Annotated in this window: 102 protein-coding genes and 1 riboswitch (2 of these 103 running past the window's edge); of the genes, 70 read left to right on the plus strand and 32 right to left on the minus strand. The window is 72.5% G+C overall.

The features are described 5' to 3' along the window. The 8 genes from ACFWFZ_RS07300 to glmM form a co-directional block, all read left to right on the plus strand. Window positions 1–436: the 3' portion of a DNA-directed RNA polymerase subunit alpha gene (locus ACFWFZ_RS07300; protein WP_007265920.1), read on the plus strand. The gene continues 587 nt to the left of window position 1, outside the view; 436 of the gene's 1023 nt are visible here — the last part of the coding sequence; its start codon lies off the left edge, out of view; its stop codon occupies window positions 434–436. A 104-nt stretch (window positions 437–540) separates the two neighbouring features. Then, the gene (rplQ, locus tag ACFWFZ_RS07305; protein WP_362740537.1) at window positions 541–1017 is read left to right on the plus strand and encodes a 50S ribosomal protein L17; all 477 of its coding nucleotides are present in this window, start codon (window positions 541–543) and stop codon (window positions 1015–1017) included. A gap of 102 nt (window positions 1018–1119) precedes the next feature. Then, window positions 1120–1971 carry a tRNA pseudouridine(38-40) synthase TruA gene (gene truA / locus ACFWFZ_RS07310; protein ID WP_387117860.1) on the plus strand — a complete coding sequence of 284 codons (852 nt, stop codon included), beginning with the start codon at window positions 1120–1122 and terminating at the stop codon, window positions 1969–1971. Between the two features lie 44 nt (window positions 1972–2015). After that, window positions 2016–3644 carry an ABC-F family ATP-binding cassette domain-containing protein gene (locus ACFWFZ_RS07315; RefSeq protein WP_387117863.1) on the plus strand — a complete coding sequence of 543 codons (1629 nt, stop codon included), beginning with the start codon at window positions 2016–2018 and terminating at the stop codon, window positions 3642–3644. Window positions 3645–3662: 18 nt separating this feature from the next. After that, window positions 3663–4946, plus strand: a complete 1284-nt coding sequence (locus ACFWFZ_RS07320; RefSeq protein ID WP_387117866.1) for a glycosyltransferase family 87 protein — start codon at window positions 3663–3665, stop codon at window positions 4944–4946. Between the two features lie 243 nt (window positions 4947–5189). Then, a complete protein-coding gene (rplM, locus tag ACFWFZ_RS07325; protein WP_363060160.1) occupies window positions 5190–5633 on the plus strand; it encodes a 50S ribosomal protein L13 in 444 nt (147 codons plus the stop codon). A gap of 42 nt (window positions 5634–5675) precedes the next feature. Further along, window positions 5676–6197, plus strand: coding sequence for a 30S ribosomal protein S9 (rpsI, locus tag ACFWFZ_RS07330; protein WP_150258789.1), 522 nt, complete (start codon window positions 5676–5678; stop codon window positions 6195–6197). A 135-nt stretch (window positions 6198–6332) separates the two neighbouring features. After that, window positions 6333–7691: a phosphoglucosamine mutase gene (gene glmM, locus ACFWFZ_RS07335; RefSeq protein ID WP_387117870.1), complete on the plus strand. Its 1359-nt coding sequence runs from the start codon at window positions 6333–6335 to the stop codon at window positions 7689–7691. An 11-nt stretch (window positions 7692–7702) separates the two neighbouring features. Here the strand turns inward: glmM and ACFWFZ_RS07340 are convergent, their stop codons facing one another. Together ACFWFZ_RS07340 and coaA are read right to left on the minus strand one after the other, a co-directional pair. Then, a complete protein-coding gene (locus ACFWFZ_RS07340) occupies window positions 7703–8677 on the minus strand; it encodes a DUF389 domain-containing protein (protein WP_387117873.1) in 975 nt (324 codons plus the stop codon). 16 nt (window positions 8678–8693) lie between these two features. Next, window positions 8694–9743 carry a type I pantothenate kinase gene (gene coaA / locus ACFWFZ_RS07345; protein ID WP_387117876.1) on the minus strand — a complete coding sequence of 350 codons (1050 nt, stop codon included), beginning with the start codon at window positions 9741–9743 and terminating at the stop codon, window positions 8694–8696. A gap of 260 nt (window positions 9744–10003) precedes the next feature. On the opposite strand from coaA, the gene ACFWFZ_RS07350 reads away from it, so the two are divergent. The 8 genes from ACFWFZ_RS07350 to ACFWFZ_RS07385 all read left to right on the plus strand — a co-directional run bounded on the left by ACFWFZ_RS07350 (window position 10004) and on the right by ACFWFZ_RS07385 (window position 17243). Beyond that, complete coding sequence (locus ACFWFZ_RS07350; protein WP_387117879.1) at window positions 10004–10252, plus strand: hypothetical protein; 249 nt, start codon at window positions 10004–10006, stop codon at window positions 10250–10252. A 109-nt stretch (window positions 10253–10361) separates the two neighbouring features. Continuing rightward, a complete protein-coding gene (gene glmS / locus ACFWFZ_RS07355; protein ID WP_387117882.1) occupies window positions 10362–12209 on the plus strand; it encodes a glutamine--fructose-6-phosphate transaminase (isomerizing) in 1848 nt (615 codons plus the stop codon). Between the two features lie 21 nt (window positions 12210–12230). Beyond that, window positions 12231–12599 carry a holo-ACP synthase gene (locus ACFWFZ_RS07360; protein ID WP_387117885.1) on the plus strand — a complete coding sequence of 123 codons (369 nt, stop codon included), beginning with the start codon at window positions 12231–12233 and terminating at the stop codon, window positions 12597–12599. A 3-nt stretch (window positions 12600–12602) separates the two neighbouring features. Further along, on the plus strand, window positions 12603–14006 hold the full coding sequence (locus ACFWFZ_RS07365) for an NAD(P)H-hydrate dehydratase (RefSeq protein WP_387117888.1): 1404 nt from the start codon (window positions 12603–12605) through the stop codon (window positions 14004–14006). Window positions 14007–14080: 74 nt separating this feature from the next. Continuing rightward, window positions 14081–15217, plus strand: a complete 1137-nt coding sequence (alr, locus tag ACFWFZ_RS07370) for an alanine racemase (RefSeq protein WP_387117891.1) — start codon at window positions 14081–14083, stop codon at window positions 15215–15217. Next, window positions 15162–16421, plus strand: coding sequence for an alpha/beta fold hydrolase (locus tag ACFWFZ_RS07375; protein ID WP_387117894.1), 1260 nt, complete (start codon window positions 15162–15164; stop codon window positions 16419–16421). Before alr ends, ACFWFZ_RS07375 begins: the two co-directional genes overlap by 56 nt. After that, a complete protein-coding gene (gene tsaE / locus ACFWFZ_RS07380) occupies window positions 16372–16938 on the plus strand; it encodes a tRNA (adenosine(37)-N6)-threonylcarbamoyltransferase complex ATPase subunit type 1 TsaE (protein ID WP_387117897.1) in 567 nt (188 codons plus the stop codon). Before ACFWFZ_RS07375 ends, tsaE begins: the two co-directional genes overlap by 50 nt. A 116-nt stretch (window positions 16939–17054) precedes the next feature. Next, window positions 17055–17243 carry a hypothetical protein gene (locus ACFWFZ_RS07385; protein WP_387117900.1) on the plus strand — a complete coding sequence of 63 codons (189 nt, stop codon included), beginning with the start codon at window positions 17055–17057 and terminating at the stop codon, window positions 17241–17243. Between the two features lie 94 nt (window positions 17244–17337). Here the strand turns inward: ACFWFZ_RS07385 and ACFWFZ_RS07390 are convergent, their stop codons facing one another. Beyond that, window positions 17338–17898: a hypothetical protein gene (locus tag ACFWFZ_RS07390; RefSeq protein ID WP_387117903.1), complete on the minus strand. Its 561-nt coding sequence runs from the start codon at window positions 17896–17898 to the stop codon at window positions 17338–17340. A gap of 128 nt (window positions 17899–18026) precedes the next feature. Between ACFWFZ_RS07390 and tsaB the strand changes: the two genes are divergently transcribed. From tsaB to ACFWFZ_RS07410, 4 genes are read left to right on the plus strand one after another with little or no spacing between them, the layout of a single operon-like run. Next, window positions 18027–18689: a tRNA (adenosine(37)-N6)-threonylcarbamoyltransferase complex dimerization subunit type 1 TsaB gene (gene tsaB / locus ACFWFZ_RS07395; protein WP_387117906.1), complete on the plus strand. Its 663-nt coding sequence runs from the start codon at window positions 18027–18029 to the stop codon at window positions 18687–18689. A 26-nt stretch (window positions 18690–18715) separates the two neighbouring features. Continuing rightward, window positions 18716–19195, plus strand: a complete 480-nt coding sequence (rimI, locus tag ACFWFZ_RS07400) for a ribosomal protein S18-alanine N-acetyltransferase (protein ID WP_387118384.1) — start codon at window positions 18716–18718, stop codon at window positions 19193–19195. Then, entirely contained in the window at window positions 19188–20327 is a 1140-nt protein-coding gene (gene tsaD / locus ACFWFZ_RS07405; RefSeq protein WP_387117909.1) for a tRNA (adenosine(37)-N6)-threonylcarbamoyltransferase complex transferase subunit TsaD, read from the plus strand. The genes rimI and tsaD overlap by 8 nt, the downstream gene beginning before the upstream one ends. After that, a complete protein-coding gene (locus ACFWFZ_RS07410; protein ID WP_387117912.1) occupies window positions 20324–20596 on the plus strand; it encodes a hypothetical protein in 273 nt (90 codons plus the stop codon). Before tsaD ends, ACFWFZ_RS07410 begins: the two co-directional genes overlap by 4 nt. Window positions 20597–20663: 67 nt before the next feature. Here the strand turns inward: ACFWFZ_RS07410 and ACFWFZ_RS07415 are convergent, their stop codons facing one another. Further along, on the minus strand, window positions 20664–21860 hold the full coding sequence (locus ACFWFZ_RS07415; protein ID WP_387117915.1) for a methyltransferase domain-containing protein: 1197 nt from the start codon (window positions 21858–21860) through the stop codon (window positions 20664–20666). A gap of 107 nt (window positions 21861–21967) precedes the next feature. Here ACFWFZ_RS07415 and ACFWFZ_RS07420 point away from each other — a divergent pair, with 107 nt between their 5' ends. Next, the gene (locus ACFWFZ_RS07420; RefSeq protein ID WP_387117918.1) at window positions 21968–22924 is read left to right on the plus strand and encodes a polysaccharide deacetylase family protein; all 957 of its coding nucleotides are present in this window, start codon (window positions 21968–21970) and stop codon (window positions 22922–22924) included. Window positions 22925–22938: 14 nt separating this feature from the next. Beyond that, window positions 22939–23808: a polysaccharide deacetylase family protein gene (locus tag ACFWFZ_RS07425; protein WP_387117921.1), complete on the plus strand. Its 870-nt coding sequence runs from the start codon at window positions 22939–22941 to the stop codon at window positions 23806–23808. Window positions 23809–24028: 220 nt separating this feature from the next. Here ACFWFZ_RS07425 and ACFWFZ_RS07430 read toward each other — a convergent pair whose 3' ends face one another. Then, window positions 24029–25423, minus strand: coding sequence for an FtsW/RodA/SpoVE family cell cycle protein (locus ACFWFZ_RS07430; protein WP_387117924.1), 1395 nt, complete (start codon window positions 25421–25423; stop codon window positions 24029–24031). Window positions 25424–25984: 561 nt separating this feature from the next. Between ACFWFZ_RS07430 and groES the strand changes: the two genes are divergently transcribed. After that, on the plus strand, window positions 25985–26293 hold the full coding sequence (gene groES / locus ACFWFZ_RS07435; protein ID WP_030230757.1) for a co-chaperone GroES: 309 nt from the start codon (window positions 25985–25987) through the stop codon (window positions 26291–26293). 111 nt (window positions 26294–26404) lie between these two features. Beyond that, window positions 26405–28033: a chaperonin GroEL gene (groL, locus tag ACFWFZ_RS07440; RefSeq protein ID WP_387117928.1), complete on the plus strand. Its 1629-nt coding sequence runs from the start codon at window positions 26405–26407 to the stop codon at window positions 28031–28033. Window positions 28034–28102: 69 nt separating this feature from the next. Here groL and ACFWFZ_RS07445 read toward each other — a convergent pair whose 3' ends face one another. From ACFWFZ_RS07445 to ACFWFZ_RS07455, 3 genes are all read right to left on the minus strand, one after another. Further along, window positions 28103–28813 (minus strand): ester cyclase, encoded by a 711-nt coding sequence (locus ACFWFZ_RS07445; RefSeq protein WP_387117931.1) that lies wholly within the window; start codon window positions 28811–28813, stop codon window positions 28103–28105. Between the two features lie 106 nt (window positions 28814–28919). Further along, window positions 28920–29693: an SDR family NAD(P)-dependent oxidoreductase gene (locus ACFWFZ_RS07450; RefSeq protein ID WP_387117934.1), complete on the minus strand. Its 774-nt coding sequence runs from the start codon at window positions 29691–29693 to the stop codon at window positions 28920–28922. A gap of 31 nt (window positions 29694–29724) precedes the next feature. Next, window positions 29725–30411 (minus strand): MOSC domain-containing protein, encoded by a 687-nt coding sequence (locus ACFWFZ_RS07455; RefSeq protein WP_387118387.1) that lies wholly within the window; start codon window positions 30409–30411, stop codon window positions 29725–29727. Between the two features lie 88 nt (window positions 30412–30499). Here ACFWFZ_RS07455 and ACFWFZ_RS07460 point away from each other — a divergent pair, with 88 nt between their 5' ends. Continuing rightward, window positions 30500–31399, plus strand: coding sequence for a LysR family transcriptional regulator (locus ACFWFZ_RS07460; RefSeq protein ID WP_031147857.1), 900 nt, complete (start codon window positions 30500–30502; stop codon window positions 31397–31399). Between the two features lie 220 nt (window positions 31400–31619). Here ACFWFZ_RS07460 and ACFWFZ_RS07465 read toward each other — a convergent pair whose 3' ends face one another. Further along, complete coding sequence (locus ACFWFZ_RS07465) at window positions 31620–31946, minus strand: WhiB family transcriptional regulator (protein ID WP_030027725.1); 327 nt, start codon at window positions 31944–31946, stop codon at window positions 31620–31622. A gap of 388 nt (window positions 31947–32334) precedes the next feature. Between ACFWFZ_RS07465 and ACFWFZ_RS07470 the strand changes: the two genes are divergently transcribed. The 4 genes from ACFWFZ_RS07470 (at window position 32335) to ACFWFZ_RS07485 (ending at window position 36859) form a co-directional block, all read left to right on the plus strand. After that, on the plus strand, window positions 32335–32946 hold the full coding sequence (locus ACFWFZ_RS07470; protein ID WP_003948568.1) for a response regulator transcription factor: 612 nt from the start codon (window positions 32335–32337) through the stop codon (window positions 32944–32946). 375 nt (window positions 32947–33321) lie between these two features. Continuing rightward, window positions 33322–33951: a sigma-70 family RNA polymerase sigma factor gene (locus ACFWFZ_RS07475; RefSeq protein WP_030659530.1), complete on the plus strand. Its 630-nt coding sequence runs from the start codon at window positions 33322–33324 to the stop codon at window positions 33949–33951. A 114-nt stretch (window positions 33952–34065) separates the two neighbouring features. Further along, window positions 34066–35574, plus strand: coding sequence for an IMP dehydrogenase (gene guaB, locus ACFWFZ_RS07480; protein ID WP_387117938.1), 1509 nt, complete (start codon window positions 34066–34068; stop codon window positions 35572–35574). 160 nt (window positions 35575–35734) lie between these two features. After that, window positions 35735–36859, plus strand: a complete 1125-nt coding sequence (locus ACFWFZ_RS07485) for a GuaB3 family IMP dehydrogenase-related protein (RefSeq protein ID WP_362056643.1) — start codon at window positions 35735–35737, stop codon at window positions 36857–36859. A 65-nt stretch (window positions 36860–36924) separates the two neighbouring features. Here the strand turns inward: ACFWFZ_RS07485 and ACFWFZ_RS07490 are convergent, their stop codons facing one another. Both ACFWFZ_RS07490 and ACFWFZ_RS07495 read right to left on the minus strand, forming a co-directional pair. Then, window positions 36925–37092, minus strand: a complete 168-nt coding sequence (locus ACFWFZ_RS07490) for a hypothetical protein (RefSeq protein ID WP_387117941.1) — start codon at window positions 37090–37092, stop codon at window positions 36925–36927. Window positions 37093–37140: 48 nt separating this feature from the next. Then, a complete protein-coding gene (locus ACFWFZ_RS07495) occupies window positions 37141–38370 on the minus strand; it encodes a nucleotide sugar dehydrogenase (RefSeq protein WP_387117944.1) in 1230 nt (409 codons plus the stop codon). A 228-nt stretch (window positions 38371–38598) separates the two neighbouring features. Between ACFWFZ_RS07495 and ACFWFZ_RS07500 the strand changes: the two genes are divergently transcribed. The 7 genes from ACFWFZ_RS07500 (at window position 38599) to ACFWFZ_RS07530 (ending at window position 53109) form a co-directional block, all read left to right on the plus strand. Further along, window positions 38599–40305, plus strand: coding sequence for a glycerol-3-phosphate dehydrogenase/oxidase (locus ACFWFZ_RS07500; protein ID WP_387117946.1), 1707 nt, complete (start codon window positions 38599–38601; stop codon window positions 40303–40305). A 695-nt stretch (window positions 40306–41000) separates the two neighbouring features. Further along, complete coding sequence (locus tag ACFWFZ_RS07505; protein ID WP_387117949.1) at window positions 41001–43184, plus strand: serine/threonine-protein kinase; 2184 nt, start codon at window positions 41001–41003, stop codon at window positions 43182–43184. Between the two features lie 77 nt (window positions 43185–43261). After that, entirely contained in the window at window positions 43262–45931 is a 2670-nt protein-coding gene (locus ACFWFZ_RS07510; protein WP_387117952.1) for a protein kinase, read from the plus strand. Between the two features lie 125 nt (window positions 45932–46056). After that, a complete protein-coding gene (locus ACFWFZ_RS07515) occupies window positions 46057–47703 on the plus strand; it encodes a protein kinase (protein WP_387117955.1) in 1647 nt (548 codons plus the stop codon). Window positions 47704–47806: 103 nt separating this feature from the next. Next, window positions 47807–49438 (plus strand): succinic semialdehyde dehydrogenase, encoded by a 1632-nt coding sequence (locus ACFWFZ_RS07520; RefSeq protein ID WP_387117958.1) that lies wholly within the window; start codon window positions 47807–47809, stop codon window positions 49436–49438. A gap of 103 nt (window positions 49439–49541) precedes the next feature. Then, the gene (locus tag ACFWFZ_RS07525) at window positions 49542–51302 is read left to right on the plus strand and encodes a GMC oxidoreductase (RefSeq protein ID WP_387118389.1); all 1761 of its coding nucleotides are present in this window, start codon (window positions 49542–49544) and stop codon (window positions 51300–51302) included. Window positions 51303–51468: 166 nt separating this feature from the next. After that, the gene (locus tag ACFWFZ_RS07530) at window positions 51469–53109 is read left to right on the plus strand and encodes an LPXTG cell wall anchor domain-containing protein (RefSeq protein WP_387117960.1); all 1641 of its coding nucleotides are present in this window, start codon (window positions 51469–51471) and stop codon (window positions 53107–53109) included. A 443-nt stretch (window positions 53110–53552) separates the two neighbouring features. On the opposite strand, the gene ACFWFZ_RS07535 is transcribed toward ACFWFZ_RS07530, so the two are convergent. Beyond that, the gene (locus tag ACFWFZ_RS07535) at window positions 53553–53822 is read right to left on the minus strand and encodes a chorismate mutase (protein ID WP_387117963.1); all 270 of its coding nucleotides are present in this window, start codon (window positions 53820–53822) and stop codon (window positions 53553–53555) included. Window positions 53823–54115: 293 nt separating this feature from the next. Between ACFWFZ_RS07535 and guaA the strand changes: the two genes are divergently transcribed. The 4 genes from guaA to ACFWFZ_RS07555 all read left to right on the plus strand — a co-directional run bounded on the left by guaA (window position 54116) and on the right by ACFWFZ_RS07555 (window position 58490). Next, complete coding sequence (guaA, locus tag ACFWFZ_RS07540; protein WP_387117966.1) at window positions 54116–55702, plus strand: glutamine-hydrolyzing GMP synthase; 1587 nt, start codon at window positions 54116–54118, stop codon at window positions 55700–55702. A gap of 124 nt (window positions 55703–55826) precedes the next feature. Continuing rightward, the gene (locus ACFWFZ_RS07545) at window positions 55827–56603 is read left to right on the plus strand and encodes a class II aldolase/adducin family protein (protein ID WP_387117969.1); all 777 of its coding nucleotides are present in this window, start codon (window positions 55827–55829) and stop codon (window positions 56601–56603) included. A gap of 102 nt (window positions 56604–56705) precedes the next feature. Further along, window positions 56706–57962 (plus strand): hypothetical protein, encoded by a 1257-nt coding sequence (locus ACFWFZ_RS07550; protein WP_387117972.1) that lies wholly within the window; start codon window positions 56706–56708, stop codon window positions 57960–57962. Between the two features lie 18 nt (window positions 57963–57980). Continuing rightward, entirely contained in the window at window positions 57981–58490 is a 510-nt protein-coding gene (locus ACFWFZ_RS07555; protein WP_387117975.1) for a TQO small subunit DoxD, read from the plus strand. On the opposite strand, the gene ACFWFZ_RS07560 is transcribed toward ACFWFZ_RS07555, so the two are convergent. Further along, window positions 58436–58660, minus strand: a complete 225-nt coding sequence (locus ACFWFZ_RS07560) for a hypothetical protein (protein ID WP_387117978.1) — start codon at window positions 58658–58660, stop codon at window positions 58436–58438. The two genes, ACFWFZ_RS07555 and ACFWFZ_RS07560, sit on opposite strands and share 55 nt — an antisense overlap. Then, window positions 58647–59990 (minus strand): PspC domain-containing protein, encoded by a 1344-nt coding sequence (locus ACFWFZ_RS07565; protein ID WP_387117981.1) that lies wholly within the window; start codon window positions 59988–59990, stop codon window positions 58647–58649. Before ACFWFZ_RS07565 ends, ACFWFZ_RS07560 begins: the two co-directional genes overlap by 14 nt. 131 nt (window positions 59991–60121) lie before the next feature. Here ACFWFZ_RS07565 and ACFWFZ_RS07570 point away from each other — a divergent pair, with 131 nt between their 5' ends. The 3 genes from ACFWFZ_RS07570 to ACFWFZ_RS07580 all read left to right on the plus strand — a co-directional run bounded on the left by ACFWFZ_RS07570 (window position 60122) and on the right by ACFWFZ_RS07580 (window position 63354). Next, the gene (locus tag ACFWFZ_RS07570) at window positions 60122–61417 is read left to right on the plus strand and encodes a PspC domain-containing protein (protein ID WP_387117984.1); all 1296 of its coding nucleotides are present in this window, start codon (window positions 60122–60124) and stop codon (window positions 61415–61417) included. Further along, window positions 61414–62112 carry a LuxR C-terminal-related transcriptional regulator gene (locus tag ACFWFZ_RS07575; RefSeq protein ID WP_387117987.1) on the plus strand — a complete coding sequence of 233 codons (699 nt, stop codon included), beginning with the start codon at window positions 61414–61416 and terminating at the stop codon, window positions 62110–62112. The genes ACFWFZ_RS07570 and ACFWFZ_RS07575 overlap by 4 nt, the downstream gene beginning before the upstream one ends. A 138-nt stretch (window positions 62113–62250) precedes the next feature. Beyond that, window positions 62251–63354 carry an alpha/beta hydrolase gene (locus ACFWFZ_RS07580; protein ID WP_387117990.1) on the plus strand — a complete coding sequence of 368 codons (1104 nt, stop codon included), beginning with the start codon at window positions 62251–62253 and terminating at the stop codon, window positions 63352–63354. Window positions 63355–63492: 138 nt separating this feature from the next. On the opposite strand, the gene ACFWFZ_RS07585 is transcribed toward ACFWFZ_RS07580, so the two are convergent. Continuing rightward, window positions 63493–64542 (minus strand): NlpC/P60 family protein, encoded by a 1050-nt coding sequence (locus ACFWFZ_RS07585; protein WP_387117993.1) that lies wholly within the window; start codon window positions 64540–64542, stop codon window positions 63493–63495. Between the two features lie 147 nt (window positions 64543–64689). Continuing rightward, a complete protein-coding gene (locus tag ACFWFZ_RS07590) occupies window positions 64690–65043 on the minus strand; it encodes a hypothetical protein (RefSeq protein WP_387117996.1) in 354 nt (117 codons plus the stop codon). Between the two features lie 158 nt (window positions 65044–65201). Between ACFWFZ_RS07590 and ACFWFZ_RS07595 the strand changes: the two genes are divergently transcribed. Continuing rightward, on the plus strand, window positions 65202–65549 hold the full coding sequence (locus tag ACFWFZ_RS07595; protein WP_387117999.1) for an ArsR/SmtB family transcription factor: 348 nt from the start codon (window positions 65202–65204) through the stop codon (window positions 65547–65549). Then, entirely contained in the window at window positions 65533–68052 is a 2520-nt protein-coding gene (gene pcrA, locus ACFWFZ_RS07600) for a DNA helicase PcrA (RefSeq protein WP_387118002.1), read from the plus strand. The genes ACFWFZ_RS07595 and pcrA overlap by 17 nt, the downstream gene beginning before the upstream one ends. Window positions 68053–68127: 75 nt before the next feature. Here pcrA and ACFWFZ_RS07605 read toward each other — a convergent pair whose 3' ends face one another. Further along, window positions 68128–69792: a peptidoglycan DD-metalloendopeptidase family protein gene (locus ACFWFZ_RS07605; RefSeq protein ID WP_387118004.1), complete on the minus strand. Its 1665-nt coding sequence runs from the start codon at window positions 69790–69792 to the stop codon at window positions 68128–68130. A gap of 164 nt (window positions 69793–69956) precedes the next feature. Beyond that, window positions 69957–70739 (minus strand): esterase/lipase family protein, encoded by a 783-nt coding sequence (locus tag ACFWFZ_RS07610; protein WP_387118007.1) that lies wholly within the window; start codon window positions 70737–70739, stop codon window positions 69957–69959. A 173-nt stretch (window positions 70740–70912) separates the two neighbouring features. Here ACFWFZ_RS07610 and ACFWFZ_RS07615 point away from each other — a divergent pair, with 173 nt between their 5' ends. After that, a complete protein-coding gene (locus tag ACFWFZ_RS07615; protein ID WP_030764263.1) occupies window positions 70913–71314 on the plus strand; it encodes a cobalamin B12-binding domain-containing protein in 402 nt (133 codons plus the stop codon). Window positions 71315–71656: 342 nt separating this feature from the next. Here the strand turns inward: ACFWFZ_RS07615 and ACFWFZ_RS07620 are convergent, their stop codons facing one another. Both ACFWFZ_RS07620 and ACFWFZ_RS07625 read right to left on the minus strand, forming a co-directional pair. Continuing rightward, window positions 71657–73237 carry a DUF5691 domain-containing protein gene (locus tag ACFWFZ_RS07620; protein ID WP_387118011.1) on the minus strand — a complete coding sequence of 527 codons (1581 nt, stop codon included), beginning with the start codon at window positions 73235–73237 and terminating at the stop codon, window positions 71657–71659. Between the two features lie 430 nt (window positions 73238–73667). Beyond that, window positions 73668–75011 (minus strand): SWIM zinc finger family protein, encoded by a 1344-nt coding sequence (locus ACFWFZ_RS07625; RefSeq protein ID WP_387118014.1) that lies wholly within the window; start codon window positions 75009–75011, stop codon window positions 73668–73670. Between the two features lie 134 nt (window positions 75012–75145). On the opposite strand from ACFWFZ_RS07625, the gene ACFWFZ_RS07630 reads away from it, so the two are divergent. The 5 genes from ACFWFZ_RS07630 to sucD all read left to right on the plus strand — a co-directional run bounded on the left by ACFWFZ_RS07630 (window position 75146) and on the right by sucD (window position 82287). Further along, window positions 75146–76252, plus strand: coding sequence for an AAA family ATPase (locus ACFWFZ_RS07630; protein ID WP_387118017.1), 1107 nt, complete (start codon window positions 75146–75148; stop codon window positions 76250–76252). Continuing rightward, entirely contained in the window at window positions 76249–78543 is a 2295-nt protein-coding gene (locus tag ACFWFZ_RS07635) for a DUF5682 family protein (protein ID WP_387118020.1), read from the plus strand. The genes ACFWFZ_RS07630 and ACFWFZ_RS07635 overlap by 4 nt, the downstream gene beginning before the upstream one ends. Before the next feature lie 159 nt (window positions 78544–78702). Then, entirely contained in the window at window positions 78703–79896 is a 1194-nt protein-coding gene (locus tag ACFWFZ_RS07640; RefSeq protein WP_387118023.1) for a VWA domain-containing protein, read from the plus strand. A gap of 291 nt (window positions 79897–80187) precedes the next feature. After that, on the plus strand, window positions 80188–81381 hold the full coding sequence (gene sucC, locus ACFWFZ_RS07645) for an ADP-forming succinate--CoA ligase subunit beta (RefSeq protein ID WP_387118026.1): 1194 nt from the start codon (window positions 80188–80190) through the stop codon (window positions 81379–81381). 21 nt (window positions 81382–81402) lie between these two features. Further along, window positions 81403–82287: a succinate--CoA ligase subunit alpha gene (gene sucD, locus ACFWFZ_RS07650; RefSeq protein WP_387118029.1), complete on the plus strand. Its 885-nt coding sequence runs from the start codon at window positions 81403–81405 to the stop codon at window positions 82285–82287. A gap of 81 nt (window positions 82288–82368) precedes the next feature. Here the strand turns inward: sucD and ACFWFZ_RS07655 are convergent, their stop codons facing one another. After that, window positions 82369–83598, minus strand: coding sequence for an RNA polymerase sigma factor (locus ACFWFZ_RS07655; protein WP_387118032.1), 1230 nt, complete (start codon window positions 83596–83598; stop codon window positions 82369–82371). A gap of 119 nt (window positions 83599–83717) precedes the next feature. On the opposite strand from ACFWFZ_RS07655, the gene ACFWFZ_RS07660 reads away from it, so the two are divergent. Further along, window positions 83718–85340, plus strand: coding sequence for a DUF6350 family protein (locus tag ACFWFZ_RS07660; RefSeq protein WP_387118035.1), 1623 nt, complete (start codon window positions 83718–83720; stop codon window positions 85338–85340). 353 nt (window positions 85341–85693) lie between these two features. On the opposite strand, the gene ACFWFZ_RS07665 is transcribed toward ACFWFZ_RS07660, so the two are convergent. Continuing rightward, window positions 85694–86278 (minus strand): hypothetical protein, encoded by a 585-nt coding sequence (locus ACFWFZ_RS07665; protein WP_387118038.1) that lies wholly within the window; start codon window positions 86276–86278, stop codon window positions 85694–85696. A gap of 243 nt (window positions 86279–86521) precedes the next feature. Here ACFWFZ_RS07665 and purN point away from each other — a divergent pair, with 243 nt between their 5' ends. Together purN and purH are read left to right on the plus strand one after the other, a co-directional pair. After that, a complete protein-coding gene (gene purN / locus ACFWFZ_RS07670) occupies window positions 86522–87145 on the plus strand; it encodes a phosphoribosylglycinamide formyltransferase (protein WP_030030336.1) in 624 nt (207 codons plus the stop codon). Further along, a complete protein-coding gene (gene purH / locus ACFWFZ_RS07675) occupies window positions 87142–88737 on the plus strand; it encodes a bifunctional phosphoribosylaminoimidazolecarboxamide formyltransferase/IMP cyclohydrolase (protein WP_387118042.1) in 1596 nt (531 codons plus the stop codon). Before purN ends, purH begins: the two co-directional genes overlap by 4 nt. 80 nt (window positions 88738–88817) lie before the next feature. Here purH and ACFWFZ_RS07680 read toward each other — a convergent pair whose 3' ends face one another. Beyond that, window positions 88818–89489: a hypothetical protein gene (locus ACFWFZ_RS07680; protein ID WP_387118045.1), complete on the minus strand. Its 672-nt coding sequence runs from the start codon at window positions 89487–89489 to the stop codon at window positions 88818–88820. 245 nt (window positions 89490–89734) lie between these two features. On the opposite strand from ACFWFZ_RS07680, the gene ACFWFZ_RS07685 reads away from it, so the two are divergent. The 6 genes from ACFWFZ_RS07685 (at window position 89735) to ACFWFZ_RS07710 (ending at window position 95386) form a co-directional block, all read left to right on the plus strand. Next, window positions 89735–90595, plus strand: a complete 861-nt coding sequence (locus ACFWFZ_RS07685) for a bifunctional methylenetetrahydrofolate dehydrogenase/methenyltetrahydrofolate cyclohydrolase (protein ID WP_387118048.1) — start codon at window positions 89735–89737, stop codon at window positions 90593–90595. Then, complete coding sequence (locus tag ACFWFZ_RS07690) at window positions 90585–91016, plus strand: DUF3017 domain-containing protein (RefSeq protein ID WP_387118050.1); 432 nt, start codon at window positions 90585–90587, stop codon at window positions 91014–91016. Before ACFWFZ_RS07685 ends, ACFWFZ_RS07690 begins: the two co-directional genes overlap by 11 nt. Window positions 91017–91248: 232 nt before the next feature. Continuing rightward, window positions 91249–92238 carry a malate dehydrogenase gene (locus tag ACFWFZ_RS07695; protein WP_387118053.1) on the plus strand — a complete coding sequence of 330 codons (990 nt, stop codon included), beginning with the start codon at window positions 91249–91251 and terminating at the stop codon, window positions 92236–92238. A gap of 144 nt (window positions 92239–92382) precedes the next feature. After that, a complete protein-coding gene (locus ACFWFZ_RS07700; protein ID WP_387118056.1) occupies window positions 92383–94095 on the plus strand; it encodes a hypothetical protein in 1713 nt (570 codons plus the stop codon). Beyond that, window positions 94082–94465: a hypothetical protein gene (locus ACFWFZ_RS07705; RefSeq protein WP_387118059.1), complete on the plus strand. Its 384-nt coding sequence runs from the start codon at window positions 94082–94084 to the stop codon at window positions 94463–94465. The genes ACFWFZ_RS07700 and ACFWFZ_RS07705 overlap by 14 nt, the downstream gene beginning before the upstream one ends. A gap of 3 nt (window positions 94466–94468) precedes the next feature. After that, window positions 94469–95386, plus strand: coding sequence for a hypothetical protein (locus ACFWFZ_RS07710; RefSeq protein ID WP_387118062.1), 918 nt, complete (start codon window positions 94469–94471; stop codon window positions 95384–95386). Window positions 95387–95430: 44 nt separating this feature from the next. Here the strand turns inward: ACFWFZ_RS07710 and ACFWFZ_RS07715 are convergent, their stop codons facing one another. Continuing rightward, complete coding sequence (locus tag ACFWFZ_RS07715) at window positions 95431–95955, minus strand: carboxymuconolactone decarboxylase family protein (protein ID WP_387118065.1); 525 nt, start codon at window positions 95953–95955, stop codon at window positions 95431–95433. A 47-nt stretch (window positions 95956–96002) separates the two neighbouring features. On the opposite strand from ACFWFZ_RS07715, the gene ACFWFZ_RS07720 reads away from it, so the two are divergent. Continuing rightward, window positions 96003–97400, plus strand: coding sequence for a PLP-dependent aminotransferase family protein (locus ACFWFZ_RS07720; RefSeq protein WP_387118068.1), 1398 nt, complete (start codon window positions 96003–96005; stop codon window positions 97398–97400). A gap of 54 nt (window positions 97401–97454) precedes the next feature. Here the strand turns inward: ACFWFZ_RS07720 and ACFWFZ_RS07725 are convergent, their stop codons facing one another. Beyond that, window positions 97455–98288: a hypothetical protein gene (locus ACFWFZ_RS07725; protein ID WP_387118392.1), complete on the minus strand. Its 834-nt coding sequence runs from the start codon at window positions 98286–98288 to the stop codon at window positions 97455–97457. 116 nt (window positions 98289–98404) lie between these two features. On the opposite strand from ACFWFZ_RS07725, the gene ACFWFZ_RS07730 reads away from it, so the two are divergent. Both ACFWFZ_RS07730 and ACFWFZ_RS07735 read left to right on the plus strand, forming a co-directional pair. After that, window positions 98405–98701, plus strand: a complete 297-nt coding sequence (locus tag ACFWFZ_RS07730; RefSeq protein WP_387118071.1) for a hypothetical protein — start codon at window positions 98405–98407, stop codon at window positions 98699–98701. A 7-nt stretch (window positions 98702–98708) separates the two neighbouring features. Then, entirely contained in the window at window positions 98709–99911 is a 1203-nt protein-coding gene (locus ACFWFZ_RS07735; RefSeq protein WP_387118074.1) for a glutathionylspermidine synthase family protein, read from the plus strand. A gap of 183 nt (window positions 99912–100094) precedes the next feature. On the opposite strand, the gene rocD is transcribed toward ACFWFZ_RS07735, so the two are convergent. Next, complete coding sequence (gene rocD / locus ACFWFZ_RS07740) at window positions 100095–101300, minus strand: ornithine--oxo-acid transaminase (RefSeq protein ID WP_387118077.1); 1206 nt, start codon at window positions 101298–101300, stop codon at window positions 100095–100097. Between the two features lie 131 nt (window positions 101301–101431). Next, window positions 101432–101522: riboswitch (ZMP/ZTP riboswitch) on the plus strand. A gap of 34 nt (window positions 101523–101556) precedes the next feature. Between rocD and glyA the strand changes: the two genes are divergently transcribed. The 4 genes from glyA to ACFWFZ_RS07760 all read left to right on the plus strand — a co-directional run bounded on the left by glyA (window position 101557) and on the right by ACFWFZ_RS07760 (window position 105854). After that, a complete protein-coding gene (gene glyA, locus ACFWFZ_RS07745) occupies window positions 101557–102840 on the plus strand; it encodes a serine hydroxymethyltransferase (RefSeq protein WP_387118080.1) in 1284 nt (427 codons plus the stop codon). 186 nt (window positions 102841–103026) lie between these two features. Further along, a complete protein-coding gene (gene trpS / locus ACFWFZ_RS07750) occupies window positions 103027–104040 on the plus strand; it encodes a tryptophan--tRNA ligase (RefSeq protein WP_387118083.1) in 1014 nt (337 codons plus the stop codon). A gap of 97 nt (window positions 104041–104137) precedes the next feature. Continuing rightward, window positions 104138–104743 carry a 2'-5' RNA ligase family protein gene (locus ACFWFZ_RS07755; RefSeq protein ID WP_387118086.1) on the plus strand — a complete coding sequence of 202 codons (606 nt, stop codon included), beginning with the start codon at window positions 104138–104140 and terminating at the stop codon, window positions 104741–104743. A 178-nt stretch (window positions 104744–104921) separates the two neighbouring features. Continuing rightward, window positions 104922–105854, plus strand: coding sequence for a YihY/virulence factor BrkB family protein (locus ACFWFZ_RS07760; protein WP_387118089.1), 933 nt, complete (start codon window positions 104922–104924; stop codon window positions 105852–105854). A gap of 13 nt (window positions 105855–105867) precedes the next feature. Here ACFWFZ_RS07760 and ACFWFZ_RS07765 read toward each other — a convergent pair whose 3' ends face one another. Then, entirely contained in the window at window positions 105868–107115 is a 1248-nt protein-coding gene (locus tag ACFWFZ_RS07765; RefSeq protein ID WP_387118092.1) for a D-alanyl-D-alanine carboxypeptidase family protein, read from the minus strand. Window positions 107116–107236: 121 nt separating this feature from the next. Between ACFWFZ_RS07765 and ACFWFZ_RS07770 the strand changes: the two genes are divergently transcribed. From ACFWFZ_RS07770 to ACFWFZ_RS07780, 3 genes are read left to right on the plus strand one after another with little or no spacing between them, the layout of a single operon-like run. Next, entirely contained in the window at window positions 107237–107506 is a 270-nt protein-coding gene (locus tag ACFWFZ_RS07770; protein WP_387118096.1) for an SCO4848 family membrane protein, read from the plus strand. Next, on the plus strand, window positions 107503–108849 hold the full coding sequence (locus ACFWFZ_RS07775) for a metallophosphoesterase (RefSeq protein ID WP_387118099.1): 1347 nt from the start codon (window positions 107503–107505) through the stop codon (window positions 108847–108849). The genes ACFWFZ_RS07770 and ACFWFZ_RS07775 overlap by 4 nt, the downstream gene beginning before the upstream one ends. A 31-nt stretch (window positions 108850–108880) precedes the next feature. Further along, window positions 108881–109090, plus strand: coding sequence for a hypothetical protein (locus ACFWFZ_RS07780; RefSeq protein WP_387118102.1), 210 nt, complete (start codon window positions 108881–108883; stop codon window positions 109088–109090). A 15-nt stretch (window positions 109091–109105) separates the two neighbouring features. Here the strand turns inward: ACFWFZ_RS07780 and ACFWFZ_RS07785 are convergent, their stop codons facing one another. From ACFWFZ_RS07785 to ACFWFZ_RS07805, 5 genes are all read right to left on the minus strand, one after another. Beyond that, window positions 109106–109855, minus strand: a complete 750-nt coding sequence (locus ACFWFZ_RS07785) for a TetR family transcriptional regulator (protein WP_387118105.1) — start codon at window positions 109853–109855, stop codon at window positions 109106–109108. Between the two features lie 11 nt (window positions 109856–109866). Next, window positions 109867–110313, minus strand: a complete 447-nt coding sequence (locus ACFWFZ_RS07790) for a thiol-disulfide oxidoreductase DCC family protein (protein ID WP_387118108.1) — start codon at window positions 110311–110313, stop codon at window positions 109867–109869. Between the two features lie 3 nt (window positions 110314–110316). Then, the gene (locus ACFWFZ_RS07795; protein ID WP_387118111.1) at window positions 110317–110721 is read right to left on the minus strand and encodes a hypothetical protein; all 405 of its coding nucleotides are present in this window, start codon (window positions 110719–110721) and stop codon (window positions 110317–110319) included. Window positions 110722–110880: 159 nt separating this feature from the next. Then, complete coding sequence (locus ACFWFZ_RS07800; RefSeq protein ID WP_387118114.1) at window positions 110881–111432, minus strand: hypothetical protein; 552 nt, start codon at window positions 111430–111432, stop codon at window positions 110881–110883. 194 nt (window positions 111433–111626) lie between these two features. Continuing rightward, window positions 111627–111881: the 3' portion of a succinate dehydrogenase iron-sulfur subunit gene (locus ACFWFZ_RS07805; protein WP_030663937.1), read on the minus strand. The gene runs 504 nt beyond the window's last position; only the last 255 of its 759 coding nucleotides appear in the window; its start codon lies beyond the right edge, outside the window — the gene reads right to left on this strand; its stop codon occupies window positions 111627–111629.

The raw sequence follows: 111881 nt of genomic DNA on the forward strand, positions 1-111881 counted from the left end.
CGAGACCAAGCAGGCCATGCGCCCGCGCGACGCCATGGCGTCCGCCGGCAAGACCCTGGTCGAGCTGTTCGGTCTGGCCCGCGAGCTCAACATCGACGCCGAGGGCATCGACATGGGCCCGTCCCCGACGGACGCCGCCCTGGCCGCCGACCTGGCGCTGCCGATCGAAGAGCTGGAGCTCACCGTTCGGTCGTACAACTGCCTCAAGCGCGAGGGCATCCACTCCGTGGGTGAGCTCGTCGCCCGCTCCGAGGCCGACCTGCTCGACATCCGCAACTTCGGTGCGAAGTCGATCGACGAGGTCAAGGCGAAGCTGGCCGGCATGGGCCTGGCCCTCAAGGACAGCCCGCCCGGATTCGACCCGACCGCCGCCGCCGACGCCTTCGGCGCCGACGACGACGCGGACGCCGGCTTCGTCGAGACCGAGCAGTACTGAGAAAGCTTGCGGGGGGCTCACGCCCCCCGCACCCCCTCTCGCGACCGCCTGAGGGAACTGACACCGGTACCTGACACGGCCGGTGCAGATATGAAGGAGTAACAATGCCGCGTCCCGCAAAGGGTGCCCGCCTGGGCGGCTCCGCCGCACACGAGAAGCACCTGCTCGCGAACCTCGCGAAGGCGCTCTTCGAGCACGGCCGCATCACCACCACCGAGGCCAAGGCCCGCCGCCTGCGTCCCTACGCCGAGCGTCTGGTCACCAAGGCCAAGAAGGGCGACATCCACAACCGTCGCCTGGTGCTGCAGACGATCACGGACAAGAGCATCGTGCACACGCTGTTCACCGAGATCGCCCCGCGCTACGAGAACCGCCCCGGTGGTTACACGCGCATCACCAAGATCGGCAACCGTCGTGGCGACAACGCCCCGATGGCCGTGATCGAGCTGGTCGAGGCCCTTACGGTCGCCCAGCAGGCCACCGGTGAGGCCGAGGCCGCCACGAAGCGCGCGGTCAAGGAGGCGGAGGCCAAGGCCGACGCCACCGAGACCGAGGCCGTCGAGGAGACCAAGGAGGCCTGATCCCGCTACGGGATCGAGCTTGCTTGACCGGCTCTGAACGGGCCCGCCCCTTCCCGGGGCGGGCCCGTTCTGCATATGGGTGATTCTGAGAGGATCGGTCACGTGAGTGACGAGGTGGAGCCCGGGCACGTCCGGGTACGGCTGGACCTGAGCTACGACGGCAAGGACTTCTCCGGCTGGGCGAAGCAGCGCACGCTGCGGACCGTCCAGGGTGAGCTGGAGAGCGCCCTGCAGACCGTGATGCGGCTGAAGGAGCCGGTCGAGCTGACCGTGGCCGGGCGTACGGACGCGGGCGTCCACGCCCGCGGGCAGGTCGCGCAGTTCGACCTCGCCGAGGAGGTCTGGGCCGAGCACGGCGCCGTGCTGCTGCGCCGCCTCGCCGGCCGCCTCCCGCACGACGTACGGGTGTGGAAGGTCGCCGAGGCCCCCGAGGGCTTCAACGCGCGCTTCTCCGCCATCTGGCGCCGCTACGCCTACCGCGTCGGCGACCACCAGGGCGGCGTGGACCCGCTGCGCCGCGGCCATGTGCTCTGGCACCAGTGGCCCCTCGACGTGGACGCCATGAACGAGGCGGCCACCGCGCTGCTGGGCGAGCACGACTTCGCCGCCTACTGCAAGAGGCGCGAGGGCGCCACGACCATCCGCACGCTCCAGCAGCTCAGCTGGGAGAGAGCCGAGGACGGCATCGTCACCGCGACGGTCCGCGCCGACGCCTTCTGCCACAACATGGTCCGCTCCCTCGTGGGCGCCCTGCTGCACGTCGGCGACGGCCACCGGCCCGTCGACTGGCCCGGCAAGGTGCTGGCGGCCGGCGTACGGGACTCCTCGGTGCACGTGGTCAAGCCGCACGGGCTGACCCTGGAGGAGGTCGGCTACCCGGCCGACGAGCTGCTGGCCGCGCGCAGCCGGGAAGCCCGCAACATGCGGACCCTGCCGGGCGCCGGCTGCTGCTGAGCCGCCGCCAAATCGTTTGGGCGTATCGCGCGCCGACCTGGACAATGCCCGGCATGGGACATCTCGAAGCCAGCCATCTGGAGTACTACCTTCCCGACGGGCGGGTACTGCTCCCCGACGTCTCCTTCCGCGTGGGGGAGGGGGCGGTGGCCGCCCTGGTCGGGGCGAACGGCGCCGGCAAGACCACCCTGCTGAAGCTGATCTCCGGGGAGCTCCAGCCGCACGGCGGCGGCGTCAGCATCAGCGGCGGCCTCGGCGTGATGTCCCAGTTCGTGGGCTCCGTACGCGACGAGACGACCGTACGGGACCTGCTGGTCTCGGTGGCCCAGCCGCGGATCAGGGAGGCCGCGAAGGCCGTCGACCGCGCCGAGCACCTGATCATGACGGTGGACGACGAGGCCGCCCAGATGGCCTACGCCCAGGCCCTCAGCGACTGGGCCGACGTACAGGGCTACGAGGCGGAGACCCTGTGGGACGTCTGCACGATGGCCGCGCTGGCCATCCCGTACGACTCCGCGCAGTTCCGCGAGGTGCGCACGCTCTCCGGCGGTGAGCAGAAGCGGCTCGTGCTGGAGGCGCTGCTGCGCGGGCCGGACGAGGTGCTGCTGCTCGACGAGCCGGACAACTACCTCGACGTCCCCGGCAAGCGGTGGCTGGAGGAGCAGCTGAAGGCGACCCGCAAGACGGTCCTCTTCGTCTCCCACGACCGGGAGCTGCTGACCCAGGCCGCCGAGAAGATCATCAGCCTGGAGGCGAGCCCGACCGGCTCCGACGTCTGGGTGCACGGCGCGGGCTTCGGCACCTACCACGAGGCCCGCAAGGAGCGCTTCGCCCGCTTCGAGGAGCTCAAGAGGCGCTGGGACGAGGAGCACGCCCGGCTCAAGGCCCTGGTGCTGCGGCTGCGCAACCAGGCCGCGAGCAGCCCCGACATGGCCTCGCGCTACCGGGCGATGCAGACCCGCTTCCAGAAGTTCGAGGAGGCCGGTCCGCCGCCGGAGCCGCCGCGCGAGCAGGACATCAGGATGCGGCTCAAGGGCGGCCGGACCGGCGTGCGCGCGCTGACCGTGGAGAACCTGGAGCTCACCGGGCTGATGAAGCCCTTCTCCCTGGAGGTCTTCTACGGGGAGCGGGTCGCGGTGCTCGGCTCGAACGGCTCCGGCAAGTCGCACTTCCTGCGGCTGCTGGCCGGCGAGGACGTCAAGCACACCGGTGGCTGGAAGCTGGGCGCCCGGGTGGTTCCCGGCCATTTCGCGCAGACCCACGCCCATCCGGAGCTGTTCGGCCGCACCCTCGTCGAGATCCTGTGGACGGAGGCCGCCAAGCCCCTGGGACAGGCGATGGGGGCCCTGCGCCGCTACGAGCTGGAGCGCCAGGCCGAGCAGCCCTTCGAGAAGCTCTCGGGCGGCCAGCAGGCGCGTTTCCAGATCCTGCTGCTGGAGCTGGCGGGCACCACGGCGCTGCTGCTGGACGAGCCCACGGACAACCTGGACCTGGAGTCCGCGGAGGCCCTCCAGGACGGCCTGGAGTCCTACGACGGGACCGTGCTGTGCGTCACCCACGACCGCTGGTTCGCGCGCACATTTGACCGTTACCTGGTCTTCGGTTCGGACGGTGTCGTGCGGGAGACTCAGGAGCCCGTCTGGGACGAACGCAGGGTCGAACGCAAGCGCTGACGGTGAGGGAGGGGCGTCGTGGGCCTGAGGCCTGGCATCTGGCTCATGAGGTGGGAGGCGCCGAGGTCCGGCGACCGGCTCGTCCGCTGGCTGCTCCGGCCGGCCCCCCGGTCCTGGCAGGTGGTCTCCCTCGCGGTGCTGCTCGGGATCTGCGTCTCCACGAGCCTGCGGGCGAACTGGGGCTCGGACAACGCCTTCGTCGTCAAGGCGGCGCAGACGCTGCTGGAGGGCGGGTCGCCGTACGAGGACAAGCGCTTCCTCTACCTGCCCAGTGCCGTGGTCATGGCGGTACCGGAGGCGCTGGTGCCGCGGGGGGTGCTGCGCTGGATCCTGCCGCTCGGGGTGTCGGGGCTGCTGGGCATCGGCTGGCTGGCCGCCCTGCGGCTGTTCTCGGTGCCGCCGCGCTCGCGTTTCGCGGTCGGTGGTCTCGCCGCCTTCGCCCTCGCCTACAAGCCGTACGTGAACCTGGTGCTGATCGGCAACTGGACGGCCATCTCGGCGGCCGCGCTGCCCGTGGCGCTGCTGCTCGCGCACCGGCGGTCGTGGGGGAGGGCCGGGCTGGTGGTCGGGCTGGCCATCGCCTGCAAGCCGATGCTGGTGCCGATGGGTCTGCTCTTCCTGCTGGCCCGCCGGTGGAGGGGGCTGGCCGCGGCGGTGCTGGTGCCGCTGGGGATCTCGCTGGCCGGGGCGCTGATGATGCCGAGCCCGTCGCTGTTCTTCACCAAGACCCTGCCGTTCCTGCTCCAGGGGCAGGACGCGTACGCACTGCCCTGGGACGCCTCGCCGATAGCGGTGCTGCCGCGGCTGGGGGTGCCGCAGCCGGTGGCGGTGCTGGTGGCCTTCGCGGGGGCCGCGGCCGGTCTGTGGGCGGCCTGGGTGCGGTGGCGGCGCACGGATCAGGACGGCGACGGGGGCGAGCTGCGTCTGGTGGAGACCGCCTGCATGGTGATGCTCGCCGCATTCCTGGTGTCCCGGCCGTCCTTCGACCACTACCTGCTCGTGGTGCTTCCGCTGCTGCTGGCCTCGGTGGTGCGACCGGGCTCGACGGCCCGTTCCCCCTGGTTCTGGCTGGCCCTGACACCGCAGCTGGCACTGGTCCCGTGGCCCTCGGAGCTGGACCGCAAACGGCGCGCCTTCAAGGACTGCGCCACCCTGTGCGGGCTCGCGATCGTGCTGGGGCGTCGTGCACTGCGCTCAGGTCGGGTTATTCTGGAGCCCGTAACAACTGCGGGGTCCCCACCCAGGACCGAACCGGAGTGCGCCGCGACGCCAGCAGAATCGGCATCGCGGACCGCGTTTTGACCCGTACGGGTCTGCTTGGGTATCCTGCTGGTTTGTTATGCGTATTGGCTTTCTCATTCTCACGTGAAAGGGCCTTACGCCGGTCCACCGGACCGATGACCAGCAGTTGGCCGTTCACACGGGTTGCGTCCCCGAGGTGAACGAGGGCTGTCGTGATCGTCCGTGGTGACCCTGTCAGGACCCTTCCCGCGGGGCTTCGCGCCCTATGGGATGACCCACCACTGAAGAAGCGAAGGCATACGCGTGCGTACGTACAGCCCCAAGCCCGGCGACATCTCGCGCCAGTGGCTCGTCATCGACGCCCAGGACGTCGTCCTCGGCCGTCTGGCGACCCAGGCCGCTGCCCTCCTCAAGGGCAAGCACAAGCCGACCTATGCGCCCCACATGGACATGGGCGACTTCGTCGTCATCATCAACGCCGACAAGGTTCACCTGTCCGGCAACAAGGCCTCCCAGAAGATGGCGTACCGCCACTCCGGTTTCCCGGGCGGTCTGCGCTCCGTGCGTTACGACGACCTCCTGGCGAACAACCCGGAGAAGGCCGTCGAGAAGGCCGTCAAGGGCATGCTCCCCAAGAACACCCTGGGCCGTCAGATGCTCTCGAAGCTGAAGGTCTACTCGGGCGACCAGCACCCCCACGCTGCCCAGCAGCCGGTGCCGTTCGAGATCACCCAGGTCGCGCAGTAGTTCCGGCCACCCCCTAAGACGTAGAAAATTCTGAGGAGCATCGTGGCCGAGACCACCGCCGAGACGACCCCCGTCGACGAGTTCGAGGGCAACGTCGAGGAGTACACCAGCGAGTCCGAGGTCGTCGTCGAGGGCGACTACACCTCCGAGTCCCTTGCCGGTCGCTTCGGCGACCCCCAGCCGGCCGCCGGCCTGGGCCGTCGCAAGAACGCCATCGCCCGCGTCCGGATCGTTCCGGGCACCGGCAAGTGGAAGATCAACGGGCGCACCCTTGAGGACTACTTCCCCAACAAGGTGCACCAGCAGGAAGTCAACGAGCCCTTCAAGCTCCTGGAGCTCGACGGCCGTTACGACGTCATCGCCCGCATCTCGGGTGGCGGCGTCTCCGGCCAGGCCGGCGCCCTGCGCCTCGGTGTGGCCCGCGCGCTGAACGAGGCGGACGTGGACAACAACCGCCCGGCGCTGAAGAAGGCCGGCTTCCTCTCCCGCGACGACCGTGCGGTCGAGCGCAAGAAGGCCGGTCTCAAGAAGGCCCGTAAGGCTCCGCAGTACAGCAAGCGTTAATCTGCGCCTGCTGTTCTGCAACGAAACCGCCCCGGCAGCACTCTCTGTGCTGCCGGGGCGGTTCGTTTACCGCCACAAGCGGCACATACCTGACACAAGCGGTCATACGCGAAGCGCAAACTCGGGAGGACAACAGTGGGACGACTCTTCGGGACGGACGGTGTACGCGGCGTCGCCAACGCGGATCTGACGGCGGAGCTCGCGCTCGGCCTCTCCGTGGCGGCTGCCCACGTACTCGCCGAGGCGGGCACTTTCGAAGGCCACCGGGCGACCGCCGTGGTCGGCCGGGACCCCCGGGCCTCCGGTGAATTCCTTGAGGCCGCGGTCGTGGCCGGCCTCGCGAGCGCGGGCGTGGACGTCCTGCGCGTCGGTGTGCTGCCCACCCCGGCGGTGGCGTATCTCACCGGTGCGCTGGGTGCCGACCTCGGCGTGATGCTCTCCGCCAGCCACAACGCCATGCCCGACAACGGCATCAAGTTCTTCGCCCGCGGCGGCCACAAGCTCGCCGACGAGCTGGAGGACCGCATCGAGTCGACCTACGAGGAGCACCGCACCGGCGCCCCCTGGGACCGGCCCACCGGCTCCGGCGTCGGCCGCGTCTCGGACTACACCGAGGGCTTCGAGAAGTACGTCTCCCACCTCATCGGTGTCCTCCCCAACCGCCTCGACGGCCTGAAGATCGTCCTCGACGAGGCGCACGGCGCTGCCGCCTACGTCTCGCCCGAGGCGTTCGCCCGGGCCGGCGCGGAGATCGTCACGATCGGCGCCGAGCCGGACGGCCTGAACATCAACGACGGCTGCGGCTCCACCCACCTCGGCCTGCTGAAGGCGGCCGTGGTCGAGCACGGCGCCGACTTCGGCATCGCGCACGACGGTGACGCGGACCGCTGCCTGGCCGTGGACGGCAGCGGCGCCGAGGTCGACGGAGACCAGATCCTCGCGGTGCTGGCGCTGGCCATGCGCGAGGCCGGCCAGCTGCGCGAGAACACCGTGGTCGGGACCGTCATGTCCAACCTGGGCTTCAAGCTGGCCATGGAGGGCGAAGGCATCCAGGTCGTGCAGACCGGCGTCGGCGACCGGTACGTGCTGGAGTCCATGAAGGAGCACGGCTACGCGCTCGGCGGCGAGCAGTCCGGCCACGTGATCATCCTCGACCACGCGACCACCGGCGACGGCACGCTGACCGGCCTGCTGCTGGCGGCGCGGGTCGCGGCCACCGGCAGGTCCCTGGCCGAGCTGGCGGGCGTCATGCAGCGGCTGCCGCAGGTCCTGATCAACGTCCCCGACGTCGACAAGTCCCGGGTGACGACCTCGGCCGAGCTGGCGGTGGCGGTGACCGACGCCGAGCGCGAGCTCGGCACCACCGGCCGGGTGCTGCTGCGTTCGTCCGGTACGGAGCCGCTCGTGCGGGTGATGGTCGAGGCCGCCGACATCGAGCAGGCCCGCGCGGTCGCCGGCCGGCTCGCGGACGCCGTGAAGTCGGCGCTCGGCTAGCGGGCCATCGCCTAGAAGGCGCCTGCACCAGGTCTGCGTGGCGCACCCGGCTTCCGGATCATCCGGTTCTGCGGGGTGCGCCGCAGCAGTTTCCAGGCCATGAGGGTGAGCGTGCCCGAGAGGATGATGCCGCCTAGGTTGAGCGCCAGCTGGATGCCGGAGCCCCACATCTGGCCGAGGTCGCCGTAAGCGAGTGCCACGGCGGCGTTGGCGGCCGCCGGGACCGTGGTGACGGAGATCGCCACGCCGACGAGCGCACCAGCCTTCGCGGAGGTCAGCGAGAGCATGCCGGCCACGCCGGCGAGCAGCGCCACGACGAAGGAGAACGGGTCGGGCTGCCAGATGAAGCTGGTGTTCGGCCGTTCGTTCTCGAGCAGGTGCTCATGGAAGAGGCCCAGCGCGTCCATGCCCAGACTGAAGGCCGTCGTCGCCGCGATCGCTGCCGTGAAGCCGACCGCCAGGGCGATGAAGGAGCGCCAGGCGAGTCCGGGCCTGCGCTGCACCAGACCGGTGCAGATGCCGGCGAGCGGGCCGAACTCGGGGCCGACCGCCATCGCACCCACGATCAGCACGGCGTTGTCGAGCACGACACCGCACGCCGCGATCATCGTCGCCAGGATTATGAAGGCGGTGTAGGTGATGGTGAGGGTGGACTCCTCGTGAGTCGACTCGGTGAGCTGTTCCCACACCACCGCGTCGGCGGCCTCGCCCGGCGCCTCCTCCTCCGCCTCGTCCGCGCGCGTGGAGATCGACAGGTCGATGTTCTCGACGGCGATCGAGCCGGTCTTGTCGATGCCGAGCGCGCGCATCTCCTGGAGCAGTTCGTCGACGGACTCGCGAGCGACGTCGCACAGCACGAGGTCGCCCTCCGGGTCGCGGGCGGCACCGGTCAGGACGACCAGGTGGGTGGTGCCGACCGTCCGGTCGATCAGCTCCACCACCTGCTCGGTGAGGTGGTGCGGGGTGATCATCCGCAGATGCAGCATGCCCGCACCCTAGCCACTACAGCTTGCGCAGGCTCAGCTTCTGGACCTTGTGGTCCGGTCCCTTGCGCACGACGAGGGTGGCCCGGCCCCGGGTGGGGGCGACGTTCTCCAGCAGGTTGGGCCGGTTGATCGTCCGCCACATCGTCTGCGCGTACTCCATGGCCTCCTCCTCGGAGACCTGCGTGTACTTGCGGAAGTACGAGAAGGGGTTCTGGAAGGCGGTCTCGCGCAGCTTGCGGAAGCGGTTGAGGTACCAGCGCTCGATGTCCTCCGGCCGGGCGTCCACGTACACGCTGAAGTCGAAGTAGTCGGCGAGGGCGACGCGGGTCCGGCCGTCGGTGCCGGGGAGGGCCGGCTGGAGCACGTTGAGCCCCTCGACGATGAGGATGTCCGGACGCCGTACGACGAGCTCCTCGCCCGGCACGATGTCGTAGATCAGGTGTGAGTAGACCGGGGCCCGTACCTCGTCCTTGCCGGCCTTGATGTCGGCGACGAACCGCGTGAGCGCGCGGCGGTCGTAGGACTCGGGGAAGCCCTTGCGGGAGGTGAGCCCGCGCCGCTGGAGCTCCTTCATCGGGTACAGGAAGCCGTCGGTGGTGACCAGCTCCACGCGGGGGTGCTCGGGCCACCGGGCGAGCAGGGCCTGGAGCAGGCGTGCCACCGTGGACTTGCCGACGGCGACCGAGCCGGCGACCCCTATGACGAAGGGGGTGCCCGCTTGCGCGCCGTGGCCGTTGCCGGCGTCGCCCAGGAAGGTGTTGAGGGTGCCGCGGAGGTTGCTGGTGGCGCCGACGTAGAGGTTCAGCAGGCGTGACAGCGGCAGGTAGACGTCGCGGACCTCGTCGAGGTCGATGACGTCGCCGAGGCCGCGCAGGCGCTCCACCTCGTCGGCGGTCAGCGGCAGCGGCGTCCGCTCGCGCAGGGCGCTCCACTCGGCCCGGGTGAGGTCGACGTACGGCGAGGCCTCGGGGCCGCGGCGGTGCGCGGTCCGCGGGGGCTGCCCGTCCCGGCCGGTGTGCTCCGTTGCACCCTCGGGCGTGTTGCTTCGTGGCGGCGAAGTGATCACACCGCCATTGTCGGGGCTGGGGGGCGCTTGTGGGTGGTGGGGTCGGTCACGTGGCCAAAGGGCGGAGCGGGTCTTCCCATCTCGATTCGAGACGATCGCGGTTGCGCCCTGATCACGATCCGCGTGCGGACCACCTGCGCCGCCGGCGGGCGGGCGGACCGGCCGTAGAGTGCGGAGCGCCGCACTCCATTTGATCGTCCCCCCGACCGGGGGCCGTTCGTGCTGCTCCGACGCCACCTCGTTGTTCCCGGGAGTCCTCCGTGCGTACCGCCCTCGTCCGTCGTGCCCTCCTGACCGCCTCCGGCGCGTCCCTGGTCCTGCTGGCCAGCGCCTGCGGCCCCTCGGGCGGGGCCGGCGCCGAGCAGGACGCCAAGCCGTCCGCGGCCGCCCCGTCCCCCTCGCCCACGCCCGAGGCCAAGGCCCTCACCGCCGCCGAGCCCCTGAGCCTCACCGGTGCCGCGGAGCAGCCCAAGGACGTCGTCGACACCCAGGTGAAGAAGCTCGGCTGAGGCACCGTCCGACGCCCCGTCAACCCCGCTCCGGCCCATGCGCCGGGGCGGGGTTTTCGTCTTGTTCGGCTACGGGGCAGACGGCCGACCACGGCGTACGCTGCGGCCTATGTGCGGAATTGTGGGTTACGTGGGAGCGCAGTCTGCGCTCGATGTGGTCATCGCCGGACTCAAGCGACTGGAGTACCGCGGCTACGACTCGGCAGGGGTCGCCGTACTCGCCGACGGCAGCATGGCAGCCGCCAAGAAAGCCGGCAAGCTCGTCAATCTGGAGAAGGAACTGGTCGCGCACCCGCTGCCGGCCGGTTCCACGGGACTCGGGCACACCCGGTGGGCGACCCACGGCGGGCCCACCGACGTCAACGCCCACCCGCACCTCGACAATTCGGGGCGCGTGGCCGTCGTGCACAACGGCATCATCGAGAACTTCGCCGCGCTGCGGGAGGAGCTCGCCGAGCGCGGGCACCGGCTGGAGTCCGAGACCGACACCGAGGTCGTGGCGCACCTGCTGGCCGAGCAGTTCTCGGCCACCGGCGACCTCGCCGAGGCGATGCGGCAGGTGTGCCGCCGCCTCGAAGGCGCCTTCACCCTGGTGGCCGTGCACGCCGACGAACCGGACGTGGCGGTCGGCGCCCGCCGGAACTCGCCTCTCGTGGTGGGCGTTGGAGAGGGAGAGAACTTCCTCGCCTCGGACGTGGCCGCGTTCATCGCCCACACGCGGTCCGCGATCGAGCTGGGGCAGGACCAGGTCGTCGAACTCCGCCGCGAAGGGGTCACGGTGACCAACTTCGACGGTACGCCCGCCTCCGTGCGGGCGTACCACGTGGACTGGGACGCCTCGGCGGCCGAGAAGGGGGGATATGACTACTTCATGCTCAAGGAGATCGCCGAGCAGCCGAAGGCTGTCGCCGACACCCTCCTGGGCAGGATCGACGCGAGCGGCTCGCTGACCCTGGACGAGGTGCGCATCCCCGTCTCGGTGCTCAGGGAGGTCGACAAGGTCGTGATCGTGGCGTGCGGTACGGCCTACCACGCGGGCATGATCGCGAAGCTGGCCATCGAGCACTGGACCCGCATCCCGTGCGAGACGGAGCTGGCGAGCGAGTTCCGCTACCGCGACCCGATCCTGGACCAGCGGACGCTGGTGGTCGCGATCTCGCAGTCCGGCGAGACCATGGACACCCTGATGGCGCTGCGCCACGCACGCGAGCAGGGCGCCAAGGTGCTGGCCATCTGCAATACGAACGGGTCGACGATCCCGCGCGAATCGGATGCCGTGCTCTACACGCACGCCGGTCCGGAGGTCGCCGTCGCCTCCACCAAGGCCTTCCTGACACAGCTGGTGGCCTGCTATCTGGTCGCGCTGTATCTCGGGCAGGTCCGCGGCACCAAGTGGGGCGACGAGATCCAGGCGGTGATCCGCGAGCTGTCGGACATCGCCGCGGCCGTGGACACCGTCCTGGAGACCATGCAGCCGGTACGCGAACTCGCGCGCTCCCTCGCCGACAAGAACACCGTCCTCTTCCTCGGACGCCACGTGGGCTACCCGGTGGCGCTGGAAGGCGCGCTCAAGCTCAAGGAGCTGGCGTACATGCACGCCGAGGGCTTCGCGGCGGGCGAGCTCAAGCACGGGCCGATCGCGCTCATCGAGAAGGACCTGCCGGTGGTCGTAGTCGTCCCCTCGCCGCGCGGCCGGTCGGTGCTCCACGACAAGATCGTGTCGAACATCCAGGAGATCCGGGCGCGCGGGGCGCGGACGATCGTGATCGCGGAGGAGGGCGACGAGGCGGTCGTCCCGTACGCGGACCACCTGATCCGCATCCCGGCGACGCCCACGCTGCTCCAGCCGCTGGTGGCGACGGTGCCGCTGCAGGTGTTCGCCTGCGAACTGGCCACGGCCCGCGGCAACGAGGTGGACCAGCCGCGTAACCTCGCAAAGTCCGTGACCGTGGAGTAGTCGGGTAGTGGGGTAGGCCTCGTGATTGTCGGCGTCGGGATCGATGTGGCGGAGATCGAACGGTTCGGGGCGGCGCTGGAGCGCACTCCCGGCCTGGCCGGGCGGCTGTTCGTCGACGCCGAGCTGACGTTGCCGAGCGGCGAGCGGCGCGGGACCGCCTCGCTCGCCGCCCGGTTCGCCGCCAAGGAAGCGCTGGCCAAGGCGCTCGGCGCGCCGGCCGGGCTGCTGTGGACCGACGCCGAGGTCTACGTGGAGGACACCGGGCAGCCCCGGCTGCGGGTGTCGGGGACGGTGCAGGCGCGGGCGTTGGCGATGGGCGTGAAGTCCTGGCACATCTCGCTGAGCCACGACGCCGGTGTGGCCTCCGCGGTGGTGATCGCGGAGGGTTGAGCCATGCGTACTGCTTACAGCGTGGAGACCGTACGGGCCGCCGAGCGGGAGCTGATGGCCCGGCTCCCGGAGGGCTCCCTGATGCAGCGGGCGGCGGCCGGGCTGGCCGCCGCCTGCGCGGGACTGCTGACACGGCGGCGCGGCCGGGTCTACGGGGCCCGGGTCGTGCTGCTCGTCGGCCCCGGCGACAACGGCGGCGACGCACTGTACGCCGGCGCGCGGCTGGCTCGGCGCGGCGCCGGGGTGACGGCCGTGCCGATGGACCCCGAACGGATGCACACCGGCGGGCTGGCCGCACTGCGCGCCGCCGGCGGGCGGGTGGAGCAGGCCGTACCGCAGCGGGCGGACCTGGTGGTGGACGGGCTGCTCGGGATCGGCGGCCGGGGCGGGCTGCGCTCCGCGGGCGCCGCGCTGGCGGAGCGGATCCCGCCCGGGGTCCCCTTGGCCGCCGTGGACCTGCCCAGCGGGGTGGACGCCGACACCGGGGAGGTGGCGGGGCCCGCCGTCACCGCCGACGTGACCGTGACGTTCGGGGCGTACAAACCAGGACTGCTGATCGACCCCGGCGCCTCCCGGGCCGGCGCCCTGCACCTCGTGGACATCGGGCTGGAGCTCCCGGAGCCGGAACTGGAGGCCCTCCAGCACGCCGACGTGGCGCGGCTGCTGCCGGAGCCGACGGCGTCGAGCGACAAGTACCGGCGCGGCGTCGTCGGGATCGTCGCCGGATCGGCGCAGTACCCGGGAGCGGCGGTGCTGGCCGTGGCGGGAGCCCTCCGCGGCGGCGCGGGCGCGGTGCGCTACGTCGGCCCGGCGGCGGACGCCGTGCTGGCGCGTTACCCCGAGACGCTGATCGGGCCCGGGCGGGTACAGGCGTGGGTGATCGGCCCGGGCCTGGGGGAGGGACGCGCCGGTGAGGTCGCGGACCTGCTCGCGGGCGACGCGGCGGTACTCGTCGACGCGGACGGACTGCGCGGTCTGGACCCGGCGGTGCTGCGCGCGCGGACGGCCCCCACCCTGCTGACCCCGCACGCGGGGGAGGCCGCGGCGCTGCTCGGGGTGGCGCGGGAGTCGGTGGAGGCGGGCCGGCTGGCGGCGGTACGGCGGCTGGCGGAGCGGTACGGGGCGACCGTCCTGCTGAAGGGGTCCACGACGCTGGTCGCCTCCGCCGGCGGCCGGCCGGTCCGGGTCAACCCGACGGGCACGCCGTGGCTGGCCACCGCGGGCAGCGGGGACGTGCTGTCCGGACTGGCCGGCTCCCTCCTGGCGGCCGGCCTGTCCGGGGCGGACGCCGGCTCGGTGGCGGCGTACCTCCACGGCCTGGCGGCCCGCCGCACCGGCGGCCCCCTCATGGCCCACCAGCTGGCCGAAGCCCTCCCCGCCGCCTGGCAGGACGCGACCCGCCCCTGACCCGCAGGACCCGGGCGGCGGCTCTTCAGGCACTCGCCCCAGGGCCCGGCGGGGATTCTGAGAGACTGTGGGCGATGAACGAGACACCGACGCGCGTGTACGCCGAGATCGATCTTGACGCCGTACGGGACAACGTGCGCGCACTGCGCGAGCGGGCGCCCCGGTCCGAGTTGATGGCCGTCGTCAAGGCGAACGCCTATGGACACGGGGCGGTGGAGTGCGCCAGGGCCGCCCGGCAGGCCGGCGCCACCTGGCTCGGGACCGCCACCCCCGACGAGGCTCTCGCACTGCGCGCCGCCGGGCTCGAAGGCCCGGTCATGTGCTGGCTCTGGACCCCCGGCGGGCCCTGGCGCGAGGCCGTCGAGGCCGACCTGGACGTCTCCGTCAGCGGAATGTGGGCCCTCGACGAGGCGCGCGAGGCCGCCCGCGCGGCCGGCCGCACCGCACGCGTCCAGCTCAAGGCCGACACCGGCCTCGGCCGCAACGGCTGCCAGCCCGCCGACTGGGAGGCCCTGGTCGGCGCGGCCGTCGCCGCCGAGGCCGAGGGCACCGTCAAGGTCACCGGGGTCTGGTCGCACTTCGCCTGCGCCGACGAGCCCGGCCACCCCTCGATCAAGCTCCAGCTCGACGCCTTCCGCGAGATGCTCGCGTACGCGGAGAAGGAAGGCATCGACCCCGAGGTCCGGCACATGGCCAACTCGCCCGCCACCCTCACCCTCCCCGAGTCGCACTTCGACCTGGTGCGCCCCGGCCTCGCCGTCTACGGGGTCTCGCCCGCACCCGAGATCGGGACCCCCGCCCAGCTCGGCCTGCGGCCCGCCATGACCCTCAAGGCCTCCCTCGCCCTGGTCAAGACGGTCCCCGCCGGCCACGGGGTCAGCTACGGCCACCACTACGTCACCAGCGGCGAGACGACCCTCGCGCTGGTCCCGGCCGGCTACGCCGACGGCATCCCGCGCCATGCGTCGGGGGCCGGCCCGGTGCTCGTCGGCGGCAGGATCCGCCACGTCGCCGGACGCGTCGCGATGGACCAGTTCGTGGTCGACCTGGACGGAGACCGGGCCCGCGCCGGTGACGAGGTCGTCATCTTCGGGGACGCGGAACGCGGTGAGCCCAGCGCCGAGGACTGGGCACGAGCGGCGCACACGATCGCGTATGAGATCGTCACCCGTATCGGTGGACGCGTGCCCCGGGTGTACCTGGGCGGCTGAGCGGAGTGAGGGCGGCGGCGTGAGCGAGAACTGGCGCAGGGCCGGCTGGGCCGGCGCCGCCATCGGCGTGATAGCCGCAGGCGCGGCGGCCGGTGTCGCGGTCGAGCGGATCACCGTCGGACGCGGCATGCGCCGCAAGGCCCGCCTGGCCCTCGACGCCGCGGGGGACTACGGCTCCCTGCGCGGCACCGAGGGCACCTGCCGGGCCGAGGACGCCACCGAGCTGTACTACGAGGTCGACGAACTCCCCGAGGACGGCAAGCGGCGCCGGCTGCGGCGCAAGGCCGAACCCCCGGCCACCGTCGTCTTCTGCCACGGCTACTGCCTCGCCCAGGACTCCTGGCACTTCCAGCGGGCCGCCCTGCGCGGAGTGGTCCGCTCCGTCTACTGGGACCAGCGCAGCCACGGGCGCAGCGCACGCGGCCTGGCCCAGGCCGACGGAGAGCCGCTGACCATGGAGCAGCTCGGCCGGGACCTGAAGGCCGTCATCGACGCCACCGCTCCCGAGGGCCCGTTGATCCTGGTGGGTCACTCGATGGGCGGAATGACCATCATGGGATTCGCCGAGCAGTACCCCGACCTCGTGCGCGAGCGCCTCGTCGGTGTGGCCCTGGTCGGCACCTCCAGCGGCCGCCTCGACGAGGTGACCTACGGGCTCCCCGCCGCCGGCATGGGCGCCGTGCGCAGGATCCTGCCGGGCGTGCTGAAGGCACTGGGATCGCAGGTGGAACTGGTCGAGAAGGGCCGCCGGGCCACCGCGGACCTCTTCGCCGGCATGATCAAGATGTACTCGTTCGGCTCCCGGGACGTGGACCCGGGCGTCGCGCGCTTCGCGGAGCGGCTCATCGAGGGCACGCCGATCGACGTCGTCGCGGAGTTCTACCCGGCATTCCAGACCCACGACAAGACCGCCGCGCTCCAGCAGTTCGCCGGCATCCCGGTCACCGTCGTCGCCGGGGACAAGGACATGATCACCCCGCCGGGGCACAGCGTGGCCATCAAGGACGTGCTGCCCGCCGCCGAGCTCGTCGTCCTGGAGTCCACCGGGCACCTGATGATGCTGGAGCGCCCCGAGACGGTGACACGGCTGCTCACCGAGCTGCTGGCCCGCACCGGGGCGGTGCCGGTCCCGGTACCGACTAACGTTGGCGTGCATGGAAGAAGTACCGCTGGAAGCACAGCGCAGCCAGGCACCGGCAGCTGAGTCCGGGCACGGCCCACAGACCCGGATCACCGTCGACTCCCCCCACGCGATGCAGGAGCTGGGCCGCCGTATCGCCGGCCTGCTGCGCCCCGGCGACCTCGTGCTGCTGACCGGCGAGCTGGGCGCCGGCAAGACCACGCTGACCCGCGGCCTGGGCGAGGGCCTGGGCGTGCGCGGGGCGGTGACCTCGCCTACCTTCGTGATCGCCCGGGTGCACCCCTCGCTGACCGGCGGGCCGGCGCTGGTGCACGTGGACGCGTACCGGCTGGGCGGCGGGCTGGACGAGATGGAGGACCTGGACCTCGACGTCTCGCTGCCCGAATCCGTGGTCGTGGTCGAGTGGGGCGACGGCAAGGTCGAGGAGCTCTCCGACGACAGGCTGCACGTGGTGATCGCGCGGGCCGTCGGCCACGAGGAGGTCCTGGACGACGTGCGCGAGGTGTCCGTGCGCGGGGTCGGAGCGCGCTGGGGCGCCGGAGCGGGGCTGGACGCCCTGGCCGGAGTGCTCTCGGAGTAAACGTACCGACAACTCGTCGGCAAGATATTGCGCCGGCGGCGGCGCTCGTGGTGACATGGTACCGAGAGTTTCTTAGGTATGCCTAAGTACGGTGTCCCGGGGTCCAGGAGGCAGCCATGTCGGCACCAGCAGGAGCACAGCGCCACCCCCGCCCGTCCGCCGTCTCCATGCACGCGCTGCTGGCCGCCGGCGTGGCCGCCACCGCCGTCTCGACGCCGCCGGCGCCCGAGGAACGCCTACCGCGCGAGGACGGGCCCGAGGGCGGCGTACGCGAACAGGCCGCTCCGGAATCCGAAGCGGCCTGAAGGGGTCTGAGGAGCCCGAAGGCGCGTGCGGGGGCTCATACCGCACGAACAGGCCCTGGCGGGTCGCCCGTACGGGTGAAGTGAGGGCGGCCCGTCAGGGAATGACGACGACCTTGGAATTGATCGTCGCGAAGGCCCACATCGCGTCACCGTCGGCGCGCGCCATCCGGATGCCGCCGGTCTTCTTGTTCGCGTCGGGCTCCGGGGTCGTACCGTCCACGCGGGCGCTGAAACCGACCGCCACGCCCTCGGCGGTGGCGAACCGGACGACGTGCTCGATCGGCACACCGTCCGAGCCCGTGACCGAGCCCGAACGCGAACCGACGATGTAGGTGCCCGGCTTCGGGTGCACCGTGCTCGGCATCACCACGAACGACTTCGGCGGCTGCGCGGCGTCCCCCACCAGCCACACCCGCTTCTGGCCCAGGGAGTACACGACGCGCACACCGGTGCCGGAACCTTCCGGCACGGGCACCGGCTTCGCCGGATCCTGCTTGCCCGCGGCCGCGGGGCTCGCGGAGGGCGCCGGCTCCTGCGCGGCCGCCGTCGGGGGGTGCGCCGGCGCCGTGGCGGAGGCCTGGTAGCCGAGGAAGCCGACGGCGGCGATCGCCGCGGCGGTGAGCCCGGCCACGATTCCCGAGCTGCTGCGTGCCACCTTGCTCCACCTCTCCGCGCTGACGTGATCCCTGTGATCGCTTGTGATCCCTCGGTCGAAAGGTAGCAGCCGCCCCGCTCGACGACCGGGCGCAAGGGGCGCGGCCGCCGGAGTCGTAGGCTGTTCGCGTGCTCTTGCTCGCAGTAGATACCGCCACGCCCGCCGTCACCGTCGCCCTGCACGACGGCGAGTCCGTCGTCGCCGAGTCCAGCCAGGTCGACGCCCGCCGCCACGGGGAGCTGCTCATCCCCTCCGTGGACCGGATCCTCGCCGAGGCCGGGCTGAAGCTCGACGCCGTCACCGGCATCGTGGTCGGCGTCGGACCCGGCCCCTACACCGGACTGCGCGTCGGCCTCGTCACCGCCACCACCTTCGCCGCCGTACTGGGCGTGCCCGTCCACGGACTGTGCACGCTCGACGGACTCGCCTACGCCGCGGGCACCGCGGGGATCGAGGGCCCCTTCACCGTCGCCACCGACGCGCGGCGCAAGGAGGTCTACTGGGCACGCTACGAGGACCCGCGCACGCGCGTCGGCGAGCCCGCCGTGGACCGCCCGGCGGAGATCGCCGAGCAGGTCGCGGGCATGCCCGCGGTCGGGCAGGGCGCGCTCCTGTACCCCGAGGTGTTCCCGGACGCGCGCGGCCCCGAGCACCAGTCGGCCGCCGCTCTGGCCTCCCTCGCGGCGGAACGACTCGCGGCGGGAGCGGAGTTCCTCCCTCCGACCCCGCTCTACCTGCGCCGCCCCGACGCACAGGTGCCCAAGAACTACAAGGTGGTCACCCCGCAGTGACCACGGACCAGACGGTTCTGCGCGAGATGCGCTGGTGGGACATCGCACCGGTGCTGGAACTCGAGCACGACCTCTTCCCCGAGGACGCCTGGTCCGCCGGGATGTTCTGGTCCGAACTGGCCCACGCGCGCGGCCCCCGGGCCACCCGCCGCTACGTCGTCGCCGAGACGGCCGACGGTCGCCTCGCCGGCTACGCCGGACTGGCCGCCGCCGGCGACCTGGCCGACGTACAGACCATCGCGGCCGCCCGCGACCAGTGGGGGACCGGGCTCGGCGCCCGGCTCCTGACCGAACTGCTGCGCGCCGCCACCGCGTTCGAGTGCGCCGAGGTGCTGCTGGAAGTGCGCGTGGACAACACCCGCGCCCAGAAGCTCTACGAGCGCTTCGGGTTCGAGCCCATCGGCTTCCGGCGCGGCTACTACCAGCCGGGCAACGTCGACGCGCTCGTCATGCGACTGACCGACCCCGCACAAGCACGAACTGAGAGCAGTGAGAGCAATGGCTGACGAACCGCTCGTCCTCGGCATCGAGACGTCCTGCGACGAGACCGGCGTCGGCGTCGTCCGCGGCACCACCCTCCTCGCGGACGCTGTCGCGTCGAGCGTCGACGAGCACGCCCGCTTCGGCGGAGTCGTGCCCGAGGTGGCCTCGCGGGCCCACCTGGAGGCGATGGTCCCCACCATCGAGCGCGCCCTGAAGGAGGCCGGCGTCAGCGCCCGCGACCTCGACGGCATCGCGGTCACGGCCGGACCCGGCCTCGCCGGGGCGCTGCTGGTGGGCACCTCGGCCGCCAAGGCCTACGCGTACGCCCTGGGCAAACCCCTGTACGGCGTCAACCACCTGGCCTCGCACATCTGCGTGGACCAGCTGGAGCACGGCCCGCTGCCGGAGCCGACGATGGCGCTCCTGGTGTCCGGCGGACACTCCTCGCTGCTCCTGGCACCCGACATCACCTCCGACGTACGGCCGCTCGGCGCGACCATCGACGACGCCGCGGGCGAGGCCTTCGACAAGATCGCGCGCGTGCTGCAGCTCGGCTTCCCCGGCGGCCCGGTCATCGACCGGCTCGCCAAGGAGGGCGACCCGAAGGCGATCAACTTCCCGCGCGGCCTGACGGGCTCGCGCGACCCCGCCTACGACTTCTCCTTCTCCGGCCTGAAGACGGCCGTCGCCCGCTGGATCGAGGCGAAGCGGAACGCGGGCGAGGAGGTGCCGGTGCGCGATGTGGCGGCGTCCTTCCAGGAAGCCGTGGTGGACGTCCTGACGCGCAAGGCGATCCGGGCGTGCAAGGACGAGGGCGTCGACCACCTGATGATCGGCGGCGGTGTGGCGGCCAACTCCCGGCTCCGCTCGCTCGCCCAGGAGCGCTGCGACGCCGCCGGGATCATCCTGCGCGTGCCGCGGCCCAAGCTGTGCACGGACAACGGCGCGATGGTGGCCGCGCTGGGCGCGGAGATGGTCAGGCGGAACCGGCCGGCCTCGGACTGGGACCTCTCGGCGGACTCCTCGCTGCCGGTGACGGACCCGCACGTGCCGGGGACGTCCCACACGCAGGGCCACGAGCACCCGAACGGGCACTCGCACGGCCACGGCCACGACCACGTGCACGAGCTGAGCAAGGACAACCTGTACTCGTGAGCACCGTCGTCCTGATGTGGGAGGCCCGGGCCGCGGACGGCCGGGGCAACGAGCTGCTGGAGTGGGCCCGGGCGCAGATCCTGGCCCGGGAACCGGTGCGCCGCGAGGTGTTCCGGGCACCGCAGGACCGGGTGCTCGTGATGACCTGGTGGGAGGCGGCCGAGGGCCTCGCGACGGACCTGCCCGAACTGCCCGAGCCGGCCGCCGACCTGATCGCGCGCGCGGTCCACCGCTGGCGCTTCGAGTCGGTGGAGGTCGACGGGGCGTAGCCGGCCGAGCCGCACGGGGCGGTCAGCCGGACGGGCGGCCTCCCGCCGCCCGGCCCGGCCCGGCATGTCACCGCCCGGGCGTCGCCGCAGGCGGCACGGCCGGGGCGCCGATCAGCATCGAGGGGGCGCCCGCCACCCGGGTCAGGAAGACGGTCGCCGAGTTCGGGCCCTGCGGCTTGACCTTCTTGCGCAGCTCCTCGGGCTCGATCGCCGAACCGCGCTTCTTCACGGTCAGGATCCCGATCCCGCGCTCACGCAGCAGGGCCTTCAGCTTCTTCAGGCCGAAGGGCAGCACGTCGGTGATCTCGTACGCCGTCGCGTACGGCGTCGCGCGCAGCTCGTCCGCGGTGATGTAGGCGATGGTCGGGTCGATGAGCCGACCGTCCAGCTGCTCGGCGACCTCGGCGACCAGGTGGGCGCGGATCACGGCGCCGTCGGGCTCGTAGAGCCAGCGGCCCACCGGCCCGGCCTCCGGATCGGGCAGCGGATCGGCGGTGTGCAGCTCGCGGGGCCCGGGGAGCAGGGTGGCGCGCACCGTCCCGGGGGCGGTGCCGAACCAGAGCACGGCCTCCTTGACGTCCCCCTGGTCGGAGATCCACTCGGCCTCGGCCTCCGCGGGGACCGCCTCGTGCGGGATCCCGGGGGCGATCTTGACGGCGGCGTACTTCGCCGCGCGGGCCGTCTCCACGGCCCACGACAGCGGCGGCGAGTAGGACTCCGGATCGAAGATCCGCCCCCGGCCCCCGCGCCGGGCCGGGTCGATGAAGACCGCGTCGTAGCCCGAGGTGTCCACCTCCGTCACGTCGGCCTCCCGGACCTCGATCAGGTCCGCCAGGCCCAGCGCCTCGGCGTTGGCGCGCGCGACGGCGGCCGTCAGCGGGTCGCGGTCCACCGCGAGGACCCGGATGCCCAGGCGGGCCAGGGCGAGGGCGTCCCCGCCGATGCCGCAGCACAGGTCCGCGAGGCTGCGTACGCCGAGGGCCGCGAGCCGCTCGGCCCGGTACGAGGCCACCGACGCGCGCGTGGCCATCTCGCCGCCGCCGGGGGTGAAGTACATCCGGAAGGCGTCCTCGGCCCCGAACTTCGCCACCGCGCGCTGTCGCAGCCGGGCCTGCCCGAGGGCCGCGGAGACCAGCCCCGCGGGGTGCTCGCGGCGCAGCCGGGTGGCCACGGCCAGCTCCTGGGCGGGGTCGTGGTCGCGGAGCGAGTCGAGGAGGGCGCGGCCCTCGGGGGTGAGGAGGGCGGCGAAGTCTTCGGGGGTCACGGGTCCATTGTCGGCGACGGGGTGTGTGGGCCGGTCGGAGGAACGTCGCAGCCCGGTGCGCGGTGTCGTCCCGGAAGCCCGCGTGTCGGGTGCCAGGATGCGCAGCTATGCAGCTAGTCGGACAAAGGGAAGATAAGACGCAACTGGGTCACCGGTACGCGGCGGGTCCGCGCGGCCGGTTCGGGGTGGCCGTGGCCGCCCTGCTGGTGGCAGCCCTCGGCACGGCCTGCGGCTCCGGGGAGTCGGGCGGGCCGGACAAGGCCGAGAAGGCGAAGGCGGCCAAGGGTTCGGAGGCGGGCGCCGCGGGTGCGCTCAGCGCCGCCGAGAAGGCCAAGGCGCTGCAGCAGGCGCGCGTCGCCGCGGCGAAGAAGTGGGGGCTGCGCAAGGTGCCGCTCGCCGCACCCGCGGCGCCGAAGGAGAAGCCCGACATCGAGACGCGCGACGGCTTCGAGGTGTGGAACCACGAAGAGGACGAACTGCCCCCGGTCTTCACCACCGTGCCCACCGAGGACAAGGTCGTCTTCCTGACCATCGACGACGGCTCGGAGAAGGACCCCGAGTTCCTGAAGATGATGCAGGAGCTGAAGATCCCGTACACGGCCTTCCTCAGCGACTACCTGGTGAAGGACAACTACCCGTACTTCAAGCAGATGCAGGCCGCGGGCGTCACCCTGAACAACCACACCCTCAACCACCGCTACATGCCCGGGCTGTCGTACGAGCAGCAGCGCCAGGAGATCTGCGGCCAGCAGGACACCATCCAGAAGACGTTCGGCAAGCGGCCTACCCTCTTCCGGCCGCCGTACGGCAACTACAACGACGACACCCTCAAGGCGGCGAAGTCCTGCGGCATCAAGGCCGTCCCGCTGTGGAACGCCGAGGCGTTCACGAACCGCATGGACTACCGAGAGTGGGACCGCGACCTGCACCCCGGTGACATCATCCTCACGCACTTCCGGGGCAAGGAGGACTGGAAGGGCACGATGCCTGACATGATCCGTCATGTCATGAAGACCGTCACGGACAAGGGCTATGCCGTGGCTCGCCTGGAGGACTACTTGTGAGGTATGCGCGCCGGTTGGTAGCCGGAACGCTGGCGGCCGGCGCGCTCGCGCTCTCGCTGACGGGGTGCGGGGAGCGCGTGGTCCCCACCGAACGGCTGGGCCGCAAGGCCACACAGGAGCCGTCGCAGACGCCGTCCGCGTCGGCGTCGGCTCCGGTGCCGGCCTCCGGGGGCGCGCAGGGAGGCGCTTCCGACGAGGCGTACAGGAAGTGGGGCCTGACGGCCCCCGTCCAGTACGCACCCAAGCCCGCCCAGAAGCCGCAGATCCCCAAGGCGGCCCCCGGCAAGGTCCCGGTGATAGACCGAATACCCATGCCGGCCGGGGAGAAGGTGGTCTTCCTGACCTTCGACGACGGCGCCGAGAAGGACCCCGAGTTCCTCAAGATGGCGGCCGACCTCAAGCTGCCGATCAGCATGTTCCTCACGGACAGCGTGGCCTCGTCGGACTACGGGCACTTCGAGAAGCTCCGCGACAACGGCTCGGCGAGCACGGTGAACAACCACACGCTGACCCACCCGAACCTGAGGACCCTCTCCTTCGAGGCGCAGAAGAAGGAGATATGCGGCCAGCAGGACCGGCTGGAAAAGCGCTTCGGCCAACGCCCGCCGCTCTTCCGTCCGCCCTTCGGCAACTACAACGACGACACCCTCCGGGCAGCCTCGGAGTGCGGTGTCTCGTCGGTCCTGCTGTGGCGGGTGTCGATGCAGATCAACAACTTCCAGTACGCCCAGGGCTCCGCCCTCCAGCCCGGCGACATCATCCTGGCCCACTTCCGCGGCCCGTCCGAACTCAAGGGCGCGACGGAAACCCAGATGACGGCCCGCATGCTCCAGCGCATCCAGGAACAGGGCTACCGCATAGGGCGCCTGGAGGACTACCTGTAGGGACGCGGGGGCTCCGGGGGCGGGAGCTGCTGGGGAGGGACCGGAAGGCGCGGCGGGGGTGCGAGGAACGAGCGCCCTTGAGGGGCCGGCCCGACACGGACAGACGATGGGACTGACGGGAAACCCCCAGGACGTCTCTGATACCGCCCAGCACGGACACCGCTCCCGAAGCCACCCCGTGCCTCTTCGTCTCCTCTCCGCCTCCTCCCCGCCTCCGCCCCTACACCCCCATCACCGGGGTGATCGTGGTTTCCGCCGGGCCTCGGGCGTCGGCCTCGCGTTGGCGTTCCGCGCTGTCGCTGATGCGGAGGAGGAGGGCGACCATGACCCAGTTGGCCAGGAGGGACGAGCCGCCCTTGGCCAGGAAGGGCAGGGCCTTGCCCGTGAGGGGGATCAGGCCCGTGACGCCTCCGGCGACCACGAAGACCTGGAGCGCCAGCGCCGAGGCCAGGCCCACCGCCAGCAGCTTGCCGAAGGGGTCGCGGGCGCCGAGTGCCATCCGCAGCCCGCGCTGCACGAGGAGCGCGTAGAGGATCAGTACGGCCATGACCCCGGCCAGGCCGAGTTCCTCACCCACCGTCGTGAGGATGAAGTCGCTGCGGCCGGCGAACTTGATCAGCTCGGGGTGGCCCATGCCGAGGCCGGTCCCCGAGATGCCGCCGGTGCCGAAGCTGAACAGCGCCTGCGCCGACTGGTCCGAGGTGACGCCCGGGGGAGGGGTGTCCCAGTAGACGGAGAGCGGGTTCAGCCAGGCCGCCACGCGCGCCTTGACGTGCGGCTCCGTCGAGCCGACCACGAAGGCCCCGACCGAGGCCATGAGCACGCCGCACACGATCCAGCCGGTGCGCTCGGTGGCGACGTACAGCATCACCACGAAGACGCCGAAGAAGATCAGCGACGTACCCAGGTCCCGCTCGAAGACCAGCACCAGCATCGAGAGGATCCACACCGTGACGATGGGTCCGAGCTGGCGCATCGGGGGCAGTCGCATGCCGAGGAACCTGCGGCCCGTCAGGGCGAGGGAGTCGCGGTGGATGACCAGGTAGCCGGCGAAGAAGATCGCGATCATGATCTTCACGAACTCGCCGGGCTGGACCGAGAAGCCGAAGAGGATGATCCACCGCTTGGCGCCGTACGTGTCCGCGCCGAAGAACGCCGGCGCGATCAGCAGCACCAGCGCGACCGCCATCGTGATGTAGATGAACCGCTGGAGCAGCCGGTGGTCGCGCAGCAGGGCCAGCACCGCGATGCAGGCGGCGACGCCGACCACCGTCCACAGGAGCTGGCCCGGGGCGTTGGCGTCCGAGTTCCACCGCTCGATGTAGCCCTGGTCGAGCCGGTGGATCAGCACCAGCCCCAGCCCGGTCAGCAGCATGGCGAGCGGGAAGACCAGCGGGTCCGCGTAGGCCGCGAAGCGGCGTACGCCCAAGTGCCCCACCAGCGACAGCAGCGTCATGCTGATGGTGAAGCCGGCGAGGTTGGGCGGGAGCTCGCCGTTCATCGCGAGGCCCGCGGCCGCGTGCCCGAAGACGGCGATGGCGATGACGAAGACGAGGAGCAGCGCCTCGGTGCGGCGGCGGACGCCCGCCGCCGCCAGGGGCCTCAGTCCGCGCACGGGATGCCGCCGACGTCCTTGGGGGCGGACGGGGCGTACGGGGAAGGCGTCGCGAGCGCGGAGCGCGGACGGGGTCTCGTGCCCGTGGAGGCGCCTGGTTCGCCGGGGCTGGCGGAAGCTTTGGGTCCGATCTGCTCGGCAATGAGGCGCTTTATCTTCATATCGTCTACGACGTTGATGTCCTCCCCAAGGTTCCTTCCGAACCTCCGACGGGAGTGTCGTGAACCGCACCCGGCCGCCGGACAGGCACACCCGCACGCCCCCGATCACCCGCGCGACCCGCGCGGGAGCGGTGCCGGCCGGGTGCCGTCGATGCGTCAGGGAAGCCGGTCGGCCGAGCTGCCTGCGAGGCGCCCCGCAGGGGATCCGCGCAACGCCCGGACCGCGGGAATTGGCACTCCGCTTGACCGAGTGCTAATCACCGGAATAGTCTCGCACCTGGCACTCGCCCCCGGTGAGTGCCAACACAGCGACAGGCAGGTCCGGCACCCGCGACGACGGATCGACCTGGTCGCCACCTCAGACAGTTAACCCCGGATCTCCGAAGGGGGAGGTCGGATCGTGACGACCGCCAGCTCCAAGGTTGCCATCAAGCCGCTTGAGGACCGCATTGTGGTCCAGCCGCTCGACGCCGAGCAGACCACGGCCTCCGGCCTGGTCATCCCGGACACCGCGAAGGAGAAGCCCCAGGAGGGCGTCGTCCTCGCGGTTGGCCCGGGTCGCTTCGAGGACGGCCAGCGTCTCCCGCTGGACGTCAGCGTCGGCGACATCGTGCTGTACAGCAAGTACGGCGGCACCGAAGTGAAGTACAGCGGCGAGGAGTACCTCGTCCTCTCGGCTCGCGACGTGCTCGCGATCGTCGAGAAGTAATTTCGCTTCACAGCACTGCTTTGAGCTGCGCCCCTGGTCACCCCGCTGATTGCCGGGCGGCGAGGGGCGCAGCCCGTTAAACCGAGTTTTCGAGAGGGCTGAACCGCTCCCATGGCGAAGATCCTGAAGTTCGACGAGGACGCCCGTCGCGCCCTCGAGCGCGGCGTCAACAAGCTTGCCGACACGGTCAAGGTGACGATCGGCCCCAAGGGCCGCAACGTCGTCATCGACAAGAAGTTCGGCGCCCCCACCATCACCAACGACGGTGTCACCATCGCCCGCGAGGTCGAGCTGGACGACCCGTACGAGAACCTGGGCGCGCAGCTCGTGAAGGAGGTGGCGACCAAGACCAACGACATCGCGGGTGACGGCACCACCACCGCCACCGTGCTGGCCCAGGCGCTGGTCCGCGAGGGTCTGCGCAACGTCGCCGCGGGTGCTTCCCCGGCCGCCCTGAAGAAGGGCATCGACGCCGCGGTCAAGGCCGTCTCCGAGGAGCTCCTCGCGACCGCCCGCCCGATCGAGGACAAGTCCGACATCGCTGCCGTGGCCGCGCTCTCCGCGCAGGACGCCCAGGTCGGCGAGCTCATCGCCGAGGCGATGGACAAGGTCGGCAAGGACGGTGTCATCACCGTCGAGGAGTCCAACACCTTCGGCCTGGAGCTGGAGTTCACCGAGGGCATGGCCTTCGACAAGGGCTACCTCTCCCCGTACATGGTCTCCGACCAGGAGCGTATGGAGGCCGTCCTCGACGACCCGTACATCCTGATCAACCAGGGCAAGATCTCCTCCATCCAGGACCTCCTGCCGCTGCTGGAGAAGGTCATCCAGGCGGGTGGCTCCAAGCCGCTGCTGATCATCGCCGAGGACGTCGAGGGCGAGGCGCTCTCCACCCTCGTCGTCAACAAGATCCGCGGCACCTTCAACGCGGTGGCCGTCAAGGCCCCGGGCTTCGGTGACCGCCGCAAGGCGATGCTGCAGGACATGGCCACCCTCACCGGTGCCACCGTCATCGCCGAGGAGGTCGGCCTCAAGCTCGACCAGGCCGGTCTGGACGTACTGGGCTCCGCCCGCCGCGTCACCATCTCCAAGGACGACACGACCATCGTCGACGGTGGCGGCAGCCACGAGGAAGTCCTCGGTCGCGTCAACCAGATCAAGGCCGAGATCGAGTCCACGGACTCCGACTGGGACCGCGAGAAGCTGCAGGAGCGCCTGGCGAAGCTCGCCGGCGGCGTCTGCGTCATCAAGGTCGGCGCCGCCACCGAGGTGGAGCTCAAGGAGAAGAAGCACCGTCTTGAGGACGCCATCTCCGCGACCCGCGCCGCGGTCGAGGAGGGCATCGTCTCCGGCGGTGGCTCCGCGCTCGTCCACGCCGTCAAGGTCCTTGAGGGCAACCTCGGCCTGTCGGGCGACGAGGCCACCGGTGTCGCGGTCGTGCGCCGCGCCGCCGTCGAGCCGCTGCGCTGGATCGCCGAGAACGCGGGCCTTGAGGGCTACGTCATCACCTCGAAGGTCTCCGAGCTCGACAAGGGCCAGGGCTTCAACGCCGCCACCGGCGAGTACGGCGACCTGGTCAAGGCCGGCGTCATCGACCCGGTGAAGGTCACCCGTTCCGCGCTGGAGAACGCCGCTTCCATCGCCTCCCTGCTGCTCACGACCGAGACCCTGGTCGTCGAGAAGCCGGCGGAGGACGAGGGCGACGCCGGTCACGGCCACGGTCACGGCCACAGCCACTGACCCGCTCGACGTCGAAGGCCCCGTTCCGCAGCCGTGCGGAGCGGGGCCTTCCCCGTGTGCGGGCGCTCCCTAGGCCGCGTGGGGCGATGCGGTTCCACCCATCTGGCGCTGCAGGGCGCCGGGGTTGTAGTGCCACCAGCCCTCGATGATCTCTCCGCCCTGGCATCGGAAGGTCGTGGTTCCGGACATCTCGTACGTCTTCCCGGTCGGTGCGACCCCCATGAACTCTCCCTTGTGGGTGCCGCGCCAGTTCCACACGGTCGTGACCATGTCGCCCTCGGCCACCTGGGCGATCGGTTCGAAGGTCATGTCGAAGGCGGCGCGCCACGTCTCCATGTCGGAGCGCATGCCCTCGCGTCCGATGACGGTGGGCTCCTCCTTGCTGGCGTCGTGGTCGATGTAGTTCGTCGCGAAGCACTTGTCGAGGACGCTCATGTCGCCGGCCGTGGCGACGTCCTGGAACACCCGGTTGCAGAGCTGCTTGTTGAGGTGTTCGTCGCGGACCACGTCGAGGTTCATGAACTTCGGCATTCCCTCGCAGAGGGCCACCATCTCCTGGAACATCCGGTCCGTCTCAGGGAGCTGAGAGTTCTTCATCGCCTCCTCGTACGAGTCGAACTCCACCATGTCCACGAAGTGGTTCTTGGCCTCGCGGTCCTGGCCGATCATCGTGTGCGTGGCGGTGCGCCTCCCGCTGCTCTGTTCCGCCCAGCGGTCGATGAGCGCGTTCATCTCATCGAACCGCGTGGTCTCATAATCGATCACCTGTACGAATGTCATCGCGTCGCCTCCCGCTGGAGATGGGACATGTCCAGTTTAGGGAGGCTTAGGCAGTTTGGCGGTTTCAGTGGGACCCCGACGGAGGCTTACCGACGGGTCACGAGCGCTACTGGGGCCCGTACTTGCGGCCCGTCCGCGAGGACACCCCGCCCAGCAGCCCGCGCGGCGCCAGTTTCACCACGCCCATCAGCGCCTTGTACCGCGGGTCCGGGATCGACACCGTCTTCCCGCGCGCCAGGTCCGCCAGCGCCGCAGCCACCAGCTTGTCGGCGTCCAGCCACATCCAGCCGGGGATGCTGTCCGTGACCATGCCGGCGCGCTGGTGGAACTCCGTCCGCACGAAGCCGGGGCACAGCGCCATCAGCCGGACCCCCGACCCCGCCATGTCCCGCGCCGCTCCCTGGGTGAACTGCACGACCCAGGCCTTGCTGGCCCCGTACGTACCGCGGGGTACGAAGGCGGCCACCGAGGCCACGTTGATCACGCCACCGCGGCCGCGCGAGCGCATCGACTCCGCAGCCGCCGAGGTCAGCCGCAGCACCGCCTCGACGTGGACCTTGAGCATGGTCAGCTCGTCGGCCATGGAGACCTCGAGGTAGCGGCCCTTGTTGCCGAAGCCGGCGTTGTTGACCAGCAGGTCGACCGGGTGCGTACGGTCGCCGAGGCGCTTCTCCACCGCAGCGATGCCCGCGTCCGTGGAGAGGTCGGCGGCCAGTACGTCGGCCTCGATGCCGTGCAGGTCGTGCAGCTCCGTGGCCTGCTCGCCGAGCCGCTTGGTGTCGCGCGCCACCAGCACGAGGTTGTGCCCCTGGGCGGCCAGCCGCCGGGCGAAGGCGGCGCCGATGCCCGCCGTGGATCCCGTAATCAACGCAGTCGTCATAGGCGCAACCTAGCCGCCTCGGATGACAGCGTTATCGCGCCCCGGCCCCGGCCCCGTACTTCTCCACGTACTGGCGCACCTTCTCGTGCGCCTCCGGCTCCATCGCCGTCCCCGCGGCCCGGGTGCGCGGCAGCAGGGCGCGCTCCGTGGTGAAGGCGCGGAACCACAGCTGGACCGTCACGTCGTGGTCCGGCCGGTGGATGATCTCGATGGGGTCGCCGGGGGAGACCGAACCCTCCTGGATCACCCGCAGGTACGCACCCGGCCGAGCCTCCCGGGTGAACCGCCTGACCCAGCCGGCCTCGCCCAGCACCCCCTGGAAGGTGCGGCACGGGATGCGGGCGGAGGCCACTTCGAGGACGAGGTCCGCGCCGACCCGCCAGCGGTCGCCGAGCCGCGCGGTGTTCAGGTCGACGCCGGAGGTCGTGAAGTTCTCGCCGAAGAGGCCTGCGGGCAGTTCGCGACCCAGCTCGCGCTCCCACAGGTCCAGGTCCTCGCGGGCGTACGCGTAGACGGCCTGGTGGTCGCCGCCGTGGTGGCGCCGGTCGCACACCGTGTCGCCCTCAAGGCCGCTGCCGAGGCCGGTGGCCTTGGCGCCGGGGGCGACGACGCGGACCGGGCCGGGGACGGGGCGCTTGCCGATGCCCGTCACCCCGCTCTCCGCGTCGGTGTGCTCGGAAGGGGTGGCGGCGCCGAGGTTCACGGAGATCAGATGCATGGGACCCATGGGCACAGGCTAACCGCGCAACCCCAAAGCGGCACAGAGGTATTCGCGCAAGCGTCAAAGCGGGCCTTATGCTCACAGGGTGATCGAGGCACGTCATCTCCGGGTACTGCGCGCCGTCGCCGGGACCGGATCATTCTCCGCCGCCGCGCGCGAGCTCGGCTGCACCCAGCCCGCCGTCTCCCAGCAGATGAAGGCGCTGGAGCAGTCGGCCGGCACCCCGCTGCTCATCCGCACCGGTCGCGAGATGCGGCTGACCCAGGCGGGCGAGGCCCTGGTCCGGCACGCCGCCGGCATCCTGGCGGGGCTGACCGCCGCCGAGGAGGAGGTCGCGGCCATCGCCGGGCTGCGCGCGGGCCGGGTGCGGCTCGTGTCCTTCCCCAGCGGCAGCTCCACCCTGGTGCCGACCGCGCTCGCGGCGATGCGCGCCGAGCACCCGGGCACCCGCATCTCCCTCGTCGAGGCCGAGCCGCCGCGGTCGGTGGAGATGCTGCGCGAGGGCGACTGCGACCTGGCGCTGGCCTTCCGCTACGGAGGCTCCGCCGGGTCCGCCGCCGAGTGGGAGGACCTCGTGGTGCGGCCGCTGCTGACCGACCGGCTCGTGGGACTGGTCCCCGAGGGGCACGCACTGGCCGGCGCGGAGCGCGTGGGCATGGCGGAGCTGGCCGACGAGCCCTGGATCGCGGGCTGCCCGCGCTGCCGCCGCCATCTGGTGGAGGTGTGCGAGGACGCGGGCTTCACCCCGCGCATCGACTTCGCCACCGACGACTATCCGGCCGTGGTCGGCCTGGTCGGCGCGGGGCTGGGCGTGGCCGTGCTGCCGGAGCTCGCGGTGGAATCCGTACGGGCCAAGGGCGTCAGCACGCTCGTCGTGGAGCCGGCGGTCGAGCGGGAGGTCGTGGCGCTGACGCTGCCCGACCTGGCCCGGGTTCCGGCCGTGGCGGCGACCCTGGCCGAGCTGGAGCGGGCGGCGACGCGCTGACCGTACGCCCGGGCCGGACGGCCCTGAGAACACGCTCGGCCCGGACGGCCCTGACCGCACGCCCGGCCCGGACGCGCCGACCGGCTGGGTGCGGCCGGAGGCGCCGACCGCACGCACGGGGGCGCGTACGGCCGAACGCGTGAAACCGGGACCGGGCGGCGACACGCCCGGGCGTGCGGATGGTGCGGAGGAAACGTTCCTTCCGTCGTTTCGTCGGCTCTCAGTGCGGCGCGATCGGTCCGATCGCACTCGACGCGGGGATCAGTCGGTGCCGGGCGCGGCCCATCAGTTCCTCGCGCTCGTCCTCCGTGAGGCCGCCCCACACCCCGTAGGGCTCCCGGACGGCGAGTGCGTGCGCGGCGCATTCCGAACGAACCGGGCATCGCATGCAGACCTCTTTAGCCGAGGCCTCACGCGCGCTCCTGGCCGCGCCCCGCTCGCCTTCCGGGTGGAAGAAGAGGGAGCTGTCGACCCCGCGGCAGGCGGCTAGCAGCTGCCAGTCCCAGAGGTCGGCGTTCGGTCCGGGGAGGCGGGAGAAATCTGCCATTGGTAGTCCTCTTGGTGCCGGTACTGAGGCGGATAGGTCCATGTCTCCAAGGGTCTCCACACCTACTGTCGGAGTAGATGTAAATATGACTCATTGGGAATCTAGCCTCAGACACGTGCCAAACGGAAGGAAAGCCGCCAAATAGGGCATAGCTCCAGATGGAGGACAGGCGGGTTGCGCCTCCGCCGCCGTGATCGCTTCCTCACGTAGAGTGCCGAAGGTGTCCGTCCGACCCGTAACTCTTTCGAGTGACCATCGTTGAGAGTGCGAAGGCGGTTGAACCCACAAGTTCTCGGACAGGTGTCCGGGAGCATCGACCGCACAGGTGACGATACGTACCAGCCTGGAGGCTCAAGGTGACGCGCATCAGCAGCTGCGGAGGGCGGTCATGACATCCGTCCTCGTCTGCGACGACTCCCCGCTTGCCCGAGAGGCGCTCCGTCGCGCGGTTGCCACCGTGCCCGGCGTCGAGCGTGTGACGACGGCGGCCAACGGCGAGGAAGTCCTCCGCCGCTGGGGCGCCGACCGCTCCGACCTGATCCTGATGGATGTACGGATGCCCGGGCTCGGCGGTGTGGAGACGGTACGCCGCCTCCTCTCGGCCGACCCCGGCGCCCGCATCATCATGCTGACGGTCGCCGAGGACCTGGACGGCGTGGCCCTCGCGGTCGCCGCCGGCGCCCGCGGCTACCTGCACAAGGACGCCTCGCGCGCCGAACTGCGGGCCACGGTCACCCAGGCACTCGCCGACCCGACCTGGCGGCTGGCCCCGCGCCGGCTCCGCTCCGCCGAGATGGGCGCCGCGCCCACCCTCACCGCGCGCGAGATCCAGGTGCTGGAGGGCATGAGCCACGGCCGGTCCAACGCGGAGATCGGGCGCGAGCTCTTCCTCTCGGAGGACACGGTCAAGACCCACGCCCGCCGGCTCTTCAAGAAGCTCGGTGCCTCGGACCGCGCGCACGCCGTCGCACTCGGCTTCCGCTGGGGTCTCGTCCGCTGACCCGGCCGCGGCCGGGCCCCGCCCGGTCCGCCGCACACCGCGGATCGTCGAGAGCGGTCCCGTCCGCCACCGGTGGACGGGGCGGCGCGCCGCTCTTGCCGTCGCCCGGCGCCTCCCGGCGCCTCTTCTCGTCGCGGTAGCCCCGTCCCGCCGTACCCGGTGCGCACCCGGGGGTTGGCGGGGCACAATCCGGGGGACGTCTCGCTTCGTGCGCGATGCCGCATCCTTGAGGGTGTGGAGTCTCTCGGGGACTATTCGGCCGAGCGGGAGGGGAGGGCGCAGATGCAGAGTTCCGGCGCACCCGCTCATAACGCTTCGACGCACAACAAGGGCCACGGTGCCGCGGATGCTCCGGCGCCAAGGCACCATGGACGGATGCGCGACGACGAGGCCCTGGGGTCCCCTGCGGCCACAGGCCCCACCGGCGCCGCCGGAGGCGGCAGTGCCGGGGGCGTCAGCGCGCTCGTCCGCCGGGCGGTGGAGGGCGACGAACAGGCCACTCACGACCTGCTCGCCTTCGTGCACCCCCTCGCGATCCGCTACTGCCGCACCCGGCTGTCACGGCTCCCGGGTGATGCTCGCCACTTCGTGGAGGACCTGGCGCAGGAGGTCTGCGTCGCCGTCCTGATGGCGCTGCCGCGCTACCGGGACACCGGTCGGCCCTTCGAGGCATTCGTCTTCGCCATCGCCGCGCACAAGGTCGCCGACCTGCAGCGGGCCGCCATGAGGCACCCGGGCAGCACGGCCGTGCCGTCGGACGAGATGCCCGAGCGGCCGGACGACTCGCTGGGCCCGGAGGAGCGCGCGCTGCTCAGCAGCGACGCCGCGTGGGCCAAGAAGCTGCTGGCGAACCTTCCGGAGAACCAGCGCGAACTCCTCGTACTGCGGGTGGCCGTCGGGCTGACCGCGGAGGAGACCGGTCAGATGCTCGGGATGTCCCCCGGAGCCGTGCGCGTGGCCCAGCACCGGGCGCTCAGCAGGCTCCGCGCGCTCGCCGAGCAGTAGGCCTACCCGTAGGAAACTACGAAACTTTCGGTTGACCTTGGTCGTGGAATGAGACGCGTCGGGATCCCGTTAGCATGGACATCCGCGCTGAGCAAGACCATTTGGGAAGGTGTCATGACTGACAGCGGTTCGACTGGAGTGCCCGACAAATTCGCCACGCTCGGACTGACCTACGACGACGTGCTGCTGCTGCCGGGCGCGTCGGACATGGCGCCGAACGACATCGACACCTCCTCCCTCATCTCCCGCAACGTGCGCGTGAACATCCCGCTGCTGTCCGCGGCCATGGACAAGGTCACCGAGGCCCGCATGGCCATCGCGATGGCCCGCCAGGGCGGCGTCGGCGTGCTGCACCGCAATCTTTCGATCGCCGACCAGGCCAACCAGGTCGACCTCGTCAAGCGCTCCGAGTCCGGCATGGTCACCGACCCGATCACGGTGCACCCGGACGCGACGCTGCGCGAGGCCGACGAGCTCTGCGCGAAGTTCCGCATCTCCGGCGTCCCGGTCACCGACCCGGCGGGCAAGCTCCTCGGCATCGTCACCAACCGCGACATGGCCTTCGAGTCGGACCGCAGCCGCCAGGTGCGCGAGGTCATGACGCCGATGCCGCTGGTCACGGGCAAGGTCGGCATCTCCGGCGTGGACGCCATGGAGCTGCTGCGCCGCCACAAGATCGAGAAGCTTCCGCTGGTCGACGACGCGGGCGTCCTCAAGGGCCTCATCACGGTCAAGGACTTCGTCAAGGCCGAGAAGTACCCGAACGCCGCCAAGGACGAGGAAGGCCGCCTGCTGGTCGGTGCCGCGGTCGGCGTCGCCGGTGACGCGTACGAGCGCGCCCAGGCCCTGATCGAGGCGGGCGCCGACTTCATCGTCGTCGACACCGCCCACGGCCACTCCCGCCTGGTCGGCGACATGGTCGCCAAGATCAAGTCGAACGCCACCGTCGACGTCATCGGTGGCAACGTGGCCACCCGCGACGGCGCCCAGGCGCTGATCGACGCCGGCTGCGACGGCATCAAGGTCGGCGTCGGCCCCGGCTCCATCTGCACCACCCGCGTCGTCGCCGGCATCGGCGTCCCGCAGGTCACCGCGATCTACGAGGCCGCGCTCGCCGCCAAGGCGGCCGGCGTCCCGGTCATCGGCGACGGCGGCCTGCAGTACTCCGGCGACATCGCGAAGGCTCTCGTCGCGGGCGCCGACACGGTGATGCTCGGCTCGCTGCTCGCGGGCTGCGAGGAGTCCCCGGGCGAGCTGCTCTTCATCAACGGCAAGCAGTTCAAGTCCTACCGCGGCATGGGCTCGCTCGGCGCGATGCAGTCCCGTGGCGACCAGCGTTCCTTCTCCAAGGACCGCTACTTCCAGGAGGGCGTGGGCGGCGACGACAAGCTCATCCCCGAGGGCATCGAGGGCCAGGTGCCCTACCGCGGTCCGCTGTCCGCGGTCGTCCACCAGCTCGTCGGCGGCCTGCGCCAGTCGATGTTCTACGTGGGCGGGCGCACCGTGCCGGAGCTCCAGGAGAACGGCCGCTTCGTACGCATCACGTCGGCGGGCCTCAAGGAGAGCCACCCGCACGACATCCAGATGACCGTCGAGGCCCCGAACTACAGCCGCCAGGGCTGAGCAGGCGCCATGCGAGAGGGGCGGACCCGGGTCACACCGGGTCCGCCCCTCTCGCATGGCGTCCGTACGCCACGTCACGTCCGTACGGCGGTCACCGGAACGCGGCCCGCCGGGGTTCGGGGATACTGGACGGGCAGACCCAGAGGAAAGGCCACCACACGTGACTGAGATCGAGATCGGGCGCGGCAAGCGCGGCCGCAGGGCGTACGCGTTCGACGACATCGCCATCGTCCCGAGTCGGCGTACCCGGGACCCGAAGGAGGTCTCGATCGCCTGGCAGATCGACGCGTACCGCTTCGAGCTCCCCTTCCTGGCCGCCCCCATGGACTCGGTCGTCTCCCCGCAGACCGCGATCCGCATCGGCGAGCTCGGCGGCCTCGGCGTGCTGAACCTCGAAGGCCTGTGGACCCGTTACGAGGACCCGCAGCCGCTGCTCGACGAGATCACGGAGCTGGACGAGGAGGCCGCCACCCGCCGGCTCCAGGAGATCTACTCCGCGCCGATCCAGGCGGACCTGATCCGGCAGCGGATCAAGGAGGTGCGCGACTCCGGTGTCGTCACCGCCGCCGCCCTCTCCCCGCAGCGCACGGCCGAGTTCTCCAAGGCCGTCGTCGACGCGGGCGTGGACATCTTCGTGATCCGCGGCACCACCGTCTCCGCCGAGCACGTCTCGGGCGCCGCCGAGCCGCTGAACCTCAAGCAGTTCATCTACGAGCTGGACGTCCCGGTCATCGTCGGCGGCTGCGCCACCTACACGGCGGCCCTGCACCTGATGCGCACCGGCGCCGCGGGCGTGCTGGTCGGCTTCGGCGGCGGCGCGGCGCACACGACGCGCAACGTGCTCGGCATCCAGGTCCCGATGGCGACCGCCGTCGCGGACGTGGCCGCGGCCCGCCGCGACTACATGGACGAGTCCGGCGGCCGCTACGTGCACGTCATCGCCGACGGCGGCGTGGGCTGGTCCGGCGACATCCCGAAGGCCGTCGCCTGCGGCGCGGACGCCGTGATGATGGGCTCCCCGCTGGCCCGTGCCACCGACGCGCCCGGCAAGGGCAACCACTGGGGCATGGAGGCCGTCCACGAGGACGTGCCGCGTGGCAAGAAGGTCGACCTGGGCACCGTCGGCACCACCGAGGAGATCCTCACCGGTCCCTCGCACAGCCCGGACGGCTCGATGAACATCTTCGGCGCGCTGCGCCGCTCGATGGCCACCACCGGCTACAGCGAGCTCAAGGAGTTCCAACGGGTCGAGGTCACGGTCGCGGACTCGCAGCACAGCCGCTGACCCGTTCCACGCACGTACGCCGGAGGGCCGGCACCCCGCTCGGGGTGCCGGCCCTCCGCCGTGTGTCAGAGCCCGAGGTACAGCGTCACGGCGTGTTCGATTTGGGCGAGCTCGTACCGGTCCAGACAGTGCACCGGCTCGCCGTGGACGAACGACACGTCGATCGTGCGGATCTGGTCGACCAGCAGCCGAGCGGCCTTTCCGGCGATCTGTGCAACGAATGTTGCACACACGGCCGGGTGGCGTCAGCGGGCTGCGGCGGCCCGACGGCGCACTCGCGCTCAGAGGCGGTGGGCCGCGCCCACCGGGCTGGCGCCGCGGGTGTCCAGGAGCAGCTGCGCCTTCACCGCCAGGGCCTGCATGTCGTAGGTGCGGTGGTGCTGGAGGAGGATCGTCAGGTCGGCGTTGGCCGCGGCCTCGTACAGGGACTCGGCGCGGGGGACCGGCTGGTCCCGGACGCGCCAGCCCGTGATGTACGGGTCGTGGTAGCTGATCAGTGCCCCGAGGTCGATGAGGCGGCTGGCGATCTCGCCGGCGGGGGAGCCCTCCTGGTCGGCGAGGTCGGGCTTGTAGGTGACCCCGAGCAGCAGGACGCGGGCTCCGCGGGCGGACTTGCCGTGCTCGTTCAGCAGGGTGGCGGAGCGCTGGATGACGTACTGGGGCATCCGGTCGTTGATCTCCTGCGCCAGGCCGACCATGCGCAGCGGGTGCCCGGGGGTGCGGGTGGTGTGGGGGAGGTAGTTCGGGTCGAGGGGGACTCCGTGGCCGCCGACGCCGGGGCCGGGGCGGAAGGCCTGGTAGCCGTACGGCTTGGTTTCGGCGCAGCGGATGACGTCCCACAGATCGACGCCGAGGTCGTGGCAGAGCACGGCCATCTCGTTCATCAGGGCGATGTTGACGTGGCGGTAGTTGGTTTCGAGGAGCTGGACGGTCTCGGCCTCGCGCAGGCCTCGGGCGCGGACGACCTTCTCGGTGAGGCGGGCGTAGAAGGCGTGCGCGGACTCGGTGCAGGCCGGGGTGAGGCCGCCGATCACCTTGGGGGTGTTGGAGACGCCGTGCGTCCGGTTGCCGGGGTCGAGGCGGCTGGGGGAGTAGGCCAGGTGGAAGTCCCGGCCGGCGCGGAGTCCGGATCCCTCCTCCAGGATCGGCCGCAGGTAGTCCTCGGTGACGCCGGGGTGGACGGCGGATTCGAGGATCACCGTGGTGTGCGGGCGCAGCCGCGCGGCGAGCGCGCGGCCCGCGCCGCCCACGGCGGAGAGGTCCAGCGCGCGGTCGGCGCCGAGCCGGGTGGGGGCGCAGATGACGGCCGTGCGGACCCGGCCGAGCTCGGCCGGGTTGGTGGTGACCCGGAAGCCGGCCGCCGACATGCGGCGGATCTCGGCGGCGGAGAGAGTGGAGTCCGTGACCGGACCGCTGTCGTAGCCGACCGTCTCGATTCCGGCGGCGACGGCCGCCTGCGCGAGCGGGAGGCCGAGATGGCCCAGTCCGATGACGGCGAGGTCTGCGGGCATGGGGATGCCGTCCCTTCCCTGGCGTGAGGTGGTGCCGCGCGAGTCCACCGAGGACAGGGGAGCTGGCGCAATGTCAGACTAGGCTTATATATGACCGATATGTCGCATTCTGGGGTGAACGCCGCCGTTGTGTTGTCCACAGGCGGTGGCTGATGTGGATGCGGGACGTCAGAATCGGGAAACGGGGGCATGTGAGCGGGATCTCACCCGCACCAACGGGAGGCAGCCGTGAGGACAGCGACACTGGGGCCGGAGCAGCGAGCCGTGGCCTTCACCCGGATGGCCGAGCGGGAACTGGACGTGCTGGTCGTGGGCGCGGGCGTGGTCGGTGCCGGCACCGCGCTGGACGCCGTGACGCGCGGCCTGTCGACCGGGCTGGTGGAGGCGCGGGACTGGGCCTCGGGCACGTCCAGCCGCTCCAGCAAGCTCATCCACGGCGGCCTGCGGTACCTGGAGATGCTCGACTTCGCCCTCGTACGGGAGGCGCTGAAGGAGCGCGGCCTGCTGCTGGGGCGCCTCGCGCCGCACCTGGTGAAGCCCGTGCCCTTCCTGTACCCCTTGCAGCGCAAGGGGTGGGAGCGGTTCTACGCCGGAGCCGGCGTCGCGATGTACGACGCGATGTCGGTCTCCAGCGGCCACGGACGGGGACTGCCGGTGCACCGGCACCTGTCGCGCACCCAGGCGCTGCGGGTGGCTCCGGCGCTGCGCAAGGACGTCCTGGTGGGCGCCCTCCAGTACTACGACGCCCAGATGGACGACGCGCGGTACGTCACCACGCTCGTGCGGACGGCCGCGGCGTACGGGGCGCACTGCGCCAATCGGGCGAGGGTCGTCGGCTTCCTGCGCGAGGGCGAACGGGTGGTCGGCGCGCGCGTGCGGGACGTCGAGGGCGGCGTCGAGTACGAGATCCGCGCGAAGCAGGTCGTCAACGCCACGGGAGTGTGGACGGACGACACCCAGGCGCTGATCGGGGAGCGCGGGCAGTTCCACGTGCGGGCCTCCAAGGGCATCCACCTGGTGGTGCCGAAGGACCGCATCCACTCGACCACCGGACTGATCCTGCGGACCGAGAAGTCCGTGCTGTTCGTCATCCCGTGGGGCCGGCACTGGATCGTGGGGACCACGGACACCGACTGGGACCTGGACAAGGCGCACCCGGCGGCGTCCAGCGCGGACATCGACTACCTGCTGGAACACGTGAACTCGGTGCTGGCGGTGCCGCTGACCCGGGACGACGTCCAGGGCGTGTACGCGGGCCTGCGGCCGCTGCTGGCCGGCGAGTCGGACGCAACGAGCAAGCTGTCGCGCGAGCACACGGTGGCGCATCCGGTGCCGGGGCTGGTGGTGGTCGCGGGCGGCAAGTACACGACGTACCGGGTCATGGCGAAGGACGCGGTCGACGAGGCGGTGCACGGGCTGGACCAGCGGGTGGCGCCGTGCGTGACGGAGGACGTGCCGCTGGTGGGGGCCGAGGGGTACCAGGCCCTGTGGAACGCGCGGGCGAGGATCGCGGCCCGGACGGGGCTTCATGTGGTGCGGGTGGAGCACCTGTTGAACCGGTACGGGACGCTGACGGAGGAACTGCTGGAACTGGTCGCCGCCGATCCGGAACTGGGCAAGGCGGTGACCGGGGCGGACGACTACCTGCGGGCGGAGGTGGTGTACGCCGCCTCGCACGAGGGAGCGCGGCACCTGGACGACGTGCTGACGCGGCGGACGCGGATCTCGATCGAGACCTTCGACCGCGGGACGCGGTCGGCGCGGGAGTGCGCGGAGTTGATGGCACCGGTGCTGGGATGGGACAAGCAGCAGATCGAGAAGGAAGTGGAGCACTACGAGAAGCGGGTCCAGGCGGAACGGGAATCGCAGCGGCAGCCGGACGACCAGACGGCGGACGCGGCACGGCTGGGGGCACCCGACATCGTTCCGTTGTAAGTCCGGGATGCGGAAGGCGGAACCGCAGACCCGGGGGGTCCGTCCGTTGCGGAGTGAGGAACAATGATGGCTCTGCCGGGGCGGGTTACCGTGGGCCCCGGCCGCCGGGTCGCTCAGCCGCTGGGACGGGCGGAGCAGCGGCACGATCGCAGAGGGGACGCATGTCGAAGCCGGAGCACACCGAGTCACCTGCCGGGGCGCCTGCGGCGAAGCGTGACGATGGCGCCCCTGCCGGAGCGCCTGCGGCGAAGCCCGAGGATGTTTCCGTGCCTGCGGCAAGGACTGCCGCTGACGCGGAGCCTGATGGGCCGAAGGCCGCCTCGGCGCCTGCGGCGAAGCCTGACGGTGCGGCTGCGGCGGAGTCGGAGCGGGACGGTGACGTGAAGCCTGTGGCTGCGGAGGCGGGTCCGGGCAAGGCCGTGCCTGCGCCTGCGGCGGAGCCGGACGGTGACGTGAAGCCTGTGGCTGCGGAGGCGGGTCCGGGCAAGGCCGTGCCTGCGCCTGCGGCGGAGCCTGGCGGTGCGGCTGCGGCGGAGTCGGAGCGGGACGGTGACGTGAAGCCTGCGGTTGCGGAGGCGGGTCTGGGCAAGGCCGTGCCTGCAGCGCGGGCTGCCGCTGACGCGAAGCCCGCCCCTGCGGCGGAGCCTGGCGGTGCGTCTGCTGCTGCGGCGGAGCCGGACGCTGACGTGAAGCCTGTGGCTTCGAAGCCGCGCCTGGGCAAGGCCGCGGCAGCGGCAGCGGCGGACGCTGACGTGAAGCCCGCCCCCGCGGCTTCGAAGCCGCGCCTGGGCAAGGCCGCGTCCGAGGGTGATTCCGCGTCCGCTGCGCAGCCGGCGGCTTCGAAGGCGGCCGTGGGGGCGACCGGTGCGAATCCCGTCGTCGAGAAGGCCGATGCCATGGCCGCCGCCGTGAAGGCCGCCGCCGCCAAGGCGGCCGGGGGCGCGCAGGACGAAGGCCGGCTGCTGGCTGGTCGGTACCGGCTCAGTTCGGTGCTCGGCAAGGGCGGTATGGGCACCGTCTGGCGGGCCCAGGACGAGACCCTGGGCCGCACCGTCGCCGTCAAGGAACTCCGCTTCAGCAGCGGCGTCGACGAGGACGAGAAGCGCCGCCTCATCACCCGCACCCTCCGCGAGGCCAAGGCCATCGCCCGGATCCGCAGCGGCGGCGCCGTCACCGTCTACGACGTCGTCGACGAGGACGCCCGCCCGTGGATCGTCATGGAGCTCATCGAGGGGCCCTCGCTCGCCGAGTTCATCCGGGAGAACGGCCCCCTCACCCCGCACCGCGCCGCCGAGGTCGGCCTCGCCGTGCTCGACGTCCTGCGTGCCGCGCACGGCCAGGGCATCCTGCACCGCGACGTCAAGCCCTCCAACGTGCTCATCGCCGGCAACGGCCGTGTCGTCCTGACCGACTTCGGCATCGCGCAGGTCGAGGGCGACCCCTCCGTCACCTCCACCGGCATGCTCGTGGGCGCTCCCTCCTACATCTCGCCCGAGCGCGCCCGCGGTCAGAAGCCCGGCCCGCCGGCCGACATGTGGTCGCTCGGCGGCCTCCTGTACGCCTCCGTCGAGGGCGTCCCCCCGTACGACAAGGGGTCCGCGCTCGCCACGCTCACCGCGGTGATGACCGAGCCCGTGGACCCGCCGAAGAACGCCGGCCCGCTCGCCGAGGTCATCTACGGCCTGCTCGCCAAGGACCCGGCCCGCCGCCTCGACGAGGGACGCGCCCGGGCGATGCTCACCGCCGTCCTCGCCGCGCCCGAACCGGCACCGGCCCCCGTGCCCGCCGCCGCCGAGGAGACCCGGCAGATCTCGCTGGCGGACGCCCGGCAGGCCGCGGAGCAGGCCACCGCCGAGAAGGCCGCAGAGAAGGCCGCCAAGAAGGAACGGGAGCGCCGCGAGCGGGAGCAGCGCGAGCGCGCCCGCGCCGCGCTGAAGGCCGCCCGCAAGGCGCAGACCGCCGCCCCGGCCGCCGCGGCCGCGAAGGCGGCTTCGGCCGCCGAAGCGCCCAAGGGCCGCCCCACCTCCGTCATCGCGCCGCTCACCGACGTCATGCCGCGCCGCACCATCGCGCTGGCCGTGGTCGCCGTGGTCGCCGTGCTCGCGGTGGTCGGCTCGCTGATCGCCTGGGCGATCAGCGGCGACGACAAGGACAAGAAGGACCAGGGCAAGGGCGGCCAGGCCACCCCGGCCGCCTCCGCCCCGCAGACCTCGGGCGGCGCCGACCAGGGCTCCCCGAAGCCGTCGGGGAACACCGGCGAGTCGGGTGGTACGGACGGCACCGCCGGTGCCGGCACCGGTACCGACGCGGGCGCCGGCGGCCAGGGCCAGGGCCAGCAGACCGCCGGCCAGGGCCAGGGCCAAGAGCAGCAGGGCCAGGGACAGGGCCAGGGCGCCACGACCGGCGGAGCGGGCGGCGCGCTCCCCGCCGGGTACGCGATGGTGACGGAGCCCGGGTTCCACTTCTCGATGGCGATGCCCGAGGGGTTCAAGCGGACGGCCACCGCGGGCGACAACTCCGGCGCGATATTCAGCCGCGACGGCGGATTCCCTCGGATCCAGGTCGACTTCACCGGCAAGCCGGGCGACGACGCGGCCCTCGCCTGGGGCAAGCTGGCCCCCGCCGTGAGCGGCAGCAGCAAGGGCTACCGCCAGATCCGCATAGACAAGGCGGAGTACCGGGGCTACCCGACCGTCGCGGACTGGGAGTTCGAGCGGGAACAGAGCGGGATGAGGGTCCGGGTGCTCAACCGCGGCTTCAAGGTCGACGCCACCCACGGCTACGCCATCATGATCAGCTGCCCCGCCGACCAGTGGGACGGCGCCGAGTGCACCCAGATGCGCAACGTCGCCTTCGAGACCTTCCGGCCTCTCGGCTGACCCCAGGACGCAGACGCCCCCGTCGACGTATCGTGTCAGCGGGGCCCTGGGGGCCTGCCGCACTCGGGGGAGGCGATGTGGAGGAGTACGCGGGCCGGATCCTGGCCGGCCGCTACCGCCTGCCGCTGCCGCCGTCCGACGCGTACGAACTGGTCGAGACCCGGGCCTTCGACACGCGCAGCGGACAGGAAGTCCTGGTACGGCAGCTGCCGTTGCCGGAGGTCGTGGACGCCGAACTGGTGGACGGGCCCCTGGCCGTCCCGGCGGCACGCCGCGCTCCCGCCGACCTGCCGGCCGTGCGGCGCGCGATCGAGGCGGCGCAGGCCGCGGCCTCGATTCCCGACCACCCCCGGCTGGACCAGGTCTTCGACGTGTTCGCCGAGGGCGAGTCGCTGTGGATAGTGAGCGAACTCGTCCCGGCCAGACCACTGGCCGCGCTGATCGCCGACGAACCGCTCAGCCCCTACCGCGCGGCTGAGGTGGCGTCGGACGTGCTGACCGCGCTGCGGGTGCTGCACGCGCACGGCTGGACCCACCGGAACATCACCGTCCGCACGGTGTTGGTGTGCGAGGACGGCCGGGTCGTGCTGACGGGCCTGGCGGCCGGCGCCGCGGAGGAGGCCCTCTGCGGGTACGACCCCGTCCCCCGCACCGACGACTCCGGTCCCGACGAGCGCTGGGGCGCGAGCCCCGCCTCCGCAGCCGCCCCGGCCCCGTTACCGGCTCCGGTACCGGACCCTGCGGTTCCCGCTCCTCCGGTTCCGGCTCCTCCGGTTCCGGCTCCTCCGGTTCCGGCTCCTCCGGTTCCCCCGGCCCGCGGGTCCGGCGCGCCGGACGACGGCGGGTACGCGCCGCTCGTGGCCCCCGGATACGACACCGGGCCGCGGTACACCGACCACATCACCCCCGGCCGGCCGCAGGACGGGCCCGACATCCAGGCCGCCGCACGCGCCGGGGTCGTCGCCGCGTACCGGGCGGGGACGCGGGCGGCGGCCGCCCGGGTCACCGAGCAGCGCAAGGCAGAGGCAGCCGGCGGGAGCGGTGCCGCTGCCGCGATCGAGGCCGGGCCCGGCGCCGCGCCCGAGCGCAGGCCCGGGGGATCGACCCTCCCGCAGGGGTACTCGTACCCGTACGGCGGCGGATCGGAGGCCCGGTCGGGCGGCGCCTGGCACGGCGCGACCCCGCGCCGCCCGGCCCTGGCGCAGCCTGAGCCGCGGTGGGAACCCGAGCCGGAGCCGGAGCTGGAGCCGAAGCCCGAGCCGAAGCCGAAGCCGGAGCCGGAGCCGGAGCCGGAGCTGGAACGCGAGCCGCGGCCCGGGCCGCGGCCCCAGCGCGAGCCCGGACCCGAGCCCCGACCCGTGTCCCCGCCGAGGCCCGAGCCTGCCCCGCCGGCGTGGGGCCGGGCCGACCCGCCGGCCGCTCCCGCCCTGCCCGCGCAGCTCGCGCTGCCGCAGGGCTACCGCCAGGCCGAGCCCCCGGGACGCCCGGCGCCCGGCGGTCCCCTCCCGTCCCCCTCCCCGACCCCGGAACCGGCCCCGCAGCGCCCCCCGCAGGCGGCCCCCTGGACCGGGCTCGACGCCGAGCGGGCCCGGCACACCCGCATGGCCGTGGTCGGCGCGGTCACCGAGCGGTGGGCCCCCGAACAGGCCGGCCCCGTGCACGGGCACTGGCAGCTGGCGGCGCCCGTCGGGCCCGCCACCGACCTCTGGGCGCTCGGCGCGCTGCTCTACCGCGCCGTGCAGGGGCACGCCCCGTACCCGGAGGACAGCGTCGCCGATCTCGTCGAGATGGTCTGCGCCGAACCCCCCGCCTTCGCCGAGGAGTGCGGCGCGCTCCGCCCGGTCGTGGAGTCCCTGCTGCGCCAGGACCCCACCGAGCGGCCCGACTTCGAGGAGCTGCGCGGCTGGCTGCGCTCGCTCGTACGCTCCGCTCCCGAGCCGGACGCCGGTCTCGGCGTGCTCCCGATGCCCGATGCGGACCCCGCGCGGCTGCCCGTCGTACGCCGCCGCGGCGAGGTCCACGGGCGCCACCGCAACCCCACGGCCGCCCGCGGGCCGCGGGCGCTCGGCCGGACCCTGCTCGTCGGCATCCTGGTCCTCCTCGCCGGGGCCGTCGCGTACGCGATGCTGTTCATGCCCCGGGCCGGTGCGCCGCAGGAGCAGGACGGTCCCGGGGAGGCCACCGCGCACACGTCGTCGGCGCCGAGCCCCTCCCAGGTGCCCTCCGGTACGCCCGAGTCCAAGCCCGCGCCGCAGACGACCGGGCCCGCGGCGTCGCAGGCCGCCCCGGCGCCGGCCCCGCCCGGCTACACCACCCAGCAGGACCCGGAGCACTTCGAGATCGCCGTCCCCGAGGGCTGGGAGCGCCGAGGGATCAACGAGGCGGGCCAGGTGCGGTACACCGACGGGGCGTTCGTGCTGACCGTGGTCCCCGGCCGGGACAAGGTCGAGGGCAATCCCGACCCGGCGGCGTACCAGAAGGACAAGGAGCCGGAGCTGACGCCCTACCGGACCTCCACCTGGGCGACCGTCGGGGACGTGAAGACCACCAGGGTCGGACAGCAACTGCGGGCCACGGGACGGTACACGTGGATCGACGGGACCGGCCGCAACGTCTTCGCCCGCAACTTCGTCGTCGCGCTGGCCGGCAGTTACCACGTCGTCCTGGTGACCGGTCCGGAGGACGAACAGACCAAGGTCACCGAAGTCTTCGAGAAGGCCACGGCGAGTTACAAGGCGGGCGGATGAGCGGATACTGACGACTGATCAGTACGGCGATTGCGTCACAGTGCCGTCTTTCGGCGCCCGGGCGGTTCCGACAGCCCCCGTGGGCTCCGTAATCTGGCCTGAAGTGCAGAGAGCGGCGGGAATTCGTGGAACAGCAGACAGGTGGGGGCGCCGTGCTGGCGGGCCGGTACAGGCTCGTCGAGCCGATCGGCCGTGGCGGTATGGGAAAGGTGTGGCGCGCGCATGACGAGCTGCTCCACAGGACCGTCGCGGTCAAGGAACTGACGGCGGGTCTGTACGTCGCCCAGGCCGACCGGGACGTCATGCACGCCCGGACCCAGAAGGAGGCGCGGGCCGCGGCCCGGATCCAGCACCCGGCGGTGGTCACCGTCCACGACGTGCTGGAGCACGACGACCGGCCGTGGATCGTCATGGAGTACATCGACGGTCCCTCCCTGGCGGACGCGGCCAAGGCGGCCGGACGGATCGAGCCGCGCGAGGCGGCCCGGATCGGACTGCACGTGCTGGGCGCGCTGCGCGCCGCGCACGCGGTCGGCGTGCTGCACCGGGACGTGAAGCCGGGCAACGTGCTGCTCGCCAAGGACGGGCGGGTGCTGCTCACGGACTTCGGGATCGCCGCGATCGAGGGCGACTCGTCCATCACGCGCACCGGCGAGATCGTGGGCTCGATCGACTACCTGGCGCCCGAGCGGGTCACCGGCGGCATTCCCGACCCGTCCTCGGACCTGTGGTCGCTGGGCGCCACCCTCTACACGGCGGTGGAGGCGCGCTCCCCGTTCCGCCGCACCTCGCCCATCTCCAGCCTGCAGGCCGTGGTGAACGACGAGCCGCCGGCGCTGCGGCAGGCCGGGGTGCTGGGTCCGGTGATCACGTCCCTGCTGCGCAAGGATCCGACGGAGCGGCCCTCGGCGGAGGAGGCCGAGCGGATGCTGCTGGAGGCGATGGAGGGCCGTGAGCCGAAGGCGGCGCACGCCTACGTCCCGACGCGGGCGGTCACCTCCGAGGAGCTCGCCCCGGCGCAGGAGCCGCGGCCCGAGGAGCCGGCCCCGCACGAGGACGTCGCGCGGACGGCGCCGCTGCCCGAGCCGGCGGTGTCCGGGACGGTGTCCGCGCCCGCGCCCGCCGACCGGGACGGCGGCTGGGTCAAGCGCGCCGCGGTGGTGGCCCTGGTGGCGGCGCTGCTCGGCGGCGGCGGGGTCTTCGGGATCCTCAAGTACACCGGGGACGACGGGAAGGACGGCAACGCGGACAAGGTCGCGAGCGCGCCGGACGGTCAGCCGGGCGACAACGGCAAACCGCAGGCGGCGACCCCGCCGGCCGGCTACACGAAGGTCGTCGACCCCATCGCGGGCTTCACGCTGTTCGTCCCGGAGGGCTGGAAGCGTCAGGCGAACGGCGACCAGATCGACTACACCCCGAACGACGGCAAGCACTTCATCCGGATCGCCGCCGATCCCAGCCCGGACTACAAGGACCCGTACGGACACCTGCTGGACCTGGAACAGCAGGTGGCCCGGCGGACCGACTACAAGAAGCACCAGCTGAACCAGAACACCTTCCGGGGCAGCACCCGAGCCGCGCTCTGGGACTTCAGCTGGACGGAGAAGGTCAACCACCCCGGTCCGCGCAGGGCCCGGGAGCAGATGTACATCGCCCCGGACGAGACCGAGTACGCGATCTACATGTCGAGCCCTGTCGCCGACTGGGACAAGACCCGCCAGCAGTTCGACATCGTGCTCAGCGGCTGGGAGCCGCCCGCCAAGAAGCCCTGATCGGCACCGACCCGGGCATCCTGCCAGCGATCACTGGCGGAAAAGGCAAAATCCGGTTACCGGCGGGTACCCAAAGGCTGCCCGGCGCAATACGCTCACCGGCATGACGGACTCGCAGGCCTCCGACGCCCCCCTCCGCACCGCACCGCAGCCCACCAACCCGGTCGCCCCGGCCCCGGCAGGCGCCCGCACGGCCGCCGACGTGGTGACCCCCGACCTGGTCGCCCGGCTGACCCGCGGAGTGATCGGCTCCGGCCGCACGGCCAACCACACCCCCTTCACCGGGGACCGGCTGGCGGAGCTTCCCGAGGCCACTCCCGAGGACGTCGCCGAGGCCTTCGACCGGGCCCGCGCCGCGCAGCCCGCCTGGGCCGCCGTACCGGTACGCAAGCGGGCCGCCGTCCTGCTCCGCTTCCACGACCTGGTCCTGGCCCGGCAGGCCGAGGTCCTCGACCTGATCCAGCTGGAGACCGGCAAGGCGCGCCTGCACGCCCACGAGGAGGTCCAGGCCGTCGCCGTGTCCGCCCGCCACTACGGCCGCAGGGCGCCCTCGTACCTGCGGCCCAAGGGCCACACGGGTGCGATGCCCACCCTCACCAAGGTGACCGAGCTGCGCCAGCCGCGCGGGGTCGTCGGCCAGATCGCCCCCTGGAACTACCCCCTCGAACTGTCCGTCGGCGACGCCCTGCCGGCCTTCGTCGCGGGCAACGCGCTCGTCATGAAGCCCGACACCGAGACCGCGCTGACCGCCCTGTGGGCCCGCGACCTGCTGATCGAGGCCGGGCTGCCCGCCGAGGTCTTCCAGATCGTCCTCGGCGAGGGCCCCGTCGTCGGCCCCGAGGTGGTCCGGCACGCCGACTACGTGTCCTTCACCGGCTCCACCCGCACCGGCCGCGAGGTCGCCCGGGGCGCAGCCGACCGCCTCGTCGGGGTCTCCCTCGAACTGGGCGGCAAGAACGCCATGCTCGTCCTGCACGACGCCGACATCGACAAGGCCGCCGCGGGCGCCGTCCGCGCCTGCTTCTCCTCCGCCGGACAGCTGTGCATCTCCATCGAGCGGCTCTACGTCCACGCCTCGATCGCCGACGCCTTCGTCGACCGATTCGCCGCCCGTACCAAGGCCATGCGGCTCGGCGCCTCCCTCGCCTACGGCGCCGACATGGGATCGCTGGTCGGCGAGCGCCAGCTGGAGACCGTGACCCGGCACGTGGACGAGGCCGTCGCCAAGGGCGCCACCCTCGTCGCCGGCGGTACCGCACGCCCCGACATAGGCCCGCTGTTCTACGAGCCCACCATCCTCGACGGCGTCGAGGCACCCATGGCGGTGTGCGGGGAGGAGACCTTCGGCCCGGTCGTCTCCATCTACCGCTTCACCGACGAGGAGCAGGCCATAGCGGAGGCCAACGCCACCCCCTACGGCCTCAACTCCAGCGTCTGGACCAAGGACGCCCGCCGCGGCCACTGCGTCGCCGCCCGCCTGCGCACCGGCACCGTCAACATCAACGAGGGCTACGCCCCCGCCTACGGCAGCGCCCAGGCCCCCATGGGCGGCATGAAGGACTCCGGCCTCGGCCGCCGCCACGGCTCCGAGGGCATCCTCAAGTACACCGAGGCCCAGACCGTCGCCCACCAGCGGCTGGTCCCGATGGCGCCCTCGCTGGGCATGGACGACGAGAAGTACGCGGCGTTCATGACCCGCAGCCTCAAGGTCATGAAGGCTCTCCGACTGCGCTGAGGAGGTAACCGTGTCGCACGACGACGCACCCGGCGACGACGCACCCGGCGACGGCGCATCCCGCGACGGCGCATCCCGCGACGACGCCTACGACTACGACGTCATCGTCATCGGATCGGGCTTCGGAGGGTCGGTCTCCGCCCTGCGGCTCACCGAGAAGGGGTACCGGGTGGGCGTCCTGGAGGCAGGGCGCCGCTTCACCCGCGAGAGCCTGCCGAAGAACAGCTGGGACCTGCGCAACTACCTGTGGGCGCCGGCGCTCGGGCTGTACGGGATCCAGCGGATCCACCTGCTCGGCAACGTCATGGTGCTCGCGGGCGCCGGCGTGGGCGGCGGCTCGCTCAACTACGCCAACACCCTGTACGTGCCGCCGGACGCCTTCTTCCAGGACCGGCAGTGGGCGTCCATCACCGACTGGCGCGAGGAACTCGCCCCGTACTACGACCAGGCCAAGCGGATGCTCGGCGTGCGCCTCAACCCGACCATGACGCCCTCCGACGTCCACCTGAAGGCGGCCGCCGCCAGGATGGGCGTGGCGGACTCCTTCCACATGGCCCCGGTCGGCGTGTTCTTCGGCGACGGCGAGGACGCCGCGGGCACGTTCCGGGTCCGGCCCGGTGAGGAGACCGCCGACCCGTACTTCGGGGGCGCCGGCCCCGCGCGCACGGCCTGCACCGAGTGCGGCGAGTGCATGACCGGCTGCCGGCACGGCGCGAAGAACACCCTGAACGAGAACTACCTGCACCTCGCCGAGCGGGCCGGAGCCGTCATCCACCCCATGACGACCGCAACCGCCCTGTCCGAGCACCCGGACGGCGGCCACCGCGTCCGCACCGTGCCCACCGACGGCCGCCGCCGCGGCAGGGCGAAGGTGCTGCGCTGCCGGTACGTGGTCGTCGCGGCGGGCACGTACGGCACGCAGACCCTGCTGCACACCATGAAGGACCGCGGCGAGCTGCCGCGCCTGTCGCGGCGGCTCGGGGAGCTGACCCGGACCAACTCCGAGGGCCTGGTCGGCGCACAGACCGACGACCGCCGCTACCGCCGCCGGCACGGCGAGGACCGCCAGGCCGACTTCACCCGCGGCGTGGCGATCACCTCCTCGGTGCACCCCAACGCCGACACCCACATCGAGCCCGTCCGCTACGGCAAGGGCTCCAACGCCATGGGGTTCATGACCGTCCTGCAGGTCCCCTACAGCGCCCACCGGGTCCGCGGCTGGCTCGCCAGGACCGTGCGGCACCCGGTGCAGCTGGCCCGGTCCCTGTCGAACCGGCGCTGGTCGGAGCGGACCATCATCGGCCTGGTGATGCAGTCCCTGGACAACTCGCTGACCACCTACCGCAAGCCGGGCGGGATCGGCAAGGGCCTGCTCACCGCCCGCCAGGGGCACGGCGCCCCGAACCCCGTGCAGATCGCGGAGGCCACGCAGGCCGCGACCCTGCTGGCCGAGGAGATCAACGGCTTCCCGGGCAGCAACATCGGCGAGCTGATGGGGACCCCGCTGACCGCGCACTTCCTCGGCGGCTGCCCGATCGGGGCGTCCGCGGAGGAGGGCGTGGTGGACCCGTACCACCGGCTCTACGGACACCCGGGCATCTCGGTGGTCGACGGCGCCGCCGTCTCCGCGAACCTGGGGGTCAACCCGTCGCTGACGATCACCGCACAGGCGGAGCGGGCGATGTCGTACTGGCCGAACAAGGGAGAGCGGGACCCGCGGCCCGAACAGGGCGCGGCCTACGCCCGCCTGGACGCGGTGGAACCGGTCCGTCCGGCCGTCCCCAAGGACGCCTTCGGCGCGCTGCGGCTGCCGTTCCTGGCAGTCCCCGAAATTCCCCCACGGGATCCGGAACCGGCCGGATGACGGCGATGGGTACCGCGCTCCCCCTCCGAGCGCGGTACCCACCGCGGTACATACGTGACAGATGTTCAGCCTTGATGGTTGTACCGGAATCCGCCGAGCCGGGCTGTGGTGTCGATCACACGGCCGACGAGGCAACTGCGCGTCGCGTTCGGCCGTCAACGGCAGCATGAGAAAGCGCATTTCCCTGCTGACTGCCTGCGGCGTCGCCGCCCTGGGGCTCGCCGCCACTCCCGCACACGCCGCGGACCCCGTCTTCTCCCTGGCCGGACCGGCCGAGGTCGGCCTGCGCCCGCACCCCGGGCAGAACATCGCACCGCAGAAGACCTCGGTCGAGTTCCGGCTCGTCAACGACACCGCCTCGGCGTTCGACCGCCAGAGCACCTTCACGATCGACCTGACCGGGCTCAAGGGCATCGCCGACGTCGCGCTCGCCAAGCAGCAGGGCTCGGACTGCACGCTCACCGAGGCCGCCGTCACCTGCAAGCGCCCCGCGCTGTGGAAGGGCGAGACCACCGTCGTGGACCTCGACCTCAGCGCCGCCAAGGACAGCAAGGCCGGCGCCACCGCCGACCTCACCGTGACCGGCAAGGCCGAAGGTGCCACCTTCAAGACCGCCACCACCAAGGTGCGGGTCGGCGGCCCCGACCTCGTACTGGAGCGGGCCGACCTCAAGGCGGAGCAGAAGCCGGGCGACAAGCAGAACCTGTCGATCGTCTTCGCCAACGAGGGCACGGAGTCCGTCCAGGGCGTCGTCCTGGAGATGCGCACCACGCACGGCATCGACCTGGTCGAGCAGTACGACAACTGCTCCTACTCCGAGGACCCGAGCGAGGGACAGCCCTGGAACACGGGCTGGAGCACGGTGCAGTGCCTGCTGGAGGGCGAGTACAAGCCGGGCGCCGTCTACGGGGTCGACGGCCCGCTCACCCTCAAGGCCGCCCCGCACGCCTTCGCCGACGGCCTCACCTACGCCGTGTACGCCCCCGGCGCCCAGCCGAAGGCCGGCAAGACCTCCAAGAAGCCGGCCGGCGGCAAGACGCTGGCCGTGCGGGAACGCCCCGCGAAGGCCTCCGCGCAGTCGGTGGACCTCGACCCCTGGAACAACCTCCAGGAGTTCGACTTCCGGACGAAGAACAGCGCCGACCTCGTGGCCTGGCCCGTCGCCCTCGCCGGCGGAGTGGGCGAGACGGTCAAGGCCGACTTCGGCTTCCGCAACAACGGCCCCGCCTGGGTGGCGGAACTGCGCTCCGGTGAGAGCGTCGCCCGCACGGACATCGTGATCCCCGCCGGTACGAAGGTCACCAAGGTCCCGGCCGGCTGCCGCGGGGTCAACGCCGACGGCACCAGCCGCGAGCAGACGCTCGGCGCGCCGCGCTACTTCTGCTCCACCGGGCACGTCGTCGGGGAGCGGGAGAAGTTCGCCTACCCGTTCGAGCTGAAGATCGAGCAGGTCGTGGCGAACGCGGCGGGGTCCGTCTCGGTCGGTCAGTGGACGCCCGAGGGCACCAAGGGCCAGCCGTGGGACCCCCACCACGCCAACGACAAGGCGTCCGTCGTGATCAGCGCGAAGGACGGCGGCGCCACGCCGAGTCCGACCGCCACGGCCACCGCCTCGCCGACCGCCACGGCGACCTCCTCGGCCTCGGCCTCGGCCACGCCCGCCGGCACCTCCGGCGCGACGGCGAACGGCGGCCTCGCCGCCACCGGCAGCTCCGCCGGGGCGCTCGCGCTCGGCGGCGCGGTGCTCGTGGCCGCGGGCGGCGGTCTCGTCCTGGCCTTCCGCCGCAAGGCCGGCACGCACGCCTAGGTCCTGTCTGGAGTTCCAGCGCGGGAGAAGGAGCGGCGTCTGGTGCCGTCGAGTCCAAGGCGGGGGAGGGAGTCGACGCGGAGCGTCGGCGACTGACGACAACGCCGGAAGCGGCGGTGCCAGACGCCGCGACGCCGCGGGGGAACTCCAGACAGGACCTAACCGCCACAGCTGCGCGGCCGTGAAGCCGCGCGGACGCGGAACGGCCGGCCCGGGGCGTCCCCGGGGCCGGCCGTTTTCTACGGGGTGACCGGGCTGCTGTCCCCTGCCGTCCGGTCACGCGAAGGAGCGAGGTCCCACGACGCACGCACCACGAGGCGTACGTCTCATCGCTCCTGCGGAGCCACGCGTGGTGTTGCGGTTCCGCGGCTGGCTGACGCGGACATCCTCACCAACGAAAGCCCATGGGGCGGGTCACGCTCCGGACGAGTGACGAACAGCCGTCACACCCGGCCCCGGCACAGCTCCAGCAGGGTCATCGCGAGGGCCGTTCCGGGCTTGCCGAGGGCGTCGCTCCAATGGGACAGCACCTCCATCTCGCGGGACAGGTGCACCCGGCGGCCGCCGGAGGCGATCCGGGCGTCCTGGATGACCGTCGAGACGGCCATCCGCTCCTGGATCAGTCCGATGATCCGGTCGTCGATCGCGTCGATCGCGTCGATACGGGTACGGGACTCGGCGATCAGCTGCTCGGGGGTGGTGGTGACGCTCATGGTGTTCTCCTGTGGGTCGTGCCGGCAGGAGCGGAAACGCGGAGCGCCCCGGTCCTGTCGGACCGGGGCGCTCTGGGAAGTCAGCGGCTCAAGCGAGCATCACGATGACCCATGGCGACCGGACCGGCCGGTGCCATAGGTAAAGAGGAAGCTCAGCTGCTTGCGCACGGAAGGGATTATTGCCCCCCGTGCCCCTCCCGGCCAACCCGGTTCGGATGGTGAGACGAAGAAGGGGTGCGAGTGCCCCGTTAGAATCGACAAAACAGCCACCTCTTCCGCCGGAAGGCCGCCCCGTGCCAGAAGCACCCTCCGCCGCCCACGACAGCGCCCCGGACACGGTTCTCGTCGTCGACTTCGGCGCCCAGTACGCCCAGCTCATCGCCCGCCGCGTCCGCGAGGCACGGGTCTACAGCGAGATCGTGCCGAGCTCGATGCCCGTCGACGAGATGCTGGCCAAGAACCCCAAGGCGATCATCCTCTCCGGCGGCCCGTCCTCCGTCTACGAGGAGGGCGCCCCGCAGCTGGACCGTGCGATCTTCGAGGCCGGGGTCCCCGTCTTCGGCATGTGCTACGGCTTCCAGCTGATGGCGACCACCCTCGGCGGCACGGTCGACAACACCGGCGCCCGCGAGTACGGCCGCACCCCGCTGGCCGTCTCCAAGACCGGCTCCACCCTCTTCGAGGGCACCCCGGCGAACCAGTCCGTGTGGATGTCCCACGGCGACGCCTGCTCCGCCGCCCCCGAGGGCTTCACCGTCACCGCGTCGACGAACGTCGTACCCGTGGCGGCCTTCGAGAACGACGAGAAGAAGCTGTACGGCGTGCAGTACCACCCCGAGGTGATGCACTCCACGCACGGCCAGCAGATCCTGGAGCACTTCCTCTACCGCGGCGCCGGCCTCGCCCCCACCTGGACCACCGGCAACATCGTCGAGGAGCAGGTCGCGGCCATCCGCGCGCAGGTCGGCGACAAGCGCGCCATCTGCGGCCTGTCCGGCGGCGTGGACTCCGCGGTCGCCGCGGCCCTCGTACAGAAGGCCATCGGCTCCCAGCTGACCTGCGTCTACGTCGACCACGGCCTGATGCGCAAGGGCGAGACCGAGCAGGTCGAGAAGGACTTCGTCGCCGCCACCGGCGTCCAGCTGAAGGTCGTCGACGCGCAGGAGCGCTTCCTGAACGCCCTCGCCGGCGTCTCCGACCCGGAGACCAAGCGGAAGATCATCGGCCGCGAGTTCATCCGCGTCTTCGAGCAGGCCCAGCTGGAGATCCTCCAGGAGGACGGCCCCGCGGTCGCCTTCCTCGTGCAGGGCACCCTGTACCCGGACGTCGTCGAGTCCGGCGGCGGCACCGGCACCGCCAACATCAAGTCGCACCACAACGTCGGCGGCCTCCCCGACGACATCGAGTTCGAGCTCGTCGAGCCGCTGCGCCAGCTGTTCAAGGACGAGGTCCGCATGGTCGGCCAGGAGCTCGGCCTGCCCGACGAGATCGTCCAGCGCCAGCCCTTCCCCGGCCCCGGCCTCGGCATCCGCATCGTCGGCGAGGTCACCAAGGAGCGCCTGGACCTGCTGCGCGAGGCCGACGCCATCGCCCGCCACGAGCTGACCGCGGCCGGCCTGGACCGCGAGATCTGGCAGTGCCCGGTCGTCCTCCTCGCGGACGTCCGCAGCGTCGGCGTCCAGGGCGACGGACGCACCTACGGCCACCCGATCGTCCTGCGCCCCGTCTCCTCCGAGGACGCCATGACCGCGGACTGGACGCGCATGCCCTACGAGGTGCTCGCCCGGATCTCCACCCGCATCACCAACGAGGTGCCGGAGGTGAACCGGGTGGTCCTCGACTGCACGAGCAAGCCCCCGGGCACCATCGAGTGGGAGTAGTCCCCACCCGCCGTGCGTGACGAGCCGCCGCTCCCTGCCGGAGCGGCGGCTCCGCCGTTTCTCTGGCCACTTGGCAGGGGCGCGGGTACCTTGCGCCGCGAGCCGAGCCGCCGAAGGAGCGCCCATGCCGGACCAGCCCGTACCCGTGCCCGTGCCCCTGGAGCGGCTCCGCTTCGAGATGCCGCCCGCGCACACGGACCCGGCCGAGGAGCGCGCGTACCGCAAGGAGCGGCTCGCGGGCGCGCTGCGGCTGTTCGCCCGCCTCGGCTACGAGGACGGGGTCGCCGGGCACGTCACCGTCCGGGACCCGGAGTCCGAGGACTGCTACTGGGTGAACCCCTTCGGCCGGGCCTTCGCCGCCCTCGGCCCCGAGGACCTGCTGCTCGTCGACGGGGACGGGCGGGTGGTCCAGGGGGAGCGGCGTGTCAACGAGCTGGCCTTCGCCGTGCACGCCGCCGTGCACCGGGCCCGCCCCGACGCGGTCGCCGTCGTCCGCACGCAGGCCCCGTACGGCAGGGCGCTGGCCGCCCTCGGCGAGCTGCTCGCCCCGATCACCCACGAGGCCTGCGCCTTCTACGAGGACCACGCGCTGCTCGACGAGTACGCCGGCGCGGAGGACGGCCCGCGCATCGCCCGCGCGCTCGGCCCGTACAAGGCGCTCATCCTGCGCAACCACGGGCTGCTGACGGTCGGTGGATCGGTGGACGCGGCCGCCTGGTGGTTCGTCGCCGCGGAACGGGCCGCGCAGGTCCAGCTGATCGCACGGGCTGCCGGGAAACCGGTCCTCATCGACCACCACAGCGCCGCGGCCACCCGTGAGCGGTTCGGCGGGGACCTCGCCGGCTGGGTGAGCTACCAGCCGCTGTGGCAGACCGTCGCGGACATGGCGTCAACATCATGAACCTTTAATCACCTGCTCTGACATCGTGCGCAATCCGGAGCACTGCCCCAGTGGTGCACAATTCGCTGGCATTGCCCCGTAGTTCAGAGAGGCGGCACGTACGTGGCTGTCCAAGAGATGTCCCGCGGCACCCATACCACTGCCTGCGCCTGCGAGGAGTGCGCACGGGAAGGGCACCGCCGAGCGGTCGCCGCGTTCCTGGAGAAGCGCGACGAGTTCGCCGCCGGGCAGGGCGTGCCGGCCGCCGTTGCCCACTCCCTCGGCGCCTCCCGCCAGTGGGTCTCCGACGAGCTGGCCCTGTCGGCCCGTACCGTCGCCGACCGGAGCCGGGAGGCCGGGAACTCCTGGCTGTACGTGTTCTCGCGGCGGGCCGTCCTCGCCGTGTGGATCGCCGCCGGCGTCCTGCTCCTGGTCCAGGTCGCCGCCGCGCTCGGCACCGGCTGGTCCACGGCGCGCACCGCCGGACTGCTCGCGGCCCTGCTGCTCGCCGGGCTGCTGACGCTCGCCGCCCGAGCCCAGTCGGTACGCGGCGGGCTGCTGGCCCCGCTGGTCGGCGAGGACAACCGGCTGTCCACCTCCCAGGCGGTGCCCACCGCCTGGGTGGTGCTGACGGCCTTCGCCACGTTGCTCCTCGCGCTGCGGCTGGCCGCCTCGGCCCCCGGCCCGGAGCGGCAGGCGCTGTACACGGGCCTCGCCCTGGGCCGGGCGCTGCCGCTGCTGTCGGTGGTCGTGCTGACCTCCGCGGTGGCGGTGCTGGTGCGCCGGGTGGTCTCCGTACGGATCATGAGCCAGCGGCTGCAGAAGCTGCCGGCCGACCGGCCGCGCGGAGCGGACCTGTTGACGGACGACGCGGGCCGCGGGAGTTTCCCCGACGCGCAGTACGTGCTCGTCTCCACCGTCGTACTGGCCTACGCGGCGGCCTCGCTCACCCGTTTCCCGGACCGGCTGCCGCAGCTGCCCTGGGCGCTGACCCTGCTGGTGGCCCTGTCGGCCGCGGTCTACCTGGCGGCGAAGTACGCGGAGGGCAGCCGCCCGCTGGTGCTGTCGGTGGTGCGCAGACGCGAGCCCGGGGACCTGGACGCCGCCGTCCGCCCCGGGGACGACATCGAGATCCGGGGCGTGGGCTTCGTCCCGCCCGGCGCGCAGACCCCGGAGATGCTCGCCCGGCTGGTGGTACGGATCGGGGCGGTCCACGTGCACGTGCCGCTGATCCCGGTGCCCGGCGGATTCACCAACCCCTCCGACGCGGTGCTGACGGTGCCGGTCCCGGCGGAAGTGGAACCAGGGCGCACCGAGATCCAGGTGGTCACGGCCGCCGGAGTGGAATCCAACCGCTGCACCATCGACGTGGCCGAGTGATCGGGGTAGACATGTCGCGTGACCAGAACCGAAGCACCGCCCCGGACCGACGTACCGCGCGGGCTGCGTGAACAGGCTGCCCGGTACCACCTGCTGCCCCTGCGCCTCTTCCTCGGCGTGACCTTCGTCTACGCGGGCCTGGACAAGCTGTTCGACCCCGCGTTCCTGTCGGCCTCCGGCGACGGCTCCATCGGAGAACTGATGCGCGGGGTGCGCGACACCTCCGCGATCCCCGCCCTCGTGGACCTGTCCCTGGAAGCGCCCGTCGGCTTCGCCGTGTTCCTCGCCGTCGCCGAGATCCTGGTGGGCCTGGGCACCCTGGCCGGCCTGCTGTCCCGGACGGCGGCGATCGGCGGGGCACTGATCTCGCTGAGCCTGTGGCTCACGGTGTCGTGGGCGGTGTCCCCGTACTACTACGGCAACGACCTGATCTACCTGCTGGCCTGGACCCCCCTGATCCTCGCCGGCGCGCCCTACCTGTCGCTGGACTCGGAGATCCGGTCGCGCCGGTCCCGGCGTACCGCATAGGTCACCAGCCCCACCAGTGCGGCCAGCGTCAGCCCGCCCGCGGTCATCGGGATGACCGCGTACCACGGGATGTCGGCCTCACCGGTGGCCTCGACCAGGTAGAGCACGCCCGCCAGCAGCAGGACCAGACCCGCGATCAGCCGTCCCGGCTGGAACTCATGACGCCGCACGGGCCACCTCCACCTGTCCGATTCCCGCACTCAGGTCCAGCTCGATCGTCCCGCCGGCCTCCGTGCCGGCGGGCGGCGCGAGGGTCGCCGTCCGGTTCTGCTGCCCGGGCCCGGCCCGCTCGATGCGGCCCGCGTAGTCGCCGGGCAGCTGGATGTCGCCGAGGCGCCGGACGGTGACGTCCGCCTCCGCGGTGACCTCCCGGGGCAGGAGCACCTTGAGCCGGCCCGCGTCCACGGAGGCGCTGACGGCCACGCTGGTGCCCTTCGGCACGTCCAGGCGGCTCAGGTCCAAGGTCGCCAGCCCGGTGCCCGCCTCGTACACGGGCTGTACGTCGGCCACCGCGGCCGGACGCCACTCGACCTCCTGCCAGTCGGTGCCGATCTCGCGCGGCAGGGCCGCCGCGCCCGCGAGCAGGCCCGCCGTGAACACGGCCAGCACGACCGTGCCGAAGCCGGTGCGCCCCAGCAGGGAGCTGACCGCGAGGCCGAGGCCGAAGACGACCAGAGCGGCGGCGAGCCCGGTCTGCAGGGCCTCGCCCAGCGGGCTGCCCTCCCAGTCCGCCGCGGTACCGGCGGCCCCGGCCAGCAGCGCCAGCACGAACACCCGGCCGCCGATGCCGCCGCGCCCCCGGACCCGGGCGGCGGCGGGCCGCCGTACGGCCGCGTCCGCGGCGCCGGAGGCGTCGGGCTCCGCCGGGCCGGCGGCGTCTTCGGGCCCCCACAGGTACCCGGTCGCGCCGACCGGACCGGTGGTGCCGTCCTTGACCAGCGGGTCCCGCCACCAGGAAGGGGCGCCCGGGGCGGGCGGCGCCTTCGTCTCCGGCGGGGCCGCCGGCGCGTGCGCGGCACGGGGCGCGGCCCCGCCCGGAGCCGGTGCCTCCGCCTCTGGGACGACGGCCTGCCGCCGCCGCTGCGACCAGTACGAGGCCCCGCCGAGCGCCAGGACCACCAGCACCGAGAAGACCGCCAGGCCGCCGTTGTCCAGCATCGACAGGAACAGCGCACAGCCGACCAGGGCGGCGAACACCGCCGCCAGCGTCGCCCCTTCGACCCGGCCCGTCAGCAGCTTCTTCACCTCGCTGTCCTCCTCGCCCTCCTGCGGGAGCAGCAGCCACGCGAAGCCGTAGAAGATCAGGCCGACGCCGCCGGTGACCGCGAGGACGCCCAGGACGATCCGGAAGACCACCGGGTCCAGGTCGAAGTACCGGCCCAGACCGCCGCACACGCCCGCGAGGACCTTGTCGCGCTTGCTGCGGCGCAGGGACGGCCGGGGTTCGGAGGCCCGGGGCGCCCCGGGTGCCTGCGGCGGGGCATCGTGTACTTCGGTCATGCGTCCATGGTGACGGGCCGCGCGGGCGCCCGGAATCCGGCCCTACCCTGGCGCAACCCTGAGATCTCCCGGGCAGAAGTGGGGGGATGCCCTGATGCCGGGCCGCGGCCCGCCATGTGACCCTTGGCGACATGCCCGTAGCCGCCGCCTCCCGCCCCCCGCACGCCCCGGACGCCGACGACCCGCCGCAGCGCAAGCTCTACCGGAGCGCCGACGGCCGGATGCTGGGCGGTGTCGCGCGCGGACTGGCCGGGCACCTCGGGCTGCCCGTGGGCTGGGTCCGGCTCGCCTTCCTCCTGCTGTTCATGTGGGGCGACGGGCTCGGTGTGCTGCTCTACGCGGCGTTCTGGGTGTTCGTGCCGCTCGGGGTCGGCGGCCGCGCCGGGCACCGCTCCTTCTTCGAGTCCCTCCCCGACGGCACCCGCCGGCTGCGCAAACCCGACCGCGGGCAGATCACGGCGCTGATCGCCCTGTTCATCGGCGCGGGCATCTTCATCTCCAAGGTCCAGGTGGGCGGCGAGTCCGGGCGCTACGTGTGGCCGACGCTGCTGGTCGGCGCCGGGGTGGTCCTCGTATGGCGGCAGGCCGACAACGCCCGCCGCGCGCACTGGACCACCGCCGCCGGCCGGCACGGGCGCCTCTTCCAGGCCGCCCGCGCGCTCGCCGGAGTCGCCCTGGTCGGCGTGGGCCTCACCGTCTTCATCGTCGTACGGGGCTCCGCCGCCCAGCTCGGCAACGTCCTCACCGCCACCCTCGCCGTCCTCGTCGGCGTGGCCCTGCTCGCCGGACCCTGGCTGATCCGGATGACCCAGGACCTCTCCGAGGAGCGGCTCATGCGCATCCGCGCCCAGGAACGCGCCGAGGTCGCCGCCCACGTGCACGACTCGGTGCTGCACACCCTCACCCTGATCCAGCGCAACGCCGAGGACGTGGGCGAGGTGCGCCGCCTCGCACGGGCCCAGGAGCGGGAGCTGCGCAACTGGCTCTACAAGCCCGAGGGCACCGGCAAGGACGAGGCCGAGGAGCCGGCCACCCTGGCGGAGGCCGTGAAGAAGACCGCCGCCGAGGTCGAGGACCACCACGGCGTGCCCATAGAGGTCGTCGTCGTCGGCGACTGCCCGCTCGACGAGAAGCTGGCCGCGCAGCTCCAGGCCGCGCGCGAGGCGATGGTCAACGCCGCCAAGTACGGTGGCGAGGGCGGGCCGGTACAGGTCTACGCCGAGGTGGAGGGCCGGACGGTGTTCGTGTCCGTACGCGACCGCGGGCCGGGCTTCGACATCGACGCGGTACCCGACGACCGCATGGGCGTACGAGAATCGATCATCGGCCGGATGCAGCGCAACGGCGGGACCGCACGACTGCGGTCCGCGCCCGACGGCGGCACGGAAGTCGAGCTGGAGATGGAGAGGGCGGCGAACGCGGCATGACCGAGGACGAGAAGAACGCAGGCGTGGGGGAGACCAGGCGCGTCCGGGTGGTGCTCGTCGACGACCACAGGATGTTCCGCACCGGGGTGCAGGCCGAGATCGGCGAGACCGCCCGGACCGGCGTCGAGGTCGTCGGCGAGGCCGCCGACGTCGACCAGGCCGTCACCGTCATCACCGCTACCCGGCCCGAGGTGGTCCTCCTCGACGTGCACCTGCCCGGCGGCGGCGGTGTCGAGGTGCTGCGGCGCTGCGCCCCGCTGATGGCGGCCGCCGAGAACCCGGTGCGGTTCCTCGCGCTGTCGGTGTCGGACGCGGCCGAGGACGTCATCGGCGTGATCCGCGGCGGCGCGCGCGGCTACGTCACCAAGACCATCACCGGCACCGACCTGGTGGACTCCGTCTTCCGCGTGCAGGACGGGGACGCGGTGTTCTCGCCGCGCCTGGCCGGCTTCGTGCTCGACGCGTTCGCCTCGACGGACGCGCCGCCGGTGGACGAGGACCTGGACCGGCTCACGCAGCGCGAGCGCGAGGTGCTCCGGCTGATCGCACGCGGGTACGCGTACAAGGAGATCGCCAAGCAGCTCTTCATCTCGGTGAAGACGGTGGAGTCGCACGTCTCGGCGGTGCTGCGCAAGCTCCAGCTCTCCAACCGGCACGAGCTGACCCGCTGGGCGACGGCCCGCCGACTGGTGTGACGCGTGAGGCGCGCGTGATGTCGGACACCTGACGTCCGGCGGCTGCCGCGCGTCGTGTGGCGTTGACCTGCGGTGTGACCGAAACCGCAGGTCGACAGGGCAACCGGGGCCCGGCGAGCCGCCCTCTACGGTGGCGTGATGAGCCTGACCGGGACACCCTTCTTCGCCACGGTGATCGCACTGACCGCGCTCGCCGTCATCCTGCCCCTGGCCGTGTGGGGCAAGGTGCGCGGCCCCGCCGCCGTACGCGTCGCCCTGCGCTTCCTGATGGTGGTGTTCGCCCAGGTCACGGCGGTCACCGTGGTGTTCGTCGCCGTCAACAGGGCCGAGCACTTCTACACCTCGTGGGACGACCTGCTCGGCACCGGCACGTACGTCACCGCGGCCCCCGACCTCGGTCCGGACGGGCTCGGCGGCAAGAAGGTCGCAGAGGCCCCGAAGGTCAAGCAGGCCTTCCAGCCCGTCGAGGGGCTGGGCGGCCGGGTCAGGAAGACCGAGCTCGACGGCAAGATCTCCGGGGTCAAGGGCGACGTCCTGGTGTGGCTGCCGCCGCAGTACGACGACCCGGCCTTCAAGGACAGGAAGTTCCCGGTCGTGGAGCTGATCCCGGGCATTCCCGGGACGGGCAAGTCCTGGTTCCAGGGGCTCAAGGCACACGAGGTGCTGGAGCCGCTGATGAAGAGCGGCAAGGTGCAGCCCTTCATCCTCGTCTCGCCGCGCGCCATGCTCGTCGGCAACGGCGACACCGGCTGCGCCAACCTTCCCGGCAAGGTCAACGCCGACAGCTGGTTCAGCGTCGACGTCCGCAAGATGGTCGTCGACAACTTCCGGGCCTCGGACGACGCCCGCACCTGGGGCGTGGCCGGCTACTCGGCCGGGGCCTACTGCGCCGCCAAGCTGGCGATCTCCCACCCCGACCGCTACAGCGCGGCCGTCTCCCTGTCCGGCTACAACGACCCCGGGCAGGAACCCACCTCGCTCGTCGCGCAGGACCCGCAGACGCGGACCGCCCACAACCTGAAGAACATCCTCACGGCGCAGCCGGCCCCGCCGGCCGTCTCGCTGTGGCTGTCGGGCGCGGAGCACGACGGCTACCTGTCGGGCATGGACCTCAAGGGGCTCGCGCAGAAGCCCACCGTCGTCCACGCCGAGAAGGTCGTCGGCGGCCACAACCTCGAATCGTGGTCCAAGCAGCTGCCGCAGACCTTCGGCTGGCTGAGCGGCGTGGTCAAGGCCCCGTAGGCGGTGCCGGCGGGTCTGCCAGTCGGCGACCGCGTCCTGCGTACGGCGGACGCCGGGCCGGCGGCCGGATCTCGGCCACCCCCGCCTGCCACCTCCGCCGGCGCGGGACCTGCGGCCACTGCGGGCAGCGCCGGATCCTCACGCGGGGCGGGAGGCGCCGGCCCAGGGCATCGAGTCGATCGGCGCCAGCCGGACCGTCGATCCCGGGCGCGGGGCGTGGATCATCTGGCCGTTGCCGACGTAGAGGCCGACGTGCGTGACCCCGGAGTAGAAGAACACCAGGTCGCCGGGGGCCAGCTGGTCGCGGGAGACGCGCCGGCCCGCGTTGATCTGGGTGTAGGTGGTGCGGGGCAGGGAAACCCCGGCCGAGCGCCACGCCGCCTGGGTCAGCCCCGAGCAGTCGAAGGATCCGGGCCCCGTCGCGCCCCACACGTAGGGCTTGCCGATCGCGCCGTACGCGAAGGCCACGGCGCGGGCCGCACGGGAGCCGTCGGCGGGCGGCGGGGGAGCGGGGGTGGCCGGGCCGGCGGGGGCGGCGGACGCGGCGCCGGGCGCCTGGGCCTCGTAGGCGGCCCGCTCCTCGGCGGTGAGCTTGGCCAGCAGCCGCTTGGCGGCGGCGAGCTTCTCCTCGGCCTCGGCCTTGTGTGCGGCGAGTTCGCCCTGCCGGGTGCGCAGGTCTGCGAGCCGCCCCGACGCCTGCTCGCGCAGCTTGGAGACCTCGTCCAGCTTGCGTCGCACGGTGGTGATCCCGGCGGCGTTGCGCTCCCCGGCGCGGGAGACGAAGGATGCCTGGGCGAGGTAGTCCTGCGGGTCCTCCGCCAGCGCGAGCTGTACGGCGGTGCCCAGGGAGCCGCTGCGGTACTGGGAGGCGGCGAGCGTCCCGAGCGCGCTGCGGGCGGTGTTGATCTCCTCGGTCTTGCGGGCGGCCTCGTCGCGCAGGCCGGTCAGGGCCCGTTCGGCGTCGTCGGCCTGCTCCTTCGCCCCGTTGTACCGCTCGGACGCCGCCTCGGCCTCCTCGTAGAGCCGGTCCACCTCCGTCCTGATCTGGGCGGGGGTGGGCCTGGGATCGGCCTGGGAGGTGCCTTCGAAGGCGGTGGCGGTGGCAGCGCCCGCGAGGGCGATGGTGGCGGCGGTCCGTACCGAGCCGCCGGAGAGCGGGCGCTGCCTGGGCTTTCGATGACTGGCCACGAGGGCCTCACGTCCTTCCTCTGCCGGTGCTGCTTGGAGGAGGACGCTAGACCCGGAGGTAACGGGCGGATGACGGGATGATCGTAAGTGCCCTGATGCGACCGGGAGCCGGCCGCACCGGACCGGAGCAGATCATTCCGGGGTGGGTCAGTGCCAGAGAAGGGCGATGAAGATGTTGATCACGGTCAGGCCGCCGACGGCGCCGAACATCGCCTTGTCCACGTGCTCCTCGTCGCGCTTGACGTAGACGAGGGCGAGGATCACGAAGAGGAGGGCGAGCTTCACGCCGACCTTGACGTTGTTGACGGGGGTGCCGTCCATCTCGTTGAAGCCGACGAGGAGCACGCCGGTGACGAGCATGGTGAGCGCGCCGTGCAGCATGGCGGGCGTGAAGCGGGCGGTGCCGGCGCTCATGGCCTTCATCTGGGTCAGGAAGCTGCCGAGCAGGGCCGCGATCCCGATGATGTGCAGGCCGACGAAGACACTGATGAGTACGTCCATGGCAGCCGAGCGTACGGGGGCGGGCGTTCGGCCGGAGAAGCGGGTCCGCCCGTCGACGACGGCCCGCGCCCGCCCCTCGGGGTGGCGGCGCCGGCGACCGTTCGTGGTCCTCGAACGGCCGGCCCGTGTCCGTACGAGATCTGCGTACAGTGGTGTGCATGCCTGCCGCCGCCGACCTGCCCCACCCCGCCGCCGACCGCATCGAGCTCGTCGACGTCCTGGCGGCGCTCGGGCACCCCGTCCGGCTGGAGATCGTCCGCAAGCTCGCCTCCGGCGCGGAGGCCTGCTGCGGTGAGGTCGTGCCCGACCTGCCCCGGTCGAGCGTCACGCACCACCTCAGGACGCTGCGCGAGAGCGGAGTCATCCGCCGGCGCCCCCAGGGCCGCAAGCTCTACCTCGCGCTGCGCCGCGAGGACCTGGAGCTCCGTTTCCCCGGTCTGCTGGAACTCGTGCTGGCCTGTCGGTCCCGCCCCCTAGACTCGGAATGCGATGAGCAGCCTCTTTGACGACAGCTTCCTGGCGGACCTCACCCCCTCCGACGAGGTCCCGCCGCCGCCCGAGGAGCACCCCGCCCCGGAGGCGGGTGCCGACGACCTCTTCGGGGGGCACTTCGACGTGCCCATGACCGGGGACGCGTACTACCGGGACGGCGCCCCCAAGCCCGTCATCGACCCGGCGGCGCTTCTCGACGGCCTGAACGAGCAGCAGGCCGCGGCCGTCGTGCACGCGGGCTCCCCGCTGCTCATCGTCGCCGGAGCCGGCTCCGGCAAGACCCGCGTGCTGACGCACCGCATCGGCCACCTGCTGTCCGCGCGGGGCGTCCACCCCGGCCAGATCCTGGCGATCACCTTCACCAACAAGGCCGCCGGCGAGATGAAGGAGCGCGTCGAGGGCCTGGTCGGCCCCCGCGCGGGCGCCATGTGGGTCTCCACCTTCCACAGCGCGTGCGTGCGCATACTGCGCCGCGAGTCCAAGCGGCTCGGCTTCACCTCGTCGTTCTCGATCTACGACGCGGCCGACTCCAAGCGCCTGATGGCACTGGTCTGCCGCGACCTGGACCTGGACCCGAAGAAGTTCCCGCCGAAGTCCTTCAACGCCAGGATCTCCAACCTGAAGAACGAGCTGATCGACGAAGAGGCCTTCGCCGACCAGGCCGCCGACGGCTTCGAGAAGACCCTGGCGCAGGCGTACGCGATGTACCAGGCGCGGCTGCGCGAGGCCAACGCCCTCGACTTCGACGACATCATCATGACCACGGTCCACCTGCTGCAGGCCTTCCCGGACGTCGCCGAGCACTACCGGCGCCGCTTCCGGCACGTCCTGGTGGACGAGTACCAGGACACCAACCACGCGCAGTACACGCTGGTGCGCGAGCTGGTCGGCACCGGCTATCCGGACCTGCCCCCGGCCGAGCTGTGCGTGGTGGGTGACGCCGACCAGTCGATCTACGCCTTCCGCGGCGCGACGATCCGCAACATCCTCCAGTTCGAGGAGGACTACAAGGACGCGACGACGATCCTGCTGGAGCAGAACTACCGCTCCACGCAGACGATCCTCTCCGCCGCCAACGCCGTCATCGAGCGCAACGAGAACCGGCGCGCCAAGAACCTGTGGACCGAGGCCGGCTCCGGCGCCGTCATCACCGGCTACGTCGCGGACACCGAGCACGACGAGGCCCAGTTCGTCGCCGACGAGATCGACCGGCTCACCGACGCCGGGGACGCCAAGGCCGGCGACGTCGCGATCTTCTACCGGACCAACGCCCAGTCGCGCGTGTTCGAGGAGATCTTCATCCGGGTCGGCCTGCCCTACAAGGTCGTCGGCGGTGTCCGCTTCTACGAGCGCAAGGAGGTCCGCGACGTCCTCGCGTACCTGCGGGTCCTCGCGAACCCGGAGGACAACGTCCCGCTGCGCCGCATCCTGAACGTTCCCAAGCGCGGCATCGGCGAGCGCGCCGAAGCCATGGTCGACGCGCTCGCGCTGCGCGAGAAGATCACCTTCCCGCAGGCGCTGCGGCGCGTGGACGAGGCCTTCGGCATGGCGGCCCGCTCCACCAACGCGGTGAAGCGGTTCAACGCGCTGATGGAGGAGCTCCGTACGATCGTCGACTCGGGCGCGGGCCCGGCGGTGGTGCTGGAGGCGGTCCTGGAGCGCACCGGCTACCTGGCCGAACTCCAGGCGTCGACCGACCCGCAGGACGAGACGCGGATCGAGAACCTCCAGGAACTGGCGGCGGTGGCGCTGGAGTTCGAGCAGGCGCGCGAGGCCGCGGCCGCCGAGGCGCCGGAGGGCGCGGCGACGCCGGTCGGCCCCGGCACGCTCGCCGAGTTCCTGGAGCAGGTCGCCCTCGTCGCCGACTCCGACCAGATCCCCGACGAGGACGAGGACGGCTCCGGCGTCATCACCCTCATGACCCTGCACACCGCCAAGGGCCTTGAGTTCCCGGTGGTGTTCCTGACCGGCATGGAGGACGGGGTCTTCCCGCACATGCGCGCGCTGGGCCAGACCAAGGAGCTGGAGGAGGAGCGCCGCCTCGCCTACGTCGGCATCACGCGGGCGCGCGAGCGGCTGTACCTGACCCGCTCCAGCATGCGCAGCGCGTGGGGCACGCCCTCGTACAACCCGCCGTCGCGGTTCCTGGAGGAGATCCCGGACCAGTACCTGCAGTGGAAGCGCACGGGAGCGGCCCAGAAGCCGGCCGGTCCGATGCGCAGTTCCGGCTACGGTTCGGGCGCGGGCGGCGGACGGTCGTCGTTCGGCACCTCGCCCGAGGCCTTCCTGTCCTCGTCGCGTACGAAGTCGGGCCCGTCCGGGTTCGCGACGCGCCGGGCCTCCGACAAGCCGGTCATCGCCCTGGTGGTCGGGGACCGGGTCACGCACGACCAGTTCGGGCTCGGCACCGTCATGGAGGTCAAGGGAGCGGGCGCGGACGCGCAGGCCACCATCGACTTCGGTGACGACAAGCCGAAGCGGCTGCTGCTGCGCTACGCGCCGGTGCAGAAGCTCTGACCACCCGGACCACGTGTGCATGCCCGGCAGCGGGAACACTGCCGGGCATGCGGGGAGCCGGTGGGGCCGAGGTGGCTACCTCGGGTCGAGGCCGTGGCTGCGCAGCCACGCCAGGGGGTCGATCGCGGAGCCGCCGCCGGGACGGACCTCGAAGTGGAGGTGCGGGCCGGTGGAGTTGCCCGAGTTGCCCGAGTAGGCGATGACGTCGCCCGCCTTGACCTTGCCGCCGCGGATCTTGGTGGAGCTGAGGTGGCAGTACCAGGTCTCGGTGCCGTCGGGCGCGGTCACTATGGCCATGTTCCCGTAGGCGCTGTTGTACTGCGTGCGCACGGTGCCGTCGGTGGCCGCCATGACCGGGGTTCCGTAGGACACCGGGAAGTCGATGCCGGTGTGCACCGACATCCACATGCCGCCGGACTGGCCGAAGCTGGCGCTGAGGCCGTGCTGGTTCACGGGGACGGCGAACTTGGGGCGGGCGGCCTCCTTGGCCGCGGCCTCCTCGGCCTTCTTCTTCTTTTCCTCTTCCTGGCGCTCGCGCAGGTCGATGCGCTCCTGCGTGCGGCTCGCGCGGTCCGCGAAGTCGCCCGCGTCGGCGCTGAGCGCGACCAGTTGGGTGTCGAGCTTGGTGTTCGCGGCGACCGGCTTCACCGAGGCCGGGTCGGGCGCGGCCACCGTGGTGATGTCCTCGCCGGACTTGTCCGTACCGGTCAGCCCGCCGACGGAGGCGGCCGCGACGCCCGCGACACCCATCACACAGGCGGAGGGAACGGCGACGGTCAGCAGGGCGGAACGCTTCGCCGGGGTGCGGCGGCGGCTGCCGGCCCCCTTGGCGCCGGCCCCCTTGGCGCCGGCCGCCTTCGTGCCGGCCGCCTTCGTGCCGGCCGTCTTGGCGTTCCCCTTGCCGGCGCTGCGGCGCGAGGCGCGCGGCGCGGAGGTCACCGGCATGGCCTGGGTCGGCATGTCGTGGACGCCGTGCAGTTCGTGGACCTCGGGCAGCTCGTACGCCTCGGGGGCTTCGGGGGCTTCGGGGGCTTCGTGGGCTTCGGGGCCCTCGGGCACCTCGGCGGCCTCGTCGGTGAGCACCTCGAAGACGGCGGTCTCGCTGTAGGTATGGTCGGCCCCGGTCTCCTGGGCCTCCTGCGCCTCATGGACCTCGTGGGCGTAGCCGACGGTGCCGAGGGTGGTCGTGCCGTACGCGTAGTCCTGCTGCGCGGGCTGGTAGTCGTACGCGTATGCGGCCTCGGGCTGCGCCGGGGTCTGCGCGACGGTGTTCCAGGCGGTCGCGTCGTAGGCGCCGGTCTCGGGGCCGGTCGTGCCGAAGCCCGGCATCGCCCAGTGACCGGTCTGCTCGGTGGAGGTGTCGTAGCCGAAGGAGGCCGACGGGTAGGCGGTGTAGCCGGAGTGGTCCGTGCCCGCCCCCGCCGCGTTCCAGGCGCTCGGGTCCCAGCTCCCGGTGGTGTCCTCGGGTGCGGACTGCGAGGGGATCGTGGACAGGTAGGGGTCCTGCGAGGTCCACGCGGTGGTGTCGTAGGCGCCGGTCTCGTAGGAGCCATAGGCGGCGTAGTTGACCCCCTGGCCCTGCGTTTCATAGGAAACGTAGGTCGAGTCACCAGCGAAAGCGGTGGTGGAAAGGCCGTCATACCCGGCATCCGGGTACTGGCCCGACGAGGGGCGGTCGTTCACCAACTTCTCTTTCGCCTCGGCAGTGGGGGCCTGGGTGGCCGGGAACTCGAAGTTCACCGGAGGAGAGCAGTGGCGTGACTGTACCCGGCGGTTACTCGCAACGACAATCTTCGCCGGGTCCCCAGATCAGCGGAACCGGGCATTCGGCCGCCTTTCGGTCGCCGAAAGACGCAGCCTTGGCCTTGAGTTCGAAATCTGTTCGAGTACTGGACGTGGAACGGTCAGGCGACGGAAGCCGCGTCCGGGCCCGTCACGGCGCTGGGCGCGGGGCCGTCAAGGGCGCGGGCGACTGCCGCGATGACCGCGGGGTGCGCCGGAAGCGCGAGATGCCCGATACCCATGACCTGCACGTTTTCCACACAGAGGTCCGGGTGTTCGATCCGTGCGCTGCCGACCGGGGCCATCAGCGTGTCGAACTCGCTCCAGAAGGCCACGCAGCGGGTGGCGCAGCCGGGCGAGGGCGCCGCCAGCTCGGCCAGCACCTCGGACTCCGGGCGCATCTGCCGCACCAGGGGGTGCGCGTCCATGAAGGGGGCGACCCGCGTGCCGGAATGCGGGGTGCCGAGCGTGGCGAGGGTGCGGACGCGGGTGTCGCCGCCGAGGCGCTGGACGTAGTACCGGCCGACCAGGCCGCCCAGGCTGTGCCCGACCAGGTCCACCTGCTCGTGTCCGGTGCGCTCGCACAGCTCCTCGACACGCCGGGCGAGGTGGCCAGCGATGACGCGCAGGTCGAGCGTGAGGGGCGAGTAGTTGTACGCCTCCACGTGCCGCAGGCCGCCGGCCGCGAGGGCGCGGCGCAGCAGGACGAAGACGGAGCGGTTGTCGGTGAAGCCGTGGAGGAGCAGGACGGGCGGGCGTGTCGTGGCCGTCACGGGGGCGGTCCTCTCCTGGCACACCCCGGTGGGGTACAGCAGGAGGTGCCCGCCGAGCACGACGACCTCCAGCGCGCCGGCCCGCAGTGCGGCGCCGGACAAGGGGACGGGTACGGGTAACGACAGACCCATCGACGGCCTCCTGTGATCCTCCTGGGGCGGCGGCCGCCGCACCACCGTGCCGTGCGGCTGTCGGCACGGTGGCGCAATGCCGTCCCACGTGTGATTTCCCCCTCGTGGCTGCCCGCGAAACGGCAGCGTGCGCGATGCTGTACTTAACGTTCGTTCACTCGGGAGGCAGTGCGATGGGTGTGACCGGTCCGATCCGTGTGGTGGTGGCCAAGCCGGGTCTCGACGGCCACGACCGCGGGGCCAAGGTGATCGCGCGGGCGCTGCGTGACGCGGGTATGGAGGTCATCTACACCGGCCTCCACCAGACCCCCGAGCAGATCGTGGACACCGCGATCCAGGAGGACGCCGACGCGATCGGCCTGTCGATCCTCTCGGGCGCCCACAACACGCTCTTCGTGCGTGTGCTGGAACTCCTTAAGGAACGCGACGCGGAGGACATCAAGGTCTTCGGCGGCGGCATCATCCCGGAGGACGACATCGCCCCCCTCAAGGAGAAGGGCGTGGCCGAGATCTTCACCCCGGGCGCGACGACGACCTCCATCGTGGACTGGGTCAACGCCCACGTCCGCCAGTAGCCTCCGGCGGTTCAGCAGCGGTTCAGCAGCGGTTCCGCCGTGCGGGAGCGCGCCCTGCCGGCCCGCCCCGCGCAAGGCAGGCGCGCGGCGACAGCCCGCCGGGGCACCCCCCCGGCGTAGCCGGACGATCCCGCATGTCCGGGCAGTGCCCGGTGGGGCTGCCGCCGCATCCGCCACCCCTCCCGGGCCGCCGCCGGGCAGTCCCGGCCGCGCCAGGGGCGCCTCCCGGCGGTGGCGGCGGGACGTCGAGGCGGGGGCCGGGCGGAGCCCCGGTCTTGCGCGCCCCGCAGGGATCCGGCACGGAGGCCCGGCTCCGGATCTCGGCCGAGCGCCCCGCAGGGATCAGGCCGGGTCCAGCTCCGACAGCATCGCCGCGCGCAGCCGGAGCGTGGCCACCAGCCGCTGGAAGGCCTCCGCCCAGTACGCCGCCGCGCCCGGGGACGCGTCCTGCGGTTCCTCCGCGGCAGCGGTCAGGGCCTCCAGCCGGCCGGCCTCGGCAGGGTCGAGGCAGCGCTCGGCCAGCCCCATCACCCCACTGAAGCTCCACGGGTAGCTGCCCGCGTCGCGGGCGATGTCCAGCGCGTCCACCACTGCCCGGCCCAGCGCGCCGGCCCACGGCACCACGCACACCCCGAGCAGCTGGAAGGCCTCGGAGAGCCCGTGGGCCCGTATGAACTCCGCGACCCACTCCGCCCGTTCCGCGTCGGGCAGGGTCTCCAGCAGTTTGGCCCGCTCCGCGAGAGAGGCCGTGCCGGGACCCGCCGCGGGAGGTGCCGACGCCGGGCCGAGCAGGGCCCGCGACCATTCCGGGTCGCCCTGGCGCACCGCCGCCCGGCACCACGCGGCGTGCAGTTCCTCCGTCCAGCCCTCGGCCGCGGCCACCGGCAGGGCGACGATCTCCGCGGGGCCCAGGCCCCCGAACCGTTCCCGCCAGCACGACAGCGGCGCCGCCTCCACGAGTTGGCCGAGCCACCAGGCGCGCTCCCCGCGTCCGGCGGGCGGCCGCTTGACCACCCCGTCGCGGAGCATCCCCGCATCGCACTCGGCCGGCGGTGTCACCCCCTCCGGGCCCACACAAGCCAGGGCGCGCTCGGCCATGCGTCCCGCCAGCGCCGACTGCGGCAGCGCGGAGAGCAGTTCGGCTGCCGTGGCACGCACATTGCGGCTGCGGTCGCCCAGTGCCGCCTCCAGGAAGGACTCGTCCTCCAGGGACAGCCCCGCCCTCAGCGAATCGAGGAACATCAGCCGGTCCTCGGCCCGTTCGCCCGCCCAGGTCGTCGCCAGCAGCCGCGGCGCGGCCGCCGGCTCGTGGGCCCGTACGGCGCCGAGCAGCGCCACCCGCTCCGCGAACAGCCCCTCCTCCCAAAGCCGTTCCACCGCGGAGCGGTCGGTCACGTCCGGCAGTTCCCCGCCGCCCGCCCCACCGCGCAGGGCGAACCGCCAGTCGGGATTCATCCGCGCCAGCCACAGCCCCCGCGTCCCGGCCAGGGCCAGGGCGTGCGGACGCAGGTCGGTACGGGCCCGGGCGGCGTCCAGCAGCGCCGGTACGAGAGCGTCGGGCGCGCGGTAGCCGTGCCGTCCGGCCGCGGCCAGCCATTGCGGGAGCAGCTCCGTCAGGTCCGGGGCCGACCCGCGCCGCCCGCCGCCGTTCACCGGGCCGCTGCGGCCCGCCAGCAGTTGCGCGAGCCGGTGGCTCGCCGCCTCCGGAGGGGCCGGCCGGGCATCGCGGGGTGCGGGCTCCGGGCGCGGGCGCGCCGCCGCCGGCCGCAACCCGGCCCGGCGGCGGACGGCGTGCACGGCCGCCGCGTCCAGCAGTGCCTCCGGCGAACCGGCCGGGCCCCCGCCCCGGCGCCGGTCGGTGCCCAGCAGCGCGGCACCGACCAGCTCCTGCCACTCCCCGTACCCCTCGTCACCCTCGCCCATCGGTGCCCCTCCCTCGCTGCTCGTCATCGGTTGTGTCCGTCGCCCCGGTCCCGCCCCCTCCGCGGGACCGGGGCTGTCTGTGCCTCGTGCGGCTTCGGTCAACTGGCGTGGTTGTCGTTCATGAAAGCCCCCCGGCTTCTCGTCGTTGCCTCTACGGCGCCCCCGGCGCCGCACCTCTCCAGGCCGTCCTCGTTCGACGGCACAGGACCCCCCAGGCCCCCTGCGGTGTCGTCGTTGCCAGTGCGGTGACCGCCAAGGTTCAGGGGGTCACGGCGCCCGGCACGGCGCCTCGCCGCGTTGTCGGACCACGCCCGTACGTCCGGTACGCGCCGTGGCCCTCCGCCTTGCGACGCTTCCCCTCGGCCCTGTGGGCCCGGGGAGACCCCATGCGCCGGACACCGCGACCCGGCAAACCTCTCCGGCTACGGCACTACGACAGGGCGACCGGCTCGGACGAGCCGGGCTGCCATGCCGTCAGCGGGGTGAACCCGCGGTGGCCGCACTCGCCGAAGACCGTCACCGGGCCCCCGCCCGACAACGCGGCCAGCTGCCACAGCCCTCCGCGGGAGCGACTGCCCGCCCCCGTGAGGGGCACCGGCAGGGCGGAGGTGCCCTCCGCGTCCGCCAGCTGCCAGCCGAGCTCTCCCGGTATCGGAACCACCGGACCGAGCACCACCGGCCAGGACTCCAACCACGGGTCCTCCCGCAGCGCCGCCCCGTAAGCCTCCAGGGCCGCCCGCGTGCTCACCCCGGCCGGAACCTCCCCGCACGGCACGGCCGCCGCGGACCTCTCCCCGAGGTCCGCCCGCAGCCCCGCCGAGCCGGGCCGGAAGCGCATTTCCGCCTCCAACACCAGCCCCACCGGCAGCGCCAGCCCCGGCGGCCGCCCGGGCGGTCCGAAGTCCAGCACCAGCGCGGGCCGTCCCCCCGCCAGCCCGCGCAGCCATGTCCGGCGGGTGGTGAGCCGGCCGTCCGGCGACACCGAGTCGTACTGGGCGAGCACCAGCCAGCGGTCCCGTACGGCCTCCCCCTCCCCGGAGACCGGCAGTCCCACCCGGCTGCGCACGGTCGCCGCCAACTGGTCCGGAAGCCCGGTCACCCCCATCCAGGCCCGGTCCAGCAGGTGCAGCAGCGCCGCCTCCTCCAGCATCCGGGCGGGCCAGCCGGGGCCGCAACTGGGTATCGTCCCCAACTCCCTCACGCGTCCGGCCAGTCCGGGCGCCTGGGCGTCCACCATCCGGGCCGCGGTCTCCTCCCACGCCGCGTACCCCGCGTGCTCCTGGCCCGCGAGCCCGCCGCGCAGCAGGTCGGCCAGCCGCTGTTCCAGCTCGGCCACGCCCGCCCCGACGCGCGCCGCCCGGCGCTCGGCCCGGCGGCGCGCCCCCTCCTCGTCCACCGGCCCGGTCGCCCCGGCCGCCGCCCGCGCGGCCTTGGCCGCACGGTCCGCCAGCCACTGCGCGGCCCAGTCCGGCGCCTCCCCGGGCTCCCCGAACCCCTCGGCGGACCAGAGCAGGAGCAGTCCCAGCGCGTGCTTGCACGGGAACTTCCGGCTCGGACAGGAGCACTTGTAGGCCGGTCCCGCCAGGTCGACGACCGTCCGGTACGGATTGCTCCCGCTGCCCTTGCACAACCCCCATACAGAACCGGAAGCGGAACCTCCGATCTGTGACCACGGCCCCGCCCCGCCGAGTCTGCCACCCGCCTTGCGTGAAGCATCGTCAGGAGCCAGAGCCAGTACCTGTTCCGCCGTCCAGCGGACCCCCTGCTCAGTCATGTGAACCACCGTAGAGACCCCCTCTGACAATCGCTCTGACCTGCAACAACGTGATGAGCGAGGGGCGTTGTCAGTGGCGTGGTGCACCGTGGGAGCAGCAGTCGGGAGCGGCTGCGGAGCATTGGAGGGGGACCATGAGCAAGCCCGAGAACGGCATCGGCGCCGAGGCGCTGCGACCGCACGCCGAAGACGCCTTCGAGCACGAACTGAAAGCCCTGGCGGCCGCCGACGACCGGCCCCGACCGACCCGCTGGAAGCTCTCCCCGTGGGCCGTCGCCACCTACCTGCTCGGCGGCACCCTCGACGACGGCACGGTGATCACACCCAAGTACGTCGGCCCGCGCAGGATCGTCGAGGTCGCGGTCACCACCCTGGCCACCGACCGCGCCCTGCTCCTGCTCGGCGTTCCCGGCACCGCCAAGACCTGGGTGTCCGAACACCTCGCGGCCGCCGTCAGCGGCGACTCCACCCTCCTCGTCCAGGGCACCGCCGGCACCCCGGAAGAGGCCATCCGGTACGGCTGGAACTACGCCCGGCTCCTCGCCCACGGCCCCAGCCGCGAAGCCCTCGTCCCCAGCCCCGTCATGCGGGCCATGGCCGAGGGCATGACCGCCCGCGTCGAGGAGCTCACCCGCATCCCCGCCGACGTCCAGGACACCCTCATCACCGTCCTGTCCGAGAAGACCCTGCCGATACCGGAGCTCGGCGAAGAGGTCCAGGCCGTACGGGGCTTCAACCTCATCGCCACCGCCAACGACCGCGACCGCGGGGTCAACGAGCTCTCCAGCGCGCTGCGCCGACGCTTCAACACCGTCGTCCTGCCGCTGCCCGCCACCGCGGACGCCGAGGTCGACATCGTCGCCCGCCGCGTCGACCAGATGGGCCGCGCCCTCGACCTGCCGGCCGTGCCCGAGGGCCTGGAGGAGATCCGCCGCGTCGTCACCGTCTTCCGCGAGCTGCGCGACGGCGTCACCGGCGACGGCCGGACGAAGGTGAAGTCGCCCAGCGGCACCCTCTCCACCGCCGAGGCCATCTCCGTCGTCACCAACGGCCTGGCCCTGGCGGCCCACTTCGGGGACGGCGTCCTGCGCCCCTCCGACGTGGCCGCGGGGATCCTCGGCGCCGTCGTCCGCGACCCGGCGGCCGACAAGGTCGTCTGGCAGGAGTACCTGGAGGCCGTGGTCCGCGAGCGCGACGGCTGGAAGGACTTCTACCGGGCCTGCCGGGAGGTGACCGTATGAGCACCGCCCGCCAGGGCCCGCTGCTCCTCGGCGTGCGCCACCACGGCCCCGGATCGGCCCGCGCGGTCCGGGCCGCCCTGGACGCGGCCCGCCCCGCGGCCGTGCTGATCGAGGGGCCGCCCGAGGGCGACGCCCTGCTCGAACTGGCCGTCGACCCCGGCATGCGGCCGCCCGTGGCGCTGCTCGCGCACGCCGCGGACGACCCCGGCCGGGCCGCGTTCTGGCCGCTCGCCGACTTCTCCCCGGAGTGGGTCGCGATCCGCTGGGCACAGCAGGCCGGCGTACCGGTCCGGTTCATGGACCTGCCCGCCGCCCACTCGCTGGCCGGTGTCGGTGAGCCGGAGGCGGACCCGGACCGCGCCGAGCCCGACGCGGTCCGGCTGGATCCGCTCGCGGTGCTCGCCGAGACCGCCGGGTACGACGACCCCGAGCGCTGGTGGGAGGACGTGGTCGAGCACCGGGGAACCGGCGGCGCGGGCGAGGAGGCGCTCGGCGCCTTCGAGGCGCTCGGGGAGGCCATGGCAGCCCTGCGCGAGACGTACGGCGACGGCGGCCACCACCGCGACCTGGTCCGCGAGGCGTACATGCGGCAGCGGATGCGGGCCGCCCGCCGTGAGTTCGGCGACGGGTACGCCGTGGTGTGCGGGGCCTGGCACGTCCCGGCACTGCGGGCGAAGACCACCGTGGCCGCCGACAAGGCGCTGCTGACCGGGCTGCCGAAGGTCAAGGTGGAGACCACCTGGGTGCCGTGGACCCACCGCCGGCTCGCCCGGGCCGGCGGGTACGGAGCCGGGATCACCTCGCCCGGCTGGTACGCCCATCTCTTCTCGGCCCGGGACCGGCCCGTCGAGCGGTGGCTGACCAAGGTCGCCGGCCTGCTGCGCGAGGAGGACCGGCAGGTGTCCTCGGCGCACGTCATCGAAGCGGTCCGGCTCGCCGAGACCCTCGCCGCCATGCGGGGACGGCCCCTGCCCGGCCTGACGGAGACCCTGGAATCGGTCCGGGCGGTGATGTGCGACGGCTCCGACATACCGCTCGCGCTCATCGAGGACCGCCTCGTCGTCGGCGACGTGCTCGGCGAGGTCCCGGACGGGGCGCCCGTCGTCCCGCTCCAGCGGGACCTGACACGGCAGCAGCGCTCCCTGCGCCTCAAGGCGGAGGCGCAGGAACGCGCGCTGGAACTCGACCTGCGCAAGGACACCGACACGGCGAAGTCCCTGCTGCTGCACCGGCTGCGGCTGCTCGGCGTCGGCTGGGGCACCCCGGCGGCCTCCCGGAGCAGCACCGGAACCTTCCGGGAGACCTGGCGGCTGCGCTGGGAGCCGGAACTGTCCGTACGGGTGGCCGAGGCCGGCATCTGGGGCACCACCGTCCTCGCCGCGGCCACCGCCAAGGCCGAGGCGGACGCCGCCTGCGCCGAGGAGCTGGGCGAGGTGACGGCCCTGGCCGAGAGGTGCCTGCTCGCCGGACTGTCCGAGGCGCTGCCGGCCGTACTGCGGGCTCTCGCGGACCGCGCCGCGCTCGACACCGACGTGGCCCGGCTCGCGAAGGCCCTGCCGGCGCTGGCCCGTTCACTGCGGTACGGGGACGTACGGGGCACCGACGCGACGGCGCTCGGCGCGGTCGCGGCAGGGCTCGCCGAGCGGATATGCGTCGCGCTCCCGCCGGCCTGCGCGGCCGGTCTGGACGCCGACGCGGCGGCGGAGCTGGGCGGCCTCGTGGACGGCGTGCACGGAGCGGTCGGCCTGCTGGCGGACGCCGGCGACGGGCTGCGGGAGCGCTGGTCCGCGGTGCTGGGGACACTGGCGGACCGGGACACCGTGCCGGGCGTCATCCGCGGCAGGGCGACCCGGCTCCTCCTCGACGACGGGCGGCTGGAGGCCGGGGAGACGGCCCGGCTGATGGGGCTCGCACTGTCCCCGGCGGCCTCGCCCGCCGACGCGGCGGGCTGGATCGAGGGCTTCGCGGGCGGGAGTTCGGGCGGCGGCACCCTGCTCGTCCACGACGACAGGCTGCTGGGCCTGATGGACACCTGGCTGGTGGGGGTGCCGGAGCGTGCCTTCACCGACGTGCTGCCGCTGCTGAGGCGGACGTTCGGGGCGTACGAGCCCGGGGTCAGGCGGAGCCTGGGTGAGCTGGTCCGGCGCGGACCTGGTCGCCCGGCGGCGGCGCGGTCGACGGGCGACGCCCCCGAGGGCTTCGCCCCCGAGCTGGACGCGGAGCGGGCGGACGCGGTGACGGAGCTGGTCCGGATGCTGCTCGCGTCTGCCGACGGGGTCGCGGCGGCCTGAGCGGCCATTGCCCGTGCCGAGGGTGTGGCGCCGTTGCGGGGGCTCTGCCCCCGGCCCCCGCGCCTCAATCGCCGGCGGGGCCGGGTGTGGCGGGGCCGAATCGAAGAGCGACGAGTACGACGAGTGCAGGGGGACGGACGAGTGCAGGGGGACGGACGGATGAGCGGTACGGACATGAGCGCGGCGGGGCAGGACACGGAGGGCCGCGCCGGAGACGAGCGGCTGCGGCGGTGGCGGATGGTGCTCGGCGGGCCAGACGCGGACGGGACCGGGCACGCGCTGACCGGGCGGGACGCGGCGATGGACGCCGCGCTCGGCGCGCTCTACGGCGGGGGCGGCGAAGGGGGGGCGCGCAGGGCCTCGGGGGCGGCGCGCTCGGCCGGCCTCGGCGGCTCCGCGCCGAACGTGGCCCGCTGGCTCGGGGACATCCGGACGTACTTCCCCAGCTCGGTGGTCCAGGTGATGCAGCGCGACGCGATCGAACGGCTCGGGCTGTCCGCCCTGCTGCTGGAGCCGGAGATGCTGGAGGCCGTCGAACCGGACGTCCACCTCGTCGGCACCCTGCTCTCCCTGAACAAGGCGATGCCCGAGACGACGAAGGAGACGGCGCGGGCCGTGGTCCGCAAGGTGGTCGAGCAGCTGGAGAAGCGGCTCGCGACCCGCACCCGGGCCACCCTCACCGGAGCGCTCGACCGCTCCGCCCGCATCAGCCGCCCCCGCCACCGCGACATCGACTGGGACCGCACGATCCGGGCCAACCTGAAGAACTACCTGCCCGAGTACGGAACGGTCGTCCCCGAGCGGCTGATCGGATACGGCCGGGCGGCGCAGTCGGTGAAGAAGGAAGTGATCCTCTGCATCGACCAGTCGGGTTCGATGGCGGCTTCCGTCGTCTACGCCTCCGTCTTCGGCGCCGTCCTCGCCTCCATGCGCTCGATCGCCACCCGCCTGGTCGTATTCGACACCGCCGTCGTCGACTTGACCGACCAGCTCGACGACCCGGTCGACGTCCTCTTCGGGACCCAGCTGGGCGGCGGCACGGACATCAACCGCGCCCTGGCCTACTGCCAGTCGAAGATCACCCGGCCCGCCGACACGGTCGTCGTCCTCATCAGTGATCTCTACGAAGGCGGCATACGCAACGAGATGCTCGGGCGCGTCGCCGCCATGAAGGGGGCGGGCGTCGAGTTCGTGACCCTGCTGGCGCTGTCCGACGAGGGGGCCCCGGCCTACGACCGCGAGCACGCCGCGGCCCTCGCCGCGCTCGGCGCGCCGGCCTTCGCCTGCACCCCCGACCTGTTTCCGGAGGTGATGGCCGCGGCGCTGGAGAAGAGGCCCCTGCCGGCCCCCTGACGATCCTCCGACACGCCCGTCCCGGCGCCCCGTGTGAATCGGCCGATCGCACGAATTTCCAGTTCAACCGTGAGGTGTTCTGTGACAGGTATCACCGCTCAGGTGTGATCTGCGATTTAGGGACGCACGCCCCACGGGGATAACCTGCCGGACGGACATGCCGCGTCCACGGTCACCGTGTGCGCCTTCCTTGTGACAGCGCCGTCACGTTGCCCTCCGCGGCACGCCCACGCAGATAGCAGACAACCGCGAATCACTGCGAATCTTTAAAAAGACAAGGGACGGACGCGCGTGGACCTGTTCGAGTACCAGGCGAGGGACCTCTTCGCCAAGCACGGTGTACCGGTGCTGGCCGGTGAAGTCATCGACACGCCTGAGGCGGCTCGCGAGGCCACCGAGCGGCTGGGCGGCAAGTCGGTCGTCAAGGCGCAGGTGAAGGTCGGCGGCCGCGGCAAGGCCGGCGGCGTGAAGCTGGCCGCCACCCCGGACGAGGCCGTCGCCCGCGCGACGGACATCCTGGGCATGGACATCAAGGGCCACACGGTCCACAAGGTGATGATCGCGGAGACCGCTCCCGAGATCGTCGAGGAGTACTACGTCTCGTACCTCCTCGACCGCACCAACCGCACCTTCCTGGCCATGGCCTCGGTCGCGGGCGGCATGGACATCGAGCAGGTCGCCGAGGAGACCCCGGAGAAGCTCGCCAAGGTCCCGGTGAACGCCAACGAGGGCGTGACCATCGAGAAGGCCCGCGAGATCGTCGCGCTGGCGCAGTTCCCGGCCGAGGTCGCCGAGAAGGTCGCCGAGGTCCTCGTGACCCTGTGGGACACCTTCATCGCGGAGGACGCCCTCCTCGTCGAGGTCAATCCGCTCGCGAAGGTCGCCTCCGGCGAGGTCATCGCCCTTGACGGCAAGGTTTCGCTCGACGAGAACGCCGAGTTCCGCCAGCCGGGTCACGAGGAGTTCGTGGACCACGCGGCCGCGAACCCGCTTGAGGCCGCCGCCAAGGCGAAGAACCTCAACTACGTCAAGCTCGACGGTGAGGTCGGCATCATCGGCAACGGCGCGGGTCTCGTCATGAGCACCCTGGACGTCGTCGCCTACGCCGGCGAGGCGTACAAGTCCGAGAACGGCGGCGGCGTCAAGCCCGCCAACTTCCTGGACATCGGCGGTGGCGCCTCCGCCGCCGTCATGGCCAACGGTCTCGAGATCATCCTCGGGGACCCGGACGTCAAGTCCGTCTTCGTCAACGTCTTCGGTGGCATCACCGCGTGCGACGAGGTCGCCAACGGCATCGTCCAGGCGCTGGCCCTGCTGGAGGAGAAGGGCGAGGCGGTCACCAAGCCGCTGGTCGTCCGTCTCGACGGCAACAACGCCGAGCTGGGTCGCAAGATCCTCTCGGACGCCAACCACCCGCTGGTGCAGCGCGTGGACACCATGGACGGCGCGGCCGACAAGGCCGCCGAGCTCGCGGCTGCGAAGTAAGGGCAGAGGTCACAGACTCACATGGCTATCTTCCTCAACAAGGACAGCAAGGTCATCGTCCAGGGCATGACCGGTGCCACGGGCATGAAGCACACCAAGCTGATGCTGGCTGACGGCACCAACATCGTCGGCGGCGTGAACCCGCGCAAGGCCGGCACCACCGTCGACTTCGACGGCACCGAGGTCCCGGTCTTCGGTTCCGTCGCCGAGGCGATGGAGAAGACGGGCGCCAACGTCTCCGTCCTCTTCGTCCCGCCGGCCTTCGCCAAGGCCGCCGTCGTCGAGGCCATCGACGCCGAGATCCCGCTGGCCGTCGTCATCACCGAGGGCATCGCGGTGCACGACTCCGCCGCCTTCTGGGCGTACGCGACCGCCAAGGGCAACAAGACCCGCATCATCGGCCCGAACTGCCCGGGTCTGATCACCCCCGGCCAGTCCAACGCCGGCATCATCCCGGGCGACATCACCAAGCCCGGCAAGATCGGTCTGGTGTCGAAGTCCGGCACGCTGACCTACCAGATGATGTACGAGCTGCGTGACATCGGCTTCACCTCCGCCGTCGGCATCGGTGGCGACCCGGTCATCGGCACCACGCACATCGACGCCCTGGAGGCCTTCGAGGCCGACCCGGAGACCGAGCTGATCGTCATGATCGGCGAGATCGGCGGCGACGCCGAGGAGCGTGCGGCGGCCTTCATCGCATCGAGCGTCACCAAGCCGGTCGTCGGCTACGTCGCGGGCTTCACCGCCCCCGAGGGCAAGACCATGGGCCACGCCGGCGCCATCGTCTCCGGCTCCTCCGGCACCGCGCAGGCCAAGAAGGAGGCCCTTGAGGCCGCCGGCGTCAAGGTCGGCAAGACGCCGACCGAGACCGCGCAGCTGGCCCGCGAGATCCTGAACGGCTGATCTCCGGCTCCTTCCGCACAGACGGGCGTGGCCCGCACCCCTTCCTCGGGGTGCGGGCCACGCCCGTTCGCGTACGTCGTCTCAGTCGAGCCTCGGGGCGACGCGCGCCGGACCCGCCTGCGGGTCCGCGCGGAGCTTGTCGTGGAGGTGCCTGCTCCGTTCGGTGAGCTGCTGCGGGCCGCTGAGCGGCGGTACACCGGACACGCTCCCGCCGGGTGCGAGCGGGGGGTCGTACCGGGTGGGGGCGGTCGCCGCCGTGTAGGCGGTGGCGGCCGCGATCATCGCGGTCAGCCCCAGGGTGGCCCGGGTCCACTGCCGGGTGCGCCGCTCACCGCCGCCGCGGACCTCCGCCGCCGGGCGCGGGTCGAGGGAGAACGGCGGCCGCAGGGCGGCGAGCCGCTCGCGCAGCGCAGCGGACTGCTTCTCGACCGGTACGTCGGCCAGTTCGGGCACCCGCGCGGCGAGGTCGGCGTGCGCGTTGAGGATGCGGTGGCCGGTGGCGGGGGTGGTGGCCTCCGTCTCGGCGGCGGTGTCGGGCAGGTCGAGGCCGACGCCGTCGTAGAGCAGGACGGTGCGACGGTGGATCCTGGGCAGGGCGAGCAGCGCGTCGAGCAGGATCCGGTCGGCGGGATCGGCCGGGGGCCGGTCGGGCCGGCGGTGGGAGCGCCGGAACCGGTGCCAGGGGGAGAGCGCGTAGTCGTACACGATCGTGCGCACCCAGCCCACCGGGTCCGGGTCGGTGGCCACCTCGGGCCACTGGTCCCAGGCGCGGGTGAAGGCCCGGTCCACCGCCTCCAGGGAGAGCGCGCGGCAGCCGGTGAGCAGGTAGGCCTGCCGGGCGAGGGCGGGCGCGGCCAGGTCGTGGAGCGTGTCGAAGGCCTCGGCCGGATCGACGACGGGACGTACGCCGGGCCGGGTGGCCGGCCGCCCGGCGGGCCCGGCGGCGGTGGTGTCGGCGCTCCCGCCGGCGTCGGCGGGCCCGTCGGGAGCCTCCGCAACGCCCTCGGCCCCGGCCCCGGGCCCGACCGCCACCAGGAGCGGGTCCGCCGGGTCCGCCGGGTCCGCCGGGTCGGGCCGGCCCGGCGGACCGGTCGCGTCCGCGGCCCCGGCCAGTTCGGGGAGCCGGGCCAGGAAGCCCGCGTACGCGTCGCGCTTGCGGCCGCGCGGGGTGGTGCGCCCGCACTCCCAGGAGCGGACCGTCGCCGCGGCGACGCCGACCGCCGCCGCGACCTCATCGAGTGTCAGTTCCGCAGCTTCGCGCAGTCTTCGGCGCTCGTTCGGGGCGGGCAGGCCCTCGACGTTTCGTGTCATGCCGCACTCCCCGCGAACCGGCAGCCCTGAGCGAAAAAGTACATAAACGTATATTGGGCGACACCACGGACATTCGCCTGTTACCCGCCCATAGCGCGTGTCGTTGGCACCATGGCGGGGTGACCCAAGTGACCGAACGCGGGACCCGGTTGCCGGCGGCCCCGCGAGCCGGTGTGCGGCGGCGTTCGCCGGCCGCCGCCGCATGCGTGGTGGGCGGTGCCGTTGCGGCCGGACTCGGGCTCGGCTTCCTCGCCGTGCTCGTCATCGTCCTGTGGATCAGTTCCCCCTATCCGGACAGCGGCCCGGGCGGGGCCCTGCACCTCGCCGCCGGGCTGTGGCTGCTCGCCCACGGGACCGAGCTGGTGCGGTACGAGACGCTTTCCGGTGTCCCGGCACCCGTCGGTGTGACGCCTCTGCTCCTCGTCGCGCTGCCCGTCCTGCTCATGCGCCGGGCCGCCCGGCTGGGCGGCGCCGGCGACGAGGGCGACGAGGAGGTGCTGCCCGCGACGGCGGTGTTCTCGGCCGTGCTGTGCGGATACCTCGCAGTCGGGGCTCTCGCCACGGTGTACGCCACCGGGGGCCCGATGCCGGCCGACCCGATCAGCGCCGCCTGGCACGTTCCGCTGGTCGCCGTGCTGGCCGCGGCCGGTGGCGTGTGGGGGGCCAAGGGGCGCCCGCTCGGACCGCTGCCGAACTGGCTGCCGAGGGGCGTACGGAGGGGGTTCATGCGCCCTCGGTACGCGCTGGCGCTGCGGGCGGGCGCGGGTGGGGCCCTGGTACTCCTGGGCGGCGGAGCGCTGCTCGTCGGCGCCTCGCTCGCCTGGCACGGGGCGCAGGTGCAGGCCTCGTTCCTGTCGTTGACCGGGGTGTGGTCGGGCCGGTTCGCGGTCCTGCTGCTCGCGCTCGCGCTGATCCCGAACGCCATGGTCTGGGGAGCGGCCTACGCACTCGGCCCCGGGTTCGCCCTCGGCGTCGGCGTGACGGCCACCCCGCTCGGCTCCGCGGGCGCGCCCGCGCTGCCCCGGTTCCCGCTGCTGGAGGCACTCCCGCCCGCGGGCCCGGGCACCCCGCTGACCTGGGCGGCCGTCGGGGTGCCGGTGGTCGCGGGGCTGGCGGTGGGCTGGTTCGCGGTACGCCGGGCGCGGGAGGTCTCGTACGGGGAGACGGCGCTGACGGCGGCCCTCGGCGCGGTGGTGTGCGGCCTGACGATGGCCGGGCTCGCGGCGGCCTCGGCGGGGCCGCTGGGCTCGCGGCGGCTGGCCGAGTTCGGGCCGGTGTGGTGGGCCACGGGTGCGGCGGCCCTCGCGTGGACGCTGGTGCTGGCCGTGCCGGTGGCGGTGGGGGTGCATGCGTGGCGCTACCGCCCGGCGGCCGGTCCGGGGGCGGGGGGCGCGGATGCGGATGTCCCGGTGGGCGGCGGGTGGCACGACAGCGGGGTGCGGGAGCTTCGGTGGGAGCTGATGCGGAAGGCGTCGGGGACGCTGGTGCCGGAGATGGTGCCCGAGCCGGTGGCTCCGCCGGTTCCGCCGGTTCCGCCGGTTCCGCCGGTGTCGCCGGTGCCGCCGGTTTCGGGCGCTTCGGCGCCGGCGCCTTCTCCTGCCCGGCGGGCCGTGACCGTGGTGGCGGGGCTGGATCTGGGGCCGGCCCCGGTTGCCCCGACCGTTCCGCCCGGCCTGCCGGTTCCGCCCGTTCCTCCGGTGGTCGGGGTGCGGGTGCTGGCTCGGCGGAAGCCGTCCGTGTAGCCGTGCCGGTGCGGTGCCGGGTGCGGTGCAGGGTGCGGCGCCGTTGCGGGGGCGCTGCCCCCGCACCCCCGCGCCTCAAACGCCGGCGGGGCTGGAAGGGTGCGGCGGGGCCGGAGGGTGCGGCGGGGCTGGAAGGGTGCGGCGGGGCTGGAGGGTGCGGCGGGGCTGGAAGGGTGCGGCGGGGTCGGGGTGGGGCGAGGGTGGGCGTGGGGCGCCGGGGATGGGGTGGGCGTCGGCCGTTGGAGGGGGCTTAGGGTCTGTATCGAGTTGCCCCGCGGCGTCGTGACGCCCGGCACGCCGAGGGCACGCACCGAACGCCGTTCCTTGCTCCGCGGGGCAACTCGATACAGACCCTAGCGGGGGACCTTCAGGACCTCGCCGATGACGTTGTCCGGGAGGAGGGTGTTGCACTGGAATTCCGCCGACTTGGTGAGGGCGTCGTCGCGGCACACGTAGAAGTCCTTGTACGCGAGCTGCAGTGCGTACGAGCTCATCGCCAGCAGGATCGCCAGTGAGGCGGTGACCAGTCCGCTCACCGCCGCCGTGCGCTGGGGGCGGGCCGCCGGGCCGAGGGCGTCCAGGCCCGTCGGGGCACCCGGCTCGCCGACGGCCGCCGCCGGCTTGCCGCGCAGCGCGCTGATCCCCCAGTACAGGGCGAGCGCGCCCAGCAGCAGGCCGACCGAGGGGATCCCGAAGATCCCGAAGAAGAAGCCCCACATGCCCGCCAGCAGCGCGTACCGGGCGCGGCGCTGGATCGGGTCGGTGGGGTCCCAGCGCGCCGGACCCCGCTGCCCGCCCGAGTCCCCGGGGCCGGTCCCGTCGCCGTTCCCGCCGTCACCGCCGCTGCGCGGCTGCCACGGCTGGTCGGGCCGGCCTTCCGGCGGGGCCGCGAAGGGGTTGTCGTCGGTGGGGGAGTCGGGCTGACGGCGGTCCGGCATCGGGTGTGTTACTTCCCCTGTGTCGTGGACGTCGCGAGGACATCGAGGCGAGGCAGGCCAGTTTGCGGCTTGTAGGCCAGACGCTACCGCCCGCCCGTCCCCCCGTCCCTCGGGGGCCGTCCGGTGTGCCGGTATCGTTGCAGGCGGTCGGCGGCTTCGTATGGTTCCCCGTATATCGGTACCCCGAAGATTCGTATGACCACACGAAGACGAACACCGCAATTCCGCGAGAAAGGGCCTCCCATGGCCGCCTCCCGCCTGGTCGTGCTGGTCTCAGGGTCCGGCACCAACCTCCAGGCCCTGCTCGACGCCATCGACGCCCACCCCGGCGGATCCGAGGGCTTCGGCGCCGAAGTCGTCGCCGTGGGAGCCGACCGCGCGAACATCGCCGGCCTGGAGCGGGCGGAGAAGGCCGGGATCCCCACCTTCGTCTGCCCGGTGAAGGACTACGCAAGCCGCGTCGAGTGGGACGCCGCCCTCACCGAGGCGACCGACGCGTACGCACCCGACCTCGTCGTGTCGGCCGGTTTCATGAAGATCGTGGGCAAGGAGTTCATCGACCGCTTCGGCGGCCGGTTCGTCAACACCCACCCCGCCCTCCTCCCCGCCTTCCCCGGAGCCCACGGCGTACGGGACGCGCTCGCCTACGGCGCGAAGGTCACCGGCTGCACGGTCCACTTCGTCGACAGCGGCGTGGACACCGGTCCGATCATCGCCCAGGGTGTGGTCGAGGTCCGGGACGAGGACGACGAAGCCGCTCTGCATGAGCGCATCAAGGAAGTCGAGCGAAAGCTGCTCGTCGATGTCGTGGGGCGCCTGGCCCGGCACGGCTACCGCATTGAGGGACGAAAGGTAACAATCCAGTGACCGCCGCAGACACCGCAGCGAGCAACGACCCGACCACGACCCGGCGGCCGATCCGGCGTGCTCTCATCAGCGTCTACGACAAGACGGGACTGGAAGAGCTGGCCCGCGGCCTGCACGCGGCGGGCGTCGCGCTCGTCTCCACCGGCTCCACCGCCTCGAAGATCGCCGCTGCCGGGGTGCCCGTCACCAAGGTGGAGGAGCTGACCGGCTTCCCCGAGTGCCTGGACGGCCGGGTCAAGACCCTGCACCCGCGCGTGCACGCCGGCATCCTCGCCGACCTGCGCCTGGAGGACCACCGCAACCAGCTCGCCGAGCTGGGCGTCGAGCCCTTCGACCTCGTCGTCGTCAACCTGTACCCGTTCCAGGCCACCGTCCGGTCGGGTGCCACTCCCGACGAGTGCGTCGAGCAGATCGACATCGGCGGGCCCTCGATGGTCCGCGCCGCCGCCAAGAACCACCCGTCGGTCTCCGTGGTCACCAGCCCCGCGCGCTACGCCGACGTCATCGCCGCGGCCCAGGGCGGCGGCTTCGACCTCACCGCCCGCAAGCGGCTGGCGGCCGAGGCCTTCCAGCACACCGCCGCCTACGACGTGGCCGTCGCCTCCTGGTTCACGAACGCGTACGCCCCGGAGGGCGAGGAGGGCGCGCTGCCCGAGTTCCTCGCCGGCGCCTGGGAGCGCAAGTCCACCCTGCGCTACGGCGAGAACCCGCACCAGGCCGCCGCCCTCTACACGGACGGGCAGCCGGGCGGGCTCGCCAACGCCGAGCAGCTGCACGGCAAGGAGATGTCCTTCAACAACTACGTGGACACCGAGGCCGCGCGTCGCGCCGCCTACGACCACGAAGAGCCGTGCGTCGCGATCATCAAGCACGCCAACCCGTGCGGCATCGCCGTCGGCGATGACGTCGCCGCCGCCCACCGCAAGGCGCACGCCTGCGACCCGCTGTCGGCGTTCGGCGGCGTCATCGCCGTCAACCGTCCGGTGACCGTCGAGCTCGCCGAGCAGGTCGCGGAGATCTTCACCGAGGTCATCGCCGCCCCCGGCTACGAGGACGGGGCGGTCGAGATCCTGGCCAGGAAGAAGAACATCCGCGTCCTGAAGGTCGACGGGACCCCGCACCAGCCGGGTGACCTCAAGCCCATCAGCGGCGGTGCGCTGCTCCAGCAGAGCGACCTCTTCCAGGCCGAGGGCGACGACCCGGCCAACTGGACCCTGGCCACCGGTGACGCCCTGTCCCCGGCCGAGCTCGCCGAGCTGGCCTTCGCGTGGCGGGCCTGCCGGGCCGTCAAGTCGAACGCGATCCTGCTCGCCAAGGACGGCGCCTCGGTCGGCGTCGGCATGGGCCAGGTCAACCGGGTCGACTCGGCGAAGCTCGCCGTCGAGCGGGCCGGCGCCGAGCGCGCGCAGGGCTCGTACGCCGCGTCCGACGCCTTCTTCCCCTTCCCGGACGGGCTGGAGATCCTGACGGCCGCCGGCATCAAGGCCGTGGTCCAGCCCGGTGGTTCGGTCCGTGACGAGCAGGTCGTCGAGGCCGCGCGGAAGGCCGGCGTGACGATGTACTTCACCGGCACCCGGCACTTCTTCCACTGAGTCCCGCTCCCCCCGACACGGCGAAGGCCGCGACCCGCACTGCGGGTCGCGGCCTTCGCCGTGTGCGGACGGCAGCCGGTTCAGTACTGCGGGCGCCGGAAGTAGTCGCCCGCCTTGGCGAGGCCCACGACGATCCAGATGCCGAGTCCGGTCATGAGGCCGTTGAGCAGCAGGGCGAGGATCATGCCGCCGACCGGCGTGCCGCTGCCGCCCATCGCGACCAGGTTGACGAGCAGGCCCAGGCCGCTGAAGAGGGCGAGCAGCGAGCCGTAGACGATGCCGGAGACGCGGACCCCGCCACGGCCCTTGCCGAGCTTGGCGGCCGTGAGGATGGCCCACAGCGAGAAGGCCAGGCCCACCGCCACGATGACGAAGATGACGGCACCGCCGACGGCGGCGGCCTCGTCCGCGCTGCTGCCGTACGAGTCGCCGGAGCCGGAGAAGGCGGCGGCGAACAGGGCGCCGCCCACCAGCGCGAGCAGCGTGCCGAGCACCTGGAGGCCGCCGAGGACGAAGAGGATGACGCGGGCCGCCTTCACACCGCCGGGCATCTCCATGTGGGGGCCCGGGTAGCCGCCCGGACCTCCCGGGTAGCCGGCGGGGCCGCCGGGGTAGGCCTGCGGGGCCTGCTGCGGGTAGGCGTAGCCGCCCTGCGGCGGGATGCCCTGCGGGGCCTGCTGCGGGTAGCCGTAACCGGGCTGGCCCTGCGCCGGCTGCTGTCCGTACGGATTGTGCGGGTCGCCGAAACTCATCTGGGGTGTTCCTCCGTGGAAATGCGGGGACGCACGGCAATGAGCGCGGAGGAATCCTGCACGGTGCGGTCCGCCCCCCGGCACTGCCCGCGGTACTCAGTCGTTTTCATCGTCGTCGGACCGGCGAGTCATTGTCCAGCCGGTTGGCATACAGGCGGTCACTTGTTGTGCAAGTGCAATGAATCCTGAGGTCCTGCGAGCGCCTTGACTGGAACCAGGGCCACCTCATCCGGGAGGATGGAGGCATGACCGCCCAGATTCTCGATGGCAAGGCCACCGCGGCCGCGATCAAGTCCGAACTGACCGCCCGTGTGGCGGCCCTGAAGGCCCGGGGCACCACCCCCGGCCTCGGCACCCTGCTGGTCGGCGACGATCCGGGCAGCCGCTGGTACGTCAACGGCAAGCACAAGGACTGCGCCGAGGTCGGCATCGCCTCCATCCAGCGCGAACTGCCCGCGACGGCCTCCCAGGAGGACATCGAGGAGGTCGTGCGGGAACTCAACGCCAACCCGCAGTGCACGGGCTACATCGTCCAACTCCCGCTCCCCAAGGGCATCGACACCAACCGGGTCCTGGAGCTGATGGACCCGCTGAAGGACGCCGACGGCCTGCACCCCACCTCCCTGGGCCGGCTCGTGCTGAACGAGCCGGGCCCGCTGCCCTGCACCCCGTACGGGATCGTCGAACTGCTGCGCCACCACGGCGTCGAGATCAACGGGGCGCACGTCGTCGTCCTCGGCCGCGGGATCACCGTCGGGCGGTCCATCGGCCTGCTGTTGACCCGCAAGTCCGAGAACGCCACCGTGACGCTGTGCCACACCGGTACGCGCGACCTCTCCGGGCTGCTGCGCCAGGCGGACATCATCGTCGCCGCCGCCGGGGTCCCCCACCTGGTCAAGCCCGAGGACGTGAAGCCGGGCGCGGCGGTGCTCGACGTGGGCGTCAGCCGCGACGGGGCCGGGAAGATCGTCGGCGACGTGCACCCCGGCGTCGCCGAGGTCGCGGCGTGGATCTCGCCGAACCCGGGCGGCGTCGGCCCGATGACCCGCGCCCAGCTGCTCGTCAACGTCGTAGAGGCGGCGGAGCGGGCCGGCCGTGCGGGCTGAACCGGGCGCCGAGCACGTGAACGGGAGCGGCGCGGCCAAGTCCCGCCGCTTCCCGTCCGTCACGCGGGACACGGCCCGTCCCGAGGGCAGCGGCCGAGCCGTCCCGGGGGCCGTGTCCACGCCCGCCCGCCAGTGGCCGATGCTCAGCGTGCTCGCCGCGACCGCGGTGGGGCTGCTGACCACGGCGCTCGGGCAGGCCCGGGCCGGCTGCCTGGTGATCGGCGTGGCCCTGATCGCGGCGTCGGTGCTGCGGCGCGTGCTGCCCTCGGTGGGGATGCTCGCGGTGCGCTCCCGCTTCACGGACATGATCACCTACGGGCTGCTGGGCGTGGCGATCACGCTGCTCGCCCTGGTGATGGAGCCCAGGCCGCTGCTGGAGATCCCGTTCCTGGAGAGCGCGGTCCGCTTCACCGTGCGCTGAGCGGGCCGGGCGGGGCGGATCCTCCCGGTCGAATGGAAGTCCGGGAACGGGCCGCGCCTTCGAAACGCCGGGGCGCGTGTGCCACGCACCACAGGGACCCGGGGGTTGGGCCGCGCCCGGGTCGGATAGCCTGACCGCGGATGTCTCTTCACGTCAAGATTTACAGGGGAGCGGCGTCCTCCAGCACATGGGGCAGGGACGCCCCACCGCCAGCTGTCTAACGGAGAAGGCCATGACCCGCACTCCTGTGAATGTCACCGTCACCGGCGCCGCCGGCCAGATCGGCTACGCGCTGCTCTTCCGTATCGCGTCCGGTCACCTGCTCGGCGCCGACGTGCCGGTCAAGCTCCGCCTCCTGGAGATCCCCCAGGGCATGAAGGCCGCCGAGGGCACCGCCATGGAGCTCGACGACTGCGCCTTCCCGCTGCTCGCCGGCATCGACATCTTCGACGACCCGAACAAGGGCTTCGAGGGCGCCAACGTCGCGCTGCTCGTGGGCGCCCGCCCGCGCACCAAGGGCATGGAGCGCGGCGACCTGCTCGCCGCCAACGGCGGCATCTTCAAGCCGCAGGGCCAGGCCATCAACGCGCACGCCGCGGACGACATCAAGGTCCTGGTCGTGGGCAACCCGGCCAACACCAACGCGCTCATCGCGCAGGCCGCCGCCCCGGACGTACCGGCCGAGCGCTTCACCGCGATGACCCGCCTGGACCACAACCGCGCGATCTCGCAGCTGGCCGCCAAGACCGGCGCCGCCGTCTCCGACATCAAGCGCCTGACGATCTGGGGCAACCACTCGGCGACCCAGTACCCGGACATCTTCCACGCGGAGATCGCCGGCAAGAACGCCGCCGAGGTCGTGGGCGACCAGGCGTGGCTCGCCGACACCTTCATCCCGACCGTCGCCAAGCGCGGCGCCGCGATCATCGACGCCCGTGGCGCGTCCTCCGCCGCCTCGGCCGCCAACGCCGCCATCGACCACGTGCACACCTGGGTCAACGGCACCGCCGAGGGCGACTGGACCTCGATGGGCATCCCGTCGGACGGCTCCTACGGCGTCCCGGAGGGCCTGATCTCCTCCTTCCCCGTCACGTGCAAGGACGGCAGGTACGAGATCGTCCAGGGCCTGGACGTCAACGAGTTCTCCCGCGCCCGCATCGACGCCTCCGTCCAGGAGCTGTCGGAGGAGCGCGACGCGGTCCGCGAGCTCGGCCTGATCTGATCCGTCGCTCCTCACCGAGGAGCGCGGACCCTTGCGCCACCTCGGCGTCAGAGCACCGACCGAAGCGCCCCGGCCCCCACAGGCCGGGGCGCTTTGGCGTGATTACGCCTGTCGCAAGTTGTAAGGGAAATCTAAGGTCGGTCGGTGACCGAGAGCCCGATTCCCCGCCAGCACCCAGGCGCCCCGCTGGACGACCCCCGCACCGGCCGTCCCCCCGTCGACCCGGCGGTCAGCGAGGCCGGCCGCTTCCTGTGCGCGGGCACCTACCTCGACGCCGGGTACCGCGACCGCGTCATCGAGGAGCTGTACGTCCACGAGGAGCGCATCGTCGCGCCCTCCTACGGCTTCGACGCCTCGCGCGTCCTCGCCCACGCCCTGCGCGCCCGCCGCGCCGAACTCGGCTGGGCGGTCGGCATACTCGGCGCCTGGTTCGCGGGGTCCCTCCTCACCGGGGGCGCCCTCGTGGTGGTGCTCTTCCCGTTCCTGCTGCTGAGCCTCGCCGGCTGGCTCAGGGCCCGCTCCGGGCTGCTTCCGCGCCTGCTGGCCCTCGTCGTGCGCCTCTACGCCTGGTGGAACCTGGCCGTCATCGTAGTCCTCGTCCTCGGGATCTGGCTGGCTCTGCTCGGCGCCTTCGGAGACGACGACGAAGGCCCCGTCGGACTCGGGGCGCTGCTCTTCTCCCAGGGCATCGGCGGCCCGGCGGCCGGCTTCGTCCTCGGATGGATCCCGGCGGTCTTCGCCGCGGTCGTCACCGTCGTCGGACTCCAGCGCGGCCACGTCGCCCGGACCATCGCCACCGACCTCAACCGGGAGCGGTACGCCCACCGTTCCACCGACCCGGCGGAAGCGGAGCAGGGCGTACGGTTCGCCCGCGTACGGCAGCGCATCCTGCACGAGCAGCACTCGCCTATGGTCCTGTACGACATCAACGATCCGTTCGTCGGGGCCGGTGAGGCCTACCGGCCCTGGCAGGTGTCCTTCGAGCTGCGTCCCCGCGAGGACCTCGAACCCGGCCGCGAACCGCAGCCGCTCACCAACGCCCGCATCATCGCGGGCATCGTGCCCCTGTTGGACCAGCTGCGGGTGCCCTCGCCGCACGGCTCGCCGCAGGCTGAGGCCGCTGTACTGGACCGCCTGCGCGAGCTGGTTGTCGACAGTTGCGTGTTCCTGCCGGGCGGCGGCCTGGACCACCGCGACGAAGGCCCGCACCTGCGGGCCGACTTCGAGGCGCACCGGGCCGCCGCCGTCGAGGAGGGCGGCGAGCGCCGCCGCTACTTCCTGCGCGTCCGGGTCGGCGGCTGGGACGAGAACCTCGTCGTCACCGTGTTCGTACGGGTCCACACCCAGGGCGGGATGATGATGGTGGAGGTGGCGCCGCACGTGCTGCTGCCCGTCCACGTCGCCTTCCACAACGCGGACGCCGACGCCCACCGCTACCTGAACAACAGCCGGTTCGGAAAGGCCGTCTGGGCGCTGCGGCACACGCCCGCCTCCTTCACGGCCGCCCTCGCCACCCTGGGCCGCGGCATCGCGAGCTGGTGGCGGATCGTCACCGCCGGCCACGGCGGGGCGCGCCCGGAGGGGCCGCGGGCGTCGGTGCGCGAACTCGCCGCGCAGGACAACGGATCGCTGTTCCACCTCATGGACCTCGACCGGTATCTGAAAACCATTCAGGACCGGATCGTCGCCGGCATTACCGTGGTCCTGGACGAGAACGGCTGGTACACCGAGGCCTTCGCACGCCAGGCCGACGTCCACATCAACGCGCACTTCGGGGACGTGAGCAACAGCTCGATCAGCGTCGGCGGCACCGGGAACCACAACAGCACACACAGGGGGAGCCATGGCCACAGGTGACGGGGGAGCGCAGGAGCCCACCGTGCGGTTCGGCAACATCCACGGCAGCGCGGTCAGCGTCGGCGGTTCGAACAACACGAACACCGTCCACCAGGGCGGTACGGGAGCGGACGCGCCCGGCGCGGCGGAGCTGCTGGAGGCGGTGCTCGCCCTGCGCGAGGCCCTCGTACGGGAGGCACCCCGGGGCGCCGACCGGACCGCGCTCGACGCCGAACTGGACGGGGTCGCCGAGCAGCTGGAGGGCACCGAGGCGATCCGGCCCGGCCTGGTCACCCGGCTGCGCGAGGCGCTGCAGCGGTGGGCCCCGCTGGTGGAGTCGGTGAGCGCGGCCGCTGCCCTGGGCAGCCTGCTCGGCGCGCTGGGGGGCTGATCCGTGGCTCCGGCACAGCCGCCGTCCGGCCCGCGCCGCTGGGACGCGCAGGCGCAGCGCTGGGTGGCGGACCAGGCCCCGGCCGGGCCTGCGGCACATCCTCCGGCCGGGTCCCCGCCGGGCACCGTCCAGGGCCTGCCGCCGCTCCCGCCGCAGCCGCCGACCGCGCCCGCACCTGCGTACGAACCGCCGCCCGTGCCGCCGCCGCCCGGTCCCCGGCCCGCCGACCGGCCGCGCGGCCGGTGGCTGACCCCGGCGACGGCGGGCATCGCGGTCGCCTCCGTGGCGATCGGCGCGGCGGCCGTGTGGTTCGTGGCCCGGGACACGGGCGACGCGGACCACACGGGGGAGAAGAACGGGACGGTGACCTCGGGGGCTCCGACGGGGTCCGGCAACGGCGCGTCCACGGCCACCGCCGCCCCGTCCACCACTGCCGGACCGACCCGGACGCCCACCCCGAGCCCCACCGGCAGCGGGCCGGGCGCCGGAGCCCACGAGACGAAGCAGGACGCGGCGGGCTTCACCATCGCCGTTCCGGCGGGCTGGGCACGCGAGGAGCTCAAGGAAGGGGTCTTCTACCGCTCGGCCGACCGGAGCGCGCTGATCCAGGTGTTCCGGGTGTCGGAGCCGGAACTCAGCCCGCTCCAGGCGGTCAGGCAGGCCTCCACCTACCTGCGGGGCGGCACCCGGGGGTACGAGGAGATCAGCGTCGGCCCGGTGCCCGGCAGCTCCGGTGCGGCGGAGCTCGTCTACCAGTACGACAGCGAGGAGTCGCGCGGGGTGCGGCGGGGCGTCGAACGGGTCTTCCTCGCGCCGGACGGCACCAAGTGGGCGCTGCTGACGGCGGGCCCGGTCGCCGAGTGGGAGGCCACGCAGGACCACCACGCGGCGGCGCTGGCGGCGTTCCGGCCGACCGGCTGACGGGCCGGCCGGCCTCCCGTCCCGGCCGGGCCCGGTCAGCCCGGTCAGCTCTTGTACAGGCCCGGCTTGTAGTGGCCCGGCACCATGCGCGTGGTGACACCGATGCGGTTCCACACGTTGATCGTCGCGATGACGGCGATCAGCTGGGCCAGCTCGCGCTCCTCGAAGTGCGCCGCGGCCTTCGCGTACACCTCGTCGGGCACGAAGCCTTCCGTCAGGGCCGTGACGGCCTCGGTGAACTCGATCGCGGCGAGCTCCTTCTCGGTGTAGAAGTGCCGCGACTCCTCCCAGGCGGCCAGCTGCACGATCCGCTCGACGCTCTCACCGGCGGCGAGCGCGTCCTTGGTGTGCATGTCGAGGCAGAAGGCGCAGTGGTTGACCTGGGAGGCCCGGATCTTGACGAGCTCGACCAGGGACGGCTCCAGGCCCTTGCGGGCGGCGAGCTCCAGGGCCAGGACGGCCTTGTACACCTCGGGGGCGAGCTTCGCCATGTGCATGCGCGGAGTGTGCTCGGGGGCGTGGTCGTGGGCGGGGGACTGGGTCTGCCGGTTCTCGGCGGTGGTCGTCATGTGATCCACGCTAGGAGCGAGGCGGCCCGCCGGTATGGTCCATATCCATGACGGATCCTTGGGCCACTTTCGGAGCCGACCTGCATCTGGACCTCTCCGCCGGGCGCGGTCTGCGGGCCGGGCTCACGGAGGCGTTGCGGGAGGCCGCGCGCAGCGGGCGGCTGGCGGCCGGCACTCGGCTGCCGTCGTCCCGGACCCTCGCGGCCGACCTGGGCATCGCGCGGAACACGGTCGCCGAGGCGTACGCCGAGCTCGTCGCGGAGGGCTGGCTCACGGCCCGCCAGGGCTCCGGCACCCGGGTCGCCGAACGGGCCCGCCCCCGCCGGGCCGCGACCGCCGCCCCCGTACGCCGCCCCGCGCGGAGCGGGCCCGCGTACAGCCTGATCCCCGGCACCCCGGACCTGGGCGGTTTCCCGCGCGCGGCCTGGCTGTCGGCGGCCCGGCGGGCCCTGACCGCCGCCCCGAACGAGGCCTTCGGCTACGCGACCGACGGGCGCGGCCGCGTCGAGCTGCGGCGGGCGCTCGCCGGCTACCTGGCGCGGGCGCGCGGGGTGTACGCGGACCCGGACCGGATCGTGCTGTGCGCCGGGTTCCTGCACGGGCTGAAGCTGCTCGCGGAGGTGCTGCGGGCGCGGCGGGTGCGGGAGGTCGCCGTGGAGGGGTACGGCCTGGACTTCCACCGGGACGTGCTGGTGCGGGCGGGGCTGCGGACCAGGCCGCTCGGGGTGGACGGCGAGGGGGCCCGTACGGGCGGGCTGACCGCGGCGGCGGGTGCGGTGCTGCTGACCCCGGCCCACCAGTTCCCGACGGGCGCCGCCCTGACCCCGGCCCGCCGGGCGGCGGCGGTCGACTGGGCCCGGACCACCGGCGGACTGATCCTGGAGGACGACTACGACGGCGAGTTCCGCTACGACCGGCAGCCGGTCGGGGCCCTCCAGGGCCTGGACCCGGACCGGGTGGTCTACCTCGGCACGGCCAGCAAGTCCCTCGCCCCGGGACTGCGGATCGGCTGGATGGTGCTCCCGCCGGGCCTGGTGGAGGAGGTGACCGCCGCGAAGGGGTACACGGACTGGACCTCCAGCGCGCCGGACCAGCTCACGCTGGCGGAGTTCATCGCGTCCGGGGCGTACGACCGGCACGTGCGCGGCATGCGGCTGCGCTACCGGCGGCGGCGCGACGAGCTGGTGGCGGCGGTGGCCGGCCGGGTGGCGGGGGTCTCGGGGATCGCGGCGGGCCTGCACGCGGTGCTGGACCTCCCGGCGGGCACCGAGCGGTCGGTTCTGCAGTCGGCGGCCTGGCAGGACCTGGCCCTGTACGGCCTCTCCGCCTTCCGCCACCCGCAGGCGGAGGTCGCGCCGCGGGACGCGCTGGTCGTCGGCTACGGGACCCCGTCGGACAGTGCCTGGTCGCCGACCCTTGCGGCGCTCGCCGCCTCACTGCCGTGACCGAGCCGGGCGCGCCACCGCCGCGGGGGGCTCCGCCCCCCGGCCCCCCGCGCCTCAAACGCCGGCGGGGCTCGAACGCGGCGATTTCGGCTCACCGAAGCGGGAGAGGGCCAGGGAGCCGGCGACGGCCACCGCGAAGCCCGTCACCGCCAGCCACGTCAGGCCCTCCCGGGTGCGGTCGCCGAGCCAGACCACGCCCACCACCGCCGGGCCGATGGTCTCGCCGAGCACCAGGCCGGCCGTCGCGACCGTCACCGAGCCGCGCGCCAGCGCCGAGGTGAGCAGCAGGAACCCCGCCGCGCCGCCCAGCAGGAGCGCGTACAGGGCCGGGTTGGCGAAGTCCCACACCGAGTCGGTGAGCCGCACGGAGACCTCCACCACGCCGAAGCCCGTGCCCGACCCCAGGCCGAGGACCAGGGCTCGCGGCCCGTCCGGCAGCCCGCCCGCCACCGCCCCGACCAGCAGCACCAGCACCGCCACCCCCAGCAGTCCCAGCTTCAGCGCGGGCGAACCCGTACCGGTGCCCTCTTCCCCCGCGGAGAGCCCCAGCATCAGCAGCCCCACGCACACCGTGCCCACCGCACACCACTCCGCCGGGGAGAGCCGCACCGCCATCAGCCGCGACGCGACCACCGCCGTCACCGCCAGACTGGCGGCCAGCGCGGCCCCGACCACGTAGATCGGCACATGCCGCAGCGCGATGATCTGCAGGACGAATCCGGCCGCGTCCAGGCCGAGGCCCAGCACGTAGCGCCACTGCCGGGCGGCCCGCAGGAACAGCGCCGCGTCCACCCCGGACCCGCTGCCGGGCTCCACCGCCCGCGTCGCGACGGCCTGCAGGACGGACGCCGTGCCGAAGCACACCGCCGCGCCCAGGGCGCAAATCATCCCAATCAGCACGAACTGACTCTAGGTCACGGATCTCACGGCGGCCGGATTCCATCGGCCGGGGACCCCGTTCTAGTCTGTCGGGAGCACGCCAGGCCCCAGGGGGAGCAGCAGACATGGACATCAGCAGCACCAACCAGCGCCGTATGCGCTCAGGCGCCGTCGCCCTCGGAGGCATGGGCCTGCTCGCGGCCACCCTCGTGGCCTGCGGCAGCAGCGACGAACCGGACCGCCGCTGCGCGTCCCGCTCCACGCTGAACCACCTGAACAGCAAGGAGTGCAAGACCGGCGGAACCGGCGCGTACTACTACGGCGGCCACGTCAGCAACGGCAAGGTCACCGGCGGCAGCTTCGACAAGTCCGCCGTCACCCGCGGCGGCATCGGCGGCCACTCCAGCTCCAGCGGCGGCTGATCACACGATGCAGCGGCACACCATCGAGCCCCGCCCCGGCTGGCAGAAGACGGTCGAGGAGCAGGGGCTGATCTACCCCCTCACCCGCTACCCCGACGACTCGCTGCGCCCCTACTGGGACGAGAGCGCCTACTACTCCTTCTCCCTCCCGGAGATCGAGGCGCTGGAGAACGTCGTCGAGGAACTGCACGCCATGTGCCTGGCCGCGGCCGCGCACATCGTCGAGCACGACCGCTTCGCCGACCTCGGCATCACCGACCCCGAGCTCGCGGCGCTGATCACCGAGTCGTGGCGCCGCCGCGCCGAACAGCCCTCCCTCTACGGCCGTTTCGACCTGCGCTACGACGGCAGCGGCAGCCCGGCCAAGATGCTGGAGTACAACGCGGACACCCCCACCTCCCTGGTGGAGGCGGCCAGCCCGCAGTGGTTCTGGATGGAGGAGCGGTTCCCCGGCGCCGACCAGTGGAACTCCCTCCACGAGCGCCTCGTCGACGCCTGGCGCCGCCAGGCGGAGCTGCTGGCGCCCGGCCCGCTGCACTTCGCGCACTCCGAGACCGACGAGCTCGGCGAGGACCTGATGACGGTCGCCTACCTCCAGGAGACCGCCGACCAGGCAGGCCTGGAGACCCACGCCCTGTCCGTCGAGCAGATCGGCTGGGACAGCCTGTCCGGCCGGTTCGTGGACGACAAGCTCCGCTTCATCCGCAGCTGCTTCAAGCTCTACCCGTGGGAGTGGCTGGCCACGGACGAGTTCGGCCCGCAGGTCCTCGGCACCTACGACCACGGCGGCGGCTCCGGCACCACCTGCTGGATCGAGCCGCTGTGGAAGATGCTGCTCTCCAACAAGGCGCTGCTCGCGATCCTGTGGGAGCTCTTCCCGGAGCACCCGAACCTGCTGCCCGCCTACCTCGACGGCCCGCGCGAGCTGGCGGAACCCGGTTCGGCAGGCTATGTGGCCAAGCCCCTCCTCGGCCGTGAGGGCGCCGGTGTCACCCTGCACGAGCCGGGTCCGGACGGCGAGCCGTTCGTACCGCAGCCGGGGGAGCGGTACTGCTTCCAGGGGTTGGCCCCGCTGCCCGACTTCGACGGCAACCGGGTGGTGCTCGGTGCGTGGGTCGTCGAGGACGAGGCGGCGGGGCTCGGGATCCGCGAATCGGCGGGGCCGGTCACGGACGAGTACGCCCGCTTCCTGCCCCACGTCATCCTCTGAGGATCCGCTGCCGGACCGCCAAGGGCTGTCCCGCAATCCCTGGCGGATCAGCGCGCGGCGTCGGATGCGGTGCATCGCAAGGCGGAGGAGCGTCTTCATACTGGGCGTATGCGGGCGCTTCCGACAACGCGGCGAGGTGCCGTAGCCGGCGCCGCGCGCCCGCCGGGGATTACGGGACAGCCCTTACGCCGACAGCACCGACCGGAGCTGCTCCAGCCCCCAGTCCAGGTCCTCCTTGGTGATCACCAGCGGCGGGGCGATGCGGATCGTCGACCCGTGGGTGTCCTTCACGAGCACGCCCCGCTCCATCATCTTCTCGGAGATCTCCCGGCCCGTGCCGCGGGAGGGGTCGATGTCGACGCCCGCCCACAGCCCGCGGCCGCGCACGGCGGTCACGGCGCCCCCGCCGACGAGCATGCCCAGCTCGCGGTGGAGGTGGTCGCCCAGTTCGGTGGCCCGCTGCTGGAACTCGCCGGTCCGCAGCATCGCGATCACCTCCAGCGCGACGGCGCACGCGAGCGGGTTCCCGCCGAAGGTGGACCCGTGCTGGCCGGGCCCGAACACCCCCAGCACGTCCCGGTCGGCGACGACGGCCGACACCGGCACGACGCCGCCGCCGAGCGCCTTGCCGAGGATCCAGACGTCGGGGACGACCCCCTCGTGCTCACAGGCGAAGGTCTTCCCGGTCCGGCCGAGCCCCGACTGGATCTCGTCGGCCATGAAGAGCACGTTCCGCTCGCGGGTCAGCTCCCGTACGCCGCCCAGGTATCCGGCGGGCGGCACCAGCACCCCCGCCTCGCCCTGGATCGGCTCCAGCAGCACGGCCACGGTGTTCTCCGTGACGGCGTGGGACAGCGCGGTGAGGTCCCCGTACGGGACGATCTCGAAGCCGGGCGTGTACGGGCCGAAGTGGTCGCGGGCGTCGTGGTCCGTGGAGAAGGACACGATCGTCGTGGTCCGCCCGTGGAAGTTGTCGGCGGCCACCACGATCTTCGCGTGGCCGTCCGGGACGCCCTTGACCTCGTAGCCCCACTTGCGGGCGGTCTTCACCGCCGTCTCCACCGCCTCCGCGCCCGTGTTCATGGGCAGCACCATCTCCTTGCCGCACAGCGCGGCGAGTTCGGTGCAGAAGTCGGCGAACCGGTCGTGGTGGAAGGCGCGCGAGGTGAGGGTGACCCGCTCCAGCTGGGCGCGTGCGGCGTCGATCAGACGGCGGTTGCCGTGCCCGAAGTTGAGCGCGGAGTACCCGGCGAGCATGTCGAGGTATCTGCGGCCTTCCACATCGGTCATCCACGCGCCTTCCGCGGACGCGACGACGACGGGCAGCGGGTGGTAGTTGTGCGCGCTGTGCGCGTCGGCGGAGCGGATGGCATCAGCTGTTGTCGACACGGGGTCTCCGATCGTCCGTCTGGCCGGTGAAGCGGTGACGAGGGTGGCGTCACCTTCTTATCGTCGCTCGTATCCCGGAGGAAGAAACCTCCCCGCAGGCGACACTGCGGACTCGCTCATCTAGGGTGTTCGATACGCACGGCGACTGGCGTACGGAGAACCAACTCCGGGGGAGTCGTGCGCGCTCGACCGCATACAGGGCCGCTCGCCTGGGCCTCGCGGGGTACCGATCACATCGACCCCGGAGGAGCCCGCCATGTCCGCGAGCCGCCATCCCGCCCTGTCCGCGACCGATCCCGAACTGGCGTCCTACGTCGCCGCGGAGGAAGTCCTCCAGGCGGAGACCCTGCGCCTGATCCCCAGCGAGAACTACGTGTCCGCGGCCGTCCTCGAAGCCTCCGGCACCGTGCTGCAGAACAAGTACAGCGAGGGTTACCCCGGCCGCCGCTACTACGAGGGCCAGCAGAACATCGACCGGGTGGAGGCCCTGGCGATCGAGCGGGCCAAGGGCCTGTTCGGCGTGGACCACGCCAACGTGCAGCCGTACTCCGGCTCCCCGGCCAACCTGGCCGTGTACCTGGCCTTCGCGAAGCCCGGCGACACGGTCATGGGCATGGCGCTGCCGATGGGCGGCCACCTGACGCACGGCTGGGGCGTCTCGGCGACGGGCTCGTGGTTCCGCGGCGTGCAGTACGGCGTCCGCGCCACTGCGGATCCTGAAACGAATGGCCTGATCGACTACGACGCCGTGCGCGAGCTGGCCCTCGCCGAGCGGCCCAAGGTGATCTTCTGCGGCGGCACGGCCCTGCCGAGGACCATCGACTTCGCCGCCTTCGCCGAGATCGCGCGCGAGGCGGGCTCGGTCCTGGTCGCGGACGTCGCCCACATCGCCGGCCTGATCGCGGGCGGCGCGCACCCGTCCCCGGCGGACCACGTGGACGTCATCTCCACCACGACCCACAAGACCCTGCGTGGTCCGCGCGGCGCGATGCTGATGTGCCGCGAGGAGCACGCGAAGGCGATCGACAAGGCCGTCTTCCCCGGTCTGCAGGGCGGTCCGCACAACCAGACGACGGCGGGCATCGCGGTGGCGCTGCACGAGGCGGCGCAGCCGTCCTTCGTCCGGTACGCGCACGCGGTCGTGGCCAACGCCAAGGCGCTGGCCGCGGCACTGCTGGAGCGGGGCTTCGACCTGGTGTCGGGCGGTACGGACAACCACCTGATCCTGATCGACCTGACGGGCAAGGAGGTGCCGGGCAAGGTCGCGGCCAAGGCGCTGGACCGGGCGGGGATCGTCGTGAACTACAACACGGTGCCGTTCGACCCGCGCAAGCCGTTCGATCCCTCGGGCATCCGGATCGGTACGCCGTCGCTGACGTCGCGGGGGCTGACCACGGAGCACATGCCGCTGGTCGGCGACTGGATCGCCCGCAGCGTGGACGCGGCGGCCAAGGGCGACGAGCAGGCCCTGGCCGTGATCCGCACCGAGGTCGCCGACCTGATGGCTGCCTTCCCGGCCCCGGGCCTGCCGCTGTCGTAGCCCTGCGGCACCACTGCCGGGGGCTCCGCCCCCGGACCCCCGCGCCTCGAACACCGGTGGGGCTGGGAATCCAGCCCCGCCGGTGTTCGAGGCGCGGGTGCGGGCAGCGCCCACGGGCACCGCGCAGCGGGAACGAACCGGCCGAGGGCGGGCGTGAGCCCGCTCCGCACCTGAGAGAATGGGGCCATGGCTTCTGATCGTCCTCGCGCGCTCTCCGGCATCCAGCCCACCTCCGGTTCGTTCCACCTCGGGAACTACCTCGGAGCCATCCGCCAGTACGTCGCCCTGCAGGAGACGCACGACGCGTTCTACATGGTCGTCGACCTGCACGCGATCACCATGCCCCAGGATCCGAAGGCCCTGCGCGCGAACACCCGCCTCTCCGCCGCGCAGCTGCTGGCCGCCGGCCTGGACCCGGAGCGATGCACGCTCTTCATCCAGAGCCACGTGCCCGAGCACGCGCAGCTCGGCTGGGTGATGAACTGCATCACCGGCTTCGGCGAGGCCAGCCGGATGACGCAGTTCAAGGACAAGTCCGCCAAGGGCGGCGTCAACAGCGCCAGCGTCGGCCTCTTCACGTACCCGATCCTCCAGGTCGCCGACATCCTGCTCTACCAGGCGGACGCCGTCCCCGTAGGCGAGGACCAGCGCCAGCACATCGAGCTGACCCGCGACCTGGCCGAGCGCTTCAACAGCCGCTTCGGCCAGACCTTCACCCTCCCGCAGGCGCACATCGTCAAGGAGGTCGCGAAGATCTACGACCTCCAGGACCCGACGATCAAGATGTCGAAGTCGGCGTCGTCCCCCAAGGGCCTGATCAACCTCCTCGACGAGGCCAAGGTCACCGAGAAGAAGATCAAGAGCGCGGTCACCGACACCGAGGCCGAGATCCGGTTCGACACGGAGAAGAAGCCCGGCGTCAGCAACCTGCTCACGATCTACTCCACCCTCTCGGGCGAGTCGATCCCCGCCCTGGAGGAGAAGTACGCCGGCAAGGGCTACGGCGCGCTGAAGACGGACCTGGCCGGCGTGATGGTCGATTTCGTCACACCGTTCAAGCAGCGCACCCAGGAGTACCTGGACGACCCGGAGACGCTGGACTCCATCCTGGCCAAGGGCGCGGAGAAGGCCCGCGCGGTGGCCGCGGAGACCCTCGCGCAGGCGTACGACCGGCTGGGTCTGCTGCCCGCAAAGCACTGACGAACGCACCTGCGGAAAGACGGCTCTGGCACGAAGAGGGGTCCTGGCCGCACACTGGGGCGGCAGGAGTCCACAGGGACAAGCGGAGGAGAGACACGTGGGGACCGTAACGCTCGGCGTTTCGATCGCGGTCCCGGAGCCGTACGGCAGCCAGCTCCAGGAGCTGCGCGCGGGCTTCGGGGATGTCGCCGCGCACGGCATCCCCACGCACGTCACCCTCGTACCGCCGACCGAGGTGGAGGCGGACCGGCTCCCGGCGGTCCGGGCCCACCTGACCGAGGTGGCGGCCGCCTTCCGCGCCTTCCCGATGCGACTGGAGGGGACGGGAACCTTCCGGCCCGTCTCGCCGGTCGTCTTCGTCCAGATCGCCGAGGGTGTCGCGGGCTGCACCCGGCTCCAGGGCGAGGTCCGCGACCCCTCCGGGCCGCTCAGCCGCGAGCTGGCCTTCCCGTACCACCCGCACGTCACCGTCGCCCACGGGATCTCCGAAGAGGCGATGGACCTGGCGTTCACGACCCTGGCCGAGTACGCCGCCGAGTGGGTCTGCTCCGGGTTCGCCCTCTACGAGCAGGGCTCCGACGGGGTCTGGCGCAAGCTGCGCGAGTACCCGTTCGGGAGTGGGCCCATAGGCGTTCCGGCGCAGCCGGGCTCCCCCGTCGACCAGGCCGCCGATGCGGCGGGGGCGACCGTACGGCCTTCCTGACGGAGCCGGCGCAGAGTCAGCCGGGCGGTGCGCCGGGCGCGGAACCTCAGCCTCCGCAGGACCAGGGTGTGGAACGGACGCCCCGTCGAGGGCGCTGGGCGAAAAGTCACAATCGACGACCGTAGTCCCTGAAGGGGACAATCCCGGCTATTTCCGGCGCCTCATTTACGGTGACCCCATGGACTGGCTGACGAAACTCCCGGTGGTCGGGCCGCTTGCGGGCCGTCTGATGAGGACGCACGCGTGGCGCTCCTACGAACGCCTCGACCGCGTGCACTGGACCCGGCTGGCCGCCGCGATCACCTTCATCAGCTTCCTCGCGCTCTTCCCCCTGATCGCCGTGGCCGCGGCCGTCGGGGCGGCGCTGCTCAGCGACGAGCAGCTGGACAAGCTGGAGAAGACCTTCGCCGAGCAGGTCCCCGGCATCTCGGACCAGCTCGACATCGGGGGCCTCGTCGCGAACGCCGCCACGATCGGCCTCGTCGCCGGCGCCCTCCTGCTCTTCACCGGCATCGGCTGGGTGGGCTCGATGCGGGACTGTCTGCGCGCGGTGTGGGAGAAGGACGACGAGGACGAGGGGAACCTCTTCGTCCGCAAAGGCAAGGACGGGCTGGTCCTGCTCGGCCTCGGCGCCGTGGGCCTGGTCTCCGCGGCAGCCTCGATCCTCGGGGCCAGCGCGGTCGGAAGGTCCGCCGACTGGCTGGGCATCCCGCAAGAGGGCCCGGGCGGCGCGCTGCTGCGCGCCTTCGCCTTCCTGGTCGGTGTGGTGGCCGCCTTCCTGGTGCTGCTCTACCTGCTGACCCTGCTCCCCGGCGTCGAACCGCCGAGGCGCCGCCTGATCGAGGCGGCGCTGATCGGAGCGGCCGGCTTCGAGCTGCTGAAACTGCTCCTCAGCGGCTACATGCGCGAGATCGCCGCGAAGAGCATGTACGGCGCCTTCGGCGTGCCGATCGCCCTGCTGCTCTGGATCAACTTCATGGCGAAGCTGCTGCTGTACGTCTCCGCCTGGACCGCCACCCGCGACGACGGCGCCACCCGCGACGACGGCGCCGACGAAGCCGCTGCCGAAGACCCGCCGACGGCGGAACGGGAGCCCGCCGCCGACCGGTGAACTGCCCTCCCCCTCACACGAGTTCCTCGTCGGCCCCCCGGCTGCGCCGGCCGCGGGGCCAGCGGCGGTTGACCACGAAGGCGCCGCCCGCCAGGACCGCGAGCGCGCCGCCCGCGACGCCCAGGGCGGTGCCCACACCGCCGGCCGGGCCCCCGCCTGCTCCCGACGCGTTGTTCTCGTGCGACTGGGCCGGCGAGCCGTGGGGGGAGGTGTCCGCGCTCTTCGGCGGCACCAGCTCACCCACCGGCTTGACCTTCCCGGCCGCGGCGAAGCCCCAGTCGAAGAGCGCGGCGGTCTCCTCGTAGACCGAGTTCGCGCCGCCCGCCCCCGGGTTCATCACGGTCACCAGCAGCTTCCGGGAGCCCTGCTGCGCCGCGCCCGTGAAGGTGGACCCGGCCATCGACGTGCTGCCGTTCTTCACCCCGGCGATGCCCTTGTACGGGGCGATCCCGCCCACGCCCGTCATCAGCCGGTTGGTGTTCTGGATCTCGAAGTATTCCCGCGGCTTCCCCGGCTGCTGCAGGCCGGGGAACTTCGCGCTCGCCGTGCCGCAGTACTCCCGGAAGTCCTGCTTCTGCAGTCCGGAGCGGGCGATCAGCGTGAGGTCGTACGCGCTCGACACCTGCTCAGGGGCGTCGTACCCGTCGGGTGACACCACGTGGGTGTCCAGCGCCTGGAGCTCCTCCGCGTGCGCCTGCATGTCCTTGACGGTCTTCTCGACGCCGCCGTTCATGGCCGAAAGCACATGCACGGCGTCGTTCCCCGACCGCAGGAACACCCCCAGCCACAGGTCGTGGACGGAGTACTCAAGGTCCTCCTTGACCCCGACCAGGCTGCTGCCCGGGCCCACACCGTCCATGTCCTGGTCGGTGACCTTGTGGACCTGATCCTTGGGCAGGCTCGGCAGCAGGGTGTCCGCGAAGAGCATCTTCATCGTGGAGGCGGGGGGCAGCCGCCAGTGCGCGTTGTACGCCGCCAGGACCTCGCCGGACTCGGCGTCCGCCACGATCCACGACCGGCCGGTGAGGTTCGTCGGCAGGGCGGGCGCGCCGGGCAGCAGGTTCACCTGCGTACCGGGCTGGCCCAGCAGGGATCCGCCGACCGTGGACATCGACGCGGGCGGTGCGGGCGCCGGAGCCTTGGCGAGGCGGCCCTTCCCGTCGGTCGGCGGGGTCGGCGCGGCGTGCGCGGACGCCACCAGCACGGTGGGCGCGAGCAACGCGGCGGTGAGGACCGTCAGAGCGGTCGTCTTGGCAGACACGCAGGTGAAAGTACATCCCGATGAGCTGGATGGCGTCGCGGACCGGCCAATTCGTGGCAACCACCCCCGGGACAGCCCACCCCGGCGCGTCCGCGCCGGGGACGAAACCGATACTGAGGACATGAAACTCAGCCGTGCCGCTTCCTGGTTCCTGCTCGCCTTCGGAGTGTGGACCTGGTTCATCTGGGTGTCCTTCGTCCGGAACCTGTGGAAGAACGGCAGTGGCCTGGCCTTCGACACGGCGGGCGACCCCACTGCCTACTTCTGGGTCCACCTGACGCTCGCGGTGACGTCCTTTCTCCTGGGGACGGCGGTCGGTGCGATCGGGTTGCGCGGAGTCCTGGCCCTGCGACGTGCATCACGCTCCGGCGCCGAGGGCGGTGCGGCATGACGGTCCTGGTCGTCGCGCTGGTCGCACTGGCGGTCTGCGCCCTGCTCGTCGGGGTGCACCGCTGGCTGTGGATCCGGCTGGTCCGTGACACCACCGCCCCCGGCGGCGTGCCCCGCCGTGTCGGCACCGCGTTGGCCATCGCCCTGCCGCTCCTCTCCGTGGCAGCCCTGACCGCGGGCCGCGCCGGGGCCCCTTTCTGGCTTCAGCAGACGGTGTCCTGGCCGGGGTACCTGTGGCTCGCGGTGCTCCTGTACCTGACCCTGACCATGCTGGTCGCGGAACCGATCCGCGCGCTGTTGCTCCGCCGTCTGGCCCACCGCGGCCCCTCCGGGGCGGTAGCGGGACCTCCGGCGGCGCATTCCGCCCCCTCGGCGGGCACCCCCGAATCCGGCACGGCCACGGCCGCCGCGCTGGCGTCTTCCGCCGGCACCGGCACCGGCACCGGCACCGGGCCCGGCGCGGTGCTCGCCGCGGACGGCCCGGTCCGGGCACCGGCCGCGGCGGCGCCGGGCGGCGGGCTCAGCCGCCGCACCTTCGTCGCGCGCACGCTGGGCGGGACGGCCGCCGCCGTCGCCCTCGGCACGGTCGGCAACGGCGCGTACGGAGTGCTGCGCGGTCCCGGCGTGCGGCGCGTCCAGGTCCCCCTGGCCAAACTGCCGCGCGCGGCGCACGGCTTCCGGATCGCCGTCGTCAGCGACGTCCACCTCGGCCCGGTGCTCGGCCGCGCCCACGCCCAGCGCATCGTCGACACGGTCAACCGCACCCAGCCCGACCTCATCGCCATCGTCGGCGACCTCGTCGACGGCAGCGTCCCCGACCTCGGACCGGCGGCGGAGCCGCTGCGCGGGCTGACCGCCCGCCACGGCTCCTTCTTCGTCACCGGCAACCACGAGTACTTCTCCGGCGCCGAGCAGTGGGTCGAGCACGTCCGCGAGCTGGGCCTGACCCCGCTGGAGAACGCCCGGCGCGCCCTGCCGCACTTCGACCTCGCGGGCGTCAACGACATCCAGGGGGAGCGGGAGGGCAGCGGCCCCGACTTCCAGGCCGCCCTCGGCGACCGCGACCGGACGCGGGCCGCCGTACTCCTCGCCCACCAGCCGGTGGTCATCCACGACGCCGTCCGGCACGGCGTCGACCTCCAGCTCTCCGGCCACACCCACGGCGGCCAGCTCTGGCCCGGCAACTTCCTCGCCGACCTCGCCAACCCCACCGTCGCCGGGCTGGAGCGCTACGGCGACACCCAGCTCTACGTCTCCCGCGGGGCGGGCGCCTGGGGCCCGCCGGTCCGCGTCGGCGCACCGTCCGACATCACAGTCGTCGAACTCGCCTCATACCAGGCCTGACCCGCCCCGACCGCCAACCGGGCGCCCGAGAATGCCGCCCGCGGTGCTCGCCGGCCTCGACCCGGGCCTGAAGGACACCCCATACCAGGCCTTCGGCGGCAGCGAGATCCGCTCGATCGTCTTCAACGTCCGCCCCGGTTCCGCCGCCGCCCCGTTCGCCGGCCGCGAGGCCGTCACCGGCGCCCAGAACCTCTCCGACGGCACCGGTGTGTGGCGTCTGCGGGAACTCGACTGGCTGTAGGCCGTGCCCTGCGGGTCATACCGGGTTCGCGGCGTCCGCGTCCGGGCCCGGGTGGGGATCCGACGCCTTGCGCCGGCCCGCCGCCGTCTGGGCCATGCCCGGCAGGAAGTCCGCGAACAGCTCGTGGACCTCGCGCACCAGCGGCCGCAGCACACGGAAGCGGGCCAGCACGATGCCCCGCGTCGTGAGCTGCGCGCCGCGCTCGGCGAGCCGCCGCGACTTCTCGCTGTCCGGGGAGCGGTCGAAGACCCAGTACAGGACCAGGCCCATCTGCGAGAGCCACATCAGCTCGGGCAGTACGTCGGCCAGTTCGGCAGGCACCTTGGTCTTCGCCCCCGCCAGCACCTCTCGGTGGATGTCGATCGCCGCCTGTCGCGCCGGCTCCGACTCCGGCGAGAAGGGGCTGAGCGGGCTTTCGGGGTCGGCCGCGTTCTTGAAGAACTGCGAGGCGAACTCGTGGTACGGAGCGCCGATGTCCAGCCAGCTCGTCAGCACGCCCGCGAGCCGCTTCTGCAGATCGGTCTCGTTGTCCAGGATGGGCCGGACCGCCGCCTGGTGGGCGGCGCTGATCCGATCGTAGAACCCCTGGACCAGGTGTTCCTTCGACTCGAAGTAGTAGTAGGCGTTGCCGACCGAGACACCGGCCTCCTTCGCGATGCCCCGCATGGTCGTCTTGTCGAAGCCGCGCTCCTGGAAGAGCCGGAGCGCGGTTTCGAGGATGAGCGTGCGGGTCTGCTCGCTCTTGGGAGCCTTCTGATCAGTCACGGTGTATGAGCCTATCGGGGGACGGAGCACTGGTCGTCACAGGCCGGTCCCCCGACGGCTCCGGCCGGTCCCTCGACGGCTCCGGGCTGCCCCTCGGAGCGCACGGCCTGCCGCCACGCGGAGGCCGTGAACATGGCGGCCCGGGCGAACGGGCGGCCGGCCGGCGTCGCCAGCCAGTTCGCCTTCGGCCGGTGTTCGACCAGTGCCCACAGGCACACGATGAAGGCGTCGGTCCCGGTCCACACCTGCCCGGAGTCCCCCACGACGGTGATCTCCCGGAGCGTCGAGGCGTGGTCGAGCCGGGGGAACCGCCGCCGGGCCTCCCAGGACGCGGCGGGGACCAGGGCGACCGGGAGGAGCCACCGCTGCGCCAGCAGCCAGTGCCGGATGTGCACGCAGAGCGGGCAGTCGGCGTCGTAGAGGACGGTCAGGTGGCGTACGGCCGCCGTGGGTGCCATGGCTCAGGCCCCGACCGGCGCGGTCCACCCCTGCGGGGGGACCGGCGGGGTCTGCTGGCGCTCCATGATGCCGCGGCGGCGCATCCTGTTCAGCACCCACACGTTGCCGAGGTGCATGACGCCCAGGACCAGCAGGACGACGCCGAGCTTGACCGAGAGCGCCTCGAAGAGGGCGCGGGCGGTGCCGACCTCCTTGCCCGAACGCAGGTAGAGCGTCACGAAGCCGATGTTGACGAGGTAGAAGCCGACCACGAGCAGCTGGTTGACGGCGTCCGCGAGCTTCTCGTTGCCCTGGAGGACGTCGCCGATGAAGACGCGGCCGTTGCGGCTGAGCGTGCGGGCCACCCAGACCGTGAGAGCGATGCTGATGAGCAGGTAGATGACGTACGTGACCACGGTGAGGTCCATAGTCCCAGCCCCCTTGAACGTGTTCAAATGCTCTGATGCCCACGACTGTAGAGGCTTTTTTGAACAAGTTCAAGCGAATGTCCCGCTCGCGTCAGGAGGCCCGGAAACACGCGCGGGCCCCGACCGTACGGCCGGGGCCCGAAGCGTCGCGGGTGAAGCTCACATGCTGAGCGCACGCGCGTGGCCCAGCTGCGACATCACCCAGTGGTAGGTGTTCGCGTCCACGGCCGGGATCATCGTGGAATGGTGACGGCCGCCGCTGGTCACCGTCACCTGGATGTAGCCGGTGGTGGTCTTCTCCTTCATCAGGAGGAAGAGCAGGCCGAGCAGGCAGAAGAGGAAGAAGACGATCGCCAGCACGATCGCGTGGGGCGGGATCTTCTCCTCGGTGCGCGAGAAGTCGGTCGCGTTCCACATCGCGCCCCTGAGCGGCATCGGGCCCGACGGGGTGATGATCTGGTCGCCGGCGATCGTGATGTCGCCGAGGGCGAAGCCGGCGCCGCCGACCGGGGCGGCAAGGTGTCCGCCGGGCGCGGGGATGCCCGCGCCGCCGATGGTCGGCTGGTAGGCCGGGGCCGCCGGGTAGGGCTGGGGGTATCCGTAACTGGCCTCACCGGGGCCCCACTTGTAGTCGCTCTGGCCGGGGGTGCCGGGCTGGCCGCCCTGACCGGCGGGATCGCTCGTGTACGGATTCGGCTGCTGCTCGCTCATGCGGCCGATCCTTCCACAGGCGGCCCGGCCCTGTATCCCCGGTCCCGCAGCCCGGCCGTACAGGCCAAGAGGGGCCGCCGCGGCCGCCGTTGATGTGAGCCCCGCGCCAACTCCCGGCGTGGTCCGCGACGTACGAGGGCCCCGCCACCGGACGAACCGGGGACGGGGCCCTCGTACAGGCATGGACCGGGAGGTCAGAAGCGGCGCGTGATCAGCGCACGCTTGACTTCCTGGATCGCCTTGGTGACCTCGATGCCACGCGGGCACGCGTCGGTGCAGTTGAAGGTCGTGCGGCAGCGCCACACGCCGTCCTTGTCGTTCAGGATCTCCAGCCGCTGCTCGCCGGCCTCGTCACGCGAGTCGAAGATGAAGCGGTGCGCGTTGACGATCGCAGCCGGGCCGAAGTACTGGCCGTCGTTCCAGAACACCGGGCACGAGGACGTGCACGC

The sequence above is a fragment of the Streptomyces sp. NPDC060232 genome, assembly GCF_042726555.1.
Taxonomy (GTDB): domain Bacteria; phylum Actinomycetota; class Actinomycetes; order Streptomycetales; family Streptomycetaceae; genus Streptomyces.

Excerpts from the sequence above, each read along its gene's own strand:
- trpS (WP_387118083.1), top strand. The coding sequence starts at position 103,027 with ATGGCTTCTGATCGTCCTCGCGCGCTCTCCGGCATCCAGCCCACCTCC.
- ACFWFZ_RS07770 (WP_387118096.1), top strand. The coding sequence starts at position 107,237 with ATGAAACTCAGCCGTGCCGCTTCCTGGTTCCTGCTCGCCTTCGGAGTG.
- ACFWFZ_RS07630 (WP_387118017.1), top strand. The coding sequence starts at position 75,146 with ATGAGCAAGCCCGAGAACGGCATCGGCGCCGAGGCGCTGCGACCGCAC.
- guaB (WP_387117938.1), top strand. The coding sequence starts at position 34,066 with ATGACTGACAGCGGTTCGACTGGAGTGCCCGACAAATTCGCCACGCTC.
- ACFWFZ_RS07635 (WP_387118020.1), top strand. The coding sequence starts at position 76,249 with ATGAGCACCGCCCGCCAGGGCCCGCTGCTCCTCGGCGTGCGCCACCAC.
- ACFWFZ_RS07655 (WP_387118032.1), bottom strand. The coding sequence starts at position 83,598 with ATGACACGAAACGTCGAGGGCCTGCCCGCCCCGAACGAGCGCCGAAGA.
- ACFWFZ_RS07735 (WP_387118074.1), top strand. The coding sequence starts at position 98,709 with ATGCAGCGGCACACCATCGAGCCCCGCCCCGGCTGGCAGAAGACGGTC.
- ACFWFZ_RS07680 (WP_387118045.1), bottom strand. The coding sequence starts at position 89,489 with ATGAGTTTCGGCGACCCGCACAATCCGTACGGACAGCAGCCGGCGCAG.
- ACFWFZ_RS07800 (WP_387118114.1), bottom strand. The coding sequence starts at position 111,432 with ATGAGCGAGCAGCAGCCGAATCCGTACACGAGCGATCCCGCCGGTCAG.
- ACFWFZ_RS07780 (WP_387118102.1), top strand. The coding sequence starts at position 108,881 with ATGCCGCCCGCGGTGCTCGCCGGCCTCGACCCGGGCCTGAAGGACACC.
- ACFWFZ_RS07455 (WP_387118387.1), bottom strand. The coding sequence starts at position 30,411 with ATGCATCTGATCTCCGTGAACCTCGGCGCCGCCACCCCTTCCGAGCAC.
- ACFWFZ_RS07640 (WP_387118023.1), top strand. The coding sequence starts at position 78,703 with ATGAGCGGTACGGACATGAGCGCGGCGGGGCAGGACACGGAGGGCCGC.
- ACFWFZ_RS07445 (WP_387117931.1), bottom strand. The coding sequence starts at position 28,813 with ATGACATTCGTACAGGTGATCGATTATGAGACCACGCGGTTCGATGAG.
- pcrA (WP_387118002.1), top strand. The coding sequence starts at position 65,533 with ATGAGCAGCCTCTTTGACGACAGCTTCCTGGCGGACCTCACCCCCTCC.
- ACFWFZ_RS07665 (WP_387118038.1), bottom strand. The coding sequence starts at position 86,278 with ATGCCGGACCGCCGTCAGCCCGACTCCCCCACCGACGACAACCCCTTC.
- ACFWFZ_RS07530 (WP_387117960.1), top strand. The coding sequence starts at position 51,469 with ATGAGAAAGCGCATTTCCCTGCTGACTGCCTGCGGCGTCGCCGCCCTG.
- ACFWFZ_RS07520 (WP_387117958.1), top strand. The coding sequence starts at position 47,807 with ATGACGGACTCGCAGGCCTCCGACGCCCCCCTCCGCACCGCACCGCAG.
- tsaE (WP_387117897.1), top strand. The coding sequence starts at position 16,372 with ATGGAAGAAGTACCGCTGGAAGCACAGCGCAGCCAGGCACCGGCAGCT.
- ACFWFZ_RS07730 (WP_387118071.1), top strand. The coding sequence starts at position 98,405 with ATGGACATCAGCAGCACCAACCAGCGCCGTATGCGCTCAGGCGCCGTC.
- ACFWFZ_RS07775 (WP_387118099.1), top strand. The coding sequence starts at position 107,503 with ATGACGGTCCTGGTCGTCGCGCTGGTCGCACTGGCGGTCTGCGCCCTG.
- ACFWFZ_RS07580 (WP_387117990.1), top strand. The coding sequence starts at position 62,251 with ATGAGCCTGACCGGGACACCCTTCTTCGCCACGGTGATCGCACTGACC.
- groL (WP_387117928.1), top strand. The coding sequence starts at position 26,405 with ATGGCGAAGATCCTGAAGTTCGACGAGGACGCCCGTCGCGCCCTCGAG.
- ACFWFZ_RS07365 (WP_387117888.1), top strand. The coding sequence starts at position 12,603 with ATGCGTACTGCTTACAGCGTGGAGACCGTACGGGCCGCCGAGCGGGAG.
- alr (WP_387117891.1), top strand. The coding sequence starts at position 14,081 with ATGAACGAGACACCGACGCGCGTGTACGCCGAGATCGATCTTGACGCC.
- ACFWFZ_RS07715 (WP_387118065.1), bottom strand. The coding sequence starts at position 95,955 with ATGACGACCACCGCCGAGAACCGGCAGACCCAGTCCCCCGCCCACGAC.
- ACFWFZ_RS07790 (WP_387118108.1), bottom strand. The coding sequence starts at position 110,313 with ATGGCACCCACGGCGGCCGTACGCCACCTGACCGTCCTCTACGACGCC.
- ACFWFZ_RS07465 (WP_030027725.1), bottom strand. The coding sequence starts at position 31,946 with ATGGCAGATTTCTCCCGCCTCCCCGGACCGAACGCCGACCTCTGGGAC.
- ACFWFZ_RS07450 (WP_387117934.1), bottom strand. The coding sequence starts at position 29,693 with ATGACGACTGCGTTGATTACGGGATCCACGGCGGGCATCGGCGCCGCC.
- ACFWFZ_RS07575 (WP_387117987.1), top strand. The coding sequence starts at position 61,414 with ATGACCGAGGACGAGAAGAACGCAGGCGTGGGGGAGACCAGGCGCGTC.
- ACFWFZ_RS07795 (WP_387118111.1), bottom strand. The coding sequence starts at position 110,721 with ATGGACCTCACCGTGGTCACGTACGTCATCTACCTGCTCATCAGCATC.
- ACFWFZ_RS07545 (WP_387117969.1), top strand. The coding sequence starts at position 55,827 with ATGCCGGACCAGCCCGTACCCGTGCCCGTGCCCCTGGAGCGGCTCCGC.
- ACFWFZ_RS07720 (WP_387118068.1), top strand. The coding sequence starts at position 96,003 with ATGACGGATCCTTGGGCCACTTTCGGAGCCGACCTGCATCTGGACCTC.
- ACFWFZ_RS07725 (WP_387118392.1), bottom strand. The coding sequence starts at position 98,288 with ATGATTTGCGCCCTGGGCGCGGCGGTGTGCTTCGGCACGGCGTCCGTC.
- sucD (WP_387118029.1), top strand. The coding sequence starts at position 81,403 with ATGGCTATCTTCCTCAACAAGGACAGCAAGGTCATCGTCCAGGGCATG.
- ACFWFZ_RS07625 (WP_387118014.1), bottom strand. The coding sequence starts at position 75,011 with ATGACTGAGCAGGGGGTCCGCTGGACGGCGGAACAGGTACTGGCTCTG.
- ACFWFZ_RS07385 (WP_387117900.1), top strand. The coding sequence starts at position 17,055 with ATGTCGGCACCAGCAGGAGCACAGCGCCACCCCCGCCCGTCCGCCGTC.
- purN (WP_030030336.1), top strand. The coding sequence starts at position 86,522 with ATGGCCGCCTCCCGCCTGGTCGTGCTGGTCTCAGGGTCCGGCACCAAC.
- ACFWFZ_RS07570 (WP_387117984.1), top strand. The coding sequence starts at position 60,122 with ATGCCCGTAGCCGCCGCCTCCCGCCCCCCGCACGCCCCGGACGCCGAC.
- ACFWFZ_RS07705 (WP_387118059.1), top strand. The coding sequence starts at position 94,082 with ATGGCCACAGGTGACGGGGGAGCGCAGGAGCCCACCGTGCGGTTCGGC.
- ACFWFZ_RS07610 (WP_387118007.1), bottom strand. The coding sequence starts at position 70,739 with ATGGGTCTGTCGTTACCCGTACCCGTCCCCTTGTCCGGCGCCGCACTG.
- glyA (WP_387118080.1), top strand. The coding sequence starts at position 101,557 with ATGTCCGCGAGCCGCCATCCCGCCCTGTCCGCGACCGATCCCGAACTG.
- rimI (WP_387118384.1), top strand. The coding sequence starts at position 18,716 with ATGCGCTGGTGGGACATCGCACCGGTGCTGGAACTCGAGCACGACCTC.
- ACFWFZ_RS07565 (WP_387117981.1), bottom strand. The coding sequence starts at position 59,990 with ATGACCGAAGTACACGATGCCCCGCCGCAGGCACCCGGGGCGCCCCGG.
- ACFWFZ_RS07420 (WP_387117918.1), top strand. The coding sequence starts at position 21,968 with ATGCAGCTAGTCGGACAAAGGGAAGATAAGACGCAACTGGGTCACCGG.
- ACFWFZ_RS07615 (WP_030764263.1), top strand. The coding sequence starts at position 70,913 with ATGGGTGTGACCGGTCCGATCCGTGTGGTGGTGGCCAAGCCGGGTCTC.
- ACFWFZ_RS07535 (WP_387117963.1), bottom strand. The coding sequence starts at position 53,822 with ATGAGCGTCACCACCACCCCCGAGCAGCTGATCGCCGAGTCCCGTACC.
- ACFWFZ_RS07595 (WP_387117999.1), top strand. The coding sequence starts at position 65,202 with ATGCCTGCCGCCGCCGACCTGCCCCACCCCGCCGCCGACCGCATCGAG.
- ACFWFZ_RS07470 (WP_003948568.1), top strand. The coding sequence starts at position 32,335 with ATGACATCCGTCCTCGTCTGCGACGACTCCCCGCTTGCCCGAGAGGCG.
- ACFWFZ_RS07760 (WP_387118089.1), top strand. The coding sequence starts at position 104,922 with ATGGACTGGCTGACGAAACTCCCGGTGGTCGGGCCGCTTGCGGGCCGT.
- ACFWFZ_RS07620 (WP_387118011.1), bottom strand. The coding sequence starts at position 73,237 with ATGGGCGAGGGTGACGAGGGGTACGGGGAGTGGCAGGAGCTGGTCGGT.
- ACFWFZ_RS07375 (WP_387117894.1), top strand. The coding sequence starts at position 15,162 with ATGAGATCGTCACCCGTATCGGTGGACGCGTGCCCCGGGTGTACCTGG.
- tsaD (WP_387117909.1), top strand. The coding sequence starts at position 19,188 with ATGGCTGACGAACCGCTCGTCCTCGGCATCGAGACGTCCTGCGACGAG.
- ACFWFZ_RS07695 (WP_387118053.1), top strand. The coding sequence starts at position 91,249 with ATGACCCGCACTCCTGTGAATGTCACCGTCACCGGCGCCGCCGGCCAG.
- ACFWFZ_RS07685 (WP_387118048.1), top strand. The coding sequence starts at position 89,735 with ATGACCGCCCAGATTCTCGATGGCAAGGCCACCGCGGCCGCGATCAAG.
- ACFWFZ_RS07590 (WP_387117996.1), bottom strand. The coding sequence starts at position 65,043 with ATGGACGTACTCATCAGTGTCTTCGTCGGCCTGCACATCATCGGGATC.
- ACFWFZ_RS07475 (WP_030659530.1), top strand. The coding sequence starts at position 33,322 with ATGCGCGACGACGAGGCCCTGGGGTCCCCTGCGGCCACAGGCCCCACC.
- ACFWFZ_RS07315 (WP_387117863.1), top strand. The coding sequence starts at position 2,016 with ATGCCCGGCATGGGACATCTCGAAGCCAGCCATCTGGAGTACTACCTT.
- ACFWFZ_RS07495 (WP_387117944.1), bottom strand. The coding sequence starts at position 38,370 with ATGCCCGCAGACCTCGCCGTCATCGGACTGGGCCATCTCGGCCTCCCG.
- rplQ (WP_362740537.1), top strand. The coding sequence starts at position 541 with ATGCCGCGTCCCGCAAAGGGTGCCCGCCTGGGCGGCTCCGCCGCACAC.
- ACFWFZ_RS07340 (WP_387117873.1), bottom strand. The coding sequence starts at position 8,677 with ATGCTGCATCTGCGGATGATCACCCCGCACCACCTCACCGAGCAGGTG.
- glmS (WP_387117882.1), top strand. The coding sequence starts at position 10,362 with ATGTGCGGAATTGTGGGTTACGTGGGAGCGCAGTCTGCGCTCGATGTG.